84 protein-coding genes and 1 pseudogene (2 of these 85 running past the window's edge) are annotated in these 115343 nt (G+C 44.2%); 59 read left to right on the top strand and 26 right to left on the bottom strand.

The annotated features are described in order from the left end of the window. The 5 genes from H8S64_RS10750 to H8S64_RS10730 all read right to left on the bottom strand — a co-directional run. A protein-coding gene (locus H8S64_RS10750) for an ATP-binding protein (protein ID WP_186976052.1) crosses the window boundary here: on the bottom strand, window positions 1-680 show its beginning. The gene continues 1051 nt to the left of window position 1, outside the view; 680 of the gene's 1731 nt are visible here — the first part of the coding sequence; its start codon is at window positions 678-680; the stop codon falls past the left edge of the window. Between the two features lie 328 nt (window positions 681-1008). Beyond that, complete coding sequence (locus H8S64_RS10745; RefSeq protein ID WP_186976051.1) at window positions 1009-1995, bottom strand: fimbrillin family protein; 987 nt, start codon at window positions 1993-1995, stop codon at window positions 1009-1011. Window positions 1996-2146: 151 nt separating this feature from the next. Further along, window positions 2147-3100: a DUF6562 domain-containing protein gene (locus tag H8S64_RS10740; RefSeq protein WP_186976050.1), complete on the bottom strand. Its 954-nt coding sequence runs from the start codon at window positions 3098-3100 to the stop codon at window positions 2147-2149. Window positions 3101-3112: 12 nt separating this feature from the next. Continuing rightward, the gene (locus tag H8S64_RS10735) at window positions 3113-4126 is read right to left on the bottom strand and encodes a DUF3575 domain-containing protein (RefSeq protein WP_186976049.1); all 1014 of its coding nucleotides are present in this window, start codon (window positions 4124-4126) and stop codon (window positions 3113-3115) included. 96 nt (window positions 4127-4222) lie between these two features. Further along, entirely contained in the window at window positions 4223-5467 is a 1245-nt protein-coding gene (locus H8S64_RS10730; protein ID WP_186976048.1) for a helix-turn-helix domain-containing protein, read from the bottom strand. A 184-nt stretch (window positions 5468-5651) separates the two neighbouring features. Here H8S64_RS10730 and H8S64_RS10725 point away from each other — a divergent pair, with 184 nt between their 5' ends. The 5 genes and pseudogenes from H8S64_RS10725 to efp all read left to right on the top strand — a co-directional run bounded on the left by H8S64_RS10725 (window position 5652) and on the right by efp (window position 9490). Continuing rightward, the gene (locus tag H8S64_RS10725; protein ID WP_099291519.1) at window positions 5652-6227 is read left to right on the top strand and encodes an L-threonylcarbamoyladenylate synthase; all 576 of its coding nucleotides are present in this window, start codon (window positions 5652-5654) and stop codon (window positions 6225-6227) included. Window positions 6228-6296: 69 nt separating this feature from the next. After that, on the top strand, window positions 6297-6983 hold the full coding sequence (tsaB, locus tag H8S64_RS10720; RefSeq protein ID WP_186976047.1) for a tRNA (adenosine(37)-N6)-threonylcarbamoyltransferase complex dimerization subunit type 1 TsaB: 687 nt from the start codon (window positions 6297-6299) through the stop codon (window positions 6981-6983). A gap of 15 nt (window positions 6984-6998) precedes the next feature. Beyond that, window positions 6999-7880, top strand: coding sequence for a class I SAM-dependent methyltransferase (locus H8S64_RS10715; RefSeq protein WP_099291520.1), 882 nt, complete (start codon window positions 6999-7001; stop codon window positions 7878-7880). Window positions 7881-7892: 12 nt separating this feature from the next. Beyond that, window positions 7893-8761: pseudogene (locus H8S64_RS10710) on the top strand (BRO-N domain-containing protein). A 159-nt stretch (window positions 8762-8920) separates the two neighbouring features. Then, window positions 8921-9490, top strand: coding sequence for an elongation factor P (gene efp / locus H8S64_RS10705; protein ID WP_099291522.1), 570 nt, complete (start codon window positions 8921-8923; stop codon window positions 9488-9490). A gap of 77 nt (window positions 9491-9567) precedes the next feature. Here efp and rnc read toward each other — a convergent pair whose 3' ends face one another. The 3 genes from rnc to H8S64_RS10690 are packed head-to-tail and all read right to left on the bottom strand — an operon-like array spanning window position 9568 to window position 11829. Further along, window positions 9568-10308 carry a ribonuclease III gene (gene rnc, locus H8S64_RS10700; RefSeq protein WP_227216553.1) on the bottom strand — a complete coding sequence of 247 codons (741 nt, stop codon included), beginning with the start codon at window positions 10306-10308 and terminating at the stop codon, window positions 9568-9570. Between the two features lie 24 nt (window positions 10309-10332). Next, window positions 10333-11577, bottom strand: a complete 1245-nt coding sequence (fabF, locus tag H8S64_RS10695) for a beta-ketoacyl-ACP synthase II (protein ID WP_099291523.1) — start codon at window positions 11575-11577, stop codon at window positions 10333-10335. A 15-nt stretch (window positions 11578-11592) separates the two neighbouring features. Further along, window positions 11593-11829: an acyl carrier protein gene (locus H8S64_RS10690; RefSeq protein WP_018337766.1), complete on the bottom strand. Its 237-nt coding sequence runs from the start codon at window positions 11827-11829 to the stop codon at window positions 11593-11595. A 171-nt stretch (window positions 11830-12000) separates the two neighbouring features. Between H8S64_RS10690 and purN the strand changes: the two genes are divergently transcribed. The 6 genes from purN (at window position 12001) to trxA (ending at window position 23228) form a co-directional block, all read left to right on the top strand. Then, on the top strand, window positions 12001-12570 hold the full coding sequence (purN, locus tag H8S64_RS10685) for a phosphoribosylglycinamide formyltransferase (protein WP_186976046.1): 570 nt from the start codon (window positions 12001-12003) through the stop codon (window positions 12568-12570). A 114-nt stretch (window positions 12571-12684) separates the two neighbouring features. Then, complete coding sequence (locus tag H8S64_RS10680; RefSeq protein ID WP_436231465.1) at window positions 12685-15903, top strand: S41 family peptidase; 3219 nt, start codon at window positions 12685-12687, stop codon at window positions 15901-15903. Window positions 15904-15992: 89 nt separating this feature from the next. After that, complete coding sequence (locus H8S64_RS10675; protein WP_186976045.1) at window positions 15993-17399, top strand: MFS transporter; 1407 nt, start codon at window positions 15993-15995, stop codon at window positions 17397-17399. Between the two features lie 74 nt (window positions 17400-17473). Further along, window positions 17474-18709, top strand: a complete 1236-nt coding sequence (locus H8S64_RS10670) for an acyloxyacyl hydrolase (RefSeq protein ID WP_186976044.1) — start codon at window positions 17474-17476, stop codon at window positions 18707-18709. 452 nt (window positions 18710-19161) lie between these two features. Beyond that, the gene (dnaE, locus tag H8S64_RS10665; RefSeq protein WP_186976043.1) at window positions 19162-22824 is read left to right on the top strand and encodes a DNA polymerase III subunit alpha; all 3663 of its coding nucleotides are present in this window, start codon (window positions 19162-19164) and stop codon (window positions 22822-22824) included. Between the two features lie 89 nt (window positions 22825-22913). Further along, entirely contained in the window at window positions 22914-23228 is a 315-nt protein-coding gene (gene trxA / locus H8S64_RS10660) for a thioredoxin (RefSeq protein ID WP_099291530.1), read from the top strand. An 86-nt stretch (window positions 23229-23314) separates the two neighbouring features. Here the strand turns inward: trxA and H8S64_RS10655 are convergent, their stop codons facing one another. Together H8S64_RS10655 and H8S64_RS10650 are read right to left on the bottom strand one after the other, a co-directional pair. Then, a complete protein-coding gene (locus tag H8S64_RS10655; RefSeq protein WP_186976042.1) occupies window positions 23315-23851 on the bottom strand; it encodes a chromate transporter in 537 nt (178 codons plus the stop codon). 48 nt (window positions 23852-23899) lie between these two features. After that, window positions 23900-24439, bottom strand: a complete 540-nt coding sequence (locus tag H8S64_RS10650; RefSeq protein ID WP_141560924.1) for a chromate transporter — start codon at window positions 24437-24439, stop codon at window positions 23900-23902. Between the two features lie 92 nt (window positions 24440-24531). On the opposite strand from H8S64_RS10650, the gene H8S64_RS10645 reads away from it, so the two are divergent. Continuing rightward, entirely contained in the window at window positions 24532-26664 is a 2133-nt protein-coding gene (locus tag H8S64_RS10645; protein WP_186976041.1) for a DUF3352 domain-containing protein, read from the top strand. Between the two features lie 35 nt (window positions 26665-26699). On the opposite strand, the gene H8S64_RS10640 is transcribed toward H8S64_RS10645, so the two are convergent. After that, a complete protein-coding gene (locus H8S64_RS10640; RefSeq protein WP_186976040.1) occupies window positions 26700-27956 on the bottom strand; it encodes a M23 family metallopeptidase in 1257 nt (418 codons plus the stop codon). A gap of 409 nt (window positions 27957-28365) precedes the next feature. Here H8S64_RS10640 and H8S64_RS10635 point away from each other — a divergent pair, with 409 nt between their 5' ends. The 20 genes from H8S64_RS10635 (at window position 28366) to H8S64_RS10540 (ending at window position 58373) form a co-directional block, all read left to right on the top strand. Continuing rightward, complete coding sequence (locus H8S64_RS10635; RefSeq protein ID WP_186976039.1) at window positions 28366-29292, top strand: ABC transporter ATP-binding protein; 927 nt, start codon at window positions 28366-28368, stop codon at window positions 29290-29292. 11 nt (window positions 29293-29303) lie between these two features. Further along, the gene (locus H8S64_RS10630) at window positions 29304-31610 is read left to right on the top strand and encodes a Gldg family protein (RefSeq protein ID WP_186976038.1); all 2307 of its coding nucleotides are present in this window, start codon (window positions 29304-29306) and stop codon (window positions 31608-31610) included. Between the two features lie 124 nt (window positions 31611-31734). Continuing rightward, window positions 31735-33069, top strand: coding sequence for a MutS-related protein (locus H8S64_RS10625; protein WP_186976037.1), 1335 nt, complete (start codon window positions 31735-31737; stop codon window positions 33067-33069). Then, complete coding sequence (locus tag H8S64_RS10620; protein ID WP_186976036.1) at window positions 33066-34403, top strand: MutS-related protein; 1338 nt, start codon at window positions 33066-33068, stop codon at window positions 34401-34403. Before H8S64_RS10625 ends, H8S64_RS10620 begins: the two co-directional genes overlap by 4 nt. Before the next feature lie 164 nt (window positions 34404-34567). Next, window positions 34568-35125 (top strand): RNA polymerase sigma-70 factor, encoded by a 558-nt coding sequence (locus H8S64_RS10615; protein WP_186976035.1) that lies wholly within the window; start codon window positions 34568-34570, stop codon window positions 35123-35125. Window positions 35126-35220: 95 nt separating this feature from the next. Next, on the top strand, window positions 35221-36366 hold the full coding sequence (locus H8S64_RS10610) for a FecR family protein (protein ID WP_186976034.1): 1146 nt from the start codon (window positions 35221-35223) through the stop codon (window positions 36364-36366). Window positions 36367-36475: 109 nt separating this feature from the next. Further along, window positions 36476-39823 carry a SusC/RagA family TonB-linked outer membrane protein gene (locus H8S64_RS10605; RefSeq protein ID WP_186976033.1) on the top strand — a complete coding sequence of 1116 codons (3348 nt, stop codon included), beginning with the start codon at window positions 36476-36478 and terminating at the stop codon, window positions 39821-39823. 11 nt (window positions 39824-39834) lie between these two features. Continuing rightward, window positions 39835-41328, top strand: coding sequence for a RagB/SusD family nutrient uptake outer membrane protein (locus tag H8S64_RS10600; protein ID WP_186976032.1), 1494 nt, complete (start codon window positions 39835-39837; stop codon window positions 41326-41328). 28 nt (window positions 41329-41356) lie between these two features. Continuing rightward, window positions 41357-42055, top strand: a complete 699-nt coding sequence (locus tag H8S64_RS10595) for a DUF4843 domain-containing protein (RefSeq protein WP_176554999.1) — start codon at window positions 41357-41359, stop codon at window positions 42053-42055. Between the two features lie 51 nt (window positions 42056-42106). Further along, window positions 42107-43771 carry a PKD-like family lipoprotein gene (locus tag H8S64_RS10590; protein ID WP_186976031.1) on the top strand — a complete coding sequence of 555 codons (1665 nt, stop codon included), beginning with the start codon at window positions 42107-42109 and terminating at the stop codon, window positions 43769-43771. A gap of 115 nt (window positions 43772-43886) precedes the next feature. Continuing rightward, on the top strand, window positions 43887-44438 hold the full coding sequence (locus H8S64_RS10585; RefSeq protein ID WP_186976030.1) for an RNA polymerase sigma-70 factor: 552 nt from the start codon (window positions 43887-43889) through the stop codon (window positions 44436-44438). Window positions 44439-44893: 455 nt separating this feature from the next. Then, the gene (locus H8S64_RS10580) at window positions 44894-46051 is read left to right on the top strand and encodes a FecR family protein (protein ID WP_186976029.1); all 1158 of its coding nucleotides are present in this window, start codon (window positions 44894-44896) and stop codon (window positions 46049-46051) included. Between the two features lie 178 nt (window positions 46052-46229). Beyond that, window positions 46230-49607: a SusC/RagA family TonB-linked outer membrane protein gene (locus H8S64_RS10575; protein ID WP_186976028.1), complete on the top strand. Its 3378-nt coding sequence runs from the start codon at window positions 46230-46232 to the stop codon at window positions 49605-49607. 45 nt (window positions 49608-49652) lie between these two features. Next, entirely contained in the window at window positions 49653-51086 is a 1434-nt protein-coding gene (locus H8S64_RS10570; RefSeq protein WP_186976027.1) for a RagB/SusD family nutrient uptake outer membrane protein, read from the top strand. 12 nt (window positions 51087-51098) lie between these two features. Further along, window positions 51099-51839 carry a DUF4843 domain-containing protein gene (locus H8S64_RS10565; RefSeq protein ID WP_099291554.1) on the top strand — a complete coding sequence of 247 codons (741 nt, stop codon included), beginning with the start codon at window positions 51099-51101 and terminating at the stop codon, window positions 51837-51839. Window positions 51840-51857: 18 nt separating this feature from the next. Next, window positions 51858-53366: a PKD-like family lipoprotein gene (locus H8S64_RS10560; protein WP_186976026.1), complete on the top strand. Its 1509-nt coding sequence runs from the start codon at window positions 51858-51860 to the stop codon at window positions 53364-53366. A gap of 64 nt (window positions 53367-53430) precedes the next feature. After that, on the top strand, window positions 53431-55305 hold the full coding sequence (locus H8S64_RS10555; protein ID WP_186976025.1) for a thioredoxin fold domain-containing protein: 1875 nt from the start codon (window positions 53431-53433) through the stop codon (window positions 55303-55305). A gap of 36 nt (window positions 55306-55341) precedes the next feature. Beyond that, a complete protein-coding gene (locus tag H8S64_RS10550; protein WP_099291557.1) occupies window positions 55342-56520 on the top strand; it encodes a TlpA disulfide reductase family protein in 1179 nt (392 codons plus the stop codon). A 106-nt stretch (window positions 56521-56626) separates the two neighbouring features. Next, complete coding sequence (locus H8S64_RS10545; protein WP_099291558.1) at window positions 56627-57124, top strand: SRPBCC family protein; 498 nt, start codon at window positions 56627-56629, stop codon at window positions 57122-57124. 25 nt (window positions 57125-57149) lie between these two features. Further along, window positions 57150-58373: a thioredoxin domain-containing protein gene (locus H8S64_RS10540; protein WP_099291559.1), complete on the top strand. Its 1224-nt coding sequence runs from the start codon at window positions 57150-57152 to the stop codon at window positions 58371-58373. 77 nt (window positions 58374-58450) lie between these two features. Here the strand turns inward: H8S64_RS10540 and H8S64_RS10535 are convergent, their stop codons facing one another. Then, a complete protein-coding gene (locus H8S64_RS10535; RefSeq protein WP_186976024.1) occupies window positions 58451-59002 on the bottom strand; it encodes an RNA polymerase sigma factor in 552 nt (183 codons plus the stop codon). A gap of 108 nt (window positions 59003-59110) precedes the next feature. Here H8S64_RS10535 and H8S64_RS10530 point away from each other — a divergent pair, with 108 nt between their 5' ends. The 6 genes from H8S64_RS10530 (at window position 59111) to H8S64_RS10505 (ending at window position 69833) form a co-directional block, all read left to right on the top strand. Continuing rightward, on the top strand, window positions 59111-60283 hold the full coding sequence (locus tag H8S64_RS10530; RefSeq protein WP_186976023.1) for a FecR family protein: 1173 nt from the start codon (window positions 59111-59113) through the stop codon (window positions 60281-60283). 90 nt (window positions 60284-60373) lie between these two features. Further along, window positions 60374-63718 (top strand): SusC/RagA family TonB-linked outer membrane protein, encoded by a 3345-nt coding sequence (locus H8S64_RS10525; protein ID WP_255469508.1) that lies wholly within the window; start codon window positions 60374-60376, stop codon window positions 63716-63718. Between the two features lie 18 nt (window positions 63719-63736). Further along, the gene (locus H8S64_RS10520) at window positions 63737-65182 is read left to right on the top strand and encodes a RagB/SusD family nutrient uptake outer membrane protein (RefSeq protein WP_255469507.1); all 1446 of its coding nucleotides are present in this window, start codon (window positions 63737-63739) and stop codon (window positions 65180-65182) included. Between the two features lie 9 nt (window positions 65183-65191). Continuing rightward, window positions 65192-65959 (top strand): DUF4843 domain-containing protein, encoded by a 768-nt coding sequence (locus H8S64_RS10515; protein ID WP_186976022.1) that lies wholly within the window; start codon window positions 65192-65194, stop codon window positions 65957-65959. An 11-nt stretch (window positions 65960-65970) separates the two neighbouring features. After that, window positions 65971-67524, top strand: coding sequence for a PKD-like family lipoprotein (locus H8S64_RS10510; RefSeq protein WP_186976021.1), 1554 nt, complete (start codon window positions 65971-65973; stop codon window positions 67522-67524). A gap of 23 nt (window positions 67525-67547) precedes the next feature. After that, window positions 67548-69833, top strand: a complete 2286-nt coding sequence (locus tag H8S64_RS10505; RefSeq protein ID WP_186976020.1) for a TlpA family protein disulfide reductase — start codon at window positions 67548-67550, stop codon at window positions 69831-69833. A 98-nt stretch (window positions 69834-69931) separates the two neighbouring features. On the opposite strand, the gene H8S64_RS10500 is transcribed toward H8S64_RS10505, so the two are convergent. Beyond that, complete coding sequence (locus H8S64_RS10500; RefSeq protein ID WP_186976019.1) at window positions 69932-71371, bottom strand: carbon starvation CstA family protein; 1440 nt, start codon at window positions 71369-71371, stop codon at window positions 69932-69934. A gap of 626 nt (window positions 71372-71997) precedes the next feature. Between H8S64_RS10500 and H8S64_RS10495 the strand changes: the two genes are divergently transcribed. Next, window positions 71998-72960, top strand: coding sequence for a helix-turn-helix domain-containing protein (locus tag H8S64_RS10495; protein WP_186976018.1), 963 nt, complete (start codon window positions 71998-72000; stop codon window positions 72958-72960). Between the two features lie 88 nt (window positions 72961-73048). After that, window positions 73049-73768, top strand: a complete 720-nt coding sequence (locus tag H8S64_RS10490; protein WP_255469506.1) for an MBL fold metallo-hydrolase — start codon at window positions 73049-73051, stop codon at window positions 73766-73768. 104 nt (window positions 73769-73872) lie between these two features. On the opposite strand, the gene H8S64_RS10485 is transcribed toward H8S64_RS10490, so the two are convergent. After that, window positions 73873-74922 (bottom strand): linear amide C-N hydrolase, encoded by a 1050-nt coding sequence (locus tag H8S64_RS10485; protein ID WP_099291568.1) that lies wholly within the window; start codon window positions 74920-74922, stop codon window positions 73873-73875. A 149-nt stretch (window positions 74923-75071) separates the two neighbouring features. On the opposite strand from H8S64_RS10485, the gene H8S64_RS10480 reads away from it, so the two are divergent. Next, window positions 75072-75344 (top strand): zinc ribbon domain-containing protein, encoded by a 273-nt coding sequence (locus tag H8S64_RS10480; RefSeq protein WP_186976017.1) that lies wholly within the window; start codon window positions 75072-75074, stop codon window positions 75342-75344. A 72-nt stretch (window positions 75345-75416) separates the two neighbouring features. On the opposite strand, the gene H8S64_RS10475 is transcribed toward H8S64_RS10480, so the two are convergent. The 12 genes from H8S64_RS10475 to H8S64_RS10420 all read right to left on the bottom strand — a co-directional run bounded on the left by H8S64_RS10475 (window position 75417) and on the right by H8S64_RS10420 (window position 88306). Further along, complete coding sequence (locus H8S64_RS10475; protein ID WP_186976016.1) at window positions 75417-76346, bottom strand: bifunctional riboflavin kinase/FAD synthetase; 930 nt, start codon at window positions 76344-76346, stop codon at window positions 75417-75419. Between the two features lie 127 nt (window positions 76347-76473). Then, window positions 76474-77712, bottom strand: coding sequence for a DcaP family trimeric outer membrane transporter (locus H8S64_RS10470; RefSeq protein WP_186976015.1), 1239 nt, complete (start codon window positions 77710-77712; stop codon window positions 76474-76476). Between the two features lie 148 nt (window positions 77713-77860). Beyond that, on the bottom strand, window positions 77861-79417 hold the full coding sequence (locus tag H8S64_RS10465; protein ID WP_186976014.1) for a glycine--tRNA ligase: 1557 nt from the start codon (window positions 79415-79417) through the stop codon (window positions 77861-77863). Between the two features lie 79 nt (window positions 79418-79496). After that, window positions 79497-81191: a Na/Pi cotransporter family protein gene (locus H8S64_RS10460; RefSeq protein ID WP_186976013.1), complete on the bottom strand. Its 1695-nt coding sequence runs from the start codon at window positions 81189-81191 to the stop codon at window positions 79497-79499. 102 nt (window positions 81192-81293) lie between these two features. Further along, window positions 81294-82928, bottom strand: coding sequence for a chaperonin GroEL (gene groL / locus H8S64_RS10455; protein ID WP_186976012.1), 1635 nt, complete (start codon window positions 82926-82928; stop codon window positions 81294-81296). 88 nt (window positions 82929-83016) lie between these two features. Then, window positions 83017-83286, bottom strand: a complete 270-nt coding sequence (locus tag H8S64_RS10450) for a co-chaperone GroES (protein ID WP_099291574.1) — start codon at window positions 83284-83286, stop codon at window positions 83017-83019. 160 nt (window positions 83287-83446) lie between these two features. Continuing rightward, window positions 83447-83803 (bottom strand): preprotein translocase subunit SecG, encoded by a 357-nt coding sequence (gene secG / locus H8S64_RS10445; RefSeq protein WP_099291575.1) that lies wholly within the window; start codon window positions 83801-83803, stop codon window positions 83447-83449. 1 nt (window position 83804) lies between these two features. Then, window positions 83805-84515, bottom strand: a complete 711-nt coding sequence (locus H8S64_RS10440) for a DUF8458 domain-containing protein (RefSeq protein ID WP_186976011.1) — start codon at window positions 84513-84515, stop codon at window positions 83805-83807. Window positions 84516-84518: 3 nt separating this feature from the next. After that, window positions 84519-85037, bottom strand: coding sequence for an LptE family protein (locus H8S64_RS10435; RefSeq protein WP_099291577.1), 519 nt, complete (start codon window positions 85035-85037; stop codon window positions 84519-84521). A gap of 93 nt (window positions 85038-85130) precedes the next feature. Continuing rightward, entirely contained in the window at window positions 85131-86219 is a 1089-nt protein-coding gene (locus H8S64_RS10430; RefSeq protein ID WP_186976010.1) for a PDDEXK nuclease domain-containing protein, read from the bottom strand. An 18-nt stretch (window positions 86220-86237) separates the two neighbouring features. Next, window positions 86238-87467, bottom strand: coding sequence for a sigma-54 interaction domain-containing protein (locus tag H8S64_RS10425; RefSeq protein ID WP_099291578.1), 1230 nt, complete (start codon window positions 87465-87467; stop codon window positions 86238-86240). Window positions 87468-87580: 113 nt separating this feature from the next. Further along, entirely contained in the window at window positions 87581-88306 is a 726-nt protein-coding gene (locus H8S64_RS10420; RefSeq protein ID WP_186976009.1) for a hypothetical protein, read from the bottom strand. A 268-nt stretch (window positions 88307-88574) separates the two neighbouring features. Here H8S64_RS10420 and H8S64_RS10415 point away from each other — a divergent pair, with 268 nt between their 5' ends. From H8S64_RS10415 to H8S64_RS10330, 18 genes are all read left to right on the top strand, one after another. After that, on the top strand, window positions 88575-89120 hold the full coding sequence (locus tag H8S64_RS10415; protein WP_186976008.1) for an RNA polymerase sigma-70 factor: 546 nt from the start codon (window positions 88575-88577) through the stop codon (window positions 89118-89120). Window positions 89121-89491: 371 nt separating this feature from the next. Continuing rightward, a complete protein-coding gene (locus H8S64_RS10410) occupies window positions 89492-90658 on the top strand; it encodes a FecR family protein (protein ID WP_186976007.1) in 1167 nt (388 codons plus the stop codon). A gap of 232 nt (window positions 90659-90890) precedes the next feature. Then, window positions 90891-94190, top strand: coding sequence for a SusC/RagA family TonB-linked outer membrane protein (locus H8S64_RS10405; RefSeq protein ID WP_255469505.1), 3300 nt, complete (start codon window positions 90891-90893; stop codon window positions 94188-94190). Between the two features lie 17 nt (window positions 94191-94207). After that, window positions 94208-95632: a RagB/SusD family nutrient uptake outer membrane protein gene (locus H8S64_RS10400; RefSeq protein WP_186976005.1), complete on the top strand. Its 1425-nt coding sequence runs from the start codon at window positions 94208-94210 to the stop codon at window positions 95630-95632. A 17-nt stretch (window positions 95633-95649) separates the two neighbouring features. Beyond that, complete coding sequence (locus tag H8S64_RS10395) at window positions 95650-96177, top strand: DUF4843 domain-containing protein (RefSeq protein WP_099291581.1); 528 nt, start codon at window positions 95650-95652, stop codon at window positions 96175-96177. Between the two features lie 25 nt (window positions 96178-96202). After that, entirely contained in the window at window positions 96203-97309 is a 1107-nt protein-coding gene (locus H8S64_RS10390; RefSeq protein ID WP_255469504.1) for a thioredoxin family protein, read from the top strand. A gap of 257 nt (window positions 97310-97566) precedes the next feature. Continuing rightward, entirely contained in the window at window positions 97567-98127 is a 561-nt protein-coding gene (locus tag H8S64_RS10385; RefSeq protein WP_186976004.1) for an RNA polymerase sigma-70 factor, read from the top strand. A gap of 76 nt (window positions 98128-98203) precedes the next feature. Next, window positions 98204-99382: a FecR family protein gene (locus tag H8S64_RS10380; protein ID WP_186976003.1), complete on the top strand. Its 1179-nt coding sequence runs from the start codon at window positions 98204-98206 to the stop codon at window positions 99380-99382. 152 nt (window positions 99383-99534) lie between these two features. Continuing rightward, entirely contained in the window at window positions 99535-102825 is a 3291-nt protein-coding gene (locus H8S64_RS10375; RefSeq protein WP_186976002.1) for a SusC/RagA family TonB-linked outer membrane protein, read from the top strand. 12 nt (window positions 102826-102837) lie between these two features. Further along, window positions 102838-104259 carry a RagB/SusD family nutrient uptake outer membrane protein gene (locus tag H8S64_RS10370; RefSeq protein ID WP_227216603.1) on the top strand — a complete coding sequence of 474 codons (1422 nt, stop codon included), beginning with the start codon at window positions 102838-102840 and terminating at the stop codon, window positions 104257-104259. A gap of 17 nt (window positions 104260-104276) precedes the next feature. Continuing rightward, window positions 104277-104840: a DUF4843 domain-containing protein gene (locus H8S64_RS10365; protein WP_141560926.1), complete on the top strand. Its 564-nt coding sequence runs from the start codon at window positions 104277-104279 to the stop codon at window positions 104838-104840. 106 nt (window positions 104841-104946) lie between these two features. Then, a complete protein-coding gene (locus tag H8S64_RS10360) occupies window positions 104947-106032 on the top strand; it encodes a thioredoxin family protein (RefSeq protein WP_186976001.1) in 1086 nt (361 codons plus the stop codon). 50 nt (window positions 106033-106082) lie between these two features. Next, window positions 106083-106604 (top strand): TlpA family protein disulfide reductase, encoded by a 522-nt coding sequence (locus tag H8S64_RS10355; protein WP_186976167.1) that lies wholly within the window; start codon window positions 106083-106085, stop codon window positions 106602-106604. Between the two features lie 101 nt (window positions 106605-106705). Next, window positions 106706-109390 (top strand): sensor histidine kinase, encoded by a 2685-nt coding sequence (locus H8S64_RS10350; protein ID WP_186976000.1) that lies wholly within the window; start codon window positions 106706-106708, stop codon window positions 109388-109390. A 68-nt stretch (window positions 109391-109458) separates the two neighbouring features. Then, a complete protein-coding gene (locus H8S64_RS10345) occupies window positions 109459-110022 on the top strand; it encodes an RNA polymerase sigma factor (protein WP_366482625.1) in 564 nt (187 codons plus the stop codon). Between the two features lie 165 nt (window positions 110023-110187). After that, complete coding sequence (locus H8S64_RS10340; RefSeq protein WP_099291599.1) at window positions 110188-111219, top strand: Fic family protein; 1032 nt, start codon at window positions 110188-110190, stop codon at window positions 111217-111219. A 116-nt stretch (window positions 111220-111335) separates the two neighbouring features. Continuing rightward, window positions 111336-112469, top strand: a complete 1134-nt coding sequence (locus tag H8S64_RS10335; RefSeq protein WP_186975999.1) for a FecR family protein — start codon at window positions 111336-111338, stop codon at window positions 112467-112469. Window positions 112470-112544: 75 nt separating this feature from the next. Continuing rightward, window positions 112545-115343: the 5' portion of a TonB-dependent receptor gene (locus tag H8S64_RS10330; RefSeq protein WP_436231464.1), read on the top strand. It continues 675 nt past the right edge of the window; 2799 of the gene's 3474 nt are visible here — the first part of the coding sequence; it begins with the start codon at window positions 112545-112547; the stop codon falls past the right edge of the window.

The raw sequence follows: 115343 nt of genomic DNA, 5'->3' as shown, positions 1-115343 counted from the left end.
TTGAACCCGCTGGTTAGGTCGTCCAAGGTCACGGGACTGACCCCGGTCATGAAGATGCGCTCGAACATACCTTTGAATTTCTTGAAAATCTCGCGGTAGAACCCGCTAGCGTGTGTCAGGGCGTGATATACTTCATTGCCTTGTTCGTTGAGGACGACGTTGGTGAAGTTGTCATACTCGTCGATAATGAGGTAGAGCGATGCATCGGTATTGCGTGCTTTTCTGTCCAAAAAGTTCAACTTGTTGCTGAAGCCGGATTGTTCTTTCATCTCGCTTCTGAATCCCGGGTAATAGTATGACTCGTAAATCTGGGCGAAATCATCCAGACCACCACTGCAATAATCATCAAAGTTTTGAGCCAATGTCCCCCCGAACCCACCTACACGCGAGAAATCGAGGTAAAGTATTTGGAACTTTCCTTGTAATGGCGTGGGGTGCGAACCTATCCAAAGATTCCCGAATCGTTTCTGAAATGCACCTTTTTGATTGATATCGTAATACGCCCGTAGCATACTTAGGAAAATACTCTTCCCGAAACGGCGGGGACGGATAAAGAATAAATTGGAGGGTTGCTCTTCTAATAGGGGCAGGTACGCGGTTTTATCCACGTAATATTGGTTTTGTTCTACTACTTCCACGAAGTTGGAGATTCCATAAGGGATTTTTTTTATATTTTCCATAACTGCTCCAGTTTTTAGTTTGTACCCGTGAGTTAGTACAAAAGTAACTCTTTCTGCTTGAAAGAACAAGGAATGGGAAAGAAAGTTAGATGAGTACGAGGAGGGGGTATGCTGATTTTGAAAGGAAAATACTGTTGACGGAATAATTAAGGCTTTATTGGAGATCGTTTCTTTGCAGGTGGAGGGGACGGAGGCAAAATTTGTTGTGTGAAAAATGGATGAAACCCGTAAGGATTCCATCCATTTTTTTCATATTGTGGTATCTTTCAATTTATTCCTGCATTTTCTGGTGTCTACAATATTTGCAGGATAGTTGTGTGGATTTTTTTTATTCTACGGTTCCTGCTCCTGTTTTAGTAGATTCTGTCCATGCTTCAATTGTTGCAGAAGGTTGTACTTCAGACAGAGAGAAAGTTAATGTGATGGTGTATTTTTTTCCAACCTCAAGACCGCTACTTCCTCCATCAATAGTAGCGTTAATTGTTAATCCATCATCTGTAAAAATGGTTGTGTATATTTTTAATTTTATAGGAGTTGCGGTTTTACCTAATTCTGTATTAGAAAATACCATAACTTCACTTCCAACGACTGTTGCTGTTGCTGTAATTTCTTGCTCTGTAGTAGGAGTAATTGTAAACAATGCTGTTGTTGTTGGTGGTGTAGTTACACTAAGTGCCGGTGTTGCTCCTAGTGTTAATTCTAATGTTGTGGGTTGTTCAAGTATTTCAATTTTAGTAATTTTTCCAAACGTATTTTGGATGTTGCTTACAGGAATTCCTGAAGCACTTTGTATATTAATACTAAGTTGGGAAAGTAAATGGTTAAATGTGAATGATTCGAAAGTTGAGGTTTTGTCTTTACTCTGTGATGCAGTTGCCATTATATCATCACCCCCATCAATAGTTATAGCAATTTTACCATTTGTTAAATTTCCTTTTACAGCTTCTCCAACGTGGTAACCAATGAGATGTGATTTGAGGGTGGCGTCGGAATTGTAGTATTGAGGATTTGGAGTTGTCCTTCCTGCTTCTGAGTAGAAAGAGATTTTAGAGTCTGATTTATTTATTTTTGCGAATAACTCTGTTGTACCAGTAGCCCAATCGGCAGTTGCCGCATCTGTGGCTCGTGCAAAAAAGACATTTAAGTCACTAGTAAGTGTTGATGGTATTGCGGCTCTTCCTGTTGCTTCAACCATTCCAATTCCTGCACTTAATTTTATCTCCACCGGAGCGTTCGGGTCAATCTCGTCTTCTGAAGTTGTGGTACAACTTGTCATAGCTGCTATGGCAAGTAAAGAGAAAATCATTTTTTTCATATCTTGAATTTTTAATTATTGCTTTTGCAAATGTGAGCCGTTTTTGGAAAGGGGGATGAGTAATATGTAAAAAACAAATTCTATTTACTTTTTCGCTATCGTTTTGTATGAATTTTAAATTTTGTACGTATTCGTAATTTTTTCATGAGGATTATTCTACGGTTGTGCCATTGTTTTCGTCTGGGTCTTCAAATTGTTGGGTGAGGAAATCATCAGAAATCGTGGTAAACTCACCTCGCCGGATGGGAATGGATATGTTTTTTACTTTTTGGATAAGTTTTCCGGAAGCAGAGTAAAAGAAAAGGTCGACGGCGATATCCGATGAATCGGGGGAAACGAACGCGTGGTCGTGGGCGATGAGGGCGGTATTGTCGGACTGTATTCTAATTTCAGTTGTGAAATTGATATTGGTGCTGAAATCATTCAAATTAGCGCATTGATTGCCCACGTTGTAACCGTATGGGTAATAATTCCGGTATTTTATGACTGTCGTGACGGGAGCATCGTGCGGGTGTTCCTGTATGTATTGTTGATAGTCAGTGGCGAGAATGTTGAAGCTGCCGAAGGGAAGGGTAAGATTTAATGTCGTGGAGGTATTCGCATGTTTTTGACCTTTAAAATCGGAAAGGTCTATGTCATGATTACCCGCGAAGGCTCTCTTTTGACTCGTACATGCTTGGTAGGGTTCTGTTACTTTGACCGAGGATAAATGTTTTGTATTGTAATAGCAGCCGGATGGGTTTTCCCGGGGGATGTAATCTATCCAGACTCGGATATTATTTTGCACGGGAGATATTTTCACTGGAAAAGCGAGGGTGTCACCATTCACGAGGGGAGAGGAGGTGATAAATACCGTCTGACGGGTGGTGTCACTTTTCATTTTCATGATTTTTGGTGTAACCTCAAACGTGTAACGGGTATCCATGGATGTTGCTCCGGAATGGTCGATTTGTACGGTTGTGTCTTCGGGAAGGATGAATATCATATACACGTCGACAAGTGTCGGGTCTATCCCCTCGTTTTCCGGTTCCTCGCGGATCAGGGAGCAGGAGTAAAAGAAAATGAGCCATAACAGAAAGAAAATATTGTATCGTGATCGTTGCATGGTGAAGATGATTTAGAATTTGTATCGAAGATTTACTCCCAATCGGGTGATGCCCCAGTAGTTGAGGGTATAAGTATTGTTTCGTGCGCCTTCGGGTATATTATAATAAGTATCGTACCGGATATGCATGTAGCCGCCTCCAATGTTAAATTCCATGCCCCAGCGTGGAGAAAAGAGAAACGAGTAACCGTAGGATATTCCGCCCCCGTATGTTGTTTCTTGATTTTGGTAGCGTGTTTTGTTGTCCAAGGCAATATTGAACCATCCGACGTTGGCGTGTAGCCCGAGGAAGGAACCCGTGAAGGCGTTACGAAGCCAGTACCGGAGTTCCGGCTGGAAGGCGAGTACCCGGAGTTGGTAAGAGGTTTTTATTTTGAAGGGACTGAACAGGATAGGGATGTCTGTCGTTATTCTAGGAGCGATTTGTAGTTCGATTCCCAAGTTGGTAACGGTTGCCAGATTGAAAATCAAGTTGGCTTTTACGGCGAAATGGAAGGGACGTCGTATCCGTTTGTTACTTAATAACCCGGGTGTTCGGGATACGGGGAGAATAGAAAGTTGCGGCGGTTGATTTGCTGGTGTTGTTTCTGAGGCTTTGCAGGAGATGTGTGTCATGATCAGATGGACGCTAATCCCGATACCGTTTTGCTTGCTTGGGAGTGTTGTATGGTTGCGGGTGATAAAATGCTCTTCCCGAAGCCCGTGTTGTATGATAAGGTATGATTTAAGCTGCCGACTTCGTTCACGGGCAACGTCCAGATTCATGGAGGAAGAGGAAAACGAGGAACAATACCCGTTGACTTTCAACACGGCACGTCCGTTGTCGAGGTCTTCCTTATGCATGGAGATCAATCGGGAAAGGGACACGATGTCTTTTTGGGCATAGAGTTTCGTGTTCCCTTTTTGGAAAAAGAGTAGTATCACGGAGTCCCGGTCGACTTGTAAATATCGACGAGCATTCTCCGTACCGAACCCCGCTATGGTGTGAAGCGATAGCAATAGTGTGAAGAGAATGGATTTCGTCATGGGATACTTTTTTTACTCGTTGGCAAAGAAAAGGAATCACGGGCGGAATCATTTTAAAGAAAGTAAAAATATAACTTTTGTACGTATTCAAAACTTTTAAACGGGTTCTACATATCGTTGTTTCCACTGCTTGGGGGTAATACCTTCGTTGAGTTTGAAGGAGGAGATAAAAGAGGAAAGCGAGTTGAAACCAACCAGAGAGGCTACCTCTTGAATTTGCATTTCGGGATGTTCGATGAATAGAATGGTCGCTTTCTGGATACGGTATTTATTGACGAATTGGTAGAAACTAAAACCGAATTCGTTATTGATGAGATTAGAGATATAAGTACGGTTTGTCCCGAGAAGCGCGGCAACGTCGTTTATGGTGAGATTCCCGTTCGTGTATATTTCTTTCTCGTCGAAAAGATGAACAAGTTCGTCTTTCATCTTCTCTCTTTTCATCCCTAAGTTCTTCAGGTATTTTTCGGGAAGAGGGGGGAAAACGGGTGATATTTCGTCCTCTTGTTCTATTGTCAATTCATCCGGACAGCTTTTTACTTCACACGGGGGAAGCGGCTCTTCCTTGACTTGCGCGTGTTGAGGGGTATAGCATATATACGGTTCGTTGAGGGCGTGGATGAAAAGGTGGGACACGAAACAGATAAAACTAAGATGAACAAGGTAATTGCTCCATGCCGCTTGGGTAAAAGACGTACAAAGCATGATTACGGCATAAAGAATAGCCAAGGGGATGGCATGATTCAGCCAGCGGAGGTCTATATTTTCTTTGGAAGAATAGTTTTCTTCCACGGTTTGAACGTGTTTCCGTTTTAATTTGAGGATACGCGAGGTGTAAACGGTAATCATGGAAGCCTGAATCGTCAGACAGATATATCGAAAAATGGAAAAGAGAGAGTTTTTATCATAGAACTCCCGTTGAAAAAGGTTCTCTTCCTCTTCAAGAGGGAAAAGTAACAGGCCCGCGACAAGCATGACGATACCCGGCATGAAATGTAACCAGATTTTCTCCGGGGCTATTTTTTCCGGTTTCGTGAGTTTCCGGAAATAAAAGAAATACATGGGGATCAAGAATAAATGGATCGTGATATCAAAACCGGGCAAGAAGAACTCGTTTGTTCGGTACGCGTGTATATCTTGAATCATGTCGGGGATGAAAAGCAAGCCGGAGAATGTGAGCACGACTCCCAGTACCCGCCGGGGGTGCATTCCGGCTTCTTCACTATACGCGGCTCCCTTTAAGATCAGTAACGTGATACCGCAGAACAGGGGTATAACAAAAGAGAGGACGTATGAAAAATACATCCAGAATGTTGCCGAAAATAGACTATCATTCATCATGTCGCGCAATGTTGTCGATTTACCTTCTTTGACGTGGCAAATATAATACAAATTGTGTCTATTTCGAGGGTGTTTGAGCGTTTGGAATGTTAATTAACAAAAGGGATTAAAATTGATTCTTTAAAAATTGACATCCTGCCGTAAACTTTGTACTTTCGTCCCATCTATATTAGAATCAGGTTTCATGAATGATGAAAAACTAAAAGAAGAAGTTCGCAAGGCTTGCGAAATCTTACGAAACGGTGGGGTAATTCTTTACCCGACGGACACGATATGGGGTATCGGCTGTGACGCAACGAACGAGGACGCCGTGAAAAAGGTGTACGAGTTGAAGCACCGGGAAGACTCCAAGGCCATGTTGGTTTTGTTGGATGATGTCGGGAAATTGGCTTCTTATGTGACAGTACCGGATATCGCTTACGATTTATTGGAGGTGAACGACAAACCGATGACGGTTATTTACCCGGGTGCGAAGAATATGGCAAAGAATCTGATTGCGACGGATGGAACAATCGGCATCCGGATCACCTCGGAGGCTTTCACGAAAGCGTTGCTTTACCGTTTCCATAGACCCATCGTGTCAACTTCCGCGAACATCAGTGGTGAGCCTTCCCCGAAGTGTTTTGCCGAGATCAGCGATGCCGTGAAAGCGGCAGTGGATCACGTGGTGGATTACCGTCAGGGAGAAACCGCTAATCCCGCCCCTTCCAGTATCATCAAGCTGGGCGCGGGCGGAGAAATCCAAATCATCAGAAAATAATAACCTGAATTTTGGAAGTTGTGGATGGCATTCATTTTCAATTTTAAATTTTCAATTTTCAATTGTTTTATGGCTTTAATTTTAAATATCGATACCTCCACGGATATTTGCTCCGTGGCAATAGCCCGGGAGGGGAAGGTGATTGCGTTGAAAGAGAATAACGAGGGTTTCAATCATTCTACTTTATTAGGCGTGTATGCGGATGATTTGCTGAAGGAAAACGGTTTGACCGCGAATGATCTGGATGCGGTTGCCGTGAGTATGGGACCCGGTTCATACACGGGGTTGCGTATAGGAGTTTCTTTAGCCAAGGGAATTTGTTTCGGTGCGGGCAAGCCCTTGATAGCCGTGAGTACCTTGGAAGCTCTGGCGAATGCCGTTGCCGCAAGGAAAGGCGAAGGCGGGTATTATTGCCCGATGATTGATGCTCGTCGCATGGAAGTGTACACGGCGGTTTTTGATCGGGAGGGGATTACCGTGAGGGATATTCATGCCGAAGTGATAGAGGAGGGTGCGTTTGCCGATTTGTTGGAGGGGCATAAGATGTTTTTCTTCGGGAACGGGAGTGATAAGGTAAAGGAGGTTATACGCCACCCGAATGCTGAATTTATTCCGGGGGTAGAAACTTCCGCGGCTAATATGACACTGCTTGCCGAACGGAAATTCGAGGCGGGCGATTTCGAGGATGTGGCTTACTTTGAGCCTTTTTATTTGAAGGATTTCGTGGCTACCGTGCCGAAGCGAAAAGTTTTGTGATAAAAATTATTTGTGATGAATATAAAATTACTGAACCCGTCGCATTGGACGGATTACGAGTTGATAGATAGTGGTGCTTTCGAGAAATTGGAGCGTTTCGGACGTTACGTGATTGCACGACCGGAGCCGCAGGCTATATGGAATAAATCGCTTTCCGACGAGGAATGGCATCAACGGGCGGATGCTTATTTCAAGAAAGACAAGAAGAACGAGGATCGGGGAGAGTGGGTTTGCAAACCGAAAATGTTACAGCAGTGGTTCGTGAACTACCGGTACGGGGATATGGCTCTCCGGATGCGCTTGGGGTTGACTTCTTTCAAGCACGTGGGGATATTCCCAGAACAGGCGGAGAACTGGGATTTTATATTCGAGCAAGTGAAACGGATTGGCACGGGGGCGAAAGTGCTGAACTTGTTTGCTTACACGGGAGGGGCTACTTTAGCCGCGAAGAGTGCGGGGGCGGATGTTACTCACGTCGATTCGGTGAAACCCGTGGTGTCTTGGGCACGGGAAAACATGGAAGCCTCCGGTTTGGACGGGGTACGTTGGATCGTGGAGGACGCTTTGAAATTCGTGCATCGGGAAGTGCGGCGAGGGAAAAAATATAACGGGATTATTCTTGATCCGCCTGCCTATGGACGCGGTGCGAATGGCGAGAAATGGGTACTCGAGGAGAATATAAACGAATTGATAACCCTTTGTGGTCAGTTGTTAGAACCGACGAACAGCTTTTTGGTGTTGAATTTATACTCTATGGGACTGTCAGCCTTATTAGCCCGAAGCGTGGTGCGTCAGTTGGTCGGGGAATGTCGTGGCGAACAATTCGGTGAATTGTATTTTACCGATTCATTTGAAAAAGCGTTACCGTTGGGGGTGTATTATAGATTATGGCGTTAATAAGAAGAAGTTATGACACAAAAAGAAGCTGTACAATTATTTGAAGCGAGAAAAGTCCGTACCGTTTGGGATAGCGAACAGGAGAAATGGTATTTTTCTGTCGTGGACGTGGTGGCTGTGTTGACAGATAGTCCTAATCCGCGGAATTATTGGAAAGTACTTAAACATCGATTGATTAAAGAAGGGAATGAGTCGGTTACAAATTGTAACCAACTGAAATTACGGTCATCGGATGGTAAATATTATAAAACAGATGTTGCAGATACTGAACAACTATTCCGGTTAATTCAATCCATTCCTTCCCCTAAAGCAGAACCGTTTAAATTGTGGATGGCGCAAGTTGCCAAGGAACGTTTAGACCAATTACAGGATCCTGAACTGTCGATCGAGCAAGCCATGCTGGATTACAAACGATTGGGATATTCTGACAATTGGATAAATCAACGTTTGAAAAGTATTGAGGTACGCAAAGAACTCACCGACGAGTGGAAACACCGGGGTGTAAAAGAAGGGCAACAATTCGCGACGCTGACGGATATCATAACACAAGCTTGGGCTGGAATGACAACCAGAGAATACAAGCAGTTTAAAGGACTGAAGAAAGAAAATCTCCGGGATAATATGACTAACATGGAGTTGATCTTGAATATGCTTGCCGAAGCCACGACAACTGAAATCTCGAAAGAAAGAAAACCGGAATCCTTTGAAGAAAGTCAACGGGTTGCTCAACAAGGGGGACGAATAGCGGGTATACCCGGAAAGAAATCGAAGCCCAAACAGGTAAGAATATAATTTCTCCATTAAACGCTAAGAAGCATTTGCAGCTTGATGATTCGGGAGAAAAGAAAAATGATCATCAAGAAACACCGGAACTTGAATAAGAATAAAAAAATCACTTGCTCGAGAATCATCCATCGTTCTAACTTTATATCTTTGGAATCTGCGATTTAAAATAGTAAATCTAAAATTTTCAGATTTATGCTGATTTTCTTATCTTTGCACCCTCAATGAAAAATATTAAATCTAAAAAATAATACTAGATGGCAACTACCGCTGATTTTAGAAATGGATTATGCATCGTTTTCAAAGACGATTTATACAGAATTGTACAGTTTCAACACGTGAAGCCCGGTAAAGGACCCGCTTTCGTGAGAACTAAAATGCAAAATATCAAGACCGGTCGTACGCTTGAGAATACGTTCACTTCCGGGGTAAAAATTGATGTTGTGCGTATCGAAAGGCGCCCGTATCAATTCCTGTACATGGAAGGTGAAGACTATATTATGATGCATACCGAAACTTACGAGCAAATTCCAATCGCTAAAGATCTGATCAACGCTCCTCAATTCTTGAAAGAAGGCGATGCTGTTGAAATGGTTGTACATGCTGACACGGAAACTCCCTTGTATGTAGAATTATTGCCGACAGTTGTTCTCGAGGTAACTTACACGGAGCCGGGATTGAAAGGCGACACCGCTTCTTCTACGGCATTAAAAGCTGCCGAGGTTGAAACTGGGGCAAGAGTAATGGTTCCTCTCTTCATTAATACCGGTGAGAAAATCCGCATCAAAACAGAGGACGGAACATACGTGGAACGCGTGAGAGATTAGTAATTTACGATTTTAGATTTTAAATTTTAGATTGAAAAAAATAATTTGAAATTTAAAATCTAAAATTTAAAATTGAATTAGATTTCAATCTCTCCATTCGCTTCGGCTTGGAGTTTTTGGATAACCTTTTCGGCGGAGTTTTGCTCCGCTTCTTTTTTGGATGCTCCCACGCCTCGTGCCATGATAGTTTCGCCGATAGTAATCGTGCAGATGAATTTCGAGCGACGGGCGTTTCCTTCCAGTGTGTCGATTTTAAGGTCTGCTTTTTGTTTCTGTGCCCATTCGATAAGGCGGCTCTTGTAATTCTTATCGACGTAAACGAGGTCTTCCAAATTCACGTAATGAGGGAAAATATAATTCTCGATAAATGCTTTTGTCTTATCGTAACCTTGATCGAGATAGATTGCCCCGGTGAAAGCCTCGAATACATCCCCGTAGATGTGTTTGTTTTTGGAAATATCCGATTTGGCGATAACCTCTTCGCTCAATCCCATTTTGATAGCGATGATGTTTAACGATTCCCTGCTCACGATCTTGGAACGCAAGCGGGTCATGAAACCTTCATCTTTGTTGGGGAAGAATTTATACAGAATTTCAGCGACAATAGCTCCCAGAACGGCGTCTCCCAAAAATTCCAATCGCTCGTAATTCAGGACAGCTCCGCTTTTCGTGTATCTTGATGCCGATTTATGCAGCAATGCCAAGGTGTACAAGCCTCTATTGCCGGGTATAAAACCCCATTCTGTAATAGACAATCCATAAAACTTTTCTTTCCGATGAAGATAAAGTTTTATGGATTGAATTATTTTACTAATCACTTTCCAAATGTTTTTAGTTAGTGATTATTTTTTAAACACTACGCAAGCATTGTGACCTCCGAAACCGAAAGTGTTACTAATGGCTACATTGATTTTTCTTTCCTGAGCCTTATTGAACGTGAAATTCAGCTTCGGATCCAGTTCCGGATCGAGATTGCTGAAATTAATGGTAGGGGGTACAATGTCGTTTTTCACAGCCAAGACACAAGCGATTGCCTCCAAGGCACCGGCGGCGCCTAATAAATGTCCTGTCATTGATTTGGTAGAACTGATGTTCAACTCGTAAGCGTGTTCTCCAAATGCTCTCTGAATGGCCTTAGGTTCTGCCACATCTCCTAACCCGGTTGACGTCCCGTGCACGTTAATATAATCAACGTCTCGCGTGGTAAGTCCGGCATCTTCTACGGCGAGCAACATCACGTCACCGGCACCTTCTCCGTTCGGATCGGGAGCCGTCATGTGATAGGCATCACAGTTTGAAGCACCGCCGGCGAGTTCGGCGTAGATATGGGCACCTCTTTTAACAGCATGTTCGTACTCTTCCACGATCAGGCAAGCACCACCCTCGCCAATCACGAAACCGTCACGATCCGCGTCGAAAGGACGGGAAGCCGTTTTCGGGTCGTCATTGCGAGTCGACAAAGCCTTCATGGAGTTGAAACCGCCTACTCCCGGGGGGGTAATGGCTGCTTCCGATCCACCGGCAATGATCACGTCTGCTTTTCCTAACCGGATAAGATTTAATGCATCTACTAACGAGTGTGCGGATGAAGCACAGGCTGATACGGTCGTGTAGTTCGGGCCTTTCAGACCTTCTTCTATAGCGATCATAGCTCCGCCCATGTTAGCAATCATCTTGGGTATAAAGAATGGGTTGAATCTGGGTGTGCCGTCTCCCAATGCAAATGTTTTACATTCTTCGTAGAATGTATCCAATCCCCCGATACCTGCTCCCCAGATTACTCCGATTCTCTTTCTGTCCTCTTGCGAGAAATCGAGTCCGGCATCTTTCACAGCCTCTCTGGAACAAATCAGAGCGAATTGGCTGTAAAGATCCATTTTACGGACTTCCTTCTTGTCGAAGTATTCCGTGGGCTCGTAGTTTTTAACTTCGCAAGCGAATTGCGTGCGAAATTTAGATGCATCAAAACGAGTAATAGGACCGGCGCCACTGACGCCAGCTTTCAAGTTTTCCCAAAATTCAGCCACATTGTGACCTAAAGGGTTGATAGTACCAAGACCAGTTATTACTACTCGTTTGAGGTTCATAAAATCAATATTAAATTATTGAGCGTTAGCTTCAACGTATGCAATCGCGTCACCCACGGTAGCGATTTTCTCGGCTTGATCGTCCGGAATAGTAATATTGAATTCTTTTTCCAATTCCATGATCAACTCTACTGTATCCAAAGAGTCAGCGCCTAAATCATTTGTAAAAGTTGCACCCGGTGTAACTTCTGATTCGTCAACTCCTAATTTATCAACGATGATAGCTTTAACTCTGTTTTGAATGTCAGACATAACATTAAATTTTAATTAGACATTTTTTAAATTCACACTAACGTCTATAACAGACGTCATAACTCTCTAAGTTCGGGCGCAAAGTTAGAGAATTTATTTTTCCTAGAAAATTTTTTGGCATGAATAAACTCTTGCTTATCTTTATGCGTTTGATATTTAATAGATTACAAGATGAAAAAAGTTGCAATATTTGCCTCTGGATCAGGTTCTAACGCCGAAAACATCATTAATTATTTCGAAAACGACACCGAAAATGTCGTGAAAATCGTGTTTTGTAACAAACCGAACGCGTACGTTTTGGAACGGGCGAAACGATTGGGGGTTCCTTCCTTCGTGTTTAACCGGGATGAATTTTATCATTCCGGCTTAGTAATAAACGAGTTGAGGCGTCTGGAGATCGATTTTATCGTGTTGGCGGGCTTCATGTGGAAGGTCCCGGATGCTATTATCGAGGCTTATCCCGACCGGATCGTCAACATCCATCCTGCGCTTTTACCCTCTTACGGCGGTAAGGGAATGTACGGTATGCACGTGCACGATGCCGTCATCGCGGCGGGAGAAAAAGAAAGCGGCATCACGATCCACTACGTGAACGGTCACTATGACGAGGGGGCTGCCCTGTTTCAAGCAAAATGTACCATCACCCCTGAAGATACCCCCGATACCTTGGCGGAAAAAGTACACGCCTTGGAATACGAACATTTTCCGCGAGTGATAAAAGAAGTGTTGGAAAAACTCTAAAGAGTCTTTCTAATTTTAAATTTTAGATTTTAAATTGAATGATTGCCGATTGTGGAATTTAATGTTTGTCAATCGTGTAATTCATTTTCAATTTTCAACTTTCAATTTTCAATTATGATGAGAAGGTTTACCGTATTACTGGGATTATTATTTATTGGCTTCATACTGCAAGCTCAAGAAGCGAGATTATTAAGGTTTCCGCATAGCGTGGGGAACAAGTTGGTATTTTCATACGCGGGTGATCTTTATATCGTGTCAGCCGAGGGCGGTACGGCACGTCGGTTGACGTCCCACGTGGGGTACGAGATGTTTCCCCGGATATCCCCGGACGGGAAATACATCGCTTTCACGGGACAGTATGACGGCAACACGGAAGTATTCGTGATCCCGGTAGAAGGAGGTGAGCCTCGTCGATTGACTTACACGGCTACGCTGGGGCGGGACGATTTGGGTGACCGCATGGGGCCCAATAATATCGTCATCGGGTGGACTCCCGACAGTAAGCGTATTCTCTATCGTTCCCGGAGATATACTTTCAATGACTTCACTGGACAATTATTCACGGTACCTGTCGAGGGCGGAATGTCTGAAGAGGTGCCTTTGAAAAACGGTGGTTTCGCCTCTTATTCTCCCGACGGGAAAAAACTGGCGTACAACTATATCATGCGGGAATTTCGTGCGTGGAAGCGTTATCAAGGCGGTATGGCTGATGACATACGGGTGTTTGACTTCGCTACCAAGAAATCCGAAAAGATAACCGATAATGCGCGGCAGGATATCATCCCCATGTGGTCGCCCGACGGGACTACGATTTATTATATATCCGACCGGGACAACGTGATGAATCTTTATGCTTACAACGTGAGCACGAAAGAGGATAAACAACTTACCTCCTACAAGGAATATGATATAAAATTTCCGGCAATCGGGGATAAACGTATCGTTTACGAGCAGGGCGGTTACATCTATGCTTATGACTTGCGGACGGGAAAAGAGGCTAAAGTCACGATCCGTGTAGATAACGATCAGGTATATTCCCGTCCGAAACTGACGGATGTCAGCGGACAGATTACCACCGTGGCGACTTCTCCCGGCGGGGAACGGGTGGTCGTTGCCGCTCATGGCGATATTTTTTCGCTGCCTGCCCAAACAGGAATCACCTATAACCTTACCAACTCGTCGGACGCGAATGATATGCAGGCAGGCTGGTCACCCGACGGGAAATATATCAGCTACGTGTCCGATAAAGACGGGGAATTTAATATTTATCTCCGGGAAGCTGCCACGGGTAAGGAACGGAAATTAATTAAAGGATTGAAAAGCTATATCTTTAACTACAAATGGTCGCCCGACTCCAAGAAAATCATGTGGAGCGAGAAAGGGAATACCTTGAATATCTCCGACGTGGAAAGCGGCAAGCGTGAGATCGTGGAGCAATCGGGTATCCATTCGATGACTTCTTACAATTGGTCGCCGGATAGCAAATACATTACTTACGTGCGTCCGGAAGCCGCCATGGATAATATTATCGTTTATAACGTGGCAAATGGTGAAAAGCATCAAATCACGGACGGCTGGTTCGGTTCAAGTTCACCCAACTTCAGTGACGACGGCAAATACCTCGTGTTCGTGTCGGCACGTGCCTTTTCGCCCACGTACAGCCGTACGGAATGGAATCACGTGTACAACGACATGAATAAAGTGTACGTGTTGCCGTTGGCAAAAAACGCCCCGGTGCCTTTTGCCCCGAAAAATGATGTCGTTCCGGTAGAAACGGGAACAAACGTCAAAGATAAAAAGACCGAAGAAGCATTGGTTTACGATTTCTCGAACTTGAACAATCGCCTTGTCGAATTGCCCGTGCTTGCCTCCAATCATTATAATAATGTCCATATGCTCGGCAACCGGGTATATTACAACCGGGGTGGTCGAACCATGTACTTTGACATGGGTAGCAAGCGTGAATCCGATTTGGGTGGATACGTGGAATTTTCTCCCGGTTACAAGAAGGCAATAGCGTTCTCCGGTTCCTCGTTCCAAGTGCTGGATGTTCCGGTCTTTTCGGCTGATGTGAATTCTCCGGTACCGACCAAAGACGTGAAAAAAGTAATCGACTACCATCAGGAATGGATGCAGATATACAACGAGAGTTGGCGACAAATGCGTGATTTCTTCTATGCCAAGAATATGCACGAGGTAGATTGGGAGCACGTGTATGAAAAATACAAAGTATTGGTACCTTACGTCAACCACCGTACGGATTTGACTTATATCATAGGAGAAATGATCGCCGAGTTGAACGTGGGACACGCTTATTCCGTCAACGGGCGGATTCCTGCCCCAGAGAGAATCAAAATGGGATTGTTGGGAGCCAAGTTCAAGAAAGACAAATCCGGCTATTTTCAAGTGACCAAGATTATCGAAGGAGCCAACTGGAATGAAGCAACCCGTTCCCCGTTGACGATGCCGGGCGTGGATGTAAAAGAAGGGGAATATATCTTGGCTATCAACGGGAAATCGTTGAAGGACGTCGATAACCTGTTTTCCGAACTGGTCGACATGGCGGGTAAAACCGTTTCCCTGAAGGTAAACTCCGCTCCTGACGAGAAAGACGCCCGGGAAGTGTTGGTCACCCCGCTTGCCGACGAATCGAAGTTATACTACTATAATTGGGTACAAAACAATATCCGCAAGGTGGCAGAAGCAACCAACGGCGAAGTGGGTTACATCCATATCCCGGACATGGGCGTTGACGGGTTAAACGAGTTCGTGAAGCATTACTACCCGCAGTTGAACAAGAAAGCCTTGATTATCGACGACCGCGGGAACGGGGGTGGTAATGTATCTCCTATGATTACCGAGCGGCTGATGCGTACCCCGACATTCTATACCATGCACACGAATCAAACCCAAGGCGCCGTGAATCCCGTGGGTACCTTCCTCGGTCCGAAAGTCTTACTGGTAAACGAATATTCGGCCTCTGACGGTGACTTGTTCCCCTATCGTTTCAAGTACAACAAACTGGGTACCGTCGTGGGACGCCGCACGTGGGGCGGAGTTGTCGGGTATAGCGGCTCCATTCGTGTCGTGGACGGTGGTTCCATCGTCACCCCCTCGTATGCCCCGTATGCCGCTGACGGCAGCGAGTTTATCATCGAGGGTAGGGGTGTATCTCCCGACGTGGACGTGGAAAACGATCCTTACTTGGAATACATGGGTGATGACGAGCAATTAAACCGGGCCATCCGAATCATACTCGAAAAACTGAAAACCGGGAAAAAAGAAATCCCGGCTATTCCCGCCTTCCCGGATAAGTCCGGGAAGAAAAAGTAGGATAAAAGGCTATTTATGTAGCCGTATACCTCGAATTTGCAACCAACTTGGATTTATTTCGTAATTTTGTAGCGTAAATTGAAAGAGAAATGAGTACAAAAGAGGTTGAGTGGGACGGAATACCCGTCCCGAGGCGGTATTGGGCAATCTTGGCGATTGCCATGGGAATCACGGTGTCCGTGTTGGACGGTACGATTGCCAACGTGGCGTTACCGTCGATTGCCGGGGATTTGGATGCCACGCCGTCAATGTCTATCTGGATCGTGAACGCGTACCAGTTGGCGATAGTAGTGTCCTTGCTCTCGCTCTCATCCTTGGGGGATATCTGGGGATACAAGCGGGTATATATTGCCGGCTTGCTGATATTCAGCGTGACCTCGCTGGTGTGCGCTCTTTCTACTTCTTTGACGCAACTGACCGTTGCCCGCGTCTTCCAAGGATTCGGGGCTGCTGCGTTGGCGAGTGTCAACACGACTCTGATTCGTATTATCTATCCCCGTCGCTTCTTGGGGCGGGGATTGGGCATAAACGCCTTGGTCGTTGCCGTGTCGGCAGCCGGGGGACCGACCATTGCCGCCGGAATCCTTTCCATTGCCTCGTGGCCGTGGTTATTTGCGATCAACGTGCCGATCGTGATCGTGGCATTGATTTTGTCGTGCAAGTTTCTTCCGTCCAATCCGGTGAAGGACTCGGGACGCACGTTCGACTGGAAGAGCGGTATCATGAATGCACTGACCTTCGGGTTGTTGATTTTCTCTATCGAGGGATTCACCCACGATATGAACTGGAAAGTATTGCTCCCGATGATTGCGGCGGTATTCGTGATCGGTTATTTTTTCGTGCGACGGCAGTTATCGCAAACTTATCCTTTGCTGCCTGTCGATTTGTTGCGTATTCCGATATTCTCGCTTTCGGTGGGTACTTCCATTTGTTCGTTTGTTGCCCAGATGCTGGCAATGGTATCTCTGCCCTTTTTCTTGCAGCACACGCTGGGAAAGAGCGAGGTCGCTACCGGAATATTGCTTACCCCTTGGCCCTTGGCCACCATGATAGCGGCTCCTTTGGCGGGAAAACTGATCGAACGGGTTCATGCCGGGCTGTTGGGCGGAATCGGTTTGTCGATATTTGCGGGAGGTTTGTTCTTGTTGGCGGTTTTGGCGGATAAAGTCTCCGGGGTGGGAATTGCCTTGTTTATGGTGATGTGCGGTTTTGGTTTCGGGCTGTTCCAAACCCCCAACAACAGTATATTAATATCCTTCGCGCCGCAAAACCGGAGTGGCAGTGCCAGCGGTATGCTGGGGATGTCCCGTCTGACAGGGCAGACCACGGGAGCCTCTCTCGTGGCGTTGATGTTTGTCATGTTTCCCGTCGACGGAACTTATGCTTCCTTGTACCTTGCCGGAATATTTGCCTTCGTTGCCGCGGTGGTAAGTTTCACGCGGGTATCTTTGCCCGAACCGGAATTGTTGCGGGGAAATGCCAAGAAAAAAAGTTAACGGGATAGTTTGGGCTTCTATTTTGCTTACATTTGTGGCATGTTATAGTGGACTGCAATGAATGGAGTTGATGTATGAATAATGCAAAAAGGATTTGGAGAGCGATTGTTTTTCTGGGAATAATATTTGTCGGGATAGCCCCGCGGGCGCGTGGACAGGAACGCGACAGTACAGTCGGTTTGTCTTCGCGTAAGTTCGTTCATGGAGTGAAAGCGGAGGTGCGTCCGGAGTATATTTTTCAGACACATTCTTTTTTAGAAGGTGATAATCCGGAGGGGAAACTGATCCGGGGTGCTTTCTCGTACCATTTGAAATATTTTCTCCGTTACCGTCCGGGAAGTGTTGCCGCCCGTGCTTATGGTGACGTTTATCAAGGAATAGGTTTCGGGTATTATACCTTCGGGGAACCTCGCTTATTGGGTGACCCGTTAGCATTCTATCTGTTTCAAGGGGCTCGTGTTGCCCGCTTCTCGCCCCGGGTGTCTTTTCATTACGAGTGGAATCTGGGTTTGTCCGCGGGGTGGAAGACTTTCAACACGTACGACAATCCCTATAATAAAATCATAGGTTCGAAGGTGAATGCCTATATTAATGCTAATTTTTATTTGCGTTGGCAATTATCGCCGGGTGTGAGTCTGACTTCGGGCATTACCGTGTCGCACTTCTCCAATGGTAATACCGCGATCCCCAACGCGGGACTGAACACGATCGGCGGGAATTTCGGGGTGGAATGTAATTTCCATCGGAAAGATGACTTGAAGCCGTTGCAAGCGAATGATGCTTCCTCTTGCCGCCCCTTTCGCCGTCATGTAAGCTATGATTTTGTATTTTTCGGTTCGTGGCATAGTCAGGGAATCAAGACTGCCGACGGACTTTCGCCTTCTCCCGAATCTTACCCGGTGTTCGGGTTTAATTTTACCCCGATGTATAACGCGGGTTATAAACTGCGATTTGGCATGTCGCTTGACGGCACGTATGACGGGGGTGCGAACCTTTACACGGAGTATGACGTGTACGGGCAGATAGATAAGTCGCAGATTGTCAGACCGCCTCTTGGCGAGCAGTTCGCGTTGGGACTTTCCGGACGCGTGGAGTACGTGATGCCTTTCTTCACCGTGGGAATCGGGTTGGGGACTAATTTTATCGGGAAAGGGGATTTGAGTATGTTTTACCAGATGCTCACGTTGAAAATCGCGATGTCTCAAACTTCGTTTCTGCACGTGGGATACAATCTTCGGGATTTTCATGATCCTAACTTCTTGATGCTGGGTATCGGTTTCCGGCTTAATAGTAAATCTTTCGCTTTTTAATATCTTGATTTAATGCTATTTTCACGACAAGGAACTACCCAAGACAGTTCTGAATAGAGTATGAATAGGGTATCAATTCCGGTGCAATTCCGTTTGTAAAGTTTTTAGTAAGCTTTTAGTAAGCTATAAGAACGCTATTTAATATAGGGTTCGTATAGCGTTCCTATAGGGTTCGTATAGCGTTCATAACGGAAGTGATGCGGAAGTAATACCTTATTGAAGTGTAAATAGTACATGTAATCAGTAGGTTATGGAAAGGTCATTCTTTGCCGTTCTTATCGCTTTTTAGGGATAAGGTTAGAAACACTCGGAAAAAGTAACTTGTTTTAACGAATACGTGTTGTTATATTCATTATATTTGTTCCTGTGATATTTGAAGAAAATACAAAGAATCTTATTGCTTAGGTTCAATGTATTGAGGGATTGTCTTATATTTTTTAAGAGGAGTTTTTATGCCATTTACTCATTTTCACGTGCATTCGCAGTATTCGATTTTGGACGGGGCGGCGAGTGTTCCGGGATTGATAGATAAAGCCATTGCTGACGGGATGCCGGCGATCTCACTGACCGACCACGGGAATATGTTCGGGGTGAAGTTATTTTACGATTTGTGCAGGAAGAAAGGAATCAAACCGGTACTGGGTGTCGAGGCTTACGTGGCACGGGTGTCGTTGTATAGCAAGGAGAAACCGGTGGACCGTTCGGGGGAACACTTGATTATTCTGGCGAAGAACCTGCAAGGGTACAAGAATCTGGTGAAACTGTGTTCCGTGGCGTTCGTGGACGGGTATTATTACCGCCCGCGTATTGATAAGGCTCTTCTGGAAAAGCACCACGAGGGGTTGATTATTTCATCCGCTTGCTTGGGAGGGGAGATTTGCCAGAAGATTATGGCGGGAGATATCGAGGGGGCTGATAAAGCGGCCTTGTGGTACAAGAATTTGGTGGGGGAGGATTATTATCTGGAGGTGATGCGTCACCCGGCAGAATCGGCGAAAGAGAGGGCGGAGGTGTACGATAATCAGGTGAGGTGTAATGCCGAGATTCTGAAGATGGGCGAAAGGTTGGGCATCAAGGTGATCGCCACGAATGACGTGCATTTCTTGAACGAGCAGGATGCCGAGGCGCACGATTTGTTGATTTGTTTGAATACCCGGAAGGATATTGATGATCCGAACCGGATGAGATATACCCGTCACGAGTGGTTCAAGACCACGGCGGAGATGCAGGCTTTGTTTCATGATATCCCGCAAGTGTTGGAGAACACGCAGGAGATCGTGGACAAAGTGGAGGAGTATAAGTTGGATTCCGACCCGTTGATGCCGGTATTCCCGATTCCCCCGGAGTTAGGAACCGAGGAGGAGTACCGTGAGAAGTTCTCGGCGCAGGACCTTTTTGACGAGTTTACCCGTAACGAGAAGGGCGAAGTCGTTTTGTCGCAGGAAGAGGCGGAGAAGAAAGTGAAGAAATTGGGTGGGATAGATCGTTTGTACCGTATCAAACTGGAGGCGGATTACTTGAAGGTGTTGGCGATGAAGGGAGCCAAAAAGCGTTACGGGGAGGAGATTCCGCCGGATATCATGGAGCGTTTGATTTTCGAGTTGCATATCATGAAAACCATGGGTTTCCCGGGTTACTTCCTGATCGTGCAGGACTTTATACAGGCGGCTCGTGATATGGGGGTGATAGTGGGACCGGGACGTGGTTCGGCGGCGGGAAGTGCCGTGGCGTATAGTTTGGGTATCACGAATATTGACCCGGTGAAGTACGATTTGCTGTTCGAGCGTTTCTTGAACCCGGATCGTATTTCATTGCCTGATATCGACGTTGACTTCGATGACGACGGTCGGCAACGGGTGTTGGAGTGGGTGACACAGAAGTACGGGGAAGATAAAGTAGCGCATATCGTTACTTTCGGTAGTATGGCCGCCAAGATGGCGATCAAGGACGTGGCGCGGGTGTTGAAGCTCGACTTGTCGGAGGCGAACCGTCTGGCGAAGATGGTTCCGGAGGCGCCGAAAATGACATTGAAGAAGGCGTACAAGGAGAATCCCGATCTGGAGAAAGAGAAAGATTCACCCAACCCGTTGGTGGCGAAGACAATTCGGTTGGCGGAGATTTTGGAAGGCTCCGTGCGGCAAACGGGGGTGCACGCTTGTGGTATTTTGATTAGTCGTGACCCGTTGACGGATCATATTCCGATTATGAACACGGAGGGCGAGAGTCTGAAAACGACGCAGTATGACGGGCATTTCGTGGAACCGATCGGGTTGATTAAGATGGACTTTTTGGGGTTGCGTACCCTTTCTATTATAAAGACGTGTTTGGATAATATCAAGAAGTCCAGACATATGACGATAGACGTGGATGCCATTTCGTTGGAAGATCCCGAAACATTCGCTTTGTTTTCGCGAGGAGATACTACCGGTCTGTTCCAGTTTGAGTCGCCGGGTATGAAGAAGCACTTGCGTGCTTTGAAGCCGAACCGTTTCGAGGATTTGGTGGCGATGAATGCCTTGTATCGCCCGGGTCCGATGGAGTATATCCCCGATTTTATTAAGCGTAAGCACGGGGAAGCTCCGATCGAGTACGACCACCCGATGATGGAACCTTACTTGAAGGACACGTACGGGATTACGGTGTATCAGGAGCAGGTGATGTTGCAGTCTCGTGCTCTCGGTAATTTTACCCGGGGTATGTCGGATACTTTGCGTAAGGCGATGGGTAAGAAACAGATCGACACGATGAATGCTTTGAAGGCGCAATTCCTTGACGGGTGTAACGCTAATCCCGAGTTCGTGAAAGGCGCGAAGGAGGTGGGCAAGGAGGTCAAACCGCTGGTGGAGAAGATATGGGGTGACTGGGAGGCTTTCGCTTCTTACGCGTTCAACAAGTCGCACTCGGTTTGCTACGCTTATATCGCTTACCAGACGGGATTTTTGAAAGCGCACTACCCGTCGGAGTTTATGGCTGCCAACTTGAGTTGTAACCTGTCGGATATCACGAAGGTGACGATTTTTATGGACGAGTGCAAGCGCATGGGATTAAAGGTATTGGCGCCGGACGTGAACGAGTCGGACAATGATTTCACGGTGAACCATAACGGGGATATCCGTTTCGGTATGGCGGCAATCAAAGGCGTGGGACTGGCAGCCGTGGATTCGATTATCGAGGAGCGGACGAAAGGAGGCGAGTTTAAGGATTTGTTCGATTTCTTCGAGCGGGTGGATTACCGGACGGTGAACAAGAAGACGCTTGAAAACTTGATTACAGCCGGGGGATTGGACAGTTTCGGGTTGGATCGGTCACAGTATTTTTATATGCCGGACGGTCACACGACTTTTCTGGAAAATCTGGTGAATTTCGGGCAAAAGAAGCAACAGGATAGCATGTTGATGCAGGCGACGTTGTTCGGGGGAATGGACGAGTACGACGTGAAGAAACCGACCATCCCGTTGTGCGAGCCGTGGACGGACGTGGAAAAGGCGCGTAAGGAGAAGGAATTGATAGGTATATACCTAACTTCTCATCCCTTGGATTCGTATAAGTTGGAGATAAACGCGATTTGCACGCCGCTGGATAGTTTGACGGATTTGTCGCCGTTCAAGGACAGGGACGTGACGATAGCGGGCATTATCGTGAATATGCGGATAGGGAAAACGAAGAAAGGGAATGATTTCGGGATACTGACGATCGAGGATTTTGGCGGAACTTTCGAGTTGCCGTTTTTCGGGGAGGATTTTATCAAGTTCAGAAACTATTTTATCATGGAAACGGCAGTATATATAAAAGGCAGGGTACAGGTGAAGAAGTGGGGCGGAGCCGGGGAGCTGACGTTTAACGTGGTGAGCATGGATTTGCTGAGCGTAATTAGCGAGAATCTGATTCGCTCGATCACTTTGCAGGTGGACGTGGAGAAGTTGACGCACGAGATCGTGACAGAGTTACACAATCAGTTCGTGAACGAGCAGGGAGATTTGCCATTAAGTTTTGTGTTGTATGATAATTCAGGGCATCGGGTGAAGATGTTTTCAAGGACTTGTAAGATAGGACGTTCAAGAGAATTGTACGAATATTTCGAGAATAATGATGCTATTAAAATGAAAATTAATTAATTTCGCCGTGTCGAAGCGTTGGATTTTACGCGAGTATTCTCCAACGCTTTTAGCATGAAAATATTATTATAAACTTTAAAGATAGAAGTATGGCTATTGCAGTTAATGATTCAAATTTCGAGGAAGTTGTGCTGAAAGCAGAGGTTCCCGTGTTAGTAGATTTCTGGGCAGAATGGTGTGGACCATGTAAAATGATGTTGCCTATCGTTGAGGAAATCTCTAAAGAGTTCGAGGGTAAAATAGTAGTTGCTAAGGTGAACGTGGACGAAAGTTCAGCTTCTGCTAAATATGGTATCCGTAACATCCCGACAATTCTTTTCTTTAAGGGTGGTCAGGTTGCAGACAAGCAAGTTGGTGCAGTACCTAAAGCTACATTGGTGGACAAAATCAATAAATTGCTTTAATGAGATATAAAAACCGCTGAAAGGCGGTTTTTTTATTGGAGATTTATGATTTATGTCTTGGTGGATTGTTACTTATAGGGTTGTTTTTAATAAAGTATATATCCTGCGATTCCTGCTAGAACGATCATGAGGATCGGGTCCATTTTGAATTTGAAGGTGGCAAGGAAGGCTATGGCGAAGATGATATAGCTTTTGTAGTCTACGAAGTTTTGTTTGTTCATGAGTAACAGGGCAGCGGCACCGATCAGACCGAGAACGGTGGTTTTCAGTCCTGTCATAGCCCAGTCGACGTATTTGTTTTGCCGGAATATGAAGAAGAATTTGGAGATGGTGATCATGATGAATAACGACGGCAGGCTGACCGCGATCGTGCATATTGCCGAACCCCAGATGCTTCCCGTCGCGGTGTAGCCGATGTATGTGGCGGTATTGAAGGCGATAGGACCCGGAGTGCTTTGGGATATGGCAACGATGTCCGTGAAGTCCGCGACACTGATCCATTGGTGTGTTTCTACCACGTCGTGTTGTATCAGGGACAGCATGGCATAGCCTCCCCCGAAACCGAACAGGCCGATTTTGAAGAAGGTGATGAATAGGCTGATATATAGTTCTAGGTTTTCCATGTAATCAGTTCGTAAGGTTCATAAAGTTTATAAGGTTTGTAAAGTTTTTCATTTTTTCTTTATAAATTTTCCGTACGCGATGCCTCCCGCGATGGCGGCGATGATGATATATATGGGCGATACTCCTGTTTGCCACACGATAAGGGCGGCAAGGGTAGGGATGATGACGGTTTTACGGGTGATTCCGGCAGATTTTCCCATTTGGTAGAGAGGTGCGGCGATGAGGGCTACCACGGCGGGACGTATTCCCTTGAATACTCTTTCTACACCGGGGTTATCCTTGAAGTCTGTAAAGATCATGGCAATGAGCAGGATCACGATAAAGGAGGGTAGTATGGTACCGAGGCTGGAAAAGATGACACCTTTTACCCCCCGTGCCTTGTACCCGACGAAGATTGCCGTGTTGAGGGCTATCGGACCGGGGGCTGATTGGGCGATGGCGAGCATTTCGACAAATTCACTCTCTTTCAGCCACGCCTTTTTCTCCACGACCTCTTTCTGGATTAGAGGGATCATGGCATAACCGCCTCCAAGGGTGAAGGAACCGATCTTGAAAAATGATATGAATATTTGCCAGTATGAAGCCATAATTTGTATTAAATATCTGTCGCGAAGATACGATAATCCCGTCTAAATTTCTTAATATTGTGGTATCGAAATAGTGTAGCGGAGTGAAATATATGCGGAAAAGTACAAAGAGGAAATTAATTGTCGTGTCAGGCCTTTTGCTGGGGTTCGGTTTGGTCGTGTGGTTTGGTGTTTTCCGCAACTTGGGGAAGTTTAATACCCTGCAAGCGGTGCCCGCGGATGCGGTTTTTAAGGTGAATATTCGTTCCGTGAATAGTGTTCATGAACGTTTGCGGAGGAATTTTATCTGGCGCTCGTTGAAGAGCTATCCGTATTTCGAGGAGTATCATTCGGATTTACAGTATATAGATTCTTTGGCGAATAGTTACCCGAAGATGAAGCGTATCGTGACGGATCGTCCCGTGACCATATCCTGTCATCAGGTGGCGCTGAATGATTACGATCTCTTGTATGTTTGTGATTTGGGTAAACTGAACGTGATTCGCCTGTTTGAATCGTGGTTGCTCGCGCTCGTTGAAGATGATGAAATACGGGTGAGACGGTTCAAGGACCCGAACGGGGAGATTCGGGAATTGACTTGGGCGGATTTGCAGTTTTATTTCACGATCAAAGATAATCTGTTGATAGCCTCGTTGTCCCGTTCTTTGGTTTCCCGTTCGCTTGCCCGTTGTAAGATAAAGAAGAATACCGGGATGGTGGCGGCATCGGGCGATATGATTCTGGATATCGATCATCGTCAATTGGGAAAATGGATTGCCTCGGTCATGGAAAAATCCGCGGTGGTAAACGAGGTCGCTTTATTGAAGAATACCCGGTTGATGTTGCAGTTGAATGATAAAAATCTGCGTTTCACGGGGGAAACGAATCCCGACTCAAGTAGCTTTTCGTTGCTGGATGTGGTGAATTCTCTCGAGGGCGGAACTTCTTCCGTGAAGAATATCGCGGGCGAGAATACGGCGGCTTATATCTCTTTCTGTTTCCCTTCATTCGAGAAGGTGGAGTCTTTGTTGTTGGAGAATTACAAGACAAATAATCCGCGGTCTTACGCGGAGATCGCGAAATCTTTGGAGAGGATGAATAAATGGTTGGGGGTGGATGTGTTGGATTTGTTTTCTTCATGGATAGGGAACGAGGTGACGATCATTAAGCCTCGTTTGGAAAGCGGGCAACGGGCGGATAATATCGTGTTGGCTGTCCGAGGGAAAGATATTGATCTGGCGAAAGATCAGTTGGCTTATCTGGCGGAACAGATTCAGCGAACGACTCCCGTGAAGGAACGGGTGATTGAATATAACGGGCACACCATTCATTATTTCCGTTTGAAGGGTTTCTTCAATCTCTTTTTCGGAGGGATGTTTGATAGGTTCGAGCGACCTTATTATACTTTTCTGGAAGATTACGTTGTTTTCAGTAATTCCCCGGAGACGCTTACCGAGATGATCAAGGAATACGTGTTGGGAAACACGCTGTCCCGTGACGAGAAGTATTTGCAGACGATGGAAAGTCTGGGGAGCAGGAATAACGTGTTCGGGTACGTGCAGGCTCCGAATACATACGAGTATTTGTACGGTTCTTTTAAAGCGGATTCCCGGGATGAGCTGGAGAAGAACAAGGGGGCGTTTTTGAGTTTCGAGACGGTGGGGCTTGCTCTATCCAAGAATGGAGATGCTTTTAAGACGCAAATTGTGGCAAATTATAATGCCAAGGCTCCCGAGGAGTATCGTATGCGGGAGTTGAACCGGCAGTTCGAGAATCAGATTGATCAGATAGAAGCGGGGTTTTATTATCCTGTCGTGCCGGATAGTATCGCGATTGGTTCCCGGGAATATTACGAGTATTCAACTGATAAAGTGCTTTTTCGCGGGGCATTGAAGGACGGGTATCCGGACGGGGTATGGTGCGTGTTTGACAAAGCGGGCAAGTTGATCGGGCAGTTGCCTTACAGCACAGGCAAGATTGACGGGGTAGCACCCTTCTTTTACGAGAACGGCGAGTTGTTGGCGCAAGTGAGTTACAAGAAAGGGGAGATTAGTTATTACAAGGAATTTTTTCCAGACGGAACGGTACGGGCGGAAATCGGATTCCGGAGGGGCGTACGGCACGGGGAAGCCAAGTTCTATTACAGCACGGGACATTTGTGGTGCGAGGGACGTTACAAGAAAGGGCTGCATGCCGGAAAATGGCGTTACTATAAGGTGACGGGGGAAACGATTTATGATTTATGATTTAGTGATTGACGATTCTGAGATTTTCTTCATTCTTAGATTTTTCTTAGTAAGTTCACCAGTGAATCTTTCACTTGTGTGAAGTGAGGCATGTTTTCGGGTGAAACGGGTTCTTTCGGAGGAGAACTCATTTTCAACGGATTGATGGGGGTTCCGTTTTTGTACACCCGGAAGTCCAAGTGAGGACCGGTGGCAAGTCCGGTGGCTCCGACGTAACCGATGGTTTCGCCTTGTTTTACGCGTTTGCCGGGTTGAATGCCTTTGGCGAATTTGGAGAGGTGCATATAAGTGGTGGAGTAGACACTATTGTGTTTTATGGTCACGTAGTTGCCGCCACCGTTTGCCTGATATGCTTTTTTCACGACAACCCCGTCGCCGATGGTGTACACTTCCGTTCCCGTGGGGGCTGCATAATCCACGCCGTGATGTGCCCTGTATCTTTTCAGCACGGGATGAAAACGGTTGTTGGAGAATCCCGAGGATATACGGGAGTATTTTAACGGGGCTTTTAAAAAGGTTTTCTGCAAGCTGTTGCCTTCTTCGTCAAAATAGGAAAATTTGTCGTTTTGCTCGAAGGGGATAGCGTAGAAGTCTTTGCCGGTGTTCGTGAAAATCGCCGCTTTGACATTGAAGTCACGTAGAGGTTTGTCCTCGACGTACGATTGCTCGTATATAACCCGTATCGAATCGCCCTTCGCCAAGCCGAAGAAGTCGATAGACCAAGCGTATATTTCAGATAACGTGATCGCTAAAGTGGGATCGGTGTTTGCTTCAACCATGGCATTCCATAAAGAAGAGGTTATACCTACTTTGGCAGTGTGTTCTTTTTTTACCACGTCTTTTTGTCCCACGTACACTTCCGATGTTTCTTTGAAGTCGATCACCACGTATTCGAGGGCGTTCTTCTCGTATATAAAGAACTCGGGGGTGCGAAGACTGTCTTTAGCGAGGAAAAGAGTATAGTTTTGACCCCGTTTGATACTTCTCACGTCAAAAACATCTTTACAGCGTTGCGCAATCTCGTGTATTTTGGCAGGGGATACCTTGTACCTCGCGAGGATGAGAGAAAGGTTCTGGTTTTTCTCCACTACACCTTCCGCTATCTCGAAGTTATCGGAGGGGATGCCGTATTTATAATGTACTTGCTGTAACTCTGTCGTGTCCACGACTTCGTCAACAGCGTTGGCTTCCAGTATCGCTTCTTTATTTCCTTTGTTACTCGGCCAAAAAATGACAATCCCCAGTACAAGGCCTATGGCTGCCCAAATCCAAATCCATTTCGTCTTTTTCATCTTCTTTTCTTACATCCGGTTAATCGCGTCGATTCAGGCTTGCAAGTTAGGTGATTTGCTTTTAACCTGCAACAGAGTGGTTCTTTTTTTATCCACATGTTGTCGTTTGTGAAAACTTTCTTAATGTTGTTATTAACAAAACGTTAAAGTTGATTTTTTATTGTTGATGCGATTTGTAATTTATTACTTTTGACGTGATGGAATGTCAAAAAGTGTTTTTATAATGACGTGAAGAAGATTTAGGAGAGAAAAGGGTAATATTGTATTAACCAGTTGTTTGAATGGTTGGGAAATCTTAAAGTTTTCATAAAATTGATTTTGGAATAACACTAAATCAATTCTGAAACGTCTATTTATAAAGTTTGCAAAAGTGTTGTTGTAAGAGCATATTAATTTTAATAACAAATTTATGGAAGAGCCAATTGTAAAAGTCGAACACTTGTCACATCGCTACAGCATTCAATGGGCGGTACGCGACATTAGTTTCGAGATTCCTGTACGGGGAATTTATGGTTTGCTGGGATCGAACGGTGCCGGTAAATCAACCACGATGAACATTATTTGCGGTGTTATCAAACAAACGGAAGGTAATGTTTTTATCAGCGGGATTGACACCCGTAAACATCCGGTGGATGCTAAACGTCATATCGGTTTCTTACCCCAGAAGCCCCCTTTATACGGTGACTTAACTGTAGAAGAATATTTACTTCATTGTGCCAGATTGCGCTGGGTTCCGGATAATGAACTTAAATCTGCCGTAGAGGAAGTTTTAGCACGATGTGGTATCACTCATTTCCGCAAGCGTTTGATTAAGAATTTGTCTGGTGGTTATCAACAACGTGTTGGTATCGCTCAGGCGATTGTTCATAAACCTGCTCTAGTCGTGTTTGACGAGCCGACGAATGGGTTGGACCCGAACCAGATTATGGAGATTCGTCATTTGATCAAGGATATCGCGCAGGATCGTACGGTAATTCTTTCCACGCATATTTTGACCGAGGTGCAAGCCGTTTGCGATCATATTATGATGATCGAGGAAGGAAAGCTCGTGTTCATGGGATCCGTTGATGAGTTTGACAATTATATTATCCCGAATACCCTTTATCTTTCCATGGTTGATCCTCCGGCAACGGAAGAACTTGCCAAGATTGAAGGCGTACTGGGCGTGGAAGAATTGGGTAGCATGAAATTCCGTATTCGTTTCACGGAAGCGCAAGAGGTTATTGATCGTATCGTGAAGGAGAGCGCCGCTAAAGACTGGCGTCTATCCGAGATTCGGGTAGAGAAGAGCTCTCTGGATAGTATATTCGCGGAATTGTCTAAAAAAGCACATTAAATAATCAGGTTATGTTTAAAATGATATATAATATCGCGAGAACGGAATTGCAAATGTTATTCTATTCTCCTGTTGCATGGTTAATCTTGGTCGTGTTCGGCATACAGGCTGGTTTGATTTTTGCCGGTAAGATCGAGGGATTGGTAGTTTCTCAAGAAATGGGATATAGCGTCGCGGGAGCCACGTTTAATATCTTCGCTAATCCTTGGGGAGCTGTCTTTGTAAATATGCAGAATTACTTGTATTTTTATATTCCACTTTTGACCATGAGTTTGGTCAGCAAGGAATTGAGTAGTGGTTCTATTCGCTTGTTGTATTCTTCTCCGATTACCAATTTGCAGATTATCGTGGGTAAGTTCGTGTCCATGATGATTTACGGGCTTTTCATGATTGGTATTCTTCTTTTAATCACGCTTTGTAGCTGGTCTGTTATTAAAGATTTCGATTGGCCAATGGTGTTTGTCGGATTGTTGGGATTGTACCTGTTGATTTGTGCTTATGCGGCTATCGGTATTTTTATGTCCAGTTTGACTTCATACCAGATCGTGGCGGCTATCGGAACGTTTGCCGTGTTGATGGTGTTGAGTATGATCGGTAACTGGTGGCAAGAATATGACTTCATTCGTGACGTGACCTATTGGCTGGCTATGCCGGGTCGAAGCGGTAAGTTTATCGCCGGGTTGATTTGTAGTGAAGATTTACTTTATTTCATCCTCGTGGTTTGTTTGTTCCTTGCGTTGACGATTATTCGTTTGAACGCGGTACGTCAAAAGATTCGTTTCGTGATCACGTTGGGAAGAAATGTCGGTGTTATTCTTTTGGTTTGTGTCCTTGGATTTATCACTTCCATGCCGAAAATGAAGGTTTATTATGATGCGACCGCGACTAAAATGAACACGTTGACCCCGAATAGCCAAGAGATCGTGGCTAAATTGGATGGTGGAATGACTATCACCACGTATATTAACGCACTTGATCCGGGTGCTTCGTGGTATGCCGCTTTCTATTTCCTGAAACCGGATATGGAGCGTTTCGAACAATACCTGCGCTTCAAACCGGATATGAAGTTGAAATACGTGTATTATTATGACACGTGCGCGAATCCTCAGTTAGACAGACGTTTCCCGGATAAGAATCTTCGAGAGAAAATGATTGAGGTTTGTAAGATGTACGGTTTGGATTCCAACAGATTCATGGGGCCGGAAGAGATTCGTAAGAAAATTGATTTGTCCGGAGAAGGGAATACTTTCGTTCGTCAAATCGTTCGCGATAACGGGGAAAAAGCTTGGTTACGAATTTATAACGATATGCAACGTTTCCCGAGTGAACGAGAGATTTCTGCCGCCTTCAAACGGATGGTGATGGAACTCCCGAAAGTGGGTATCGTGCAGGGACACGGAGAACGTAGTTTCTATGGTGGCAAAGACCGGGATTACAGTGCGTTTGCGGATGATAAAGGTTTCCGTCATTCTTTGTTGAATCAAGGGTTTGACGTGGAAGAAGTTCGTTTGGACAAACAAGTGCCGGAACATATCAATATCGTGGTGATTTCCGATATGCGCGAGTGGTTGACTCCCGCGGAGGAAGCTAATTTGCAACAGTATATCGACCGCGGTGGTAATTTGTTTATTTTGGGAGAACCGAAACGTAGAGACGTGATGAACCCGCTCTTCGCGAAATTCGGTTTCGAGATGACAGACGGAGTTCTGGTTAAACAGGATACGAATCTTCAAGCTGACGTGATTTTGTCTTACCCGACGAAAGAGGCGGCTGACAGTATCGCTTATGATTTCGGTACGATGCGTAGATATAGAATGGTGATGTCTACCCCGAGTGTAGCCGGATTGGAGCAAATCGCGGATAAGGGATACAAGGTTACGACCATGTTCAAGACGGATACCATTGGTGTTTGGAACGAATTGGAAACCACGGACTTTATCGACGACACGATTCGTTTGAATCCTGCTATCGGGGAAGTAGAGAAAACCTATTCCACGGCTGTGGCATTATCAAGAAAAGTTGGGGATAAAGAACAAAAAATTATCTTGACTGGTGACGCGGACTGTATCAGTAACGGTGAGTTCGGAAGACGAGTTCCGACCGCGCGTACTTCTAACTATACTTTGGTAACGGGAGGATTCTTCTGGTTGTCGGATGGAGAGGTGCCCATTGACGTGAGACGTCCGCCGCTACCGGATGATAAGGTATATGTTGCGAAAACGGGAGCTTGGATTATCAAGTGGTCGTTTACTCTCTTGATACCCTTGCTTTTGGCTGCTGCCGGAGTTCTTATCTGGATTCGCAGAAAAGGAAGATAGTATGATTTCCGATTTTAGATTTATGATTTTAGATTTAAAATGGAAAAGATAAGAGAATTTGAAAATGTGGATATGTAATGATTCACATTTTCAATTCTCAATTTTCAATTTTAATTGATATAGAATGAGTTTTAAAATAGACAAACAAACGTTGGATGATCTGGCGATCTTCGGGAATAACCGGACCAAATCTGTCTACGAGATTTTTAACCGCACGCAAACACGCGGTGGGGCGAGAATTCTCGAAGAGATGTTCCTTTACCCTTTGTCGGATGCCGACCAGATTAACGAGCGGAGTGACGTGATTCGTTATTACCGCGATATAGAGGCGGTATTTCCTTTCCGGAGCGAGATTTTCGATACCATGGAATTTTACCTCGGTAATACTGACCGTCGTACGCAATTGATGACGCAGGATAACACGTTGGGACGCAAGTTCAAGAATTTGGTGGGAACGGACACGGAATATACCCAGTTACATAACGGGATTGTATGTTGCATTGAGTTGTTGAATACTTTGGGTGATTTTCTGAAGAATTCAAAGTCAGACACGGGCAACAAGACGATAGCCGATTTGACGGCGAATTTGAGAGGGTTGCTTGATAACGAGAAATGGGCGTGGTATACTTCCGAGAAAGGAAAGAAGAAATTGGCTTACGAGCAAGCGGTGGTTTACGACCGCGTGTTCCGTTTCGAGGAACGTGATAAGATGATGAAGATTCTTTACTACGTTTACCTGCTTGACGTTTATATGGCGGTGGCGAAGGTGGCACGAGATCGCAATTTCGTTTTCGGTAAAGCTTATCCGAACGACCGCAATATCTTGAAGCTGAAGGGTGCTTTCCACCCGTTCCTGACAAAACCGGTAGGTAATGATATAGAGGTAGACGAGAATAGTAACGTGATTTTCCTGACGGGAGCGAATATGGCAGGAAAATCGACGTTCATGAAGTCTTTCGGGATCTCGATCTTTTTGGCTCACGTGGGATTCCCGATTCCCGCTAAAGAGATGGAATTTTCCGTGCAGAACGGGATGTTCACGACGATTAACCTGCCCGATAACCTGAGCATGGGATATAGTCACTTCTATGCTGAGGTGTTGCGGGTGAAGAAAGTGGCACAACAAGTGCGTCAAACTCAACATCTGATCGTGGTATTCGACGAGTTGTTCCGGGGTACGAACGTGAAAGATGCTTACGATGCAACGGTGGCGGTGACGGAAGCTTTCGCCGGAATCCGGAATTGCACGTTTATTATCTCGACACATATCATCGAGGCGGGAGAGGTTCTGAAGGAACGCTGTGACAATATCAACTTTGTTTACCTGCCCACGAAAATGGAAGGAAGTAAACCGATCTACACTTACACGCTGGCTCCCGGTATCACGGATGACCGCCACGGTATGATGATCGTGAATAATGAACGGATTATTGAAATCATTAAAAACGGAGAGGCATGAGTTTCGAGACAGATAAACAGACGCTGGATGATTTGAACTTGCTAGGCAAGTACAAGAATAATTCCGTTTACAGCATGTTCGTGGGGACGGTTACCCGCGGCGGGGAACGTATGATGGAAAATATGTTCCTGCACCCGTTGACGGATGCGAAGGCTATTAATGACCGTTCTTCCGTGTTCCGTTATTTCCGGGATCACGATTTCGGGTTCCCGTTCGAGAAGGACGAGTTTGACGTGGTCGAGCAATATATCACCGGTGCAAGTAGTAAAAACGGTTTCCGGAATATATTCCAGCTTTTGAAAGCGAAGTCGATGCATTATATCAGTAATGATCCGGAATTCAATATTATCCGGGAGCGGATACTGATGTCGATCAAGTTCTACCGGAAGGCTCGTGAATATTTCGATAAACTGGCGACCGATGTAGCGGGTAATCCGTTCCAGAGCGTTGTCGAGAAGGGACGTTCGTTATTGAAGGATTCCCGCATTGATAAATTGTTAGGACATCCCCGTCAGGATAATCCGGGATTGGTCAATCTGATCGCTTTTGACCGGGTATTTCGTTGCTTGTTGAACAAACAGTTCAAAGAGGTTATCGAGTTATTGCAGGGTGTCGACTTGAACGTGGTCGTGGGTAGAGTGGCTAAAGAGAAGAATTTCTGCTTCGCGACAGCTGCCGATGACGGTGAAGTGCTGGTAGCCGCGACGGGTTTGCACCATCCTCGTATCGATGGTGCGATTTCCAATGATCTGGAAGTGACCGCATCCAAAAATATTTTCTTCCTGACCGGGGCAAACATGGCGGGAAAGTCTACTTTGATGAAATCCTTCGGAATAGCCGTTTACATGGCACACATGGGTTTCCCGATTGCCGCGAAGACGATGCAATTCCGTATACAGGACGGTATGTACACTTCTATCAATGTGCCGGATAATATTAATATGGGTTATAGTCACTTCTATGCGGAAGTATTGCGCGTGAAGAACGTGGCTATTGAGGTGAGCCGCAACAAGCGTTTGATCGTGATCTTCGACGAGTTGTTCAAGGGAACGAACGTGAAAGACGCTTTCGATGCCACTTTGGCGGTAACCGAGGCCTTGGCGGAAAGACGTAACAGTGCTTTCATGATTTCGACGCACATTATCGAGGTGGGACAGGAGTTAGGCAAGCATTGTGATAACGTGACTTTCGCTTACCTGCCGACCGTGATGAAAGGTAAGTTGCCGACTTATACTTACGTGTTAGAGCCGGGAATCACGAGCGACAAGCACGGTATGATTATTATTAATAACGAGAAGATTATAGAGATAATCAAAGGTGAAGTCGCCTCTTAGTTCGAGAGCCGACACCATGAAAATATCCCGGGGCTTGTGGCTTCGGGATATTTTTTGCCTGAATGAATGTTAAAACGGAGTGTAATTGTTGAAAGGTGTTTATTTTTCGTTATTTTTGAATTATTGAAGTGTGATAGTGAGTGTGGATCTTTTATATGTAAGTGATGGTTAGTAATGAATCAGTAAAAATAGTGGATCTTTCCGATTCCAAGCAGTTTAAGGCGGGATACGAGCAGTATTTCACCGCTTTGAAATATTTTGCCCTGCAATATATAAAGGATGAGGAGGTTGTTTTTGATTTGTTACAAGACTTTTTCATGAAGTTGTGGGAAAAAGGGGAAGTCTTTCAGAATGAAGAAACTCTTAAAGTATATCTTTACCGGGGAGTACGTAATAATTGTTTAACTTATATCCGAAACAAGAGAAGGGCGGAAAAGCGTCTGGAGGGATATACTTGTGATGAGCTTGAAGAAGACTTTGTTAGTAAAGTTATAGAGGCAGAGGTTTTTGCCATGATAAATCAGGTTTTTGAAGAATTACCGGAATCCTGCAAAAGAGTGTATCGTTTAAGTCTGGAAGGAAAATCTCATCAAGAGATCGCGGACGAACTGCATATCGCTATAAATACAATTAAACGACACAAGAATAATGCCAATCATTATATCCGGGAACGTTTGGAGAAGTTGTTGATATTGATGATGTTAATGGCTCCTGACATTTGAATGTCTAAAATTATTCCAAAAGCATAACACCTCCATAGAATTTTGGCGTCTTTAATATAGATACATGAAATAGATGAATTTATATTAAAGTGATTATGTATAAAATTTCTCGGATATTATTGAAGTATTTTACATTCGGGACAAACGATGAGGAAACCCGGGAACTGGAACGATGGCGAAAAGAATCCGATCGTCATGAAGTCCTTTTCCGCAAAATAGGCTCGCCTGATTATTTGCAACAGGCCATGGACCCGTTACATAAAAAAGTGCTTCAAGAACAATGGTTTTTATTGGATAAGAAAATCCGATACAAGCGACGCCGTAAACGGATGGCTTTCATTATTCCTGCGGCAGTAGCTGTAATATTGTCGATGGTATGCATGTTGGTTTACACGTACACGAAACAGGAGGAGCCTGTAAAAAAAGAGAATCTGGTAAACAATGAATCTTTTGTTCACTCGAAAGCCGTGATCTATTTGGCTGAAGGCGGAAAACTTGTTGTTTTCAAAGATTCTGTTTTGAAGATGAACGTGACCGAGGCTCCCGTGGAAAATCGTCTTGATACGGTTGCTTTTCTTGCACAAGAGGTCGAGAATCTTTCAATGAATAAGCATCGGTTGGAAGTCCCTCGCGGCGGGGAGTATGTAGCCCGCTTGGAGGATGGGACGGTTGTCCACATGGATGCGATGTCCACTCTTGTTATCCCTCAAAAATTCAGTAAAGATTGCCGTGAGGTGGAATTAATAGGTCATGCTTATTTTTCCGTGGCAAAGGATAGTACTCGCCCATTTGTCGTGCGATCGGGTGACCTGAAAGTCAAGGTGCTAGGTACCGAGTTTGATTTTAATACTTATCAGGGCGATATTGCCACCACGACCTTGGTTAGAGGAAGTGTTGAAGTGGCTTATTTGCAATCGGTATATCGATTGAAACCTAATCAGCAGGCAAAAGTCGATTCGGAGGGAAAGATTGTTGTTTCGGATGTAGACGTGTATCCTTATGTTGCTTGGAAGGAGGAACGTATTGTATTTATAAATCAAACTCTCGGTGAAATAATGAGAGTTTTGGAAAGATGGTATAGTATGGAAGTCGTCTTCCTTTCCAATGACATTAAACAGGAATGTTTTACATTGGATATAGAGAAGTACGGGGAAATAAATCCCGTGTTGAAATCAATAGAAAAGACGAATAAAGTATATTTTGAATTAGTCGGGAATCAAATTCTTGTTTATAGAAAATAAATAAATAGGGAATTGGGCAATTATTTATGGGGCTGAAAATATTTAGTCCTCGGGAAATGTACGGCCTTTTATAAAGATGATGATTTAAATATGAACTAAAAACAATTTTATGGAAAAAAAAGACTACATGAAACGCTTGTGTTTTTATACACGGAAGATAAGGCGTATGCTGTCTGTATTGTTTCTTTTTGTGTTTATGGGGATAAATGCTTTAAGGGCAGACACGATTGTTGAGAAAGTCGAGTTGAATATCTCGGTGAAGAATGCATCTGTGCTTCAAGTTTTTGCCCAGATAAAACAACAAACGTCATTCAATTTTGTTTATAATGACCGGGATATCTCACAGATCGGTTTGAAAACGATGGACTTAAAAAAGGCGGATATCGTTGCCGTGTTGGATAAATGTATCGAGGGAACGGATCTGGTTTATGAATTTATGGGTAATGTCGTCATTTTCAAGCGGCGTGCCGAGGTTGTTCGGGATAGCGTGAAGGAGGGTAAGATAGTGGGAGTGGTAAAGGATGAACGAGGATTTCCATTGCCCGGGGTTACAATACAGATAAAGGATATGAAGTTGGGTACGGCAACGGATAAAGACGGGCGGTATGCTTTCCGCTTTGTTCTCGGTAAGCAGATTGTTCTGGAATATTCTTTTATCGGGATGGAAACCGTGGAAATAAGATATACCGGTCAAGACACGATTAATGTTGTTATGAAAGAGAGTGAGGTTGCATTGGAAGATGTCGTTGTGACGGGGTATGCCAATCTTTCCCGACAGTCTTACACGGGAAACGTGAAAACGATGACGGCTGCGGAATTAAAGAAGATTTCCCAAGTAAATGTATTGAAATCCATTCAAGTATTGGATCCTTCTTTTCGGATTGCTGTTAATAACGAGATGGGTTCTAACCCGAACGTGATGCCGAAAATAAGCATTCGCGGAGATTCCGGTATCGGATTGACTGAATTGGATGAGGTGAATGTGTCTAAAACGGCATTGCAGAATAACCCGAATCTACCGACATTCATTTTGGACGGTTTCGAGGTGAGTGTTAATAAAGTGTACGACATGGATATTAACCGGATTGAATCGATCACTTTATTGAAAGATGCGGCAGCCACGGCAATATACGGTTCTCGTGCCGCGAACGGGGTTGTGGTGATAACAACCGTTACTCCTAAAGATGGGCAAATACTGATTAATTACGGGTATAACCTAAATGTACAGGTTCCTGACTTGCGGGATTATAATTTGATGAATGCCAAGGAAAAAGTAGAGGCGGAAAAAGAAGCCGGATTGTTTGATCAGGAGTATTATCAGCAGGCTTACTATCATGCGAAACTAAGATTAATCGAGCGGGGGAATAACACGGACTGGCTGGCTTTGCCGCTTCGGAATACGGCGAGTAGTAAACATTATCTAAGAATGGAAGGGGGAACAAACGGTTTTCGTTATGGTATCGACGTGAATTATCAAGGGAATAACGGGGTGATGAAGGGGTCCGAAAGAAAAACCTTTGGATTGGGTTTAGAGTTACAGTATAATATCGGGAAATTGTTATTCAAGAATAGTGCCACGTACACGGGAGTTAATTCGGAGGAATCTCCTTTCGGTTCGTTTAGCAAATATACCACTATGAATCCCTACTATTCTTATTTGGATGAAGACGGAACAGTTGCCGAAGTAATAAAGACTGCAACACCGAACGGTACGACCAGTAATCCGTTGTATGATGCCTATCTGGGTAGTTTCGATAAAACGAAAAGCAAGGAATTTATAGATAATTTCTCTGTCCAATATTATCTGACGAATAAAATTCATTTCAAAGGTTCTCTTGCCTTGACTTACACGACAGGCTCTTCTAATGCTTATACCTCACCCGAAGCCGGGCAATATCACAACAAGCCTTATAAAGGGGAAATGACTGTTGGAAATACAACCGCGACAGTGATAGACGGTAGTGTATTCGGGTATTATAACGATATGATCGGGTATCATAATATTAATTTGTTTGCCGGTATCAACGTGAAAGAGAGTTCAGACGAGAGCCATAGCGTGTACGTGAGAGATATTCCGGCGGGTGGGTTTGCTAATCCGCAATTCGCGAGAGAATTTCCGAATGCCCCGACAACTTTTCAACAAAAAACTAGATTGTTCGGAACGATAGTATCTTTGAATTACACCTACCGGAATATTTATTTGTTGGACGCCACGTGGAGAATGGACGGAAATTCATCTTTTGGGAGCGAAACCCGTTTTGCGCCGTTCTGGTCGATGGGGCTAGGGTTGAATATTCATAATTACGCTTTTATGAAAGGAGTAAATTGGCTCTCGGAATTGAAAATCAGAGGTTCATATGGTGTTACGGGTAAGGCTAATTTCCCCGCTAACACGGCTCGCACGTTGTATACGATTAACAGCAAATCGGTTTATCCTACAGGGTTGGGAGGAAATATTACAGCCATGGGAAATAAAAACTTGAAATGGGAAAAAACGAAGATAACGGATTTAGGTACTACAATTAATATTTTGGACGGGCTTTTGGTGTTTACGGGAACGTATTATTTCCGCAGGACGGTGGATTTGATTGCTGATATGTACATTCCTTCATCTTCGGGATTTCTGTCTTACAAGGATAATATCGGGGAGATTACCAATAATGGTTACGAGATAAGTTTACGGGTAAAAGCATTAGCTAAATCTGACGCTCAACTTTATTTTACGGCTAATGTGGCATCCAATAAAAATAAGATAAAGAAGATTTCCGAGTCCTTGAAGTCATATAATCAAAAGATAGAAGAGAAGTATCAGGATAATGCCCATAAAATCGAAACCAAAAAACCTTTGTTGAAATACGTGGAAGGCGCTTCGACAACATCAATTTACGCCATGCGGTCATTGGGGATAAATCCGCAAACAGGAGATGAGATATTCCGTTATAAAGACGGGAGTTACGGTACGGAATGGCTCGCTTCGGAGAATGTTGCTATCGGGAATACGGAACCGAAAATGAATGGTACCTTGTCTTCAAACTTGTTATTGTACGGTGTGACGTTGGACGTGTATTTTACTTATACATACGGGGGACAGCAATATAACCAGACGTTACAAACCAAAATAGAGAATGCTGATATTGAAAATAACGTGGATAAAAGAGTGTTTACAGACCGGTGGAAAAAGCAAGGTGATATAGCCGGCTTCAAGAGCTTGAAGCAATATAATGTTCCCACGAATCCAACCAGTAGGTTTGTACAAGATGACAACACGCTGACACTCCAATCTGTATCTGTCGGTTATGAATTACCTTCGGATATACTAAAAAAGATTCGTTTTAGCCGGGTAAAGTTGGCTTTTAACATGAACGATGTATTCCGTGTATCATCAATCAAGCAGGAACGAGGTTTGTTTTACCCGTTTGCCAGAAGTTATAGTTTTTCAGTAAATGTAGGTTTTTAAAGATATAGGTCATGAAAAAAAGATATATAATAAATATTGTCTTGCTGGCATTTATATTCTCGTCGTGTGATAAATGGTTGGATGTGAAGCCGGAACTGGATATATATGAAGAAACATTATTCGAGAAGGCACAAGGGTATTATATCGCGTTGAACGGTGTATATATTGATATGTCCGGCAAGAATTTGTACGGGAAGGAGTTGACATGGGGTGCGGTGGAAGCTTGGGGACGTAGTTATAGTCTGAACGAGAAAGCGCATCGTCCCTACTTGGATGTGATTAATTTCGAGTATGACAAGAGTGAGGCAAAGTCGATAGCCGCCTCTATCTGGTTGGATAGCTATAAAGTTATCGCGGAGGCGAATAATTTGATTCAAGGATTGGAAAATGACGGGGAAGTAAAATTCAAGTATGGGGATGTTACTAAAAATATGATTCTTGCCGAGGCTTATGCGATACGGGCTCTCATGCATTTTGAATTGTTACGTATCTTTGCTAAAGCCCCTATCGCTGACAATGGCGGGGAGTCTGCCTTTATTCCTTACGTGACAACATACCCGTCTATCGTGAATCCTCCGGTAGCGACGAAGAACATTCTGAAGTATTTGATTGCGGATTTGGAGAAAGCTAAAGAGTGGATTAAACCTTTTGACACGGATGTACAATATCCCGGGGGAAAGATTTTTAGTTACTTGAACGACTCCCGTGTTAAACTGGATAACGGAGCGGGGGAAGTTTTAGGTGTTGATGAGTTTTTCAATTATCGAGCCAATCGATTGAATTATTACGCTATATCTCAATTGCTTGCCCGAGTCTGCTTGTATGCCGGGGAAAATGATAAGGCGTTCGAACACGCGAATGAGGTGATAAACGTTGTGAACAAAGGAACGAATTTTAGGTTTGTCGCTCCCGGGTATATTGGGGACCCGATGGAGTTAAGTACGATTGAACCCCGGTTACACTCGGAAATACTTTTTGCTCCTTATAACTCGGAATTGTCTACTTGGACGGAAGGATATTTTAGTTCCTCGGCTAAAGATTGGCTTTTAGTGCTGAACGATAAAAGTGGAATTTTCTCGGAGAACGCGGATGATGTGCGTTTGAAAGCGATCCCCAAAAACATGGTTACTAAATTTTCTTTGGAAGGAAGGGAAGAAAGTGATATGATTGCGGCAAAATCTCTGGAACCGGTACTTCGATTCCCCGAATGTTATTATATCGCGGCGGAGGCTGTTTTTGATAAAGACCGGGCTTTGGCTGTCGAGATATTTAATAAAGTTGTGGACGCCCGAAATAATTCGGTTTATAACTTGAAGGCTGACGTGGATAAAGGTACTTTTATGGAGGCGTTGGTTAAGGAATACCGTAGGGAATTTTTATGCGAGGGGCAAATGGTTTACGTGTACAAGAGATTGAACCTGCCGTTAAGAGAGAATGGAACAACTGTCGCTCATAATGGGAAATTAGTTATGCCGGTACCGGACACGGAAGCCGGGGTGCAGTAAATGGTGTGTAATATAAATGCAAACAATTATGCGAATCATATTTTTACTTCTTTTATTAGGTTGCTTGGCGTTTTACGGGTGTCAAGAGGAAAAACCGGAAATGTTTACTCCCGAAAGGTTTATCAAGTTCATGTTCGGGAGCGAATCCGGCGAGGATTACTACAAAGTCGAGTGTAATTTCGCGTACGAGAGTGATAATACCACGGAGAAAATTATTTCCGTCCCTGTTGAATTTCGAGGCTACAATTTGACTGAAACGTTGTATTTTGCCGTTAACGTGGATAAAGAAAAAACGACACTCCCGGAGGATTGTTTCATTTTGGAAACAGAACAACCGTTTCAACAGGATGGAGATTTTATTGACACGATGCGCGTGAAATTACAGCGAAAGGCTATATTAAAAGAAGGGAGTAAAATCTTGAGATTGCAATTAGTACCTAATTCGGATTTTCAAGTTTATATGGCAGATTCTCTGTTTATAGAGATTACGGTGCTGGATATTTTCTCGTGGCCTGAATGGTGGACAGATGACATTGCTAAGGCTTATTTGGGCGATTATTCTAAGGAGAAATATGATGAATTTGTAAAAGAAACAGGCATTCGTGATTTTGGGGTTTTGGATCCTTCGGAAAAGAGATATTACGCTATCATGTTTAAAAGAGCCTTGGAAAAAACACCTAGATACGAGTTGGATGGACGTTTAATGTCTGTTACGATTACAGGATGATTTTTATAGAACTAAGAAATATGTATTGTAATGGACCAAAAAAAATAGGTTATGAGAAATAAGATTTTAATGATATGCTTCTTAGGCTATATATTATTAACCGGTTGCATGGATGACAAAACAAATTTGAATTATAAAGATATTGTATTGCCTGATACCGTTATTATAACAAATATAGAGGATCAAGAAAGATTTTATCTTCATGAAAATACTATAGATGCCAGATTCAAGGTGACCGCGGGTGATGAATTGCAATTAGATTTGGAGGTGAAATACAACGGTGATGATGAATTGACTTACGAGTGGCGGATGGATGGTAAAGTGATTTCAACAGAGCAAAATTTACGGCACGTGTTCACGGAAGGAGGGAACGGGCAGTTGTTTATTTATCGGAAAAACGCTGGTAATGCCACGATCTATGGTTTCCTCGTGGAGATACGCCGACCTTTTAGTACCGGAATTGTCGTGTTGGGTAAAAGTAATGGTGTCACTCAAATGGATTTTGTCGAGCGTTATTGGGAGAAGAAAAACGTGGAACTTGACGGAAGGCTTTATTCTAATTTCTCGGTCACGGAATATATTCCACATGAAAACGTGTACCCTCTTTACAATGATGGAGAAGAATTAGGGCAAGAGCCCGTGGAAATATCCCGTATTACAGGATTGGCTCCGAATCCGGATGATCGATACAGTGCTTTGCAAATCTTGGACCGGGATTGGCGGAAATCCGTTGCTGTGAATTCCGAAGACATGAAAAAGATCGTGTCTATGAAAGATGAGTTCGTAGGGGAACCGACTAATTTGATTCCAGTTAATTTTGAAAGTATTGGAGCTCTCTCGTTGTTATTAGATGAATCGGGGAAAATATATACGCGTGTGAATTATGATGCGGGTAATCCGAACACGGGGCGTTTTATCCTTGAACCGTTGATTTTTGATGATCCTTATGATATGCCGGATAAAGGTTCTGAGGAGATTAAAGCCGAACGTGTGACAGCGAAAGACCAGTTAGCGATTATTTATGAAAAAGAAAGAAAATGGTTGCTTGTTATGACTGCTTCAAACGGATATTACCAGAGTTACGATTATTATGCGGTTCATGCTTTATCTCGTCCGAGCAATATTGCTAATTTACCTGCTGGTTTTATACCTCTTGACAATTTTGATAAGGAGATCTATTCGATACTTTTCCACGAAAGTTTTTTTAATGAATATATTTATGTTATCTATAAGGATGGTTCGGATTTTTATATACAAACGTTCGAGTTAAATACTGTTTTGTACACGGCTGAGCATTCAATAAGTTATAAAGCTGTTTCTAATTTGAAATTGCCTGCTGACGCGGCAAGATTGATAGAACAAGGACATGGTCTTGTGAAAATAGCGATGGATAAGCGCTATAATGACTTTATGTATGTCGGGGCGGGGAAGGCTCTGTATTCGATGAGTATGGAAGGTACTGCTATTTCAAAAATACATGAATTCACGGAAGAGGGCAATATGAAAGATTTTGTTATCACTGCAACGTGGAGAGGCGACGGGAACAATGCAGCCCAGCGATATTTCAACGGGCGCGTGTTTGGTGCTATTTTTGATAACGGGGATTTTAGGGTGTTGAAATTGTATGACGATCCGCAGAAACCCGGGGAGGTACAGAAACATTATTGGGTAAATAAAAATTTTGACGGGGGAGCTGTTGCGTTATATTACTATTAGTTTGCGAGAATTATAGTGTATGCTTTAGTGATATTAGGCGGTGTCGTGTACGACACCGCTTTTTTGTTTGAAGAAATACAATTATATTTGTCTTCGTCTAAAATTATATGAATATATGACAAATACAATCCGGAGCGGAAGAATATGTTTGTCGGATTCGAGAACATTTAAAGAGGTATATGAACAATATTTTGCCGCTTTAAAGTATTTCGCCATGCGTTACGTGGGGGATGAGGAATTGGCGTGTGATCTTTTGCAGGATATTTTTATTAAGTTATGGGAAAAAGGGGATAAGTTCGAGGACGAGTTACAGTTGAAGGCTTACTTGTACCGGGTGGTGCGTAACCATTGCCTGACGTTCCTGCGGGATAAGCAGAGGCAAGATAGACGAATGGAAGGTTTTGAAGTGGAGGAGGCGGAAGAGTCGTTCGTGTACCAGATGATCGAGGCTGAAATATATGCCTTGATAAATGATATTTTTGAAGAACTTCCGGAAGCCTGTCGGAACGTGTACGCGAAGAGTCTGGAAGGAAAGAGTCATAAAGAGATCGCGGAGGAGTTGAATATTGCCGTTACGACCATTAAAAAACATAAGACAAACGCGAATAACTATCTGAGGGAACGTTTGAAACATCTCCTTTGTTTTATGATGTACTTGTATTCGTGAATGCCGTGATTTTAAATTGATTTTCCCACGTTATTGCTCTTTTATAGTTTTCCCATCCCAAAATTTTCCTTCGGAAGGGGTGGGATGGAAATAAATAGAATAAAAATCCGGGTGAGGTCAGTTCCCGAGAGAGTTGGTTTCGAGGTAAAATAAGTTAAATAATAAGTATATATGATATATTTGTATTGTAGTTGATTTATATCAACTCCCATTCATCTCCTATTCAACTCCTATTCAAAGCCTATTCCAAAGGCAAAATAATAGAATTTAAATTGTATTTATATAAAATTTAATAATAGTAAAATACCTGATATATATATTATTAATTATTGTAAGATAACTGAACAGGATAGATTTTTTTTCTGAAAAAATGCCATATTTCTATACTACCTTTTTTGTTTTTTGGAGTTCTTAGATAAGAAAGATAGAAAAATATTTTAAGATAGGAGTAATTGATGAACACACGGGAGATTGAGAGATTGATAACGAAGGCACTTTTGAATGATATTTCGGAAGATGAACAACGCCGGTTGGATGAATGGTTAAATGCATCCGGGCGGAACAGGGATTTCTTTGAAGGTTTGCACTCGGGGAAATATTTGAAAAGGGCTGTCACGGACCGTAATCGCGTGTCGCGGGATGATCGGTGGAAGCGGTTGAGAAGGGAAACGGTGGCTATCAGGAGTCGAAAGATTCGTTCACGGGTGCTTCGAGTGGCGGCGGCGATTATTTTCCCGTTGATGGTGGGTGGAATGATTTGGTTGATGTCGGATTCAAAACAGGGAGATTCTTCAACTTTATTGGCACACGAGGAGATTAAGGTCGGGAGTTCCAAAGCCGTGGTAACCTTATCCAACGGGGAGAAAGTTGCTCTTTTCGGGGACACGACGGTACGCGTGAATGACGGGTTGGCGATGATGGTGAATCAGAAGGATACGCTGAATTTCATGAGAAATAACGAGGCGGTTGTCGCTGATAATAGTTTTACCGTGATCCAGATACCGAGAGGGGGAGAGTATATCGTGCGTCTGGAGGACGGTACGACCGTGTACCTTAATTCCGAGTCGGAACTGCGAATACCGGTGCATTTTAATTCGAAGGAACGCGTCGTTTGGTTGACGGGAGAGGCGTATTTCAGTGTCGAGCACGAGAAACAACGGTCGTTCACGGTGAGAACGGAGCGGGCGGATATTTCCGTGCTGGGAACGGAATTCGGGGTTCGGGCTTATGCTGACGAGACGGATTTGTTGACAACGCTGGTGCAAGGGGCGGTAGAGGTGAAGAGCGAGAATCGCGTGCACCGGATTGTACCCGGCGAGCAGGCGAAGGTGGATGAGGCTGGTAATATAGAGGTGAAAGAGGTCAACGTGGATGATTATATTGCTTGGAAGCTGGGACGGATCGTGTTCGTGAACGCCCGTTTGGAAGATATCATGAGAGAGTTGCAGCGCTGGTATGATTTCAAGGTTTCGTACAGCAGCCCGGAGCAGAAAGAGTTGCGTTTCACGATGGATATCCTGAAGTACAAGGAGGTTTCCGATATATTTGATTTGATGGAAAAAATCAAAAGGATCACGTTTGTCGTGGAGGGGAACCATGTGACTCTAAAATAAAAAGAGAACGGTACCGCAAATACCATTCCCTTGTGAGCCTGCTAACAGACTAATGTAAAATCAATAAACAAAGTTATGGAAAATAATTAAAAGAAAAAAAGAAAGCCGATCATTTCTGCCGCAAACAGAATTGAAGAGATTGTGAAATAGACTAATGTAAAATCAAACAAATTATTTTATGAAGAGAGCTCATGAAAGTTTTCGGGGGTATCCCCGGTGGCTATGCCAATTGTTGTTATCCGTGAAGATAGTACTGTTGTCAGTATCATTTTCATTCGCTCAACAAAACACGGATCGGGTTAGTGTGGATATGAAAAATGCTTCGTTGGCAGAGGTTTTTGACGAGATCAAACGCCAGACGAAGTTGAGTTTCATGTTCAGTAACGACGATTTGAAACATGTCGGAAGAAAGGATTATGCGGTAAAGAATGTTACCGTGGATTCTGCCATGCGCGAATGTCTGGAAGGTACCGGGCTGGAATATGAATTGACCAATAACGTGGTGGTGATACGGAAAGCCCCAGTAAAGGCGGAGAAAGTGCAACAGATCACGTTGATGGGAACGGTGCGGGATCAAAAAGGGGAAACGTTGCCCGGGGTTTCAATCGTCATCAAGGGAACGGCTTTAGGTGGGGCTACCGATATTGACGGTCGCTATTCGTTGGCTCTTCCCTTGACCAAGGATATGGTACTTGTATTCTCGTACGTGGGGATGTTGACGAAAGAGGTCGTGTACGACGGGCAGAAAACGATAGACGTGACGTTGGAAGAGAACGTGAAGGAGATGGAAGAAGTCGTGGTTACCGGTATCTTTACCCGGAAGGCTGAGAGTTACACGGGTGCGGCGCGTACCGTGAAAGCGGAAGATCTGGCGAAAGTGAGTAATATGAATGTCCTGCAAGCCTTGAAAAACCTTGATCCTTCTTTTCAGGTGATAGAGAGCAATCAATTCGGTTCCGACCCGAACCGGGTGCCGGAAATCCAGATGCGCGGTGCTTCCAGTTTCACGGACATGAAGGATAAATACCAGACGAACCCGAACCAGCCGCTTTTTATCGTGGACGGTTTTGAACAGACTATCGAGAAGGTGATGGACATGGATATGAACCGGGTGGAGTCTATCACGACGTTGAAAGACGCGACGGCAAAGGCGCTTTACGGTTCCAAGGGGGCGAACGGCGTGGTTGTTATCGAGACCAAACGTCCGGCGATCGGTAAGATGACGGTAAGTTATACCGGGAGTATGGATATCCAAGCCCCGGATTTAAGTAGTTATAATTTGTGTAACGCGTGGCAGAAACTGGAAGTGGAGCGTTTGTCCGGGGTATATACCTCGTCCACGAATCACCCGGTGAGTCAACAGCGGTTGGATGAATTGTACGCGGGATTGAATAAAGAGGTAGAGCGGGGTGTCAATACCTATTGGTTGAGCAAACCGTTACGTACCGGGATCGGGCACAAGCACTCGTTGAATTTCGAGGGTGGCGATGAGTTTATCCGGTATAATATTAACGTGAGTTACAACAACGTGGCGGGTGTTATGAAGGGTTCCAACCGGGAAACATTCGGCGGAGGTTTTACTTTTTCTTATCGTTACAAATCTTTGCTTTTCCGGGAACAACTTTCTTTGTTGCATAATAAAGCCGATAATTCCCCTTACGGGTCATTTTCCGATTACGCGAAACTGAACCCGTACTGGAGGGCGAACAATGAAGATGGGACAATTCGGGAGGTGTTGAACCCGGTAGAGGTGGCCTACGGGAGTAACCCGGTTTACAACCCGCTAATAAATAAAACTTTAAACACGAAAGACGAAAGTAAATACACGGATATAACAAATAATTTTTATATCGAGTGGAGTGTCTTTGATGATTTGAAAGCCACGGGGCGTTTCGGTTTCACTTCCCGCACGGATGAATCGGATATTTTTTACCCGAGGGATCACACGATGTTCCGTGATATCGATATCACGGACGACGCTTATTTCGAGAGAGGTCAATACACGAAAGGGAACGGGAAGATGACAACCCTAACGACGGATATCGCTTTGAATTACTCGAAGACTTGGGATAAACACGTGATGTTTGCCAACGCTCAATGGAGCCTCGGTGAAACGAAATCGGAATCCGTTACTTTTCAAGCGGAGGGATTTGCCAATGACAAGTTGGATTACATCACTCATGCCCAACAGTATCTTGCCGGAGGAAAACCGAGTGGAAGCGAGTCTTTGTCCAGAGAAACGAGTTTTCTGGCTTCCGTGAACTATTCTTACGATTCCCGCTACCTGTTCGACGGTAACTATCGGGCGAACGCGTCTTCGTTGTTCGGGGCTGATCGCCGCTGGGGACATTTTTGGTCTGTTGGTGCGGGTTGGAACATGCACAACGAGAAATTCTTGAATGACATTGGGTGGTTGCAACGTTTGAAATTGCGTGTTTCCACGGGCTACACGGGTTCACAGAACTTCAATTCTTATCAGGCGGTTTCTACTTACAAGTATTATTCAAACGAAGTTTACGATAACATTATCGGTTCTTACTTGATGAGTTTGGCTAATCCCGACCTGCAATGGCAAAAGACACAGGATAATAACGTCGGAATCGATGTATCATTATTTGGTCGTGTCGATTTGACTTTTGATTATTATATCAAGAACACGAGTAACTTGTTGACCCCGGTAACGTTACCGCCTTCCGCCGGGTTCTCTTCTTACACGGAGAATCTGGGAAAATCACAGAACAAAGGATTCGAGTTGCAGGTAAGCGTGCGCGCGATTAATGATGCGGATAAGGATTTGCACTTGAACGTGTTCGGTTCTTTGATGCACAACACGAACAAGATCAAAGAGATTAACGAGGCTCTGTCAAGCATGAATGATGATAAGGATTCCGACAAAGATTTCAATTATGATCAAAGTACGAAAGAAAAGACCACGAAACCGTCCGTTCGCTACGCCGAGGGACAATCGATGAGTGCCATTTGGGCGGTGCGGTCTTTGGGGATCGACCCGGGTACCGGAAACGAGCTGTTTCTGACAAAGGACGGGCAACTGACTTACACGTGGGATGCCAACGATCAAGTCGTTTGCGGTGACGAGTTGCCGAAATACACGGGAACATTCGGTTTTAACTTGGATTGGAAAGGTTTCTCTGTAAATACCTCTTTCTATTTCCGTTTGGGCGGACAGATGTATAATCAAACGTTGGTAGACAAGGTTGAGAATTGCGATATGACTTACAACGTGGACCGTCGGGTGTATACCGGAAGATGGACCACACCGGGACAAAAAGCCGAGTTCAAGAGAGTTACCGACCCGAATTATTTCACGCGCCCGACATCTCGCTTCGTGCAGGATTTGAGCGAATTGCAAATGACTTCTCTGAATGTCGGTTACGATTTCAGAAATTGTAAGTTCATGCAGAATGGTATTATCGAGCGGTTGAAATTGTCTTTCTACATGAATGATGTATTTCGTCTGTCAACGGTGAAGACGGAAAGAGGTACGGATTACCCGTTTGCCCGTTCTTTCTCGTTCCAGCTGCAAGCGACATTCTAACAGGTGGTAGGCTATGAATATACTAAACAATTATTCGACTAGATTATGAGAAAAGGTTTTTTAAAATATAGTTTGTGGATTTTGGTTTGTTTCAGCATGGTGGCGTGTAACGACTGGCTGGACGTGAAACCGAAAACCGAGATGGAAGCCGAAGATATGTTCTCCACCGAGGATGGGTTCAAGGATGCTTTGGCGGGCGTTTATACGGCGATGACAAAATCTTCTCTGTATGGTAGAGAGTTGACTTACGGGATAGTGGATGTGGTCGCCCAGCAATGGGGAGGAATCGGCTCCAATCATCGTTACGCGAACGCGTTGAAATACGAGTACGAGGCAACGAACACGAAACCGATTATCGACACGCTTTGGAACGGGTTGTATAACGCCATAGCGAACGCTAATAGTATTCTGGCTTATATTGATAATTCAAAAGCCGTGTTCACGGGGGATAATAAGCAGATTATAAAAGGGGAAGCGTTGGCTTTGAGGGCTTTCATGCACTTTGATTTGTTACGTTTGTTTTGTGCGGATGCGACAAGTGCTTCCGCTGAAGACGGGATTCCTTATGTCAATGAACTCACGAAGCAGGTAACCGTGTCGGTTTCCCCGAAAGATGTCACGGAACAAATTATCAAGGATTTGAAAGAAGCGGCTACGTGTCTGGCAAATGATCCTGTGCTGACGGGACGGGAAGTTTCCGCGAGTGATGACAACGGTTATTTGATAAATCGGAATTATCACTTGAATTATTACGCGGTTATGGGGTTGATGGCACGCGTGTACATGTACGCGGGCAATCCGACCGAAGCCCGTAAGAGTGCCATTGCCGTGCTCGAGGCTCACGAAAACCGGGAGTTGTTTCCTTGGAGCACGAGGGGCGACGTGTTGAACGAGAAAAAGGAGTTGCGTGACCGTACTTTTTCCACGGAACATCTTTTCGCTTTAAATATAAGGAAGTTGAAAGATTATATCGAGGGGTCTTTCACGGGTACGAGCGTGCCTTTATTGATGCGGATTTCCCCGGGTAGTTTGTTTGTCGCGGGGAATGATTTTCGTAGTTTCTTCTTCGAAACCACGAATTATATAGGGGATGTACCTTCTAAACTGTGGCAGATGGATGGAATTACGGTGGAAGGTCAATTGTACACGCCCAAGCGTGACCGTATGCCGATGATCCGTCTAAGCGAGATGTATTATATCGTGGCGGAGTGTGATAAGGCAACGCCTTCCGTGGCGGTAGCCCGATTGAACGAAGTGCTCGCTAACCGGGGATATGAAGACACGGAGTTGTTGGATGCTTCGGTTGTGAATAGCGGGGATGCCGTGCAGGAAGAAATCTTGAAGGAATACCAGCGTGAATTTATTTGTGAAGGACAACTCTTTTTCTATCATAAGCGGATGAAGGATGAGAAATTGAATGGCTACACGGTGAATTATGTATTCCCGAAACCGGAGAATGAACTGGAATTTGGAAAATAAAAAACAGAGATTATGAAATTCATGATAAGATATTTTTTATGGCTTCCGGTATGTTTGACCTTTGTGTTGACTGCCTGCGAGAAAGAAAAAATCCCGTATTACAATGATGTGGAGCGAGTGAATTTTAATTACACGAGTATGGGGTTACAAAGGGACACGATTGATGTCGTTTATGGCTTCGTGCTGGATGAATATACCGACATTGACCTTGAGATATTGTTGATGGGGTATGCTAAAAATTACGACCGGACAATCGGGCTGAAGATCACGAGCGAGAATGGAGCTGTTGCCGGGACTAATTACGAGATACAAGACCGGCTTGTGCTGCCTAAAAACGAGGTTTCCGTAAAAATACCGTTGAAAGTCTTGCGTTCAAGTGATTTGCTGGAGGACGGGGCTAAATCTTTCTTGGTTGAACTCGTGGATTCCGATGATTTGAAAGCGGGACTTCGGACAACACTTTTTATCACGGTTTCGGATGACATTCCGGAAGAGTGGGTAGGTGGTGAAAATTGGTTTATGAATAAAGTGAGTGATTATTTCGGGGAGTGTAATCAAACTAAATACTTGTTCGTTTACGAGCAGTTAGGTGTTTGGGATTTTTCAGCTTGGAATCTGATGGGATTCATGGGTAATGATGCGAAATTCTCGCCGGCGAAGAGAATCTTGAAAGAAAAATTGGCAGAATATGAAGCTGAGAACGGACCTCTGGTAGATCCTAAAACAGGAGATCGAGTAACATTCCCGGATTAACAATTAAACGATGATTTTATGAACAAGAGATTTATAATACAGATCATTTTTTTACTGGTTGCCATCTTCAGTTTATGTAATTGCTATGATGACAAGGGTAATTATGATTACAAGGAATTAACGTCGTTGCAGATCGACACGACAGGTATTAAGGCACAACAAACGGCGTATCAGTTCGAGAATTTTAAAGTACCCGTGGATGTGAAATATGCGGGGAACAAGGAAGATCTGTCGTACGAGTGGAAAATTTACCCGCAAGTCCCCCAGAAGGATGAAGATGTGACTAAATATGATTCGGCAGTCGTGTTGTACACGAAAGCGGTGTTCGATACGATTATTTACGAGATACCGGGCGCGTATTACCTGACCTTGACGGTGACCGACCATCTTCAGAATATTCAAGAGGCTTTCACGTTAAAGTTGAATGTTGAAACTCTCGTTTCCCGCGGGTTGTGCGTGATGGATGAGAATAACGGTATCTATGATTTGCATTTGATAAAGTCTGCCAAGTTATTGCCGGATATCTTGGAATCGGACGAACAGACTTATTATCATGTCTATTCCGGTGTTAATGATCTGGAAATAACGGATGGGAAATTTCTGGGATTTGTTTCTGTTGATGCAGCAACGGATAATAAAGCACTTTATTTCTTTACTGAAACCGGAGGTGTAACCTTGGATATTGATACATACGAGATCATGTCGAGTGATTATCCGTCGTGGTTCTCTTTCCCGATGAGTATAACTCCCGATCCCGGGGCTTTTATGGTAACAAGTCGCCCGATAGAGATGCTTATCAATAACGGATTGGTTTACGTTTGGGATCACACGTCTATGGGGGTGACAACCTTTGGCGACCGGTTGAACGGGGATTATGAAGCGGCTCCTTATTTGCCGCGTATATCTACCAGTACATTCTCAACCGTGATTTTCGACAAGAAAAACAAACGTTTTGCCCCTATAAATATATTCGGTTCACAGGTGGGTGAGTTTGAATCTACCGCAAGCGGTGAGTTCGATCTGGATGATATCGGTGCTTCCAAAGAGTTGAAGTTTATGGATAACGGTTTCAATTCTTACACTTATGCTGTTTTTTACGACACGCAAACATCCGAGTACGCATTGTACGTGATGGATTTCTCCGGAACGGAAGCCTCGCCGGTGAAGAAATACGCGATGGATAACTGTGAAGGAATAAACGGGGATTCTTATTACGCTTTCGGAAATCAAGGAAACGTGTGTTTCTATTCTTCCGGTAGTGACTTGTGCCAGTATAAATATGCTTCGACAAACGCGGGAACTGTCGTTCACTCGTTTACCGGGGAAACAATTACCGGGATTAAAGTATTTAAAAACTCCGGACATGCTCAAGACGGGAAACTGTTGATCGTTTCGACGTTGACAGGTAGCGGAGAAGGAAAAATCTACTTGGTAGGATTCAATGAATTGACGGGTGCGATCGTGGACGGAACCGATAAACCTTATGGCGGTTTCGGCAAGATCGTTGATATATTGTACAAAGAATAAATAAGTATAGAGAAATGAGGTTGTTTGAAAAGAATCTTTCAGACAGCCTCAAAAAGAATTATCCATGAAAAAGAATAGTAGAATCGGAACGTGGTTGAGTGTTGTTCTCCTGTTAGTGATGTTTGGATTGTCGGTGAAAGCACAGAAGTATAAATCGGTATTCAAGGATCTGACGTGGGAACAAGCCGCGGAGTTGGCTCAAAAGGAGGGCAAAATCGTGTTGGTCGACGCGATGATGAAGGCTCGTACTCCCGAAGACCGGAAGAAACGGGATGAGGCGGAGCGGAAATTGTTCTCCGTGCCGGGGATTATGGATTTCTGTAACCGGAATATCGTGGCCATTCATATAGATATGGGAACGGAGGCGGGGAAGGCATTTGCCCCGAAGCTGGTGATGAATATGTACCCCACTTACGGTTTCTTTATGCCGGACGGGGATATTCTGGGTGTCGTCAGTCCTTTTATTTTAGCACAGAAACCGGAAGTTTTTTTGGTAAAGGGACAAAAGGCGGTGAAAGAAGCGGAAGTAAAGAGAAGTAACAAACGTTCTATTCTATTCGAGGAAATCGGGTTCAAGGAGGCGTTGGTGAAGGCGAAGAAGGAAAAGAAGTTGATTTTTATCGATGCTTATACCGATTACTGCCAACCGTGCGTGATGATGGTGAAAAATATCTTCTCGTTGGATAAAGTGGCTGATTTTTACAACGAGAATTTTATCAATCTGAAGTTGGATTTCGGTAAAGAGAAGGAATTGGCACAGAAATACGGGACATCGGGGTATCCCGCTTTTGTTTTCGTGAACGGGGATGGTAAGCTCGTGTATTTGGCAGGTGGTTACACCGAAGCGGAACCTTTTATCGGGTACGGGCAGGAGGCTTTGAAAAAAGCACAGGGGATAGAATTTACCGCCGGGAGCTGGAACGAGATTCTGGCAAAGGCAAAACAAGAGAATAAATTGATATTTATGGATTGCTATACCTCTTGGTGCGGACCTTGTAAACAAATGGCTCAAACGACCTTTGTCGATCCTGATGTTGCCGCTTTGTTCAACGAGAAGTTTATTAACGTGAAGGTGGACATGGAAAAGGGCGAGGGGAAAGAATTGAGCAAGCGTTATGGCGTGAGAGCTTATCCCACGTTGAATTTTATTCATGGTGACGGGGAAATAGTACATTGCGTGGTAGGAGGATTGGGTGCGGATGAATTAATCAGGCAAGGGAAACTCGTGTTGGAAGGTAAAGGATTAAGTTATATGCAAAACGAGTATGCCGATGGAAACCGGGAGCCGGAGTTTATAACTTCTTATCTGGAAGTGCTCGGGATGGCTAACTTGGGAGAGGACGCACAGAAGGTGACGTTGGAGTATTTCGCCACGCTCGACCGGGAGAAATTGAACGAGAAAAAGTATTGGGATATCTTTGTCCGGTACGTGAATGATGTGGATAGTGATTTGTTCCGGTATGTATACGCGAACCGGGAACATCTCGTTTCACTTTACGGGGAACAACAAGTGAATCGTAAGATACAATCCGTGTGGGCAACCGGGGCGAATCGGTTCGTGCAGGAAAAAGAGGGCGCAAAGGTGTTGGATAAGAAAGGTTTTGAGCGTTACGTGAAGCGGATGAAAAAGGCGAAAGTTGACGGTTGGGAAGACATCGCGGCGAACGCGAGAATGAATAATGCCGAGAAGACCGGGGACTGGAAAACTTACGTGACTGAGGGTGACGCACTGTTGAAAAATGGCAAGGTTTCGGATTTGTTATTGTATAACTGGGGGCTAAGGATAACCAAGAACTGCAAAGACAAGGAGTTGAGGGCACGTGCAGCCCGTTGGTTCGAGAATGCCGCCGCCGAATCGGCAAAAAAAGAAGCCGAGGGAAAAGCGGGTATGATGTCGTATCGTACCTATTTCGAGAAATTGGCGGCTGAATTAAAATAAGTCGCGTTGAATTTTAATGGATTTAATAATAATAGTATGAGGAAATTTTTAAGTGTAATGTTTGTGGCTTGTATGGTGATGCTTACAAGTTCTGTTTTCGCCCAAAAGACGATAACGATCAAGGGAAAAGTGAAATTCCCGTACAACCGTTTTAACATGGAAATCGTGGAACGTCAAGGCTTTGACAAGACGGTTCTTGATTCATGTAAAGTGAACGCTGACGGCACGTACGAGTTTAAAATGAAAGTGGACAAACCGGGGGTTTACACCTTGGATTGCCAGAAATGGCAGTCCGTGTCGTTTTGGGCAGAGGACGAAGATTTGGAAATTAATTTCCGCGGGGAGGATACCGCTAGAATTAAAATCAAAAATCCCCCTTACGTGTATATTAACGGGGGACCTAACAACGAGGTGATGAATCTCATGAACTGGGACGGTTACCGGGGGTACCAGTTGATGATCGGGATTTCTCAAGGAGTTTATCGCATCCCCGGGATTGACGATGCGGCAAAACAGGAAGTGTCCGGGAAGTTTTACGATATGTTGGGTGACGAGTCCCGTGCCCGTGCAAGATTCCTCGCGGAGCATTATGCCGACCGGAATAGCGTGTTGGCGGTACTGCCCGCGTTGCGTGGCGAGGAAGACGAGGCATTGGTAGAACAGGTGCTTGCCCGTTTGGAAAAAGTGAACCCGAATTACGCGCCCCTGCTTAGATTCAAGGCGGATAGAGCCGAGGCGAAAGCACAGAAGGAGCGTTTGGCTGAAGGGAAAATGGCTCCGGAATTTTCGTTCCCTACGCCCGACGGAAAGAAACAACTGGGACCGCAGGACTTCAAGGGCAAAATCCTCGTGTTGGACTTCTGGGCTTCTTGGTGTGGTCCGTGTCGCGCGGAAATCCCTCATTTGAAAGAGGCTTACAAGGAATACAGTAACAAGGGTGTTGTATTCTTCAGCGTGTCGATTGACAAGGATGATGCCGCTTGGAGAAAGGCAATGAAAGAGGAGAATATGCCGTGGGCGCAAGTGTGTGCCCCGAAAGCCGGGAAAGACGTGATGAAACAGTATCAGTTCTCGGGAATCCCTTATATCTTGGTTATCGATAAGGAAGGGCGTATCGTGGCGAAGAATTTGAGGGGAAAAGCCTTGACCGACAAGTTGGCGGAATTGGTTAGCGGGAAGAAAAAGAGTGTTGCCATGCCGGCAATGGGCATGTAAATAATACAAGAGTTTGAGGGATACATGTATAACGAGAGATATTATGCTTCTTTTCGATCGACACAGCAACCGTACGGTATTCCTCAACTCTATAAAAAAACGAGAGATGAAAAAGTTTTTGTGCTTAATGATGATACTTTGCACGGCAGGCATCGCCTCCGCGCAAATGACTGCGGCTAAAAGAATCCCGCCGGCGGTGGAGAAGAAAGTCGTTTTGAAGGCTTCCGCGCAAAAGGTATGGGACTATATGTCCGAACCGGGTAATTACAGGAAATTCTCGGGAGTGAAGACTTTTACCTGCGAGGAAAAGGCATTGAATGCCAAAATTGAATTGGAAACGAAAGCCGGAAAGAAAAGAAGTCAACACATCAGCGTGATTGACTATGACAATTTCAAAATCTGTTATTTCGTGACGAAATCCGACTATGCCGGGGAAAAACAATGGGTGTACGCGTTTGACATTTATCCCAAGGGAGATGGAAAATGTGAGGTAGTACTTTCGGTTTTCTTCGGGTTTGACGAACTTAGCCCGGAATTTAAAGAAGGTATCACGAAGGAGTTTGACGATATCGTTTCCGGTTTGAAAAAGAAGTTTAAATCATAAGGATGTCTAATTAATATTGTATGTAATGAAGAGATTGTACGTGATAGTCATTTTGTTGACCGCGATTGTTCTGGGTGCCCGGGCACAGGAACAGGGAATCCGTTTCGAACAAACCAAGGAATGGAAAAAGATTCTGAAGAAAGCAAAGAAAGAGAAGAAGTTGATTTTTATTGATTGTTACACTTCATGGTGCGGACCTTGTAAAATGCTTTCGGCCAATGTTTTCACCCGTGAGGACGTGGGAAATCAATTTAACCGGGATTTTGTGAACGTGAAGTATGACATGGAGAAAGATGCCGACGGTGTGATACTGAAAAACACCTTTGACGTGAAGGCGTTTCCGACTTTGGTTTTCGTGGACCCGAACACGCGACAAGTGGTGCATAAGATGGTTGGCGCCGGTTCTGCCGAGTGGTTGATGGAGGGCGGAAAGATTGCCAATGATCCACGGAATAACTTGAGCGGGTTGACAATGCGTTATGATGCGGGAGAGAGAAGTGTTGATCTGTTGAGTCGTTATCTGAACGCGTTGGCGTCTGCCTATATGCAGGAAAAACAGGGTGCCGTTGCCGCGGAATACTTGAATGCTTTGTCGGACGACGAGATCGTGACCAAGGAAAACTGGGATTTGATCAAGAAGAACGTGAGTGATCCGTTGTCAAAACCTTTGCGGCAGGTGATGGCTAATATCGGTCGTTTCTATGAAGTTGCCGGTAAAGAGGTGGTGGATTATAAATTGGAAATGGCAATAAAAGGAGCCGTGTCGGAGATCGCGTATTGGCGTCCGGGTAACGGGGATTTTGATGAGGCGAGAAATACCGAATTGGTCAAACTTCTCCAGTCATTGGATTATGCTTTCGTGCCGGGTTCTTTGGCAACTTTATTTACTGCCGAATATATAAGAAAGGGTGATTACCGGGGAATGTTGAACAGTATGCGGGAAGCCTTCAAGTACAACGTGTTCCGTGGCGGGGAAGATCAGATGTATTTCCAGAACAATATCGAGGCTTTGACCGGTTGTGACGACAAAGCCCTTGTGCAGGAAGGTATTGATTGGCTTGATGCTCGATGTGCCCGGACGAATGACTATTTCGCCAAGGCTAACTTGATGAACTCCAAAGCCCGCCTGTTGACTAAAAACGGCGATACTTTAGGTGCGGACAAAGCCAAAATGGAAGAAGAAAAATATAACAAAGAAGGGGAGAAAAGAAGCGGGGGAAAAGCTGTAAGGGCTATTCGGATGAACTGATTGACAGGTTTCGAAAGTCCGTTTTATTGTTTGTGTCATGCTGAACGCAAGGTCTTTTGTTGCGTTCAGCATGATGTTTATATCCCGAATAAAATGAATTTAAGATTGTTCCTTAGGATTGTCATGGCACGTTTGAAGTGAGTTTTTACCGTGGTTTCGGCAATATCCATTTGTTCCGCTATTTCTTTGATTTTCTTCTTTTCCACGATGTGCAATAACACGACTTCGCGTTGTTTGTCCGGCAATAATTCCAGTATACGGTTGAGTCGCTCGTGAATATCTTCATCGATTTCCGGGTCTTCAATATTTGAGAATAACATTGCCTCGATGATTTTGTCCTGATGTTTATATTGAATGTCGAGGTTCCTCAAATAATTCATGCATTTGTTTTTCACGATTCCGAGCAGGTAATATGAAACGGACTGCTTTTCATCGTACCTTTCCGGGTGTGACCACAAGGAGAGAAAGGCTTCCTGTACTATATCCTCTGCTTCTTTCCAGTCATAAAGATAACGCATGGCATAATGTTGCAGAGGACGGAATGAAGTCCGGTATAATTCATGAAAAGCCTTTACATCCCGCTTTTTTATTCGGGAGCCCAATTCATCCTTTTTCGAGAATTCGTCCATCCGATATAGAATATTTTTGACAAAGATAAATTTTTTTCCTCAATCATGTCATCCGTTTTTTGATCTCGTGTTAATTATAGACAAAACCGAATGATTGGATTGAAAATTATGGAGAAAAATCATATTAGTTGGGATATCTTGTTGCGAAAAGTTCGCCGGACGTTGTCGCCCGCGGAGGAGGCAATGTTTCAAGAATGGTTGACGAGGGACGAACGGCATAAGGAGTATTACGAGCGTATTCGTCGGGTTTGGTCGGCTGACGAAACGACGTGTGAGTTGGATACGGATATATCCGTGATGATCGCGGGATTTGACGAGCATGTACGGAAAGAACGGGATTCGAGGCGAAAGAAGATCGTCCGGTACGTGTATCGTTTTGTCGCTTGTTTATTCATCTTGTTGGCTGTTGGCGGAGGTATTTTGTTCTTGAATAAAGGAGAGAAGCAGCCGGATCGGTTGGCTAATGTGAATAAAGAATGGGTACCCGGTGGGAATAAGGCGATTATTCTTTTGGCTGACGGGAAAAAGGTGGATGTGGAGATGTTGGCGGATACGATGTTGTATAAGGTGGACGGGATTGAGGTACAGAAAGACGCGGGCGTTATCAAGTATAGTGGTCTTCAAAAATCGGAAGTAACGTATAACACGATTATGATCCCGAAGGGTGGTGAGTATCAGGTAGAATTGAGTGATGGGACAATGGTTTGGTTGAACTCCGATACGGAGTTGAAGATTCCGACCGTGTTCGCGGGAGATGAAAGACGCGTGTATTTATCGGGGGAGGCATATTTTGCCGTTACCAAGGATGAGCGTAAGCCTTTTATCGTGGAGACGGATTTGGGTAACGTGAAGGTGTACGGTACGGAGTTTAATGTCAAGCGTTACCGGGACGACGGGCAATTGAAAGCGACTTTGGTCGAAGGTGTAATCGGGTTCAGCAGTGATCGAATTGCGGAATTGAAACTTAAACCGGGTTACCGGTTGAGTCTGGCGGAAGGTTCCGAAACGCCGGAAATCAGAGAAGTGAAAGTGTATAACGAGATCGCGTGGCGGGATAAACGTTTCAGTTTTGAAAACGAGACGCTGGAAGAGATTGCACGGGAACTGGAAAGATGGTATAACGTGAAGATTGTTTTCACCGATCCGGCTCTGAAAGAATTGGTCTTTTCGGGGACTCTCAGTCGTTACGGGAAGATTGAAACCATGTTACGACTTTTCGAGGAAGGGGTTGAAGTGAAGTTCACGATTGAAAGTGACACGATAAAAGTGATAAGGAAGTAAAAAAAGTAGAGAATGCATTCTGTAGTCGGCAAACTTTAGATGACATTCTCCACTGATTCATTAATATTAACGAATTAATAAAACAAATGTATGAAAAAAAAGACACCTGACAGGCATATTCAGTCTGTATTTTCACGAAAAATGTTGTTGGTGTTGCACTTGTTGTTTTTCGTTTCGTTGGCTCACGCGGCAACGGAGGATTCGACTCGTGTGGTAACCTTTAGCACTAAAGCTGAAAGCCTGAATAATGTTTTGATCAAATTCAAGGATCAGACCGGGGTTGAGATTCTTTTCAACCGGCAACTCTTGGGCGATCAGAAGTGTAAAGAATTGAATCTGGTGAACGTTCCTGTTGATGTGGCTCTCGGGAAGATTCTGGAAGGAACGGGATTCGAGTTCTCGAAAGTGGATGGCGTGTATGTTGTTAAAAAAAGTACGAAAAGTAGCGTTACTCGCGTGGAGCCGCGTATGATTTCCGGGACGGTGAAGGATGAGCGGGGAGAACCGTTGCCGGGGGTGACGGTTGTTGTAAAGGGGACTACGTTGGGATGTGCCACGGATGTGGACGGGAAGTATAAGCTGCCCGTGTCGTCGGACGGGGATATTGTTTTGGTTTTCTCGTTTGTCGGGATGCAGACGAAAGAAGTTACTTACCGGGGTGAGAAGGAATTGAACGTGACGATGGAACCCGACGTGATGGAGATGGAACAAGTGGTGGTTACGGGTATCTTTACCCGTAAAGCGGAGAGTTTCACGGGTGCTGCCACGACTTTCAAGCAAGCGGATTTAAAGCGCTTGGGGAATCAGAATATCTTGCAAAGTTTAAAGAACATGGACCCTTCGTTCATCGTGACGGAGAGCGTGGATTTCGGTTCCGACCCGAACCGTATGCCGGATATTCAGATTCGGGGGGCTTCCAGTTTACCGAACGTGAAAGGTGATTACAGTTCCAACCCGAATCAGCCTCTTTTCATTTTGGATGGTTTTGAAGCGACCACGGAGAAAGTGTTTGACCTTGACATGAACCGGGTGGCTTCGGTTACGCTTTTGAAAGACGCGGCAGCCAAAGCTATTTACGGTTCGCGTGCCGCTAACGGGGTGGTCGTAATCGAAACGATACAGCCGGAAAAGGGAATGTTGAAAGTGACTTATTCCGGGGACCTGAATATCACGGGACCGGATCTGACGAGTTATGATTTGTGTAACGCGAGGGAGAAATTGCAGGTAGAACTGGATGCCGGACGTTACACGGCTTATTACCCGGAAGATACTCAATTCCGGATGGAGCAATACAATCAGATACAAAAAGATATCGCCCGGGGTGTCAATACCTATTGGTTGGCAAAGCCGTTGCGGACAGGCGTGGGACACAAACATTCCTTGTATCTGGAAGGGGGAGATGATTATCTGCGTTACGGGGTTGACGTATCTTACAACAAGGTCGCGGGAGTCATGAAAGGTTCCGATAGGGAGAACGTGGCAGGGGCGATCACGTTGTCGTATCGTTACAAAAGTTTGTTATTCCGGAACGTGTTGAGCGTTACTTTCAATAAAGCGAACGATTCGCCTTATGGTAGTTTTTCCGAGTACACGAAATTGAATCCTTACTGGAGCCCTCGTGACGAGAACGGGAATCTGAAGCGGGTGCTGGGACAATTCCAACCGAGAGATTGGCAAACGGCAATGGTGTATTACAATCCCTTGTATAATACTACCCTCGGGACGAAGAATTTCTCGAAGTACACGGAAGTGACCGATAATTTTTACGTCGAGTGGCAGATGTTCTCGGATTTGAAGTTTATCGGTCGTTTCGGTTACACGCAAAAACAGGATAGCCGGGAAGATTTTTACCCGGGTAATCACACGAAGTTTGCCGATTGGACGGGGGATGATTATTTTAAACGGGGGTCTTATTATATCAAAGACGGAACGAACAAGACATTGAAGATTGATGCGACATTTAATTATTCCAAGCAGTGGGACAAACATTTACTGTTTGCCAACCTGAACTGGAATATACAGCAGGATAGTTATGATTACCACGGTATGGAGGCATGGGGATTTTTGAACGATAAAGTAGATCATATCGCTTTTGCCAAGCAGTACGCGGAGAACGGTACCCCGACGGGAGATGATGCCACAACCCGGGAAATCGGTGTGGTGGGAGCCGTCAATTATTCCTATGATAACCGGTATCTGGCGGATCTTTCCTATCGTCTGAGCGGTTCTTCGGTGTACGGGGCTGACAATCGTTGGGGGAGTTTCTGGTCTGCCGGTATCGGCTGGAATATGCACTACGAGAGTTTTCTAAGCAATCAGGAATGGCTGAATCAACTGAAATTACGGGCTTCAATAGGATATACCGGAAGTCAGAATTTCAACCCTTATCAAGCGATGGCTACATACAAGTATTTCACGAGTGCCGAGTATGATAATATCGTGGGCGCGTATTTGATGGGTATGGCAAACGATAAGTTGAAATGGCAACAGACAAGGGACATCAATATCGGTTTCGATGCCCGTTTATTGGACGGGTTGACGTTACGTTTCGATTATTATATCAGTAACACGGATAATCTGCTGGTGGATTTTGATTTGTCGGGTTCTACGGGATTCAGTACGTTCAAGGAAAATCTGGGAGAGGTGCAGAACAGGGGATTTGATGCCACGTTGAGTTGGAAGTTATACAATAATATAGAGAAGGATTCCTATTTCACGGTTTTCGGTTCGGTTTCTTCCAACAAGAATAAGATCGTGAAAATCTCTGACGCCTTGACGAAATCGAACGAGGCACAGGATGATGACGACGTGAATCCCTCGAAACCGTATACCCGTTTTGAAGAGGGGCAATCCACGAGTGCTATCTGGGCGGTACGCTCGCTAGGGATTGATCCGGCAACTGGTAGCGAGATGTTTTTAGACCGTAACGGGAAGAAGACTTACGTGTGGAATATCAATGATCAAGTGGTGTGTGGCGAGTCCAATCCGAAGATGCAGGGTAATTTCGGGTTTAACGCCGAATACATGGGAATTTCATTGAATTGCTCTTTCAGTTACAAGTTGGGGGGTGATTATTACAACCAGACTCTGGTAGACCGGGTGGAGAACGTGGATATACAGTATAACGTGGACAAGCGGGTATTCACGGGAACATGGAAAGAAGCCGGTGATGTCACTTTCTTCAAAAAGATTTCCGATACGCCGACGACAACCCGTCCGACTGACCGATTCGTGGAGCGTTTGAACGAATTGTCACTTGCCTCGTTGAACGTGTCGTATGATTTCCGGCATTTACATATATCGAAGTTCGTGGAACGTTTGAAAATGTCGTTCTATATGACGGATGTGTTTCGGGTATCTTCGGTAAAGGCCGAAAGAGGATTAGAGTATCCTTTCGCCAGAACTTATTCTTTGGGATTGCAGGCAACTTTTTAACGATAACAGAACAGGATTATGAGAAATAAAATAAATAATTACGGAAAATACCTGTGTTGCGGCTTGGTTTTGCTGATGTTCGCATCATGTAACGATTGGTTGGACGTAGAGCCGAAATCACAGGTGAAGGACAAGGACCTGTATTCTTCCGAGAGCGGGTTCAAGGAAGCGTTGGCGGGTGTCTACAGTATCATGACACAGGAATATCTTTACGGCAAAGAGTTGACTTTCGGGATGTTGGGCGTGTTGGCTCAGGAGTGGGATAATCTGCCGACAGACTATACTGCCGATAAGGACTATAAATACGAGAATACGAAACCGGAGGTGCGGATTGATTCCGTGTGGAACGGTTTGTATAACGCGGTTGCCAATGCCAATAAACTGCTGGAAGAGATTGACGGCAAAAAGTCGGTATTTTCGGGTGTGAATTATGACGTGATTAAAGGGGAGGCTTTGGCTTTGCGTGCATTCCTGCATTTTGATTTGTTACGTTTGTTCGGGGCAAGCTACGCGGAGAATCCGGATAAGATGGCAATTCCTTACGTGACGGCTTACACGCCGGAAACCTTCCCGCAGAGAACGGTGAAGGAGGTTGTCGGCAAGGTGCTGGAGGATCTGGGAGCTTCATTGGAGTACTTGAAAAATGACCCGATATACACGGGAAAGACCGTCACGGAAACCGACGATAACGGGTATTTACTTCATCGACAGGTTCACTTGAACTATTACGCGGTGAAAGGATTGCAGGCACGGGTGTACCTGTACAAGAAAGATTACGCGAATGCTGCAAGTTGTGCCTCGGAGGTCATCGAGTCCGGTAAGTTCGAGTGGGTGAAACAGTCCAATTTGACGGACGAGAAAATGGCGGATCTTTCTTTTTCCACGGAACATTTGTTTGCTTTGAACGTGGTGACGCTGGGAAGTCGTGCCGAGAAGTATTTCTCCGGGAGTAATTCTGTTTTTGCGGTGAGCGAGTCAACATTATTGGGGTATTACGAGTCGGCTCAGGATTATCGTTATTTGTACCAGTTCAAAACCGGCACCGGGTTGAGTAATACGTTGCGCTACCTCAAAAAATACGATCAGTTGGAAGGGAATGGTACTACTGCTTGGCCGGCGTCTTACCGGAACAAGATGCCGTTGCTCCGTTTGTCGGAAATGTACTATATCCTTGCCGAGTGTCGTCATTATACATCCGGGGATGTGTTGGCAGCGTTGAATGAAGTACGGCATCACAGGGGCGTTGCAGACTTGGGAGAGGCTGATGTGACGGATTTTGATGCTGTTCTGTTGTCTGAATTCCGGAAGGAAATAATCGGGGAAGGACAATTATTTTTTCATTACAAGCGGTTGAATTTACCGATGATCAAAGGGACGGATGCGGACGTGATCGGTCAGGGGGTGTACAAACTGCCGATGCCGAAAGCAGAGTTACAGAATCCGGGTTGGGTAAGCAATAAATAAGAAGGTATTATGAAAAGACAAATGATATATTTGGGTGTTATCATCGCTTTGGTGTTGTGTGCCTGCGAGGAAGACGACAAACTGATGTTTGATGAGGAGTCGCGTGCATTGAATCTTTGGTTCGGAACCGAATCTTTGGAAGGAAGAGTGGATAGTACGGAATACAATTACGCGTTCCGCCCGCTGAATACGGAGTTGGACTCGGTAATGTTCTACGTGAAGTTGGCGGGAGTGCCGTTGAAAGAGGATTACACGTTTGAATTGGAAGCCACGGGAGGTGATGCCTCGACAGTGATTGTCGGGGAGCATTACGTGTTGCCGTCTTACGTGTTAAAGGCAGGGACTACCGGGGGAAGTTTCCCGATATATTTGAAGAATACGTCAGATTTTAAGAATAAGATATTCTCTCTTTCTTTCGGCTTGAAGGAAAATGAAAGATTTGAAACAGGAGCGAAGGAATATACTTCTCTAAAATTGAATATCAAGGATAAGGAGGAAAAACCTCAATATTGGGATGACGATCCGGAAACGTACCAGCCGTTAAAGAAGTTTTTTGGCACGTATAGTCATAAGAAGTATCAATTTATGATTAAGGTGACGGGAAAAGTAATTCTTCGGGTGATCTATCAAGGTACACCTACCCCACCTTACGAGATATCTTATTTTGAAGCCCAGTATTTACAGGCGAAATGCAGGCTTGCCGTTGAGGAGTACAATAATAACCCGGAGAACCCGGATCGTCCGCTATCGGATGAATACGGACCGATAACTTTCTAAAGTGTAAGGCTATGAATTTTTTGAAATATATTATATCGCTGATTGTTGCCTGTACGGGATTATGGGCGTGTTACGACGACAAGGGTAATTACGATTACCGGGAATTGGACGAGATTGTTATTGATTCGACAGGCGGGTTGATTCAAGCGGACTATTCTATTGCCCGGATGGATGTTCTGGACATTCCTTTGAAGGTGTATTACAAGGGAAAACTGGTGAATGGTTCCGAGGCGCAATACCCGGAGTTGGAATTTAGTTGGGTAGTTTATCAACAGGGCATGGGAACCCCGATCGCGGATCGGGATACAGTCGCCGAACAGATTGAATTGAAGATTCCCGTGGAGTTGGAAGAGCGGAACTGGGAATTGGTGTTCACGGTACTGAACAAACAGACGAATACCCGGGAGTTTATGAAATTCGGGTTGAAAGTGAATGCGGCGTTGAGCGAGGGATGGATGGTGTTGTACGAACGGGATGGTAAAACGGATGTCGGTTTGATCGTGGATAAACTGATAGCCCCGAACGTGACTAGGGAACAAACATGGGTGGATATATATTCGACGTTCAATGATGTCCCTTTGGACGGTAAACCTGTTCGTTTGCTGTATTCCGTTTCCACGAATCCGCAGGCAGTAATAGCGGTGACCGATAAAGATATGGTTGGCGTGGCACCCTCTTCCTTCAGTAAATTATATTCATTCAATGATATGTTCTGGACGACTCCTTCTGTACAGGCTCCTGATTGTTATACCGCTTTTTACAATAAACGGGAATTAGTAATGAATGACGGGAAGATGCACACGGTTAATTTTTCCACGAGCGGGGCGGACCGGACGAATTTGTTTTTCGGGGTACCTTGCACCGGGGAGTATGGAAAACTGGCAAAATGGTGCGCGAATATGAGTTCCGGTTATAGCGGTGTCGTGTATGATCAGGAGAACCGGAAGTTTATGTGTATAAAATCGAATCGGACGGAGGTTGTCGCTTTGCCTATTCAGAGCGCGGGGATTGCGTTCGATTGTAATGATGTGGGATTGGAACTGGTCATGAGTGATTACGGTTGGAGTCATTATGAATACGTGATCATGAAAGACAGGCAAGAACATTACTATTTGCTGGCAGCCGATTTTTGTAGTATAATGACTCAAAATATGATAGGCGTCGGGAAGTATGATATGGCAAATTGTAAAGGACTGTCGGATGGGATTTCTTCTATGACCGCCGGATACAAGGGTGAAATACTCTATTATGCAGCCGGTAGTAAAGTGTACCTGTACGATTATAAGTCTACGAACAGTACCGGTGATGCCGTGTGGGAAGACCCGAACGGGGATGAGGTGACTTGTATCCGGTTGCAGAAATATTATCAGGGTTCGATGATGATGGCAAATACTCCGCCTAATGCTTGTGAAGTGTTGTATATTGCCACGTATAACGAACAGGAAGGAAAAGGAACGGTGTACCAGTTAAGAGTGAATCCTTCCAGCGGTGCGGTGGATTTGAGTACTCAAAAACCGTTTTATGGTTTCGGGAAAGTGAAAGACATGGGATGGAAAATAAAGTAAACTAATTTATAAATTAAAAGGATATGAAGTATTGTTATTTACTTACGATCGTAAGTATCATTGGGATGTTATTGGCTGATGTGAAAGACTCTCGGGCTCAAATGACAGTTGCCCAGCCCGTGCAAACGAAAGCAGAAGTAGAAACGGGTATACGTTTTTTTGAAGGTTCTTGGAATGAGGCATTAGCCGAATCGAAGAAAACCGGTAAGCCGATTTTTATGGATTGCTATACCGTGTGGTGTGTACCGTGCAAAAGGTTGGCACAAGAAGTATTTACCAAGCCGGAAGTTGGGGAATATTTTAATTCCCGTTTTATCAACGTGAAGATGGACATGGGAACCGCTCAGGGGAAAGAATTGAACAAACGATACAAGGTGACAGGGTACCCGACTTTACTTTTTTTGGATGAAGACGGCAATATGTCACATCGTATCGTGGGGGCTCCGGACGGGAAGATTCTGTTAAGGGAAGCAGTCCGGGCGATTGAAGGAAACGGATATACTTCAATGAATAAGATGTATGCGGAAGGAAATCGTCAGCCCGGTTTTATACAGGAGTACATGGAAGTGCTGGATGTTGCCGGGGAGGGAAAGAAATCGGCAGATATCTGTTTGGACTATTTTGACACGTTGGATAAAACCAAGTTAAAAGAACGGGAGTATTGGGATTTGTTTATAAAATACGTGAAGGATGTCGATTCTGATGAGGCTAAATACGTGTACAAGAATCGGAAAGAGTTTATTAATTTGTACGGGGAGAAAGAGGTAGGAAAGAAATTATTCCAATTGTACAATGGTGGTGCTTACCGATACTGGAAGGTAGAAGACGGGATCGGAGTATTCGATGAAAAAGGATTCGAGAAGTATGTCCGAGATTTGATGAAAAAGGATATAGATAGGAAAGGACAGATTATCAGTGATGCCCGTATGAATTATGCCATGAAAGCGGGAGATTGGGAAGAGTACGTGCAGTTGGGAAATGAACGTTTGCAAGCGGGTGAAGATAATACTTTTGTCGTGTATAATTGGGGGTTACGAGTGAATGTCGGATGCAAGGATATGACCGTGCGTGAAGAGGTGGCAAAGTGGATGGAACAGTTTGCTATGGCTTGTGACCGGAAGCCGGATGCAAAGGAATCGGCGTCATTCAAAAATTCTTTTTTGATAATTGCCGATAAGCTAAGACACCCGGAGAAGAATGACAAGAATTACCGTCCCACGATCGTGATAACCGGAAAGATTGCGGCTTTGAGTGATAAAGGAAATATCATCAGAGTCCTCAAGAAGGAAGGGTTTTCCAAGCAAGCGATAGATTCTTGTGAGGCAAAATCGGATGGGACTTATGAATTGAAAATGAGGGTGGAACAACCCGGTGTGTATATTTTGGAGTGTCAGGGCGGACAGCGGGTTGAATTTTGGGCAGGTGATGAAGACGTGCAGGTTGATTTCCCCGGTTTCGGGAATGCCAAAATTAAAGTTATTCGTCCGGTGTATATTCGTGTTGCCGGAGGAAAAAACAATGAAGTGTTGGATAAATTGAATTGGGAGGCTTTCCGGAATATACAGTTAGCGGGAGCTTTTGCCCGTCCGGTATATAGTCAGGCGGGAGTTGCAGATTCTGTAAAACAACAGTTGATGACACGGTTGAGAGAAGTAGTTAGTCATGATATGTCCGGACGTTTGCTGCATTGGGCAGAGGAATATGCAGACCGGGAAGCCGTGGTAACAGTCCTTGCCAAATTGCGAGGAGAAGAGTATACCGAAACAGTTCAGAAAGTCTTGGCAATACTGGAGGCAAAATATCCGACTAGCGTGGCAGTGAAAGATTTTAAAGCGGCTCGTGCACAACAGGAGCTTATAAAACAAGGTGGAATGGCACCTGAATTTTCTTGTCCGACTCCCGACGGGAAAAGGAATTTAGGTCCGCAAGATTTTAAAGGGAAATATCTCGTCATGGATTTTTGGGCTTCATGGTGTGGTCCTTGCCGGGGTGAGATTCCTCACTTGAAAGAGGCTTATGCGAAGTACGCGGACAAAGGAGTGGCTTTTTTCAGCGTGTCTATCGACAAGAGCGATGCCGCTTGGAAAAAAGCCTTGGTAGAGGAAAATATGCCTTGGGAACAAGTATGCGCTCCACAAGCTGGGAAAGACGTGATGAAACAGTATCAATTCTCGGGAATACCTTATATTTTGGTGTTGGATAAAGAGGGACGTATCGTGGGAACCAATTTGCGAGGAAAAGCCTTGATGGATAAATTGGAAGAATTGGTAAACGAAAGTAAACCCAAAACATCCATGATGATGAGATAAAATTTTAGAGTCGGGGGATTTGCATAACGAGAGATATTATTGCTTCTCTTCTATCGCACGGCTTCATTGCAAATTCCCCGCTCTTGTTCTAGGTGTGTTTAGGTAGTTTTATGCTTTGCTACTTTCGTAATAAATAGCACGAATAACCCGAGTCCGACCACGATTCCTACCGGGTAGCTGATGGCGGGAGCGATAAATAATCCGCCGACCTTGTAGGGGGCAATCATAAAATAGGTAGCGCACACGATACTCAGGAATGTTGCCGGAAGCGACATCATCCAATGCGGTTTGCCTTTCTTTGCCAGATAAGTGGCGGCAGTCCATAGGGTGATGGTTGCCAATACTTGATTACCTATTCCCACGTATTTCCAGATAGTGGAGAAATCCACGTTGCAGAGCAGGTAGGCGACCGCGAAAATTGGAATGGATACCATCAAGCGGTTCTTAATCGGTTTCTGGTTAAATTTCAAGGCGTCGGCGATAATCAATCGCATACTTCGGAATGCCGTGTCGCCGGAAGTGATGGGACAAACGACCACGCCGATGATGGCAATAATTGCTCCGAAGCGTCCCAGCCAAGAGTTACATATCTGGTTCACGATAATTGCCGGGGTTGCTCCTTCTGCTGCAGCCGTGTTCAGCCCTTCCGCTCCACCGAAGAATGCCATGGCTGCCGTGGCCCAGATCATGGCAACGATACCCTCGCAAATCATTGCCCCGTAGAAAATCGGACGCCCGTACTTCTCGTCTGTCATGCAGCGTGCCATCATGGGCGACTGCGTGGCATGGAAACCGGAAATGGCTCCACAGGAAATCACGATGAATAACATCGGGAAAAGAATATTGTGTTGCGGATCGGCATGCATATTGCGCATGGAATCGAAAGTCAGGTTCTCCAAAACAAGTTCTCCGCTAAATCCGCCGTAAAGCAAATAGGCTCCCACGCTGACAGCCATAAATATCAGGGCGGCACCCATGAACGGATAGATTTTACCGATTATCTTATTGATTGGTAATAAGGTCGCTATAATATAATAAGCAAATATGATGTATAACCAAGGCGTCATGCTCATCTTGGTCAGGCTGCCTAATAGTTCTGCCGGACCGTTCACGAAAGAAACCCCGACGGCTAGCAACAGAAAGCCCGTGAAGAACGTCATGAACTTGCGCACCCCGTTACCGAGGTATTTGCCCACGATGTCGGGCAGACTGGTCCCGTCGTGACGGGTAGATAGCATTCCGGAAAAATAGTCATGAGTGGCGCCCATGAATATACAACCGACAACGATCCACACGTAAGCCATGGGACCGTAGGCGGCACCGAGAATTGCCCCGAAGATGGGACCCAATCCGGCAATATTTAAAAACTGAATCACGAAAATACGCCAAGGCTTCAGTTCATGGTAATCCACTCCGTCTGCAAGACGTTTTACTGGGGTAGCGATAGTGGATGATGCCCCGAAAAATCGTTCAACAAATTTCCCGTAGGTGAAATAAGCGACGATTAGTAATCCGATTGAAATAATAAATGTTAGCATTTGCTTGAAATTTTTGCACGAACACAAAGTTATAAAAATGAGTTTGAAAAGTAAGTCTTTAAAGACGGAAAAAATGCACGCACGGGTAAAAAAGAAATGGCGACCAGTCTGGCATTGAAGGTAGTTGAGGTGCGCTAGATCTGATCGCCTGGCCTGGGACACGATATTGATATAATCCGTTCTACGGATTATTTCTGGATGTGGAATTGGATGTGGCCATTGGTGATGTGATGCTTATTTATCATTTATGTAAATCTCCTTACGTTTTGTGACCTAATTGTTATATGACAAATGTATAGAGTGATTTTCTAATTACAGTAGGAATCAATGAGGATTTTCACCTCTGTCAGTTCTAAATATAAAGGAAAATCAGGCGTGTGTTTTTATTTTTGAAAATAAAGCCTTGATCTAATGTTGGAATCCTCATTTTTTGAAATGGACGTCATTTGGAACGATATTTACCGGAAATCGGGATTATTTTCGATAATTTGATTTTATAGGAAAAAACGGAAATGATATTATAAAATCTTGTTTGGTTTATTTTGAAAATATCGTATCTTGGTCGAGTCATCCGAAGGAGGCGTATGTTATCGGCAAAAGAATATTTAAAAATACGGAAAGGAAAAATGAAACAAGAAGTTTTGCATGATAACTTATTGAATGCCATACGAACGAAAGTGCCTCACGAGGAAAATTTGGCGAGTGTTCTGGGAAATATATTATGTATTGGGAAGGAGGCGATATATCGTCGGTTACGGGGGGACGTTCCTTTCACGTTATTGGAAACGGCGCTGATCTCGAAAGAAATGAATATTTCGGTGGATAGTCTTTTGGAATCCGTGTCCCCGAAAAGCAGGCCTTTCCAGTTGAAGTTGACAGAGTTTTTTAACCCGTTGGAAACGGATTTCCTGATGATGGAGAATTACGTGGATGTATTCCGGACTCTTGACGAGAAAACCTATTCCGAGAGTGCATCCTCCACGAACATACTGCCGCAACCCCTTTATCAGGATTACAAATTTCTTTCAAGGTTCTACCTGTTCAAGTGGAAAGCCCAAAGGGACGGGTTGGATTCCGTGAAGACATTACATGAAATCGTACCGGAGGAACGGTTAGTCCGTATACAGAAGGATTTGGTCGTGGAGGCTCGTCGGGTAAAAGACACGAGTTATATATTCGATAACATGATATTCCTTTACCTGATCAATGATATCAAATATTTTGCCAGCGTGAACCTGATATCCAATGCCGACGTGCAGGAATTGAAAGAAGAATTGTTCCATTTTTTGAATTGTTTGGAACGCTTGGCGGCAAAAGGGAGATTCGATAACGGGAACAGGATACATTTTTATATATCCAATATTAATTTCGACACGACGTACTCCTATGTTCACACGCAGAAATATAACCTTAGTCTGATAAAGGCATTCACGTTGAACGGGATAGCGTCTTTGGACGATAAGACCTTCGAGAGCGTGAAAAGCTGGATTCTTTCCTTGAAAAGATTCTCGACATTGATATCCGAGAGCGGCGATTTACAGCGGATACATTTCTTTAAAAGTCAAAGAGAATTGGTGGCCACGTTGTGATTCGTTGAGAAATAATATATAACTTTGAATGTCCCGTTGTCGTAAATCAGGCAAACGGGTTAGTGTTTTATCAACTAACTTGAACAATATGAAAACATTATTCACGATTCTTTTATTGATTGCAGGTATGACAAGTATAGCGCAGAAATTCGAATCCGATTCGTTCGTGACGAAAGACGGGAAGTCTTTGAAGATTACTTTTATAAAACATGGTAGTCTGATGTTTGAGTTTGACGGGAAGATCATCTATGTAGATCCGGTTTCCGACTATGCGGATTACAGCACTTTGCCCAAGGCGGACGTGATATTGATTACCCATGAACATGCTGACCATTTGGACCCGAAAGCCATAGCGGACGTGGAGAAGAAAGATACCAGAATCGTGATTAACGCTTCTGCCCGAGAGAAGTTGGGTAAAGGAGATGTCATGAAAAATGGAGATCAGATACAAGTGACTCCTTGGTTGAAAGTGGAGGCTGTACCTGCTTATAACACGACACCCGGAAGAGAAATGTATCACCCGAAAGACCGGGATAACGGTTATGTCCTAACCTTAGGCGGCACGAGAATTTATGTTGCGGGAGATACGGAAGATATTCCCGAATTGAAGAGATTGAAAGATATAGAAATTGCCTTTTTACCGGTAAATCAGCCTTACACGATGACCGTCGCGCAGGCGGACAAAGCTGCCCGAATGGTAAACCCGAAAGTGCTCTATCCTTACCACTACGGCAATACTTACGTGGAAGAATTACAAAAAAACTTGAAGGACACTAAGATTGATGTTCGCATCCGGCAATTACAATAAGGTTAATAAGAGGCTGTGTCAAAAGCCATTTTGAAGTGAACCCTAAAAGTTAGACAAAAAACTTTTAGGGTTCACTTCAACTTCACTTTTAGCACAGCCTCTTTTTAATTATAAATCGCTTCGAATAGAAATTTGAACGAGGGACTTGTAACCATGTGTTTATCGGCATTTCCGGCGTAAACTTCCCCGTTTGCCAAGTTCAGTTTCTTTACCGGTGCTCCTTCCGTGAAATCCAGACCTTTCAAGTCAAGCCAGAATACATTCGGGGTTATTGTAGATTCAAAGAAGTAAACCTTATTCTTTTGGTCTGAAACAGTTCTCCAACGCGTGGAGGAAATATTCGGTTGATCGGGAGTTGAAATCCCGAGAGGAACCGATACATTCCGGATAACACTGAATACTCCAGCCACGGCTTCCTGTTGTTTGTCTGTTTGCGGGATGGCATTGATGTAAAAGGAAGCCCTGACAAAACGGTCGGCTGCACGGTTCGTGCCCGGTAGCATCACCAGACCGCCGATTTGCTTCCAGTAATTGTTCAACGTGATTTGCTGTTCATAGGAAGGAGAGTTTGTCATCACTTGGTATTCTTTCCCCTCGTGTATGACCAGTTTGCCTTTGATGTATTCAAAAATGGCACTGTTACCCGAGGCATCCGAGATAGCAAGATGTAATGTTGATTTGGCTCCGTTCGGCATATCCGGTGCGTCGATGCGGAAAGTTTCCTTGCGCAATTCGTTTACCGCCTCGTCTACCGTGGCGAAATTGTCCAACACGTATTGTGTCCATATACTGATTCCCATTACCGGACGAGTATCATTCGGACGGTAGTAATCGGATTCAGCCAGATACAGGAGGTTGGCAACCAATCCTTTCTCGTTCATCCCGTCGGAAGTACCGATATCATATCCGGCGGTGATGACACTACCGTATTTTGATTTCCAATGCATCGTGTTCCCTTTGTCGGCTCCTGCTCTCTCAATCCCTCTGGGAAACACGTAAATATTTGACTTTAAATCTTCTTTCCAGTCCATAGTCCTGCCTGTTACGACCATGCCGTTTTGTCCGATATATACCACTCGGGTACATGCATCGGTATACGATACCAGCGTTCCTGCCAGTAATAATGTTGCGATAAATAATGTTTTCCTCTTCATACTTTAATGTTTTATGTGTTAAACGGAAATTACGTTTGACAAGTTTCTTAAAATTATATGAAAATCAAATATTATTCGCTGATAGAGTGAATCTTTATTTGGTAGAAATTCGATATATTTGTCATATTAGAATCTAAACATCAAATATTATGAAGAATAAAATTTGTCAGAGTTGCGGTATGCCCATGATGGCAGAGGAGCAATTCGGTACTAATGATGACGGTAGTATGAATACCGAGTATTGTACATATTGTTATCAAGACGGGGCTTTCACGGGCAATTATACCATGAATGAGATGATAGACCATAATCTTGAATTTTTAGATGAATTCAATAAAGATGTGGAGCGTCCGTTCACGAGAGAAGAGGCCAGAGCCGAGATGAGGAAATTTTTCCCCACGCTGAAACGATGGAAAAACTGAATGCTGCTTTAATTGACGGTTCAATGATTTTCCCGAATCATTGAACCGCCAGTCAAGGAATCAAAAGGATTTTTATTTCTGAAACAACCTGATAGCCTCGGTCTTGTCTTTTTCCAATTGTTCCCGAAGCTCCTTTATATCTTCGAATTTTCGTTCTCCCCGAAGGCGGGTAATCAGTTTTATCGTGATAGTCCGGTTGTAGATATTTTGGTTGAAGTCGAAAATATGAACCTCGTGGGAAACGATGCCTTCTTTACTCACCGTCGGGCGTATCCCGATATTTAACATCCCATGGAAAACCTGTTCCCCGATGAAAACTTCTACGGCATAAACGCCTATCGCGGGGAGTAATTTTCTTTCTTCCGGGATTTGCACGTTTGCTGTTGGGAAACCTATTTCCCGCCCTAATTTGCGTCCGTCCACGACTTTCCCGGTAATGGAGTAGGGGTAACCGAGAAAACGGTTTACCGTGTTGATATCGCCAACTGCCAAAGCGTTTCGTATTTTCGTGGAACTGACATTCACGTCATTCTCCTCGAATACAACTTCCCGTTCCAGAAAGAAACCGTATTTCAAGGATAATTCCTGCAGGCTTTCGAAATTCCCCGCCCGATTCTTCCCGAACCGGTGGTCGTATCCCACGACAAGGCCTTTGATATGAATCTTGTCCACCAGAATATTTTTCACGAAATCTTGATAAGGTTGTTGGGAAAATTCGAGTGTGAATTTCAAGATAATCAAATGGTCTACCCCGTATTGTTCCAGTATGGCAATTTTCTCCTCGAGAGTTGTCAGTATACCCGGTTTCTTTTCCAGAGGATACAACACTTCCCGTGGGTGAGGTTCAAAACTGATAATAACGGACTCTCCGCCGATACGGTCAGCTTTCTCTTTCAAGTGTTGAATCACGCGGGCGTGTCCTAAATGCACTCCGTCAAAACTACCGATAGTGACAACCGGGTTCTTGATATTAATACCTTCGACTCCGTGGTGAACTTTCATTTCAAATGGGTTGAACAATTTGACGCGAAAGTAATATAAATAACCGAATAATGGAGTCTATAAAATTCATAAGGTTTATAAACTTTATGAACTTTATAAACCTTATGAACTTTATGAACCCGCTACTTTAGAAGCGATACTGTATCATCGTGTTGATACGACTTGCGTTACCGTAGTCTTTGTTGAAGTCGTTACGGCGTCCGAAGACATATTCAATACCGCATGAACCGTATTCGCTGAAATCCCAGAATAGATTGGCGGCGGCGTATTGAGCGTATTTGTATGAGGTGGTCGGCATGCCGAACCGTTCCTCTACACGGGCGTAACTGTACATGATGTTGGAAGAAAGCTCTTCATTCCATTTGTGAGAGAAACCTCCATAGGCTCCCCACGCGCAGGATGCTTTCAATTTTCCCTCGGCGGTGGCACTGGGTACGAGGTCAAGACCTATACCGGATATATCCTGTATATAATTGGAAATACCTTTACCGCAAACACCTTGGAAACAGAAAGACGTGCTTTCCGAGAACTGCCAGATTCCACTTAAAGAGGCGCCCCAGCCCGTTACGATTTGGTCTTTGTCCTTGATTTCATCCTTGTAATACATGTTTCTTAATACCGCTCCGGCTTGCAAGTGACTGCCGTTTTTGAAACTGTATCTCACGTTAAGCGGGATGTCGGGAATCCTTTGATGAATGTAATCCGTGAATTCTCCTTCCGTGTAAGACGGTTCCACGTATTCAAGGGCTAAAGAGGCTTGCCAATGCTCGTTGAAATCCCGCGTGTACCGGATTTGCGGTTGACGTAAGGCAACTTCACTGGTCGGGCCTTCCTCGTCGATTGTGGCAGGACCCGCGGAAATGTCACAGAAAGTACTCCATGTCTTACCAATAGTGAAGCCTCTGAATTTAATGAAAGCCTGTCTTAGGATAGGAGCGTTTTGTGAGCCTTCGAACTCCATTTCCATGTAAGTAACCAGTCTGCCGACTTCAGTATCGCCTACCAGTTTGAAAAATAACCGGGACTGTCCCACGTCGATTCCGTAACGTCCGCCGGATTGATGACCTTTCAGGGCGATAGAGTTCGTTTCGAAGTAATTGTCATTGGGAACTCCGTTAAAATCGTAAATCCCCTGCACCTGTACAAACCCTCCCACGCCGAATACGAAGTTTTTATCCTTGTTGAAAAACACAAATCTCGGGGAAGCGGGATCGTTAAAGGATAGCGGAAAAGCTTCTTTCATCATTTTGTAAAAGTTATCCGCATCATTTTTTGCCGACACGGAAGTCACGTTGACTTGCGCTCGTGCTCCCGTGTAGATTCCACAAGAGATAGCAATCAACAATAGCAATGTCAATTTTTTCATAGTGCTACAAATTAGTTGGTTAATTTAGTAACACTATATACGGGGGAGGATAGTAAAAGTTCAGGTAATTCAGTGATTTGACCTTACGACCTTATGGACTTTAAGACTTTATGGACTAGAGGGCGTGTTTTGACACGCCCTCATCGAATTATATTTTGACCTCTTTCAGGATTTCCCGCAAGTCGGTCTTCTTCTTCAAAATGTCATATAATTGGTCGATAGCCACGCGTTCCTGTTCCATCGTATCACGATAACGTATGGTCACGGCATTGTCTTCCAGTGTTTGATGGTCAACCGTGATACAGAACGGGGTTCCGATAGCATCCTGCCGACGGTAACGCTTACCGATAGAATCCTTTTCATCGTATTGGCATCTGAAATCAAGACGTAATAATTTCATGATTTCTTCCGCTTTCTCCGGTAGTCCGTCTTTTTTCACTAATGGCATAACGGCAAGTTTGACCGGTGCCAAGGCGGGCGGCAATTTCAACACGACACGCGCATCCTTTGAGCCGTCTTCTTTTACGATCTCCTCCTCCTTGTATGCGGCGGAAAGAATTTGCAGGAACATACGGTCTACCCCGATAGATGTTTCTACCACGTACGGCACGTATGACTCGTTCAACTCCGGATCAAAATATTGTATCTTTTTGCCGGAGAATTCTTGATGTCGTTTCAGGTCAAAGTCCGTGCGGGAATGGATACCTTCTACTTCCTTGAACCCGAACGGGAATTTATATTCGATGTCCGTGGCGGCATTCGCGTAGTGAGCCAATTTCTCGTGATCGTGGAAACGATAGTTTTCAGCCCCGAAGCCGAGAGCCTGATGCCAGCTCATGCGGGTTTCTTTCCATTTCTTGAACCACTCCAATTCCGAACCGGGACGTACAAAGAATTGCATCTCCATTTGCTCGAACTCGCGCATACGGAAAATAAATTGGCGAGCCACGATTTCGTTGCGGAACGCTTTACCGATTTGAGCGATACCGAAAGGAATCTTCATCCGTCCTGTTTTCTGAACATTCAGGAAGTTCACGAAAATACCCTGCGCGGTTTCCGGGCGCAGGTAAATCTTGCTGGCACCTTCTGCCGTGGAACCCATCTCGGTCGAGAACATCAAGTTGAACTGGCGTACTTCCGTCCAGTTGCAGGTACCGGATATAGGGCATACAATCTTGTTGTCGATGATAATCTGACGCACTTCCGTCAGGTCGTTATCGTTCAACGCCTTTGCCATTCTTGCCGTGAGTTCCTCTTTTTTTCGGATATTCTCCAGCACTTGGGGATTTGTTTGGCGATATAACGTTTCGTCGAATTTCTCCCCGAATCTTTTCTTGGCCTTTGCCACGTCTTTCTCGACCTTATCCTCGTATTTGGCGATATGGTCTTCGATCAACACGTCGGCACGATATCTCTTCTTGGAATCTTTATTGTCAATCAACGGATCGTTAAATGCATCCACGTGTCCGGAAGCCTTCCAGATGCTCGGGTGCATAAAAATAGCGGAATCCAGTCCCACGACATTCTCGTGCAGGAGTACCATGGAGTCCCACCAGTATTTCTTGATATTATTCTTCAATTCCACCCCGTACTGACCGTAATCGTACACGGCAGCCAACCCGTCATATATCTCTGATGACTGGAACACGTACCCGTATTCTTTACAGTGTGCTACCAGCTTCTTAAAAACATCCTCTTGTGCCATTTTAATTTTAGATTTATGATTTTAAATTTTAGATTCAGTTTGCGTTTGTAATCGTAAATCTGTAATCTGAAATCGTAGATTAATTGTCTACTCCAATTTCTTTTATCGCTTCGGTCACGTTAATAGCGTAATCTCCGATTTTTTCACATTCGAAGAATATGTCACTGTAAACGATACCTGTTGCGTAATTATATTTCTTCTCCTCGATAGCCGTCAAGTGTTCCTGTTGCAGGATAGTACGGTAATCATTGATCGTTTGCTCCACCTCGTAAGCTTTTTTTGCTTTTACCTCCTTGTATTCAATGGCAAGGTTGGCGCACATGACAACGAGAGCTTCGTCCACGATAGCCATCATGTGGCGTAATTTCTCGTCAAGAAAGTCGGGAAATTCTATATTCTGTTCATTTCGGCGACCGACAGCCTTTGCCACGTTCAACGAGGAATCCGCGATACTTTCAATTTCCGATACGATCTTGAACATGGCACGTACCCGTTGGGAGTTCTCCGTGGAGAGCTTCGACTCGGAAACCTTGGTCAGGTAATCGGCGATTTCCACTTCCACCACGTCGCTCTCGTCTTCCAGTTTGTCGATGCGGTTGAATTTCTTCTCGAACTCTTTTGTCGGCGTGTGCATGATTTCCACCACTTGGCGATACATGTCCAACGTGTTCTTGGCATAATGTGAAATCTCTTGTTTCGCTTGGAATAGAGAAGCGTCCGGGGTAGAAAGCAATCCGATTTTAATGTGTTTCAGCGTGAATGCATCGTCTGCCGATTCTTTTGATTTAATCATCCGGGTAACCAGCCGGGCAATCACTTTCGTGAACCAAATCAGTAAGAACACGTTAGCGACATTAAAACAAGTATGGAATAATGATAAGGCAACCGGCACGGAACCCACGTCCGTGAACGGGTTACCGATACCCAGACTTATACTGAGTTTTGCCACCCAACCAAGAAATATCGGGAATATGGCCAGTACCCATAATACCCCGAACACGTTAAACAGGAAATGCGCGAACGCGGCTCTTTTCGCTGTTGTGTTGGCAACCATGGCGGCAAGATTTGCCGTGATAGTGGTTCCTATGTTTTCACCCAACACCATGGATGCGGCGATATCAAACCCGATCCATCCGTTGGCACACATGACCAGCGTCAATGCCATCGTGGCGGAAGAAGATTGTATCAGTATCGTTAAGGCTGTTCCTATCAGCATAAACAAGATGTAGGAACCGTATCCCATGTCCGTGTAATTATGCAGGAAATCCAGAATTTCGGGATTCTCGTGTATGTTCGGCATATTCTCCTGCAAGAAGTTCAACCCGATAAACAAAAGACCGAAACCGATGATTAATTCACCCCAGCTCTTTCGCATCCGCTTTGCCGAGAACAGAAGCGGTAAACTCAGACCAATCAGGGGAAGCGACAGGCTTACCATGCTGACTTTGAAGCCGAGGATGGAAATCAACCATGCCGTGAACGTGGTTCCCACGTTAGCTCCCATGATAACCCCGATGGAACCGACAAGGTCAAGTAACCCGGCGTTCACGAAACTGACGACCATTACCGTGGTCGCTGACGAACTTTGAATGATTGTGGTAATTAGAAGACCGGTGATAACACCTTTCACGCGATTGGATGTCATTGCGGCGAGGATGGTTCTCATTTTGTTACCCGCTACCTTTTGCAAGGCCTCACTCATCATCTTCATTCCAAAGAGGAACACACCCAATGATCCGATCAATTGCAAGAAATCGAGAATCGTGTAATTCATAAACAGTTATTTGTAATAAATAGAATTTGCGACGTAAAGGTATAACAATCTAAATAAAAAAAGCCCCCATACGGGAGCTTTTTTTTATTTTAATTGTCGGTATTACATCATACCCGGCATCCCTCCACCCATCGGCGGCATAGCGGGTGCGGGATTTTCCTGTTTTTCCTCGACTAATACACATTCGGTCGTCAGGAACATTCCGGCGATAGAAGCGGCATTTTCCAAAGCTACGCGAGCCACTTTCTTCGGGTCGATTACCCCGGTCTTCATCAAGTGCTCGTAAACATCGGTACGCGCGTTGTAACCGAAATCTTTCTTACCTTCTCTTACTTTGTTCACAACCACGGCTCCCTCTACTCCGGCGTTAGCGGCAATTTGGCGAAGCGGTTCCTCGATAGCGCGTTTCACGATCTCGATACCGGTAGCTTCGTCTTCATTTTCGCCTTTCAACTTTTCAAGAGCGGGGATAGCGCGGATGTATGCGACTCCACCTCCGGGGATGATACCTTCCTCGATAGCGGCACGCGTTGCGCTCAAAGCATCGTCGATGCGGTCTTTCTTCTCTTTCATTTCGATTTCGGAAGCGGCACCCACGTAAAGAACGGCAACTCCTCCGGCTAATTTAGCCAATCTCTCTTGCAGTTTTTCTTTATCGTAATCAGAAGTAGAATGTTCGATCAATTTCTTGATTTGGTTTACACGTTCTGCGATAGCTTCTTTGGAACCGCAACCGTTCACGATAGTGGTGTTTTCTTTATCGATGGTTACTTTGTCGGCACATCCCAGCATGTCCAAAGTGGCAGTTTCCAACTTCAAACCTTTCTCCTCGGAGATCACAACACCGCCTGTCAAGATGGCAATGTCTTCCAGCATCTCTTTTCTGCGGTCACCGAATCCCGGGGCTTTCACTGCCGCTATCTTCAACGAACCTCTCAAGCGGTTTACAACCAAAGTAGCCAGCGCTTCGCTTTCCACGTCTTCAGCGATGATAATCAATGCACGTCCGGCTTGAGCGATAGGCTCAAGAACAGGTAACAATTCTTTCATCGTGGAAACTTTCTTATCATAAAGCAAGATGTACGGTTTCTCGAATTCAGCGTTCATCTTTTCCGTGTCGGTCACGAAATACGGGGAGATATATCCGCGGTCGAATTGCATACCTTCAACCACTTTCACTTCTGTTTCAGTTCCTTTGGCTTCTTCTACCGTGATAACACCTTCTTTCGTTACTCTTTCCATAGCCTCGGCAATCAAAGCACCGATATTGTCATCCCCGTTGGCAGAGATACGTGCCACTTGACGAATCTTATCGTAGTTTTCCCCTACTTCTTCTTTTTGGCTTTCCAAATTCTTCACCACTTCGGCAACGGCTTTGTCGATACCTCTCTTCAAATCCATCGGGTTAGCCCCGGCGGTAACGTTCTTCAATCCCACGTTGATGATGGATTGAGCCAAAATAGTAGCGGTAGTGGTACCGTCACCGGCATCGTCACCTGTTTTGGAAGCCACTTCTTTCACCATTTGAGCGCCGATGTTGGCGTACGGGTCAGATAATTCGATTTCTTTTGCCACGGAAACACCGTCTTTCGTGATATGCGGCGCACCGAATTTTTTCTCGATAACCACGTTACGTCCTTTGGGACCGAGTGTCACTTTTACAGCGTTTGCCAACTCGTCAACACCCTTCTTCAATAAATCGCGGGCTTCAACATTAAATTTTATCTCTTTTGCCATAACCTTTTTAATTTTAGATTTTAGATTTTAAATTGAAAATCGATAGTGTGTAATTCATTTTCAATTTTCAATTCTCCATTTTCAATTGTTATAGAACCACTAGAATGTCGGATTGATTCATGATCAAGTACTTCTTGTCGTCAATCGTGGCTTCCGTGCCTGAATATTTACCGAATAAAACGGTATCGCCTACCTTGATTTCCATCGGTTCGTCATGCTTTCCGTTTCCGGTTGCAACTACGACGCCTTTCTGTGGTTTTTCTTTTGCGGAATCAGGGATGATGATTCCTGAAGCAGTTTTAGTTTCAGCCTCTACCGGCTCTACAATAATTTTGTTAAGAACTGTCTTAAGTGCCATAATTCTTAATTTAAAAGTTTATTATTAATTGAAATTATCTCTATTTTTAAAATCAAATACGTCATTGACGGTACACATTCCGTGCCAAACAAAAAAATGTCAGTATGACTGACATACTGACATTTTTTTTGTTTATAATATAAAATATAGAATCTTCTAGTTATTCTTGGGTATCTCCGCTGTTGTCATCCACTGGAGTCGTGCTAACCGGTGCGCCGAAATCAGGAACACTTTGAGTCGGTGCCGATTGGTTCAATTGTTCTTGAATCGCCGATTGTTTCCCACCTTGTTGACCTCTCGGGATCACCATGGCAGCCACGATACATAAAACGAGCATAGCGCCGGCTAGTGTCCATGTTGCTTTTTCAAGGAAATCGGTTGTTTTTCTTACACCCATGATTTGATTTGAAGAAGCAAAGGTTGAAGATAAACCACCGCCTTTTGAGTTTTGCACCAATACGATCAATATTAATAAAGCGCAAACAATAAAGATCAAAATAGAAACAACTAAGTACATATTAATTCGTATTATTATTTAAGTTCTCTTTTATTTTTTCAATCTGACTCGCGAAGTAAACACTTTTTTCCGGATATTTCAAACTTAATTTCGAATAAGTTGCGATAGCCTTGTCATATAATTGCTGACGGATGTATATTTTAGCCAATGTTTCCGAGAAAAATTCTGTTGTCGAATCCGTGTCAGTTGCCGTGATCTCGGGGGAAGACGCGCTTTCGCCCGTGAATTTGGCGATAGAGGGTTCCGTTTCAATAAATTTCTCGATCAACGTGTCCCGTCGCTCCTCTTTTTGCTTCTTTTTGGTCAACCACTCGTTCGCGAGTTCGTCAAGTGATAACATTTTTTCTTCTGGAAATTCATTTTCCAGCTGGTAATACGGCATCGGTAAACGAGTTTTTTTCTCTTCTTCCCGATCTTCGAGAAGTTCAATGGCGACGGGTTCCTGCTGGTAAACTTGCTCGTGCGAAGTACTCTCAAGGGATAACAGGTTATTCAGGTAACGGTAGAATTGTTTGTGATCCGGGATGAAAATGGTGTTTTGACGTAATTTCTCCGGGTATGCCGGATGTCCCGTGTCATGTAACATTTTCAAGTACACGACACGTGCCGTGGAGAAATAAGGGTATTGCTCTATCAGTGATTCAACCTCCCCGATAAGCTCTCCTTCGTTACGTCCGGAACGTATAATATCTATTAATTCTTCCGTGTTCAAATTCTACCAGTTTACAAGTGCTTTATTAAACACGTCTTCGATAATCTTGTCCGTGATATTCTTTATTAATTCCGGTTCCGCCGCGTCGTAATTCACGTCTATCCCGTAATCCTCGTAATGCGAGAAACTACTGTCGAAATCGGATTTGCCTGTTTCGTCTTTCGTGTTCGTGTATTTCACCCGGATGGTGATCGTGAGGCGGTTCTGTGCTGCCACTTCATCCCGTTGGATATCCACCGGGCGTTGTGTGAAGCCCGTGATTTGTCCCTCGAACCGGATATCCCCGTTGTTGTCTGTCACTTCCGTCAGACTGGTGCGGTCCCTCAAGTATTTTTTCAATGCCTCCGTGAAATCAGAACCCAAGTTCGGTGCAAAAGGTGTTTTATTCGAAAAATAATCCACCGAGAAAGTCTTCTCCCCGTTGGTCAGAGATACTCCCGAGAAAGCGTATTTCACGCTTGACAACTTGCACCCGCTGAACGTCACGGCTAATAATAATATAGGTAAAATTCTTTTAATCATCTGATTCTTAATAATGAACTATGAGTAAATCTATCGTTTCGACAAAGATAATAAAATTAGAAACCACCTCTTGTTAATTTTAGATTTTAAATTTTATAGAATCTTGTTAAGTTCTTCTTCAACTTCTTCAATTGTTGGTAATTTACTTTTCAAGTTTTCAGGAAGTAGCTCCTTAACATTAAACTCACTAACTCCAATTGGTGAAGATATATTTTGCAAAGCATATTCAACTTCAATCCTATCCTTATCCCGACAAAGTAACATTCCAATAGTCGGGTTATCATATTCTCCTTTTAGCGAGTTATTGATTAGGTTTTGATAGAAGTTTAGCTGTCCCAAATGTTCCGGCTTGAAGTTTCCATTCTTAAGTTCTATAACGACATAAGCTTTTAAAGGAATATGATAGAATAGAAGGTCACAGAAGTATTCCTTGTTATTTAGATTCAAACAATATTGCTCTCCTACAAATGCAAATCCTTTACCTAATTCGAGAAGAAATTGGGTAATGTGAGTAACAAGCTGTTTTTCAATATCTCTTTCTCGTGCTTTTTGTGATACGGACACAAAATCAAACCAATATGGGTCTTTAACAACTTCTTGAGCCATATCTGCCGTTAGGGCTGGTAACGTCTGTGAAAAATTTGTCTGTCCTTGCCCGTAATGTTTGTAGAATTGTTGCTTGAATTGATTCTCCAAAACACTTCTGCTCCAATTATTAGACAGGATTTGGTGTGCGTAGAACAACGCTTCTTCTATGTTTTGGGCTTTGCTAATTATTACCTTTTGATGTCCCCAAGGTATGTTGAAGATAATGTCATAATTATTAGCTGCTTGTAATTGTCCCTCAGCTTGGGGGACAATTGGATTATTGGGCAAAATATGTATTTGTTCTGCATAGAACTCGTAGAAATTCTTACTATAATATAGATTCTGACGAGAAAAGCCTTGCATATCAGGAAACTCATTGCGTAAGTCTGCTGAAAGTTTGTTTATAACTTTGTCCCCCCAGTTCTGTTCTTTCAGTTTTAGAGAAATCATTTGTCCTAACTGCCAATAAAAGTGTATTAACTCTGTATTGGCTGTTTTTATCATTCGTATCTTCGTGGAACGAATTTGCTGTTTGATGGCTTTTAACCACTCTATATATTCGCTGTCTATCGCGTTAATAGAATCATCTTTCATGGGGGCATCTTCTCATTTTCAATTGTCAATATTATATTCCTTCAATTTCCTGTACAGCGTTCTTTCCGATATCCCCAAATCTTGTGCTGCCAGTTTTCGTTTGCCGTGGTTCTTTTCCAAAGCTTTGATAATCATTTCTTTCTCTTTCTCTTCAAGGGATAACGATTCTTCAATAACGGCTTCCGTGTCCTCTATATGTCTTTCCTTCTCTGCCGAGAAAGATTTTGGCGGTTGTGGGGCAAGAAACTCTGATTGAGGTGTTTCGTAAAGCTCGCGTAACACGATCGAGGTCGGGGGTTCCGGCTCCGGCGTGATATGCTCTTTTTGCATAATATCGTACACCAGATGTTTCAAATCATTCATATCCTTTTTCATGTCAAAAAGAATCTTGTACAAGATTTCCCGTTCATTGGCAAAACTATGGTCGCTTTCCGGGATGGATGTTAAAGCCGGAAGGCTATTGTTGTGTGCCGGAAGATACCCTTTTAACGTCAGGGCATCCACCGATCTCTCCTGCTCGAGGATAGAGATTTGTTCCGTGATATTTTTCAGTTCCCGTACGTTACCCGGCCAACGATAGTTTTCAAGCACTTGCACGGCATCTTCTGTCAGTCTTACCGGGGGCATCCGGTATTTCTCCGCGAAGTCGGCGGCAAATTTCCTGAAAAGCAAAGAAATATCTTCTTTTCTATCCCTTAAGGGAGGGATGGGAATAGGAATCGTGTTGATCCGGTAATACAAGTCTTCCCTGAATTTCCCGTTTTTCACCGCCGTCGGGAGATCCACGTTTGTGGCAGCTATCACTCGTACGTTTGTTTTTTGTACTTTGGACGAACCCACGCGGATAAATTCTCCGGTTTCCAGTACGCGCAGTAATTTCGCTTGCGTGGAAAGGGGTAATTCTCCTACCTCATCCAGAAAAATAGTTCCCCCGTTACTTACCTCGAAATATCCTTTCCGGTCGGCTAAAGCTCCGGTAAACGAACCTTTCTCGTGGCCGAATAACTCGGAATCAATCGTCCCTTCCGGGATTCCGCCACAATTGACGGCAATATATTGTTCATGCTTGCGGGTGCTGTAACTGTGAATAATTCGCGGGAATATTTCTTTTCCTACCCCACTTTCCCCGGAAATCAGTACCGTGAAGTCCGTGGGTGCTACTTGTACAGCTTTCTCTATCGCCCGGTTTAATTTCGCGTCATTACCGATAATTTCAAAACGTTGTTTGATATTCCTGATATCCTCCATATCCCATTTAAATCCATTAAACATGTAAGCATCTGCAAAAATAGCATATTTTGCTGACAAAATAGCATGTTGGCGAGAGTGTTTTAAATCGAATCTTTTTTTTGAATTATGTTCTACTCCAAGCGTATGTTAAATTCATAGTCATAGTTCGTGAAATGTCCGGAATGTTTGATTTTTGCGTTTGTCCCCAATACATAAAGATATAGTACTTGTACGTTACCATCTGTTTCCGGGGTCTTTACGCCAATAAGACGTACCCCGAAATTCATAACAAATTCTGATGCTAAATAAATATCATCAATGTATTTATCGTAGTTAGCGCTAAATCTGCCTATACTAAACGGTTGTTCTGTATTGTTATTCGTGGTTCTGTAACATTCGCTATAGGATGCGCTATTATTAGACCACCCTTTCGGTTCCCATGTTAGAATAAAACGAAAACGCTTACTCTTGAAAATACTATCGAGCGTTTTCGGTACATACACATCTCTAACATCTATTATAAGCCTAGAAGTCCCGGAAATTTCGTAATCAAATGCCCCTCGTGTTAGTGCTCTTGATAGAACACTGTCTTTTTGAAGTAGCGATTCATTGTTTTTGTAAAACTTATATAATTCAATAAATTCATTGTAACTTATAGTTATATAATTAATTGAATCTGGGGTTTTGATTGTCATTTTTTTTAAATCATCTTCCCCACCGATTGCAATAATTTCATTTTTAAATTTTTTGTAAGCCATGCTTTGTTTTTCGTCGGGACTATTAGGCGTGTTTTTTGAGCAAGCCATGAACAAACAAGACAACAAAATTACAAGTGAATGAATAATAGCTTTTTCCATGATACAGAAATTTAATGATAAAAAAGGAACTAAAAATCTATTACGCATAAAGATAAAAAATGATTTTTAAAAAAGCAAATATGTTACATACCTGTTTATCTTCTTTTTTTATTACATTTGTGGCAATAATTGAACGTTTTATTATGCTTTTCTTTTTTTGCTAACATTGGATTTACATGAAATGATAAATCTTTGATTATTAGCAGGATATTGAAAATATGAAAATGCGAAACAAGTAATTTAATAAATATCAACAAACGTTGGTTTTATGATAGAAGAACCACCTATAGATATCGGTCGTTTAATCGGGGGTGATGAGAATGTTTTTCAAGCTCTGTTTGTTGATTATTATCCGTCATTAATCTCATTTGCAATAAAATATGTTGAACGGGAAGAGGCTGCCCAAGATATTGTGCAGGACGTTTTCGTGAAGGTTTGGGAAACTCGCGAGAAATTGCGCGGTGTTGAAAATCTCTCCGCCTATCTCTATCAGATGGTACGTTTTAAATGCTTTAATCATTTGCGGGCGGAAAAGATTCGTCATGATGCGACCCGTTCATTTACGGAAGAAATGGATGTTGTCGAGATGAACGAGTATATAAAGGAGGAAACTTTCCGTATCGTGATGAGTATCGTTGAGGAACTTCCTCCCGGTAGTCGGAATGTCTTTTCACGCGCAATACAAGGTTATTCCGCCAAAGAAATCGCGGATGAACTGGGAATCACGATAGAAACGGTGAAGAAGCAGAAACAAAATGCCCGTCGGGTATTAAAAGAACGATTGGGTAATCTTTTCATGTTTTTCTGTTTATAAGGTATTTTTTGATATCTCGGGTAATGTCATCTTGTATTTTACAATGGGATGTCAAGGTCTTGTTCTATCCGTGACCTATATGAATCGGGTATGAATCCCGTATTAATTCCGGTTCACTTCCGCTTGAAATGTTATTAGTAAGTTTTTGATAAGCTATTAAAACGCTATTATAGTATAGGGTTTTAATAGCGTTTTAATAGGGAATTAATAGCGTTTTACACGGAAGTGAACCGGAATTGATACGGGATTATTCCTGTTTTCGTGCAGGTTATAGGTATGATACGGGTAGGTCATGGGCGTGATTTTTTTTTGAAGGCGGCATACCTCCTTTTTCTTTTTGAAGTGTCATACAAGTGTAAACGAGTTTAAATATGAAAAACGATAGAATACACGAGAAAATTCCCGGTTTGTTGGCAAAAGCCATCTCGGGCACGTTGAGTGAAGACGAGAGGGAGGCTTTGCAGGCATGGAGAGAGGCGGATGAGGCAAACGAGCGTCTTTACGGGGAAGTGGTGAATGCCGGGTATATAGAGCGTAAATGCCGGGAAACGGCACGGGTGGATGTCGTGGAGGGGTACATGGAAGTTCTGCGGAAGAGGAAACGTAATGTTCGGGTACGACGAATCCGGAGGATATCTACCGTGGCAGCCGGGATGTTGATACCGCTATGCACTGTTGTCTTCTGGTTGGGTAACGAAGAGAAGAAAGATGTCGTTCCGGAACAAGTGGCAGAAGTTATCCGACACGGGGAGGTGAAAGCGGAATTAATTCTGGCTGACGGGACCACCAAAATGTTGAGCACGAATGTTACGGATTCTTTGCTTTTGCAGCAAGGCGCGAATGTTGTCATTCGGGAACAGGGAGTCAGTTACGTGGGGGATTCTTCTGATGTAGAGGTACGGTATAATACGTTGCGGGTTCCCCGCGGCGGGGAGTATTCAATCACGTTGTGTGACGGTACGGTGGTGTATTTGAATTCCGAATCGGAATTACGTTATCCCGTGAAATTCGCGGGAGGAGAACGGAGGGTTTACCTGTCCGGGGAGGCCTATTTCGAGGTGACGACTGACGGGGAACACCCGTTTGTCGTGGATTTGAAAACTTCTGCCGTGAAAGTCTTGGGTACCGGGTTTGACGTTCGGGCGTACAAAGACGAGGGGGAGATATTGACAACCTTGGTACATGGTTCCGTGGCGTTCTCTGTTGGGAAGGAATCTGTCGTGTTGAAGCCGGGAGAACAGGCCGTACTGGATAAATCGGGTGAGTTGGAGACGCGGGAGGTGGATACTTATTTGTACACGGCGTGGAAGGAGGGCGTGTTTGCTTTCAAGCAACAACGGTTGGAGGAGATTATGAATATTGTTTCCCGTTGGTATAACGTGAACATTTTTTGGGAGAATGCTTCTCAAAAAGAAGTTACTTTTACCGGAAAAATGCGTCGTTATGACGACTTTTCTAAAGTCGTGGAGATGTTGGAAATGACGGGGAACACGGAATTCGAGATTAAGGGGAATAATATTTTTATCCGGGAAAAATAAAAAAATGATATTTGACATACCTCCTTTTTCTTTTTGAAGTGTCATGGAGGTGTAGAACGATTGGAAAAAAGAGTTTACAGAGAGAAATAAAAAAGACGGGATATTGGCCGTATCCCGCCTTTTGAAACCGGACGAACCGGAAATTGTTTCATTAAACGTTTACAAATGTATGAAAAAAAATGAAATGCATGACCTTTCCTGGCGTGAAAGGTTGCTAAAAACATGCTTGATTATGAAATTTGTAGTCTTACTTCTGTTTGTATCGACGCTGCATTTGTCAGCGAGTGTTTATAGCCAAGAGGCTAGAGTGACGATTCATTTACAGGATGCATCCTTCGAGGATGTGGTGAAAGTGTTGGAAAATTCAACGAATTTTACTTTCTTGTATAGAGATCATCAAGTGGCACAAATCAAAAACTTGAATTTGCAGTACACGGAAGCTGATATCAAGGTGGTTCTGGACGCTTGTTTGAAAGGCTCCGGGTTGATGTATCGTTTGGTAGACAACACGATTGTGATTCAACCGGTGTACACGGCGGTTACGGATTCAATTGCCAAGATTACCGTGAAGGGAATCGTGAAAGACGAGAAAGGGGAAATTTTACCGGGGGTGACAATCCGCGTGAAAGGAACAACTATCGGTTTTGTGACGAATGCCAAGGGGGAGTTCGATTTTGATTTGCCGAAGCGGGATAGTCTGGAATTGATCTTCTCTTTCGTGGGATTTAAACGGCACAATGTGTTCGTGAAGGACGGGATGAAGCCGTTGACGGTGGTGATGAAAGAAGATTTGCAGACGGTGGATGAAGTGGTGGTGACAGGTATTTTTAATAAGCCGAAGGAGAGTTTCACCGGTGCTGTGACTTCCGTGTCGAAGGAAGAGTTTCGAGCGACTTACTCGAGAAATTTAGTGCAAACATTGTCTATTTTAGACCCGAGTATACGAATTTTGCAAAATAATAACGCGGGTTCGAACCCGAACGCTTTGCCGGAAATTCAGTTGCGGGGACCTGCCACGCTGGTAGATATCCGGGACGTGCAGAGTAGTTCCCGTGCCGAGTTGAATTTGCCGTTGTTTATCTTGGATGGTTTCGAGGTTTCTTTGCAGCGCGTGATGGACTTGAACGATGATGACGTGGAGAATATTACGGTGTTGAAGGATGCCAGTGCGACGGCACTTTACGGTTCGCGCGGGGCGAACGGGGTGATCGTGATTACTTCGGCGAAGCCGATACCGGGGAAGGTCACGGTGAAATACCGGGGATCGTTGCGGTTGGAGCTCGTGGATTTGAGTACTTACGATCGTCTGAGTGGCAGGGAAAAGTTGGAATTGGAAGAGAAGATCGGCGTTTGGGATGATTACAAGGAAACGGACGCTTACAAGGGAATCCGGGCGGCCGTGGATAACGGGGAGAATTACGATTGGTTGAAGGTGCCGACGCGGAATGGCGTGGGGCAAAATCACGTGCTGACGATCATGGGGGGCGACGAGATTTGGAAGTTTGCGGCCAGTTTGTCGTATGATGAGAAAATAGGTGTCATGAAAGGTTCGGAGCGTAATAATTTTAACGGGTCGTTGCATATCACGTACACTTCGGATAAGTTTACGGTGGACGAGGTGCTTTCTGTCGGGGTAAACACGAATTCGGATTCTCCTTATGGGTCGTTCTCCGAATATGCGCAGATGAACCGGTATTGGAATCCGTACAACGAGGACGGCACGCCGGTGTACGATTATAGTCATCCTTTAAAGATGAGTAGCGACGGACTTGGTGTGCAAAACCCGATATACGACGCCAGTGTGGGGCGTTGGAATAAGGCTGAGTACACGAATATCCGGAACACGTTTTCGTTACGCTATAATTTCAAGGAGAATTTTTATTTGGTTGGTTCCTTGGGGTTGACCCGTCAATTGGACACGAGGAATACTTATACGCCTCCTTCTCACGAGTCGTTCGCTGGAAAGGAAATCGACCAAAAGGGGTCGAATTACCGTATGGACAAGAAAGACGATCGTTGGCAGGTGCGTTTAGGGGTTGATTACACGAATACTTTCGCGGAGAAGCATATGGTGACGCTTAATCTCTCCGGGGAGATGGAAGAGAGGAAGTCGGATGCCGTGAATTGGGCGGCTGTCGGTTTTATGAATGATGCCGTGAGTCATCCTTCCATGGCGTTGAGTTACCCGGCAGAAGGTATGCCCGGCGGGAGCGAAACGACGACTCGCCGTATCGGGTTGCTTTTCTCCGGTAACTATTATTATGATATGCGCTTTTTCTTGGATGCCAGTATTCGGGTCGACGGGTCTTCTTCTTTTGGTAAAGAGAGTCGTTACGCGCCTTTCTTTTCCGTGGGTGGCGGTTGGACGGTGACTAACGAGCGGTTTATGTACGGGTGTTCGAACGTGATTAATAATCTGAAGCTCCGCGGTTCTTACGGGGTGTCCGGTAACATGGGATTTTCCCCGGAGGAGGCGTTGGCAACGTATAAGTTGGAAACGAATGTTTCGTATTTATCCGGGATGGGGGCTTATTTGCAGACGTTCGGGAATCCGGAATTGAAGTGGCAGAATACGCACCAGTGGAACGTGGGCGTGGATTTGGGGTTGTGGAATGACTTGTTGCAATTCCAGTTAAATTATTATACCAAGAGGACGAATAACACGGTGTCGGAGATGATGTTGCCTATTTCTCACGGGGTGGAAATGTGTAAGGCGAATATCGGGGTGATTCGTAACGAGGGGTACGAGTTGAACGTGACGGCGAATATTATTCGGGATTTGGAGCGCGAGTTCACGTGGAACGTGACGGGGCGTTTTTCCCGTAATATCAACACGGTGGTTAAATTGTCGGATACTTATAGAGAGGCTCAATTGCAGTACGATAACCAGAAGATGAGCGGGCATGAAACTTTTTACAAGTATCAGGAGGGGCGTTCGATGGACGCGATATACGGGTTGCGTACGATTGGTGTGGATCCGTTGACCGGGAAGCGGTTATATTTGACGCACGACGGGCAGGTGACATTGCGCCAGAGGATGGTGGATATGGTGTATCTCGGGGAGAGTCAACCCAAGGTGAACGGGACGATTTCCACGTCATTGCTTTACAAGGGTATCACGTTGAACGTGGGGTTCGCGGTTCGCTTGGGAGGAAAACAGTTTAACTCGACTTTGTTGGCGAGAACGGAGAACGCGGATTTCCTTTATAATCTTGACCGGCGAATCCTGAACGGTTGTTGGGAAAAACCCGGGGATTACGCGTTGTTCACGAAAATGGACCCGAGTCCTTATCGGGATTACACGAACGTGTGTGATATGTTCGTGCAGCGGGATAACGTGTTGCAATGCACGAATATCAATGTCGGTTACCAGTTCCCGAAGGTTTTCACGAAGAAGTACTTGGGGATGGAGTCTTTGACCGTTAGCGCTAATTTGTCGGATATATTTTATATCTCGACGATTAAGCGGGAAAGGGGTATCGATTACCCGTTCTCCCGGAACCCGAATTTTTCAATTTCTTGTTCTTTCTAATTTTAATGATAGATAAAATGAAAAAGAGTTTTTACATATTGTGGATGGCGTTGGGATTGGTTTCCGGCGCGTGCACGGATTGGTTGACCGTACAACCTAAAACGACGATTGTTGCCGATCATCTCTACACGACGGATGCGGGGGTAGAGCAGGCTTTGAACGGGACGTATATATTAATGAAGACGTCGGTGTATAATCCGGGCGGGATTATGGGTGGAGCCGGTTTCGCGGAGGGGTTGGCCGCCACGTGGTCGAACATGGGGAATGATCTTAACAAGCATATTTATAACATAAATAATGAATTCGTGGGCAGTATGTTTGATGGTGCCTTCATGGGTTTGTACAAGATTATCTCTAACGCTACGCCCTTGATTAACGGGATGGAGCAGAACAAAGAGTTGTTAAGCGAAGAGGTGTATAATATCGTGAAGGGGGAGGCTCTGGCGATTCGCGCTTGCGTTCATTTGGATTTGATTCGTTTGTGGGGACCGATGCCCACGAAGGTCGACCGGACGAAAACGTATTTGCCGTATGTCACGGAGTATTCTACCTCGAAATACACTTATCACACGTATGACGAGTACATGGAGAAGTTGTTCGCGGATTTGAACGAGGCGGAGGCTTTGTTGAAGAAGTCAGACCCGATTTTGAATTTTCCCGCGAATAATACGACTAACGGAAGCACGAAATGGTTGAAGCGTCAATGTCATTTTAATTATTACGGTGTTTTGGGGTTGCAATCCCGGGCTCGCTTGTGGTACGGTGATAAAGAAGAGGCTTTGCGTTACGCGAAAATGGTGAAAGAGGCGGTGAACACGGATGGTACTCCTAAATTCAAGTTGGGCGATCAGGCGCTTTTCAGTAGTTTCGGTGATGGGGCTTGGGACGGGACGATGTACCCGGAGCATTTGTGCGGGGTGGATGTTTCGGAGGTTTTTGACTATAACAAGAGTTCTTTTGGTGGGACGAATGTGAAAGTCGAGATGACGAATATGGCTTTCTCGTTTTTGGAGTTGTATGATAATAACACGAGTGATTTACGTTTTCAGGTATGGCTTTATTCTACAAGAAGACCCCCGTTTAACGTGACTTGTCGCAAGTACGAGTGTATGCGTCCCGACACGAGGGCAGAAGCGACGAATATGCCTGTTGTCCGGTTGTCGGAGATGTACCTGACGATTATGGAGTGTGGGACATTGACCGAGGCGAATGCCGCTTTCGAGGAGTTCTGTACTGCCCGGAAGATGACATACGTGCCTCTCATGGAGGGCGATCGCAAGGAGCGTGTGACGCGCGAGTTTATCAAGGAGTTGATGGCGGAGGGGCAAAATTTCTTTACCTATAAGCGTAACGAGGTGAAGCGAATGTTTAATCAGCCGGAGGATAGTGATGATTGCGATATACAGCAATACGTGTTGCCATTGCCCCCGAAAGAGTTTTAATTAAAAAATAGAAGGTTATGAAAGCATTTATAATAGTTTTTTTGATTGGCATGGTTGTCGTGGCTTCTTGTTCGGAGGAACTCGTGGAGCCTTACGAGAGAACGGAGAGTTATATTTTTTTCATGAGAATGTCCGGGATGACGGCAGTAGACTCGTTGTATGATTATAATACGACGATTAATCTTCCCTCGGGTAGTAAAACGAAAGATACGGTGTATTTCAAAGTGGGCGTGGGTGGAAATTACGGGAAAGGTCCCCGGAAGATCACGTTGAAGCAATATACTTACGAGGATATTAGTTACGTGGCAGAGGAGGCTGTCCCCGGGGTGGATTATATCGCTTTTGATGATCCGGTGATGGAGGAATATTACACGATTCCGGCGGATTCCTTGGAGATGCGGATTCCGATAATCATAACTTCGCCCACGACTTATCCTAGAAAGGTGTTGAATTTCAAGTTGGTGGAGAATGAGGATTTTAAAGTGCTTCATAAAGGGACTCAGGAATTGGGAATTTCTGCCGGACGGATAAAGATAGGATGGTGATTGTATCATGTATAAAGGTTTTAATATGAGAAAGTTATTGTTGTCGTTCGTCAGTATGTTCGTGCTTATATCCGTGTTTGCACAGACGAATTTTCAAAATTTGACGTTGGAGAAGGCATTGGAGAAGGCGAAGACGGAAGATAAATATGTTTTTGTAGATTGCTATACTTCGTGGTGCGGACCTTGTAAGATGATGGCGGAAAAGATTTTGCCGTTAGAGGAGGTCGGGGCTTATATGAATGAACATTTCGTGTGCGTGAAGTTTGATATGGAGAAAGGGGAAGGACGGGATATCGCGAAGAAGTTCAGGGTGACGTCTTACCCGACGTTTTTGATGTTGAAAACGGACGGAAGTTTGTTGCACCGGGTTATTGGCGGTACCGGAACCGGAGAGGAGTTCTTGAAGAAGGTGCAGGAGGGATTGGATGAAAATTCTATCGGAAAATTGGAAGTCCGGTACATGAACGGTAATCGTGATATGGATTTCTTGATGAAGTATATCGAGGCTCTGGTGCAGGCTTGTGACGTGGAGAAAGCGAAAGGGATTGCTCAGGAAGTATTGGTTTCTTTGGACGATGACGAGAAGTGTTCGGCTCCTTATTGGTTTATTTACGAGAACAGGGAGTTGTCGCCCGTGGGTTCGGGAAATATGGTGTATTTGTTGAAGCACGTGGAGAAATTTCGGCAAGGTGTGGGTGTTGAGAAGGTGGATGCTGCCGTGGCGGGATTGTTTGAAATGCAACTGGAAGATATTCTCCGCGGGCGGAATCGCAACGCGACTCTTGCCGATGTGGAGGATGCCGAAAAGTTGTTGGAATCTTACCACTTGACGGGACAGGAACACTTGAACGGGTATATTGCATTGATAAAGGCCGTGATGGCGGAAGATACGGATGAAACTTTACGGTTGTGTAAGGAGATGTTCCCCAAGATGTCGGATGAGAAAGTTTCTTATTTGTATTTTAACCCGATCACGTCGCTTGGCGAGAAGTGGGATAAGAAGCAGAAAAAGGAATTGGAGGCTTTAACCAGACAATTGGCTGAGCAGGTGCAAATGTCTCAATTAAAACATTCACTGACGAATTTTGCCAACGTGGGGATTTCCCTGTTGGATCAGATGAAAAAGAGATAAAAACGGGGGTGTGTCAAAACACACCCTCTCGTTCATAAGGTCTAAAAGTCCATAAGATCGTAAGGTCAAATGTACAGGTAATTGGAGTGTTATGATACTGAATATTAATATATTATTAAATAACTGATTTTATAGAATTTAGGAGCCGAAGGCTCGACTTTATGAACTTTATAGACGAGAGGTGTGTTTTGACATACCCTCGTTTTATTTTTTTCGTATCTTTGTCAAATTCGAGATATGAATTAAATGGTGTGAGTATGAAGTTGGAAACTTCAATAGAGATACAAGGATTAGTGTCTGGTGACCGGAAGGTGTACCAGCAGGTCTTTGATGTTTTCTATGATAGTTTGTGCTTGTTTGTCCATCGTTTCGTGGAAGATGTTGCCGTTTGCGAGGATTGCGTGCAAGAGGCTTTTATCTCGTTGTGGAATAACCGGGAAAGTATAGCGTCGACGGTTCATTTAAAATCTTTTCTTTATCAAGTATGCCGTAATAATGCTTTAAATTATTTGAAGCATGAGCGGATTAAAAATGAATATGCCGCCGCTATGGTAAATGAACTGGATTCGCGAGTTTGTTTTATCAATTACGTGATTGAGGAGGAGACGGAGCGTATTCTGGCTCAGACGGAACAGGATTTACCACCTAGATGTAGGGAGATTTTTGTGCTGGCTATGCAAGGGAAGGATAACGAGGAGATAGCGCGATTGTTGGGCGTGTCGGAAAACACGGTGAAGACACAAAAAAAGATTGCTTATAAACGCTTGAAACAGAATATCGCGGATATCGGTATGCTGGTCGTTTTATTGAATCAATAAAAAAATCATTCTTTTTTTATTTTTCTTTTCACCCCGGATGGGATGTGAATTGTAATAGGTGTGTAAAATTGAAGAAATGAAAGATTTGAACGAATATATAGAAGATATTCCCCGGTTAATTGCGAGCGACCTGCAAGGGGAGATTACTCCCGAGGAGAAGGTGCGATTGGAGGGGTGGATTCGGGAAAACGAGAAAAATAGGGAGGTGTATGAACGATTGCGTGCGGGAAGAGAGCGTTCACGTCGGAGAGAGGCGGTTCGGGAATTAAATAAACGTGCCGCTTGGGAGCGGGTGAATAAGGCCACGGGCGGAAGGCGATTGTTCCCGTTGGTAAAAGTGATGAAGTATGCCGCGGGGATCGTGTTACCGCTGTTGTGCGTGGGGGTGGCTTTCCATTTTCTAGGGAAGAAGGAGAAAACGATTGTCGCGAAGGTGGAGAACGTGGTGGAAATAAAGCCGGGAGAGATGAAAGCGGAATTGGAATTAGCCGGGGGAGAAAGATTGTTGCTGGGAGTAAATTTACAGGATTCGTTGACGAATGAGAATGGCGTGGATATTTTGAAGGATGGGCAAGGAATTTCTTATCAGGGAGAGAGCGTGGGGAAGGAAGAATTAGCGTATAATACCTTGAAAGTCCCGAGAGGCGGAGAGTTCAAGGTTAAGTTGCAGGATGGTACGGTGGTTTACGTGAATTCCGCTTCCCGATTGCGTTACCCGGTGAAATTCATGGGGGAAGAACGGCGGGTATATCTGTCGGGAGAGGCTTATTTCGAGGTGGAGAAAAACGAGGGAATGCCTTTCGTGGTGGAGATGGAAGAAGGTGAAATAAAGGTGCTGGGTACACAGTTTAACGCTCGTTCGTACAAGGAGGAAAAACAGCAATTGACGACATTAGTGTCGGGTAAGGTGTTATTGACCTCGAAGCAAGGAAAGAGCGTGGAGCTTACACCGGGAGATCAAGGTGTGATAGGTGAAAAAGGTATCAGCAAGGGAAAAGTGGACGTGTATCCTTACACGGCTTGGAAGGACGGGAATTTCGTGTTCCGTAAACAACGTCTGGAAGATATTATGAATATCGTGGAGAGGTGGTATGACGTGAAAGTGGTGTTCGTGGACGATTGGTGCCGGGAGGTTAGTTTCTCTGGAAATGTGCGACGTTATGACGGGTTTAATAAGTTAGTGGAGATGTTGGAAGTAACCGGAAGTGTGAAATTTAATATCAAGGACAATGTGATATATATAACCAAAAAATGAATTGAAAAGATGAAAGACGGAATATTGGCACTATCCCGTCTTTCGTTACCGGATGAACCGGTATTTGTTTTACTCTAATGTACAAATGTATGAAAAAAATTAGGATTTTAGACCTTCTTTCGAAAAGAAGGTGGTTAAAAACATGGTTAGTTATGAGGTTTGTGATACTGTTTTTGTTAGTATCGGCTATGCAAGTGACTGCAGGAGTGTATAGTCAGGAAGCGAAGGTGACCCTGCAAGTGGAGAACGCTTCGTTCGAGTCTGTTATTCGGTTGTTGGAAAAAAGTACGGATTACACGTTCCTGTATGAAGACCGACACGTGGAGGGTGTGCAGCACTTGAATCTGCATTATAACGGTGCGGATATAAAGGAGGTGCTGAACGCTTGTTTGAAGGGTACAAATTTGACGTACAAGTTGATTAATCGCACGATCATTATTCAGCGGGCTGCGATTGTATCTGCTGATACCTTGCAGAAGATCACGGTGAAAGGAATAGTGAAAGACGAAAAAGGAGAAATCTTGCCGGGGGTGACGATTCGGGTGCAAGGAACGACTTTGGGTTTCGTGACGAATGCTAAAGGTGAGTTTGATTTTGACTTGCCAAAGCGGGATAGTATGGAATTGATTTTTTCTTTCGTGGGTTTTCAACAGCAAAAAGTGCAGGTGAAAAATGATATGAAGCCGTTGACGATCGTGATGAAGGAAGATGTACAGAAGGTGGAGGAAGTGGTGATTACCGGTATTTTTAACAAACCGAAGGAGAGTTTCACGGGGGCGGTGACAAGCGTGACGAAAGAAGATATTAAACGAAATTTTTCTCGAAATTTATTACAGACGTTATCTAATTTAGACCCGAGTTTCCGTATCGTGGAGAATAATGCTTATGGTTCAGACCCGAATGCTTTACCGGAAATTCAATTGCGAGGGGCTTCTACTTTCGCGAACGTGCAGGATTTACAATTGGCGACTCGGGCGGAATTGAATTTGCCTTTGTTTATACTGGATGGTTTTGAGGTTTCTTTGGAGCGAGTGCAAGATTTGAATAATGAAGATATCGAGAGTATCACGATATTGAAAGACGCGAGTGCGACGTCTATTTATGGTTCCCGGGGAGCAAACGGTGTTGTGGTGATCACGTCGCTTGTGCCGCAAGCCGGTACGTTGAAAGTGAGTTATCGGGGAAGTGTAAAACTGGAAATACCGGATTTGAGTACTTATGATTTGTTGAATGCCAAAGAGAAGTTGGATTTGGAATATCGATTGGGTGCGTGGGACGCAGAAGCTTATCAAGATTTGTACCGCGACTTGAAAGAGAAAGTGGATAACGGCTTAGATTATGATTGGTTATCTCTTCCGGTGCGGACGGGCGTGGGGCAAAATCATAGTTTGAACGTGATGGGAGGAAACGAAGAGTGGCGTTTTAGTGCCAATTTGGCTTACGACGAGACTATCGGTGTCATGAAAGGATCTGATCGAAAGAATTTTAACGGTTCGCTAAACCTGAGTTATCAAAGTAAGAAATTAATGGTTTCGGAAAATCTTTCCGTCGGAACGAATAATAATGCTAATAGTCCTTATGGTTCATTTTCGGATTACGTGGCTATGAATCCCTATTGGACTCCCTATGATGATAACGGTAAGTTGATAGAGAATTACGATCATCCGCTTACTACATCTGCCGATAGCAAAAAAGAGAATCCTATATATGATAAGTATATCGGGAATTGGAATAAAACCAGATACACGAATGTGCGGAATTCCACCAGTGTACGGTATAATTTCACGGAGAATTTTTATTTGGTGGGAACGTTGGGGCTGTCCCGAAATTTTAGTCAAGCCGATAATTTCGTACCTCCTTCTCATAAACAATTTGCCGGGAAAGAAGCGAATCAGAAAGGAAGGTTCGGGAGAACCGAAACTGAAACCAATCAATGGCAGGGGCGTTTGAATTTGAATTACACGAATACTTTCAACGAGAAACATATGTTGACATTGGGAGGTTCCGGCGAGATAGAAGAAAAAAAGGAGGAGAGGCTATCATGGGCCGGCACGGGATTCTCGAATGATAATATCGATTTCCCGTCTATGGCATTGGGGTATGGGGATAACACGTATCCGACAGGTTCTAAAAATACAACCCGCCGTATAGCTTTGATTTTTTCAGGTAATTATTATTATGATATGCGTTATTTCTTTGACGTGAGTTTTAACGCGAACGGCTCGTCTTCTTTCGGGGAGGATAGCCGATGGGCTACATTTTGGTCGGTAGGAGCCGGGTGGAATATCAGTAATGAAGAGTTTTTTATCGAGCACGTTCCTTTTATTCAATGGTTGAAGGTAAAAGGTTCTTATGGCGTTTCCGGGAATATGGGATTTAGTCCGGAAGATGCGATGGCTGTGTATACTTTGGATACGAAAAATGATTATATGTCACGATTCGGGGCTTATTTGAAAGCATTCGGCAACTCGACGTTGAAGTGGCAAAATACTTACCAATTGAATCTGGGGGTAGAATTGCACACGTGGAATCGTCGCTTGCAATTTGAATTCAGTTATTACGATAAGTTGACGAATAATACGGTAGCGGAAATGTTACTTCCCGTATCTCATGGATTCGGGACGGCTAAGGCTAATTCCGGTTCAATTAGAAACAAGGGATGGGATGCGAAAGTTACCGTGAATTTGTTCAGTAATCCGAATAGGGGCTTTACTTGGAGCGTGACGGGTTCTTTTAATCACACGAAAAATCTTATTGAAAAGATTTCGGAGGGGTATAAGAAGTTCTTGAAGGAGTTGAATTCAAGTATGTACACGGCTGATGTGTATTATCGATACCGTGAAGGTTATTCTATGGATGCGATTTACGGGTTGCGTACCGTGGGAGTAGACCCTGCCACGGGACAACGGATGTTTTTAACGAAAGACGGGGATGTAACTTTTGCTCAAAATGCGGAGGATATGGTTTATTTGGGGGATCGTTTACCCAAGGTAAATGGTAATTTATCCACGAATCTGGCTTATAAAGGGTTTATGTTGACTGTCGGTTTTGGCGTGAAATGGGGAGGTAAACAGTTTAATAGTACTTTGGCAAATAAAACGGAAAACGCTTACTTGATTCTTAATCAGGATCGTCGCGTGTTATCGGATACTTGGCAGAAACCGGGTGATGTTGTTCCTTACAAGAAGTTGATGTTGAATTCCGCGAGTACGAATACTTTTCCTTGTGATGCTTTTGTCCAAAAGGATAATGTATTCCAATGTACGAATATTAATGTTTCGTATAATTTCTCGGAACACTTCTGCCGAAAGTTAGGATTTAAAGGTTTGTCGTTGGGTGCGAATCTTTCGGATGTTTTTTACATTTCAACTGTTAAACGGGAGCGGGGGACAAGTTATCCGTTTTCTCGTAACCCGAATTTTTTTCTTTCGCTTTCATTCTAATTTGGAAATATCATGATAAGAAAAGGTATTTATATATTATGCACGTCTTTGGCACTGGGGTGTTGCGCGTGTAACGATTGGCTTACGATTGTGCCGGAAACTACGCTTGTAGCGGATAATTTGTTTGAAACAGATAATGGTGTTCTTCAGGCTTTGGACGGAGCTTATGTTTTAGCTGCCGCATCTATATACAAGCCTAACGGTTATATGGGCGGGGGTGGTTTTGCCGAATATTTGGCGTGTACATGGACGAACACGAATGTAGATTTGGCAGCCCACGTGTATAATTTGGATAATGCTTCGTTTGCAACCGGTTTAGATGATGTATTTATGGCGTTTTATAAAATCATCAATTCGTTGAACCCGATGATCGAGGGATGTGATAAGAATCGGGAGAAATTGAGTGAAGAGTATTATAATATAGTGAAAGGTGAGGCATTGGCTTTGCGAGCTTCGTTGCATTTGGATTTGATACGGATTTGGGGCCCGATGCCAACGCAGGTGGATGCTTCCGTGGAATATTTGCCTTACGTGACACAAAATTCCATAGAGAATTACCCGTATCATACTTTCAAACGGTTCATGGAGTTGTTGGTGGCAGATTTGGATGAGGCTGAGCAATTGTTGCAGAAGTCCGACCCGATTTTGAATTACCCGTCTGATGGCAGCACGGAATACTCTGGATTTTGGACAGACCGGAAGAGTCATTTTAATTATTACGGCGTGTTAGGATTGCAGGCTCGTGCCCGTTTGTGGATGGGGGATAAGGAGGGTGCCGTGCGTTATGCTGCGATGGTGAAAGATGCGAAGAACGAGGACGGGACGCCGAAGTTTACTTTGGCGGTGGAAGGGAATATCGGTAATAATCTTTTTTATCCGGAACATTTGTGTGGCGTGAATCAGGATAAGTTTGATTATCAGCAGAGTGGTTTTAACCCGGGTATGACTACGCTTGGATATTATAATTCCAATTATAATTCATTCGTGACTGATTTATTCGAGGGCAACACGAACGATTTGAGATACAAGAGTCATTGGAGTTGGACTAGAAATCAAATGATGCAAAATGTTCGTGTTACGAAGAAATATAATGAGATGTATCCCAGTTCTACGGCAAAACGAAATATGCCGGTGGTGCGTTTGGCTGAGATGTATCTTATTATTATGGAAGCTGGAAGTTTGAGTGAGGCGAATGTTGCTTACGAGGAGTATAGTGCGGCTCGTAATCTCACGTATACTCCGATGTCGGAATCGGATAGGCAGGAGAGGGTATTGTGGGAATATATACGGGAATTTGCAGCCGAGGGACAAAATTTCTTCACGTATAAGCGTTTTGCCGTGAAACGGATGTTGTGGCAGGATATTGAAGCGGCAGATTGTGGCGAGGAGCAGTATGTGTTGCCATTGCCCCCGAGTGAATACAAGAAAAGATAATAAAAAAACAGATGGTTATGAAAAAGTTATTTATAGCATTGGTGATCGGGTTGATCGGGTATGCCTGTTCGGAAGAGAAAGTAGGGGTGTATTCTTTGGAACGTGATTACATTTATTTCCAGTACGAGTCGTCGAGATTGGGGGCGGCAATGAATGTTGCGGATAGTGTGTATCTGTATTACAATTCTTCTTCGGTTAGCGTGAATTCGTCACGACAACGGGATACGTTCTTTTTCAGGGTGCAGGTTGCCGGTGTGGCAAGAAGTGTGGATCGTAAGATAAATATAGAACCGTATAGTTTCTTGACGAATGGTAGAGAGGAAGCGATAGCGGGAGTGAATTACGTGGCTTTTGATGATCCGGAGATGGAGAAATGTTGTGTGGTTCCCGCTGATTCCGTGAGTGTGAATATCCCGATCATTGTTACTTATGATCCGGCAATAGCGGGGAGTTATAAAGGTTTTATGTTCGCCTTCAAACTTGTGGATTCAGAGGATTTTGAAATAATGGCGACTAATTCTAATCTTAGTGCTAATCCGGCACGTACTCATGCTTTCGTGCAATTTACTCAAAGTAATTAATCGTTATTAATTGATATTGTTATAATTTCCTTCACGGTCGATGTTTTCATTGACCGTGAGGAAGATTATTGACACATGTTGTTGAAAAGATTTTAAATTATAGGATATGAAAAAGTTTGTATTGTTGTTTATTGGTATGTTGATGATGGCGTCTGTGTTCGCTCAGACTAATTTTCAAGAGTTGACGCTGGAGAAAGCGTTGGAGAAAGCGAAGGGCGAGAATAAGAAAGTTTTCGTGGATTGTTACACGTCATGGTGCGGACCGTGTAAGATGATGGCGGAGAAGGTGCTTCCCTTGAAAGAGGTGGGCGAGTATATGAACGAACGTTTCGTGTGTATCAAAGTAGACATGGAGAAAGGGGAAGGACCGGATCTCGCCCGGAAATATAAGGTTACGGCTTACCCGACTTTCCTGGTATTGCAGGCAGATGGCAGTCTGATGCAGCGTGTCGTGGGTGGCACGTTGGACGGGAAAGAGTTTATTCAGAAAGTGGATGCCGCTTTTGATGAAAATTCGGCAGCTAATTTGGAAGCCGAATACGCCGCGGGGAATCGTGAGATGGATTTCTTGTTGAAATACACGAAAGCTTTGATTACGGCTTGTGATTTGGATAAAGCGAAAGCAGTGGCGCAGGATATCATTGGTTCTTTGGAAGATAGCCAGAAATACACGGAGCCTTACTGGTTTATTTACGAGGATGTAAGTTTGTCACCGATCGGCTCCGGGAATATGAATTATTTCTTGAAACACACGGAGCAATTTCGTGAAGGTGTTGGTATCGAGAAGGTGGATAAGAAATTAGCTTCTTTATTTGATTTGCAACTGGAGGAGATTATCCGTGGAAAGAATGCAACCGCCACTTTGGCTGATGTTGAGGGTATCCAAAAAACATTGGATGCTTACAAGTTGACCGGACAGGATTATTTGTACGAGTATATCGAGTTGATTAAAGGGATGAAAACGGGAAACACGGATAAGGTGTTGGAAATGTGTAAAAAGGTGTTTCCGAAAATGGCGGACGAAAAGATTGCTTACCTGTATTTTATGCCGATTCTGAGTTTGAAAGGAAAATGGAACGAGAAGCAGAAAGAGGAATTGGAAACGTTGACCGAACAATTAGCGGAACAGGTGGAAATGTCGACTCTTAAAGCGTCCTTGCGTAATTTCAAGACTGCGGTTGCCCGGTTGTAACGAACGAGTTTTTGCAGATAAGAATCTTGGTTTTGTTAATAATTTTGATGATGAAGACATGGTTGATAATTTTTAGTTTGTTGTGCCCCGTAATGGGATGGGCGCAGGTAAGAGTGGAATCAGTGCCGGTGCATGATACAGTGGAATTGAAAGTTGGGGATCGTGTTCCCGTGTTTGTTTTCCGGGATACGGCGAACCGGAAAATGACCTTGAAACAGTTCAAGGGGAAATACGTGGTGATTGACGTGTGGGCATCGTGGTGTTATCCTTGTAAGCAGGAATATCCAACCTTGAAGGGGTTAGCCGAGAAATATAAGGATAAGAAAATAGAGTTCGTGAGTCTTTCCTGTGATACAGAGAAACAGCGTTGGCTAAACGAGTTGTGGTGGGGGAAGATGAGCGGTCATCAATGGTGGATAGCGGGGGACGAGTCGTCGATGATTGCTTTCCGGGTAGGGGCGATTCCCCGGTTGATTTTATTGGATAAAAAGGGGCGGGTGATGAATTTGAAATTACCGAAACCTTCGAGTCCGGAGTTTGAGAAGATTTTGGAGGGATTGAAAGGGATATAATATTTTTCACATCGGTAGAAAAACTGAAAATATTCTCCTCGCTTTATCATAGGTAAATGATTATTTCGTAGCTTTGAGGCTTAGTGTAGGATTATTTAGCTATGAAGAGGAGAATATCGGCATTGTTTATCTTTTTTTGTTCGTGTATTAATGTATTCGCGGGAGATACACGAGAGAAAGATTATATACTTATTTTGAACTCGATAAATTTTAACGAGGCATGGGCAAATAATTTGTATCAAGAAGTGCTGGCTGATGTTTCTTCGGAAAAGATAGAGGTTCGGGCGGAGGAGTTGTTGATACCAATGATAAAAACGCTGGAAGAGGCGGATTTGAAGAAGGCGGATTTATCGCGGAAATACACGAAGCCGCCCAAGGCTGTCGTGTGTATAGGGGATCCCGCGTGGCTGTTGTGTCGTTCTCTGTTTGACCGGGAGTGGAAGGATGTGCCTACTGTTATTTGTTTTTCTAGGGATTCGATGCCTTCTCGATTAGAGGATTTGCTTTTGGGTGATTTGAATAATGAGGTGGAATTTGTGCCGACGGAGGAGATGATCCGTTCGTATAACGTGACAATTTTGAAGCAGCCTTCTTTTATAAAAGAGATGGTGGAGTTGATGCAAGGGTTATTGCCGGGTATGAATAAGGTCGCATTTATTTCAGACGGGAGGTATATTAGCTCGATGATACGTAAAGAGGTGCGTCAAGTAATAAACGAGAGTTTCCCTTATCTGCAATTGGATTTGCTTTCCTCTCAAGAAATCACGACAGAGAGTCTGTTGGATTCATTGATGCTCTATGATGAACGGGTAGGAGTTATATATTATTCTTGGTTCATGGGACGTCAGCAAGGGGATAATCGGTACTTGGGAGATAATCTCCAGAGGATAATTTATGGTTTCTCGAAGTCACCTGTTTTTACTTTGTCCGAGATGGATATGAATACGGGAACCTTCGCGGGTGGTTATTTTATTTCTTCTTCGGAATTCGGGCAAACAGTGGTTGCCGCGGTTAAGGAAATATTGAGTGGTAAAGCTGCCCGTGATATACCGGTTCAGAACGGGGGAGAACCTCGTGCGTATCTGAATTATCATCATTTGGAGCATCACGGGGTAAAGCCGGATTTATTTCCCCAAGATGCGGTATATTACCAGATGCCATTGGATTTTTTCCAGCGCTATAAGATCTATTTCGTGATAGCTATTGCTGTAATTATCCTGTTCGGGGCTCTGATTTTAATGCGTTTTCATCTTTTGTTGCAGCGACAGAAACAAAAGACCCGCGAGTATCAATTACTTTCACAATATCGCTGTCTCGTGGATAATATGCCTGTGATTTACGTGAGAAAACAGTTATTGACAGATAAGGAAGGACATATTTCTGATTTCATTTTCTTGGACGTGAATTCTACTTTTGAGAACGTGTTCAAAACGACACGGGAGCAGGTCGTGGGTAAACGGTTATCGGAAGCTGACGTGGATAATCAGTTGCTGGATTACATGATGGATAAGGAATCCGGACGGTTGGCTTCTTTTGTTTTCCCCGGGGAAGGCAATGAAACGCGATATTTTGATAAATTGACTTTCCCCAGTACTGAAAAAGGGGTATGGGATGTATTTTTCATTGATCGGACGGATGAATATTTTGCTTCATTGGCTTCCCGGGAACATCAGCGGTCGTTGGAAAGATTGAACCGGCAATATGCTCTGGTACTGGATGCAACCGGATTGATACCTTGGACTTGGGATCTTCGGAAACACACGGTGGAATACAATATTGCCTATATTTCAAATCAATATATTGAAGAGGGGAGCGATCAGAAAATAATGTCGGAAGCGGATAGCCAGTCGCGAGTGTATCCGGATGATCGAGAACTGATTCAGAAGGCGTATGACGATTTGCTAGAGGGACGGGTGGATGTGATAAAAGAAGAGTATCGGGCTTCATTTTCCATCAAGGACCCGGTTTATTATTGGTTCGAGAGTTTTGTTATCGTGGGGGAACGGGATGAATCCGGTCGACCGAGCATGTTAGTGGGAGGTTCTATAATCATTGATGACCGCAAGAAATTGGAAATGGATCTCGTGAAGGCGAAAGAACAGGCAGAAATCTCGAACCATTTAAAATCGGCCTTTTTGGCTAATATGAGTCACGAGATTCGTACTCCGTTGAATGCTATCGTCGGGTTCTCGAACGTGTTGGCGGAAACCGTGGACGAAGAAGAGAAAAAAGAATATATACAGATTATCGAGAGTAATAATACCTTGTTATTGCAATTGATTGGGGATATTCTCGATTTGTCAAAGATAGAGGCGGGGGTATTCGAGTTCGTTTATTCTAAGGTAAATCTTAACCTGTTACTGGTAGAAATGGAACAAACAGCCCGGTTACGTCTGAAGAATGATGCGGTGTCCGTTGAATTCACGGAACGCCTGCCGGAATGTACGATTTATTCGGATGCCAACAGATTGATGCAGGTTATGAATAATTTGATCACGAACGCGATAAAGTTTACCAAAAAAGGATATATCCGTTTTGGGTATAGAATGTTGGACGATGAGAAAATCTATTTCTTTGTTTCCGATACCGGCTGTGGGATTCCTGCTGATAAAACGCGAGAAGTGTTCGGGCGTTTCGTCAAGTTGAATCCCTTCCAGCAAGGTACGGGATTGGGACTTTCCATTTGCGAGAGTATCGTGGTAAGACTGGGTGGGGAAATCGGGGTGAACTCGGTAGAAGGCGAAGGTTCTACATTTTGGTTTACCTTGCCGAAAAATTCGTGTTAAAAGTATTCCAAGAATAGATGAAAAATCAATATTTTATTTACATTTGACCAATATTAAGCTATTGTGCCGTGCGTGAAATTGGAGACGTGAATGAATATTTGGTCAACGGGTTGAGAAATCAATCGCATGAGGTCTTCGAGGTAATCTTTAAAACCTATTATCCCAGCCTCTATAGGTTGGCTTATGCCTATTTGATGAGTAAGAATTTAGCAGAGGATATGGTGCAGGACACTTTCGTGTCCCTTTGGTCTGCCGCACCCTCATTGCCCATGGATACCCGTTTGAAAAGCTATCTCTATTCATCCGTGAAACATGGCTGCCTTGATTATATAAAACATCTGCAAGTGATTGATGCCAACAAGGAGAAATTGGCTGAGGCTTTGATTTTTTCCGGTACGGTGGAGTACGAGGATAATCAAGAATTACTGGACAAGGTAAAACAATGTATGCAAGGATTGCCGGAACAGCAGAGAAAAGTGTTGGAATTGAAGGTTTTCCAAAAAATGAATTACAAGGAAATAGCGCAGGAACTGGATATTACGGAAGAATCCGTTCATACCTATATTAAAAGAGCGTACAAATATTTGCGCGAATCCGTGCCTTATAAAGTTTTGATGATTCTTTTCTGTTGATGCTTATTTTTCCAAATGCTATTTTTTGGGGTGTTATTTTAAAAATATTCACTATATTCGTACCCGAAAAGGCATCGAATATAGATAATCTACCGATAAATGAATATGTGAGAACAAAGCACTTGGATATTCACGTGAAGAGTTTGCACAGAAAGGGGGTGTATCATGACCAGAGAACAAGAATTATTATCCTTATTGGCTCAATTTAAGGAGTTGGGTATCGATAAACAGATAGATTACAATAAATTCTATCTGTATTCTCTTATTACCCATTCGACGGCTATTGAAGGTTCAACGGTCACTGAGATTGAAAACCAACTTCTATTTGACGAAGGTATTAGTGCCAAAGGTCGCTCAATGGCTGAGTTATTGATGAATTTAGACCTCAAAGCGGCATACGAGCAATCGATAGACTTTGCAAAGAGCCATAGCGATATTACGGTTGCGATGCTTAAGAAGCTATCTTCTATCGTTTTGAAAAATACAGGGACAACTTATCAAACTGCTTTAGGTGAATTTTCGTCAGCCAATGGAGAGCTGCGTTTACTGAATGTTACGGCAGGAGCCGGGGGGTATTCCTATATGAATTATTCAAAGGTGCCTACAAAGCTTGCGGAACTTTGTGAAAGTATAAATCAGAGACGAAAAACTCTATCAAAGGCGAATGTTATTGAGTGCTACAAATTGAGCTTTGATGCTCACTTTGATTTGGTAACTATTCATCCGTGGGCTGACGGTAATGGCAGGATGTCTCGTTTATTAATGAATCAGTTACAGTTTGAATTTGAGATTATCCCGACAAATATCAATAAAGAGCGTAAAGCTGAATACATTGAAGCTCTTATTGCTACGCGTGAGAATGATAATATTGAATTGTTCCGTAACTTTATGTTTGATGAACATATCCACAATCTTGAACAAACAATTCGTAATTATCAGGGTTCAATAGAGAACGAAGGCATAGAATCTCGTTCCGATGTCGGTATAAATGTCGGTATAAATGTCGGTATAAATGAACAACGTGCATTAGAGCTTATTCGAATTAATAGTCGAATAACTGCGAAAGAAGTTGCAGGAGCGCTCTCGGTTTCTTTACGACAAGGTGAGCGCATTATGGCGACGTTAAAAGAGAAAGGTCTCATTAGGCGTATCGGCTCTAATAAGTCAGGGCATTGGGAGGTAGTTTTATTTTTTTAGCCAAAATTTTTTGCTCTGCTTGTAGCTTTTGAAATTAATTTGAAAAAAAAGTTGGTGAATTTTGTCCCCCGGTTTCAAAGTGTGTCGTCTTATACATGTAAAGCAAATGATGAATCATGGAAATCGAGTGGGAAAAAATAAAGCGAATGGCTCTCGATGAATCTTCCGAGCGGGAAAAGCAGGAAGTGTCGGAATGGCAAGAGGGGGACAAAGAACGAGAACGATTTTGCAAAGATGCCGAGGCTTTCTACCGGGAAGGGCAGGAGGTGAATGACCCGTCCCGGGAGGAAATTGAAAGGGCTTGGCTTGCAGTGAGGCAGCGGACACGGAAGCGTCGGTTTATATCTCGCCGTGTGATGGGATGGATTGCCGGGGCAGCTGTTGTTGTCGGGGTATTTTTCGGTGTCCGTTTGATGATGGATGGAGAACCGAAAGTATCACCAATGGTTAAGATGACTAAGACAGAGGGGGTTCGCTTGGTGTTGTCTGATGGTACAACTCATGTCGTGAAGACGGGTGAAAATATTACCTTGAAGGTGCCGGGTTTCGAGGTGAAGAACAATGGATTGAAGCAGTTGGAACAAAAGCAGGTGCTAGAGTCTGATAAGAAAGAGATAACCTATAGTGAAGTGATTGTTCCCCGGGGAGCGGAATACCAGTTGACTCTGGCAGACGGTACGCGGGTGATATTAAATTCGGAATCCAGAATTCGTTTCCCCGATGAATTCCAACCAGACGAACGTAGGGTATATTTGCAGGGTGAGGCGTATTTTCAAGTTGCTCGTGACGAAAACTGTCCTTTTCTGGTGGAGGCGGCAGCGGTAACGGTAAAAGTGTTGGGAACGGAATTCAACGTGAATGCTTACCGGGGAGATGATGTTTCAACGACATTGGTTACAGGGCGAGTGAGCGTGGCGGCGGGCTCGGATTCTTTGATATTGAATCCCGGTCAGCAGTGTGTGGCGGGTGGCGGTGCTCTGACTGTACGAGAGGCTGATTTGGTGTCAGTGCTGGCATGGAAGAACGGGGAATTCGTGTTCAAGGATGTGACCTTGGAAGATATGATGAATGAGCTTTCCCGTTGGTATGATATGGAAGTGGAGTACGAATCGGAGCATTTGAAAACCGATCGTTATTATATATACGTGGAGCGGAGCAAGACACTGGAGGAGGTATTGGATAAAGTGGTTTTGACCGGAAAAATAAAATACAAAATACATGGAAAGAAAGTGATTGTAGGACAGCAATAAAAAAAGCAAAAGATGCGCACACATCTCTCGCTTTTAAGGCTGAATTATTCATTAAATAAATTCAAGTACAAAGTTATGCAAAAAAATCGACGAAAATGGTTTGGGACGAGCCCAAACAGAAAATTTATTTTGCTATTGCAAACTATTTTTCTAATCGGCGGGTTGTTATGCGGTGGCAATACCCGTGTATGGGGGCAGGCTGTGCCCAAAGTCAGCCTTGATCTGAAACATGCAACATTCGTGAAAGTTATCGAGAGTTTGCGTCAACAGACGGGATACGAGTTCGTGTTTAACGCTCCGGATGTGGAGCACGTGAAGGATGTGTCGCTTTCGTTGAAAGATGTTTCGTTACGGACAGCGATGGATTCGTTGTTGCAAGGGAAAGGCTTGGCGTATAGTATCACGGGGCAGACGGTGGTTATAAAGAAACAAGCGAAGACTCAATCGGAAGTAAAGATGCTACAAGTCAGCGGTCGTATTGTGGATGAAAAGGGAAATCCAGTAGCCGGGGCTACCGTTGTGATCGTGGGAACGACACAGGGGGTTGCTTCTGATGCTGAAGGTCAATATATCATTGCCGCCAAGCCAGACGATGTATTGAGGGTTTCCTTCATCGGGTATGAAACAAAAGTTGTTGAAATCAAGGGGAAGGAAAAATTGAATATTCGTTTGGTTCCCACAGAGGAGAACCTTGAGGAAGTTCAAGTAGTTGCTTTTGGTACACAGAAAAAAGAGAGTGTGGTTTCGGCAATCACGACAGTGCGTCCGATGGATTTGAAATCATCTAGTAGCGACTTAACAACTGCTTTAACCGGTAAAATTTCTGGAATCATTGGTTGGCAGACTGGGGGACTCCCGGGTGCTTTGACTGAGGAGGAAATGAACACGAAATTCTACATTCGTGGAGTTAGTTCTTCCAATGGGGTGTCCGAGCCTTTAGTATTGATAGATGGGGTAGAATCTTCCCGTTTGGATTTGGCTCGTATGGTGCCAGAAGATATCGAGAGCTTTTCCGTGTTGAAAGATGCTTCAGCAACGGCGATGTATGGTGCCCGGGGTGCGAACGGTGTGATCTTGGTAACCACGAAAAAAGGTGAAGCGGGGAGTGTTTACACTTCAGTACGTTACGAGGCGGTAATGTCTCAACCGACGGATGAAATTGAAGTAGTTGATGCAAAGACCTATATGCGTATGTATAACGAGGCTTTGTTAGCTCGTAATCCGGGTGCAACGCCTGCTTATTCCTTGATGAAAATTGAGCGCACGGGGGATCCTCGTTATCCGTCGTATGTGTATCCCGCCAACGATTGGTATGACATTCTGTTCAAGAATTTCTCGATTAATCATCGTGCTGGTATTAATGTACGTGGAGGTTCGGAAGTGATGCAATACTATGCGTCTATTAACTACGTGAACGATCAAGGTATGTTAAATACTGATAAATTGAACCAGTTTGATGTGAATATCAAGAATTCCACTCTTTCTTCCCGCCTTAATTTGAACGTGGACTTGAGTGCCGGTATTCGTTTGCTGGTAAATACGTCGTACACGTACGACAAGTACCATGGTCCCATGCAAGACATGACCTCGGCGTATCAGTTGGCGTTTAATGCTTCACCCGTGGATTTTGCGGTGACTTATCCTGCTGACGAGGGCCATAACTGGCCTCACTTGCTTTTTGGTAGTATGCGTCAGAATGGCAATCTTGCTAATAATCCTTATGCATCCATACAAAGTGGTTATAACGACCGTAGTCGTTTTAGTTTAACCAGTCGCATGGAATATATCCATAACCTCTCTTCACTCGTGAAGGGATTGGAGTTGCGGGCGAGTGTTTCTTTCTCAAAGTCCGGTTACGAGTATAATATATTTGCAAATAACCCTTTTTATTATTACTTGGACTTGGAAAATGGCGGGTATGATTTTGAAAAAGACGTGCATACCTTAACGGCATTGAATCCCACGGAGGGTAACCGGACATTGCGGAAGCCGGCGAGTGGTAACAATCAAGGTATGTCATCCTCGACACAGTGGGTTTACGAGGGAAGATTGCTGCACACTGCAGCATGGGGTGATCACCAAACTTCACTGACCGCAGTATTCCAGGCACAACAAGGAAATTCGATGCCTGCGTACGAACTTTTTGATAGTTTCGAGACACGTAATTTGAGTTTCTCGATGCGTGGTTCTTACGGTTATTTGGATCGTTATTTCGTGGAAGCTAGTTTTGGTTACAATGGTTCAGAGCGTTTCACCAAGAACAATCGAATGGGCTTTTTCCCGGCAGTGGGAGGTGCGTGGGTTGTGTCGAAGGAGAATTTCATGCAAAATATTAGTAATTGGTTCTCTTTTATGAAGTTTCGTGTTTCATGGGGAAAAGTGGGAAATGACGGTATTATTAAAACACCGCGCTTCGTTTATATGCCGGAAATTAAAACGGCACAATTAGGTAATAAAGATCCTCGTCCCGGGAAAGATGAGTCCTTTGAGCGTAAGAAAGTTGAGAATTATGGCGATCCGGATGTGAAATGGGAAATAGCTGAGCAAATTAATCTTGGTTTGGAAACCCGTTTTTTCAAGGATGTTTTGGAAATTAATGCTGATTTTTATCAGGAAGTGCGCCATAATATTATCGAGAGCAGGGTGACAATACCCGCTCAGGCAGGAGTAGAGGTTAACCCGTTGGATAATATCGGGAAAGTGCGCTCTCGTGGTATAGATTTGTCTGCTAAAGTTCAACATGCTTTCTCCAAAGATCTTTGGGTTATTTTGAATGGAACCTTAACGTACAGTAAAGCTGTTTACAAGGATTTGGAAGAACCGGTAGATAGACCGTGGTATCAATTGAAGAATGGGCACGAGATTTCCCAACCG

It is taken from the genome of Butyricimonas hominis, assembly GCF_014287455.1.
GTDB classification, from domain to species: Bacteria; Bacteroidota; Bacteroidia; order Bacteroidales; family Marinifilaceae; genus Butyricimonas; species Butyricimonas muris.
Note: the sequence above shows the minus strand (reverse complement) of the source record. Positions and strands in the feature narration are given on the sequence as shown.

Coding starts and splice junctions, on each gene's coding strand:
- H8S64_RS10745 (WP_186976051.1), bottom strand. CDS start 1,995: ATGAAAAAAATGATTTTCTCTTTACTTGCCATAGCAGCTATGACAAGT.
- H8S64_RS10740 (WP_186976050.1), bottom strand. CDS start 3,100: ATGCAACGATCACGATACAATATTTTCTTTCTGTTATGGCTCATTTTC.
- H8S64_RS10735 (WP_186976049.1), bottom strand. CDS start 4,126: ATGACGAAATCCATTCTCTTCACACTATTGCTATCGCTTCACACCATA.
- H8S64_RS10730 (WP_186976048.1), bottom strand. CDS start 5,467: ATGATGAATGATAGTCTATTTTCGGCAACATTCTGGATGTATTTTTCA.
- H8S64_RS10725 (WP_099291519.1), top strand. CDS start 5,652: ATGAATGATGAAAAACTAAAAGAAGAAGTTCGCAAGGCTTGCGAAATC.
- tsaB (WP_186976047.1), top strand. CDS start 6,297: ATGGCTTTAATTTTAAATATCGATACCTCCACGGATATTTGCTCCGTG.
- H8S64_RS10715 (WP_099291520.1), top strand. CDS start 6,999: ATGAATATAAAATTACTGAACCCGTCGCATTGGACGGATTACGAGTTG.
- efp (WP_099291522.1), top strand. CDS start 8,921: ATGGCAACTACCGCTGATTTTAGAAATGGATTATGCATCGTTTTCAAA.
- fabF (WP_099291523.1), bottom strand. CDS start 11,577: ATGAACCTCAAACGAGTAGTAATAACTGGTCTTGGTACTATCAACCCT.
- H8S64_RS10690 (WP_018337766.1), bottom strand. CDS start 11,829: ATGTCTGACATTCAAAACAGAGTTAAAGCTATCATCGTTGATAAATTA.
- purN (WP_186976046.1), top strand. CDS start 12,001: ATGAAAAAAGTTGCAATATTTGCCTCTGGATCAGGTTCTAACGCCGAA.
- H8S64_RS10680 (WP_436231465.1), top strand. CDS start 12,685: ATGATGAGAAGGTTTACCGTATTACTGGGATTATTATTTATTGGCTTC.
- H8S64_RS10675 (WP_186976045.1), top strand. CDS start 15,993: ATGAGTACAAAAGAGGTTGAGTGGGACGGAATACCCGTCCCGAGGCGG.
- H8S64_RS10670 (WP_186976044.1), top strand. CDS start 17,474: ATGAATAATGCAAAAAGGATTTGGAGAGCGATTGTTTTTCTGGGAATA.
- dnaE (WP_186976043.1), top strand. CDS start 19,162: ATGCCATTTACTCATTTTCACGTGCATTCGCAGTATTCGATTTTGGAC.
- trxA (WP_099291530.1), top strand. CDS start 22,914: ATGGCTATTGCAGTTAATGATTCAAATTTCGAGGAAGTTGTGCTGAAA.
- H8S64_RS10655 (WP_186976042.1), bottom strand. CDS start 23,851: ATGGAAAACCTAGAACTATATATCAGCCTATTCATCACCTTCTTCAAA.
- H8S64_RS10650 (WP_141560924.1), bottom strand. CDS start 24,439: ATGGCTTCATACTGGCAAATATTCATATCATTTTTCAAGATCGGTTCC.
- H8S64_RS10645 (WP_186976041.1), top strand. CDS start 24,532: ATGCGGAAAAGTACAAAGAGGAAATTAATTGTCGTGTCAGGCCTTTTG.
- H8S64_RS10640 (WP_186976040.1), bottom strand. CDS start 27,956: ATGAAAAAGACGAAATGGATTTGGATTTGGGCAGCCATAGGCCTTGTA.
- H8S64_RS10635 (WP_186976039.1), top strand. CDS start 28,366: ATGGAAGAGCCAATTGTAAAAGTCGAACACTTGTCACATCGCTACAGC.
- H8S64_RS10630 (WP_186976038.1), top strand. CDS start 29,304: ATGTTTAAAATGATATATAATATCGCGAGAACGGAATTGCAAATGTTA.
- H8S64_RS10625 (WP_186976037.1), top strand. CDS start 31,735: ATGAGTTTTAAAATAGACAAACAAACGTTGGATGATCTGGCGATCTTC.
- H8S64_RS10620 (WP_186976036.1), top strand. CDS start 33,066: ATGAGTTTCGAGACAGATAAACAGACGCTGGATGATTTGAACTTGCTA.
- H8S64_RS10615 (WP_186976035.1), top strand. CDS start 34,568: ATGGTTAGTAATGAATCAGTAAAAATAGTGGATCTTTCCGATTCCAAG.
- H8S64_RS10610 (WP_186976034.1), top strand. CDS start 35,221: ATGTATAAAATTTCTCGGATATTATTGAAGTATTTTACATTCGGGACA.
- H8S64_RS10605 (WP_186976033.1), top strand. CDS start 36,476: ATGGAAAAAAAAGACTACATGAAACGCTTGTGTTTTTATACACGGAAG.
- H8S64_RS10600 (WP_186976032.1), top strand. CDS start 39,835: ATGAAAAAAAGATATATAATAAATATTGTCTTGCTGGCATTTATATTC.
- H8S64_RS10595 (WP_176554999.1), top strand. CDS start 41,357: ATGCGAATCATATTTTTACTTCTTTTATTAGGTTGCTTGGCGTTTTAC.
- H8S64_RS10590 (WP_186976031.1), top strand. CDS start 42,107: ATGAGAAATAAGATTTTAATGATATGCTTCTTAGGCTATATATTATTA.
- H8S64_RS10585 (WP_186976030.1), top strand. CDS start 43,887: ATGACAAATACAATCCGGAGCGGAAGAATATGTTTGTCGGATTCGAGA.
- H8S64_RS10580 (WP_186976029.1), top strand. CDS start 44,894: ATGAACACACGGGAGATTGAGAGATTGATAACGAAGGCACTTTTGAAT.
- H8S64_RS10575 (WP_186976028.1), top strand. CDS start 46,230: ATGAAGAGAGCTCATGAAAGTTTTCGGGGGTATCCCCGGTGGCTATGC.
- H8S64_RS10570 (WP_186976027.1), top strand. CDS start 49,653: ATGAGAAAAGGTTTTTTAAAATATAGTTTGTGGATTTTGGTTTGTTTC.
- H8S64_RS10565 (WP_099291554.1), top strand. CDS start 51,099: ATGAAATTCATGATAAGATATTTTTTATGGCTTCCGGTATGTTTGACC.
- H8S64_RS10560 (WP_186976026.1), top strand. CDS start 51,858: ATGAACAAGAGATTTATAATACAGATCATTTTTTTACTGGTTGCCATC.
- H8S64_RS10555 (WP_186976025.1), top strand. CDS start 53,431: ATGAAAAAGAATAGTAGAATCGGAACGTGGTTGAGTGTTGTTCTCCTG.
- H8S64_RS10550 (WP_099291557.1), top strand. CDS start 55,342: ATGAGGAAATTTTTAAGTGTAATGTTTGTGGCTTGTATGGTGATGCTT.
- H8S64_RS10545 (WP_099291558.1), top strand. CDS start 56,627: ATGAAAAAGTTTTTGTGCTTAATGATGATACTTTGCACGGCAGGCATC.
- H8S64_RS10540 (WP_099291559.1), top strand. CDS start 57,150: ATGAAGAGATTGTACGTGATAGTCATTTTGTTGACCGCGATTGTTCTG.
- H8S64_RS10535 (WP_186976024.1), bottom strand. CDS start 59,002: ATGGACGAATTCTCGAAAAAGGATGAATTGGGCTCCCGAATAAAAAAG.
- H8S64_RS10530 (WP_186976023.1), top strand. CDS start 59,111: ATGGAGAAAAATCATATTAGTTGGGATATCTTGTTGCGAAAAGTTCGC.
- H8S64_RS10525 (WP_255469508.1), top strand. CDS start 60,374: ATGAAAAAAAAGACACCTGACAGGCATATTCAGTCTGTATTTTCACGA.
- H8S64_RS10520 (WP_255469507.1), top strand. CDS start 63,737: ATGAGAAATAAAATAAATAATTACGGAAAATACCTGTGTTGCGGCTTG.
- H8S64_RS10515 (WP_186976022.1), top strand. CDS start 65,192: ATGAAAAGACAAATGATATATTTGGGTGTTATCATCGCTTTGGTGTTG.
- H8S64_RS10510 (WP_186976021.1), top strand. CDS start 65,971: ATGAATTTTTTGAAATATATTATATCGCTGATTGTTGCCTGTACGGGA.
- H8S64_RS10505 (WP_186976020.1), top strand. CDS start 67,548: ATGAAGTATTGTTATTTACTTACGATCGTAAGTATCATTGGGATGTTA.
- H8S64_RS10500 (WP_186976019.1), bottom strand. CDS start 71,371: ATGCTAACATTTATTATTTCAATCGGATTACTAATCGTCGCTTATTTC.
- H8S64_RS10495 (WP_186976018.1), top strand. CDS start 71,998: ATGAAACAAGAAGTTTTGCATGATAACTTATTGAATGCCATACGAACG.
- H8S64_RS10490 (WP_255469506.1), top strand. CDS start 73,049: ATGAAAACATTATTCACGATTCTTTTATTGATTGCAGGTATGACAAGT.
- H8S64_RS10485 (WP_099291568.1), bottom strand. CDS start 74,922: ATGAAGAGGAAAACATTATTTATCGCAACATTATTACTGGCAGGAACG.
- H8S64_RS10480 (WP_186976017.1), top strand. CDS start 75,072: ATGAAGAATAAAATTTGTCAGAGTTGCGGTATGCCCATGATGGCAGAG.
- H8S64_RS10475 (WP_186976016.1), bottom strand. CDS start 76,346: ATGAAAGTTCACCACGGAGTCGAAGGTATTAATATCAAGAACCCGGTT.
- H8S64_RS10470 (WP_186976015.1), bottom strand. CDS start 77,712: ATGAAAAAATTGACATTGCTATTGTTGATTGCTATCTCTTGTGGAATC.
- H8S64_RS10465 (WP_186976014.1), bottom strand. CDS start 79,417: ATGGCACAAGAGGATGTTTTTAAGAAGCTGGTAGCACACTGTAAAGAA.
- H8S64_RS10460 (WP_186976013.1), bottom strand. CDS start 81,191: ATGAATTACACGATTCTCGATTTCTTGCAATTGATCGGATCATTGGGT.
- groL (WP_186976012.1), bottom strand. CDS start 82,928: ATGGCAAAAGAGATAAAATTTAATGTTGAAGCCCGCGATTTATTGAAG.
- H8S64_RS10450 (WP_099291574.1), bottom strand. CDS start 83,286: ATGGCACTTAAGACAGTTCTTAACAAAATTATTGTAGAGCCGGTAGAG.
- secG (WP_099291575.1), bottom strand. CDS start 83,803: ATGTACTTAGTTGTTTCTATTTTGATCTTTATTGTTTGCGCTTTATTA.
- H8S64_RS10435 (WP_099291577.1), bottom strand. CDS start 85,037: ATGATTAAAAGAATTTTACCTATATTATTATTAGCCGTGACGTTCAGC.
- H8S64_RS10430 (WP_186976010.1), bottom strand. CDS start 86,219: ATGAAAGATGATTCTATTAACGCGATAGACAGCGAATATATAGAGTGG.
- H8S64_RS10425 (WP_099291578.1), bottom strand. CDS start 87,467: ATGGAGGATATCAGGAATATCAAACAACGTTTTGAAATTATCGGTAAT.
- H8S64_RS10420 (WP_186976009.1), bottom strand. CDS start 88,306: ATGGAAAAAGCTATTATTCATTCACTTGTAATTTTGTTGTCTTGTTTG.
- H8S64_RS10415 (WP_186976008.1), top strand. CDS start 88,575: ATGATAGAAGAACCACCTATAGATATCGGTCGTTTAATCGGGGGTGAT.
- H8S64_RS10410 (WP_186976007.1), top strand. CDS start 89,492: ATGAAAAACGATAGAATACACGAGAAAATTCCCGGTTTGTTGGCAAAA.
- H8S64_RS10405 (WP_255469505.1), top strand. CDS start 90,891: ATGAAATTTGTAGTCTTACTTCTGTTTGTATCGACGCTGCATTTGTCA.
- H8S64_RS10400 (WP_186976005.1), top strand. CDS start 94,208: ATGAAAAAGAGTTTTTACATATTGTGGATGGCGTTGGGATTGGTTTCC.
- H8S64_RS10395 (WP_099291581.1), top strand. CDS start 95,650: ATGAAAGCATTTATAATAGTTTTTTTGATTGGCATGGTTGTCGTGGCT.
- H8S64_RS10390 (WP_255469504.1), top strand. CDS start 96,203: ATGAGAAAGTTATTGTTGTCGTTCGTCAGTATGTTCGTGCTTATATCC.
- H8S64_RS10385 (WP_186976004.1), top strand. CDS start 97,567: ATGAAGTTGGAAACTTCAATAGAGATACAAGGATTAGTGTCTGGTGAC.
- H8S64_RS10380 (WP_186976003.1), top strand. CDS start 98,204: ATGAAAGATTTGAACGAATATATAGAAGATATTCCCCGGTTAATTGCG.
- H8S64_RS10375 (WP_186976002.1), top strand. CDS start 99,535: ATGAGGTTTGTGATACTGTTTTTGTTAGTATCGGCTATGCAAGTGACT.
- H8S64_RS10370 (WP_227216603.1), top strand. CDS start 102,838: ATGATAAGAAAAGGTATTTATATATTATGCACGTCTTTGGCACTGGGG.
- H8S64_RS10365 (WP_141560926.1), top strand. CDS start 104,277: ATGAAAAAGTTATTTATAGCATTGGTGATCGGGTTGATCGGGTATGCC.
- H8S64_RS10360 (WP_186976001.1), top strand. CDS start 104,947: ATGAAAAAGTTTGTATTGTTGTTTATTGGTATGTTGATGATGGCGTCT.
- H8S64_RS10355 (WP_186976167.1), top strand. CDS start 106,083: ATGAAGACATGGTTGATAATTTTTAGTTTGTTGTGCCCCGTAATGGGA.
- H8S64_RS10350 (WP_186976000.1), top strand. CDS start 106,706: ATGAAGAGGAGAATATCGGCATTGTTTATCTTTTTTTGTTCGTGTATT.
- H8S64_RS10340 (WP_099291599.1), top strand. CDS start 110,188: ATGACCAGAGAACAAGAATTATTATCCTTATTGGCTCAATTTAAGGAG.
- H8S64_RS10335 (WP_186975999.1), top strand. CDS start 111,336: ATGGAAATCGAGTGGGAAAAAATAAAGCGAATGGCTCTCGATGAATCT.